Origin of the sequence: Micavibrio aeruginosavorus (genome assembly GCF_051245535.1) — a bacterium.
Taxonomy (GTDB): Bacteria; Pseudomonadota; Alphaproteobacteria; order Micavibrionales; family Micavibrionaceae; genus Micavibrio; species Micavibrio aeruginosavorus_D.
The window spans coordinates 1-114,368 of the sequence record NZ_CP195303.1; the positions used below are offsets into that span (position 1 = coordinate 1).

At 54.0% G+C, this 114,368-nt stretch carries 106 protein-coding genes, 5 tRNA genes and 3 rRNA genes (1 of these 114 running past the window's edge); 67 read left to right on the top strand and 47 right to left on the bottom strand.

Translation table 11 applies throughout. From position 1 onward, the window contains the following. The 5 genes from dnaA to argS all read left to right on the top strand — a co-directional run bounded on the left by dnaA (window position 1) and on the right by argS (window position 8,606). Window positions 1–1,416 (top strand): chromosomal replication initiator protein DnaA, encoded by a 1,416-nt coding sequence (gene dnaA, locus ACSC94_RS00005; protein ID WP_435641030.1) that lies wholly within the window; start codon window positions 1–3, stop codon window positions 1,414–1,416. A 240-nt stretch (window positions 1,417–1,656) separates the two neighbouring features. Beyond that, complete coding sequence (gene dnaN / locus ACSC94_RS00010) at window positions 1,657–2,772, top strand: DNA polymerase III subunit beta (RefSeq protein ID WP_435641031.1); 1,116 nt, start codon at window positions 1,657–1,659, stop codon at window positions 2,770–2,772. Window positions 2,773–2,845: 73 nt separating this feature from the next. Next, window positions 2,846–4,036 carry a DNA replication/repair protein RecF gene (recF, locus tag ACSC94_RS00015; protein ID WP_435641032.1) on the top strand — a complete coding sequence of 397 codons (1,191 nt, stop codon included), beginning with the start codon at window positions 2,846–2,848 and terminating at the stop codon, window positions 4,034–4,036. A gap of 259 nt (window positions 4,037–4,295) precedes the next feature. Further along, window positions 4,296–6,758 (top strand): DNA topoisomerase (ATP-hydrolyzing) subunit B, encoded by a 2,463-nt coding sequence (gene gyrB, locus ACSC94_RS00020; RefSeq protein WP_435641033.1) that lies wholly within the window; start codon window positions 4,296–4,298, stop codon window positions 6,756–6,758. Between the two features lie 81 nt (window positions 6,759–6,839). After that, a complete protein-coding gene (gene argS / locus ACSC94_RS00025) occupies window positions 6,840–8,606 on the top strand; it encodes an arginine--tRNA ligase (RefSeq protein ID WP_435641034.1) in 1,767 nt (588 codons plus the stop codon). Window positions 8,607–8,609: 3 nt separating this feature from the next. Here the strand turns inward: argS and ACSC94_RS00030 are convergent, their stop codons facing one another. From ACSC94_RS00030 to ACSC94_RS00045, 4 genes are all read right to left on the bottom strand, one after another. Beyond that, the gene (locus ACSC94_RS00030; RefSeq protein WP_435641035.1) at window positions 8,610–9,374 is read right to left on the bottom strand and encodes a hypothetical protein; all 765 of its coding nucleotides are present in this window, start codon (window positions 9,372–9,374) and stop codon (window positions 8,610–8,612) included. Further along, the gene (locus ACSC94_RS00035) at window positions 9,361–11,958 is read right to left on the bottom strand and encodes a TraM recognition domain-containing protein (protein ID WP_435641036.1); all 2,598 of its coding nucleotides are present in this window, start codon (window positions 11,956–11,958) and stop codon (window positions 9,361–9,363) included. Before ACSC94_RS00035 ends, ACSC94_RS00030 begins: the two co-directional genes overlap by 14 nt. A gap of 77 nt (window positions 11,959–12,035) precedes the next feature. Beyond that, the gene (locus ACSC94_RS00040; protein ID WP_435641037.1) at window positions 12,036–12,614 is read right to left on the bottom strand and encodes a hypothetical protein; all 579 of its coding nucleotides are present in this window, start codon (window positions 12,612–12,614) and stop codon (window positions 12,036–12,038) included. A gap of 48 nt (window positions 12,615–12,662) precedes the next feature. Next, a complete protein-coding gene (locus ACSC94_RS00045) occupies window positions 12,663–13,877 on the bottom strand; it encodes a secretion/conjugation apparatus DotM-related subunit (protein WP_435641038.1) in 1,215 nt (404 codons plus the stop codon). 328 nt (window positions 13,878–14,205) lie between these two features. Here ACSC94_RS00045 and ACSC94_RS00050 point away from each other — a divergent pair, with 328 nt between their 5' ends. From ACSC94_RS00050 to ACSC94_RS00060, 3 genes are all read left to right on the top strand, one after another. After that, a complete protein-coding gene (locus ACSC94_RS00050) occupies window positions 14,206–14,832 on the top strand; it encodes a TetR/AcrR family transcriptional regulator (RefSeq protein ID WP_435641039.1) in 627 nt (208 codons plus the stop codon). A 146-nt stretch (window positions 14,833–14,978) separates the two neighbouring features. Continuing rightward, window positions 14,979–15,818, top strand: coding sequence for a hypothetical protein (locus ACSC94_RS00055; RefSeq protein ID WP_435641040.1), 840 nt, complete (start codon window positions 14,979–14,981; stop codon window positions 15,816–15,818). Window positions 15,819–15,917: 99 nt separating this feature from the next. Continuing rightward, window positions 15,918–15,992, top strand: a tRNA-Thr gene (locus ACSC94_RS00060). Between the two features lie 157 nt (window positions 15,993–16,149). Here ACSC94_RS00060 and ACSC94_RS00065 read toward each other — a convergent pair. The 3 genes from ACSC94_RS00065 to ACSC94_RS00075 form a co-directional block, all read right to left on the bottom strand. Further along, entirely contained in the window at window positions 16,150–16,497 is a 348-nt protein-coding gene (locus ACSC94_RS00065; RefSeq protein ID WP_435641041.1) for a hypothetical protein, read from the bottom strand. 58 nt (window positions 16,498–16,555) lie between these two features. Beyond that, window positions 16,556–17,257 carry a hypothetical protein gene (locus tag ACSC94_RS00070; protein WP_435641042.1) on the bottom strand — a complete coding sequence of 234 codons (702 nt, stop codon included), beginning with the start codon at window positions 17,255–17,257 and terminating at the stop codon, window positions 16,556–16,558. Window positions 17,258–17,339: 82 nt separating this feature from the next. Next, entirely contained in the window at window positions 17,340–18,809 is a 1,470-nt protein-coding gene (locus ACSC94_RS00075) for a helicase HerA-like domain-containing protein (RefSeq protein WP_435641043.1), read from the bottom strand. Between the two features lie 137 nt (window positions 18,810–18,946). On the opposite strand from ACSC94_RS00075, the gene ACSC94_RS00080 reads away from it, so the two are divergent. Together ACSC94_RS00080 and greB are read left to right on the top strand one after the other, a co-directional pair. Continuing rightward, entirely contained in the window at window positions 18,947–19,177 is a 231-nt protein-coding gene (locus tag ACSC94_RS00080; RefSeq protein WP_435641044.1) for a SlyX family protein, read from the top strand. A gap of 14 nt (window positions 19,178–19,191) precedes the next feature. Continuing rightward, window positions 19,192–19,746 (top strand): transcription elongation factor GreB, encoded by a 555-nt coding sequence (gene greB, locus ACSC94_RS00085; protein ID WP_435641045.1) that lies wholly within the window; start codon window positions 19,192–19,194, stop codon window positions 19,744–19,746. 4 nt (window positions 19,747–19,750) lie between these two features. Here the strand turns inward: greB and ACSC94_RS00090 are convergent, their stop codons facing one another. Next, on the bottom strand, window positions 19,751–20,986 hold the full coding sequence (locus tag ACSC94_RS00090) for a hypothetical protein (RefSeq protein ID WP_435641046.1): 1,236 nt from the start codon (window positions 20,984–20,986) through the stop codon (window positions 19,751–19,753). Window positions 20,987–21,098: 112 nt separating this feature from the next. Next, window positions 21,099–21,500: a flagellar basal body rod protein FlgC gene (locus ACSC94_RS00095; RefSeq protein WP_435641047.1), complete on the bottom strand. Its 402-nt coding sequence runs from the start codon at window positions 21,498–21,500 to the stop codon at window positions 21,099–21,101. A gap of 102 nt (window positions 21,501–21,602) precedes the next feature. Here ACSC94_RS00095 and ACSC94_RS00100 point away from each other — a divergent pair, with 102 nt between their 5' ends. Beyond that, a complete protein-coding gene (locus tag ACSC94_RS00100; RefSeq protein ID WP_435641048.1) occupies window positions 21,603–22,082 on the top strand; it encodes a hypothetical protein in 480 nt (159 codons plus the stop codon). A gap of 132 nt (window positions 22,083–22,214) precedes the next feature. On the opposite strand, the gene ACSC94_RS00105 is transcribed toward ACSC94_RS00100, so the two are convergent. The 7 genes from ACSC94_RS00105 to hflK all read right to left on the bottom strand — a co-directional run bounded on the left by ACSC94_RS00105 (window position 22,215) and on the right by hflK (window position 28,248). Beyond that, window positions 22,215–22,631: an OsmC family protein gene (locus tag ACSC94_RS00105; protein ID WP_435641049.1), complete on the bottom strand. Its 417-nt coding sequence runs from the start codon at window positions 22,629–22,631 to the stop codon at window positions 22,215–22,217. Between the two features lie 5 nt (window positions 22,632–22,636). Further along, the gene (locus ACSC94_RS00110; RefSeq protein ID WP_435641050.1) at window positions 22,637–23,059 is read right to left on the bottom strand and encodes a hypothetical protein; all 423 of its coding nucleotides are present in this window, start codon (window positions 23,057–23,059) and stop codon (window positions 22,637–22,639) included. A 100-nt stretch (window positions 23,060–23,159) separates the two neighbouring features. After that, complete coding sequence (gene miaA / locus ACSC94_RS00115) at window positions 23,160–24,110, bottom strand: tRNA (adenosine(37)-N6)-dimethylallyltransferase MiaA (RefSeq protein WP_435641051.1); 951 nt, start codon at window positions 24,108–24,110, stop codon at window positions 23,160–23,162. Next, window positions 24,103–25,737, bottom strand: a complete 1,635-nt coding sequence (locus tag ACSC94_RS00120; RefSeq protein WP_435641052.1) for a DegQ family serine endoprotease — start codon at window positions 25,735–25,737, stop codon at window positions 24,103–24,105. The genes miaA and ACSC94_RS00120 overlap by 8 nt, the downstream gene beginning before the upstream one ends. A 121-nt stretch (window positions 25,738–25,858) precedes the next feature. Further along, window positions 25,859–26,062, bottom strand: a complete 204-nt coding sequence (locus ACSC94_RS00125; protein ID WP_435641053.1) for a DUF2065 domain-containing protein — start codon at window positions 26,060–26,062, stop codon at window positions 25,859–25,861. Then, window positions 26,062–27,021: a protease modulator HflC gene (gene hflC / locus ACSC94_RS00130; protein ID WP_435641054.1), complete on the bottom strand. Its 960-nt coding sequence runs from the start codon at window positions 27,019–27,021 to the stop codon at window positions 26,062–26,064. Before hflC ends, ACSC94_RS00125 begins: the two co-directional genes overlap by 1 nt. A gap of 12 nt (window positions 27,022–27,033) precedes the next feature. After that, window positions 27,034–28,248, bottom strand: a complete 1,215-nt coding sequence (gene hflK / locus ACSC94_RS00135; protein WP_435641055.1) for an FtsH protease activity modulator HflK — start codon at window positions 28,246–28,248, stop codon at window positions 27,034–27,036. A gap of 108 nt (window positions 28,249–28,356) precedes the next feature. On the opposite strand from hflK, the gene ACSC94_RS00140 reads away from it, so the two are divergent. After that, complete coding sequence (locus ACSC94_RS00140) at window positions 28,357–29,472, top strand: Mrp/NBP35 family ATP-binding protein (protein WP_435641056.1); 1,116 nt, start codon at window positions 28,357–28,359, stop codon at window positions 29,470–29,472. On the opposite strand, the gene ACSC94_RS00145 is transcribed toward ACSC94_RS00140, so the two are convergent. The 3 genes from ACSC94_RS00145 to ACSC94_RS00155 form a co-directional block, all read right to left on the bottom strand. Then, complete coding sequence (locus ACSC94_RS00145; protein WP_435641057.1) at window positions 29,425–29,952, bottom strand: dihydrofolate reductase; 528 nt, start codon at window positions 29,950–29,952, stop codon at window positions 29,425–29,427. The genes ACSC94_RS00140 and ACSC94_RS00145 overlap by 48 nt on opposite strands. A 6-nt stretch (window positions 29,953–29,958) precedes the next feature. Further along, window positions 29,959–30,753: a thymidylate synthase gene (locus ACSC94_RS00150; RefSeq protein WP_435641058.1), complete on the bottom strand. Its 795-nt coding sequence runs from the start codon at window positions 30,751–30,753 to the stop codon at window positions 29,959–29,961. 86 nt (window positions 30,754–30,839) lie between these two features. Further along, on the bottom strand, window positions 30,840–31,163 hold the full coding sequence (locus tag ACSC94_RS00155; RefSeq protein ID WP_435641059.1) for a hypothetical protein: 324 nt from the start codon (window positions 31,161–31,163) through the stop codon (window positions 30,840–30,842). Between the two features lie 718 nt (window positions 31,164–31,881). On the opposite strand from ACSC94_RS00155, the gene ACSC94_RS00160 reads away from it, so the two are divergent. The 8 genes from ACSC94_RS00160 (at window position 31,882) to ACSC94_RS00195 (ending at window position 40,952) form a co-directional block, all read left to right on the top strand. Further along, window positions 31,882–32,421: a Dps family protein gene (locus tag ACSC94_RS00160; protein ID WP_435641060.1), complete on the top strand. Its 540-nt coding sequence runs from the start codon at window positions 31,882–31,884 to the stop codon at window positions 32,419–32,421. Between the two features lie 95 nt (window positions 32,422–32,516). Further along, window positions 32,517–34,490 (top strand): O-antigen ligase family protein, encoded by a 1,974-nt coding sequence (locus tag ACSC94_RS00165; RefSeq protein ID WP_435641061.1) that lies wholly within the window; start codon window positions 32,517–32,519, stop codon window positions 34,488–34,490. A 152-nt stretch (window positions 34,491–34,642) separates the two neighbouring features. Further along, window positions 34,643–35,161 (top strand): SspB family protein, encoded by a 519-nt coding sequence (locus tag ACSC94_RS00170; protein ID WP_435641062.1) that lies wholly within the window; start codon window positions 34,643–34,645, stop codon window positions 35,159–35,161. An 11-nt stretch (window positions 35,162–35,172) separates the two neighbouring features. Next, window positions 35,173–36,156, top strand: coding sequence for an alpha/beta hydrolase family protein (locus tag ACSC94_RS00175; RefSeq protein ID WP_435641063.1), 984 nt, complete (start codon window positions 35,173–35,175; stop codon window positions 36,154–36,156). A 125-nt stretch (window positions 36,157–36,281) separates the two neighbouring features. Next, complete coding sequence (locus tag ACSC94_RS00180; protein ID WP_435641064.1) at window positions 36,282–37,469, top strand: efflux RND transporter periplasmic adaptor subunit; 1,188 nt, start codon at window positions 36,282–36,284, stop codon at window positions 37,467–37,469. Next, window positions 37,466–39,400: a MacB family efflux pump subunit gene (locus tag ACSC94_RS00185; RefSeq protein ID WP_435641065.1), complete on the top strand. Its 1,935-nt coding sequence runs from the start codon at window positions 37,466–37,468 to the stop codon at window positions 39,398–39,400. Before ACSC94_RS00180 ends, ACSC94_RS00185 begins: the two co-directional genes overlap by 4 nt. Before the next feature lie 4 nt (window positions 39,401–39,404). After that, the gene (locus tag ACSC94_RS00190) at window positions 39,405–40,778 is read left to right on the top strand and encodes an efflux transporter outer membrane subunit (protein ID WP_435641066.1); all 1,374 of its coding nucleotides are present in this window, start codon (window positions 39,405–39,407) and stop codon (window positions 40,776–40,778) included. A gap of 97 nt (window positions 40,779–40,875) precedes the next feature. After that, window positions 40,876–40,952 (top strand) — tRNA-Arg (locus ACSC94_RS00195). An 11-nt stretch (window positions 40,953–40,963) separates the two neighbouring features. Here ACSC94_RS00195 and ACSC94_RS00200 read toward each other — a convergent pair. Together ACSC94_RS00200 and ACSC94_RS00205 are read right to left on the bottom strand one after the other, a co-directional pair. Further along, window positions 40,964–41,350, bottom strand: a complete 387-nt coding sequence (locus tag ACSC94_RS00200; RefSeq protein WP_435641067.1) for a VOC family protein — start codon at window positions 41,348–41,350, stop codon at window positions 40,964–40,966. A 28-nt stretch (window positions 41,351–41,378) separates the two neighbouring features. Beyond that, window positions 41,379–42,749, bottom strand: coding sequence for an ABC1 kinase family protein (locus ACSC94_RS00205; RefSeq protein ID WP_435641068.1), 1,371 nt, complete (start codon window positions 42,747–42,749; stop codon window positions 41,379–41,381). A 142-nt stretch (window positions 42,750–42,891) separates the two neighbouring features. Between ACSC94_RS00205 and ACSC94_RS00210 the strand changes: the two genes are divergently transcribed. From ACSC94_RS00210 to ACSC94_RS00230, 5 genes are all read left to right on the top strand, one after another. After that, window positions 42,892–43,524, top strand: coding sequence for a COQ9 family protein (locus ACSC94_RS00210; protein ID WP_435641069.1), 633 nt, complete (start codon window positions 42,892–42,894; stop codon window positions 43,522–43,524). After that, window positions 43,521–44,303 carry a DotI/IcmL family type IV secretion protein gene (locus ACSC94_RS00215; RefSeq protein WP_435641070.1) on the top strand — a complete coding sequence of 261 codons (783 nt, stop codon included), beginning with the start codon at window positions 43,521–43,523 and terminating at the stop codon, window positions 44,301–44,303. The genes ACSC94_RS00210 and ACSC94_RS00215 overlap by 4 nt, the downstream gene beginning before the upstream one ends. A 7-nt stretch (window positions 44,304–44,310) precedes the next feature. Next, window positions 44,311–45,129: an N-formylglutamate amidohydrolase gene (locus tag ACSC94_RS00220; RefSeq protein ID WP_435641071.1), complete on the top strand. Its 819-nt coding sequence runs from the start codon at window positions 44,311–44,313 to the stop codon at window positions 45,127–45,129. 89 nt (window positions 45,130–45,218) lie between these two features. Beyond that, window positions 45,219–45,506: a DUF2312 domain-containing protein gene (locus ACSC94_RS00225; RefSeq protein WP_015466796.1), complete on the top strand. Its 288-nt coding sequence runs from the start codon at window positions 45,219–45,221 to the stop codon at window positions 45,504–45,506. A gap of 84 nt (window positions 45,507–45,590) precedes the next feature. Next, entirely contained in the window at window positions 45,591–47,570 is a 1,980-nt protein-coding gene (locus ACSC94_RS00230) for an O-antigen ligase family protein (RefSeq protein WP_435641072.1), read from the top strand. A gap of 23 nt (window positions 47,571–47,593) precedes the next feature. Here ACSC94_RS00230 and ACSC94_RS00235 read toward each other — a convergent pair whose 3' ends face one another. Continuing rightward, window positions 47,594–47,866, bottom strand: a complete 273-nt coding sequence (locus ACSC94_RS00235; protein WP_435641073.1) for a hypothetical protein — start codon at window positions 47,864–47,866, stop codon at window positions 47,594–47,596. Between the two features lie 268 nt (window positions 47,867–48,134). On the opposite strand from ACSC94_RS00235, the gene ACSC94_RS00240 reads away from it, so the two are divergent. Next, the gene (locus ACSC94_RS00240; RefSeq protein ID WP_435641074.1) at window positions 48,135–48,782 is read left to right on the top strand and encodes a hypothetical protein; all 648 of its coding nucleotides are present in this window, start codon (window positions 48,135–48,137) and stop codon (window positions 48,780–48,782) included. On the opposite strand, the gene acs is transcribed toward ACSC94_RS00240, so the two are convergent. Continuing rightward, window positions 48,757–50,694, bottom strand: coding sequence for an acetate--CoA ligase (acs, locus tag ACSC94_RS00245; protein WP_435641075.1), 1,938 nt, complete (start codon window positions 50,692–50,694; stop codon window positions 48,757–48,759). The genes ACSC94_RS00240 and acs overlap by 26 nt on opposite strands. Window positions 50,695–50,934: 240 nt before the next feature. Here acs and ACSC94_RS00250 point away from each other — a divergent pair, with 240 nt between their 5' ends. Next, entirely contained in the window at window positions 50,935–52,170 is a 1,236-nt protein-coding gene (locus ACSC94_RS00250; RefSeq protein WP_435641076.1) for a hypothetical protein, read from the top strand. An 8-nt stretch (window positions 52,171–52,178) separates the two neighbouring features. Here ACSC94_RS00250 and ACSC94_RS00255 read toward each other — a convergent pair whose 3' ends face one another. The 7 genes from ACSC94_RS00255 to tsaD form a co-directional block, all read right to left on the bottom strand. Beyond that, window positions 52,179–53,063 carry a DMT family transporter gene (locus ACSC94_RS00255; protein ID WP_435641077.1) on the bottom strand — a complete coding sequence of 295 codons (885 nt, stop codon included), beginning with the start codon at window positions 53,061–53,063 and terminating at the stop codon, window positions 52,179–52,181. A gap of 26 nt (window positions 53,064–53,089) precedes the next feature. Beyond that, entirely contained in the window at window positions 53,090–53,500 is a 411-nt protein-coding gene (locus tag ACSC94_RS00260; protein ID WP_435641078.1) for an EVE domain-containing protein, read from the bottom strand. Between the two features lie 97 nt (window positions 53,501–53,597). Next, a complete protein-coding gene (locus ACSC94_RS00265) occupies window positions 53,598–54,008 on the bottom strand; it encodes a hypothetical protein (protein ID WP_435641079.1) in 411 nt (136 codons plus the stop codon). Window positions 54,009–54,032: 24 nt separating this feature from the next. Beyond that, window positions 54,033–54,590, bottom strand: coding sequence for a hypothetical protein (locus tag ACSC94_RS00270; RefSeq protein WP_435641080.1), 558 nt, complete (start codon window positions 54,588–54,590; stop codon window positions 54,033–54,035). 22 nt (window positions 54,591–54,612) lie between these two features. Continuing rightward, window positions 54,613–55,095 carry a hypothetical protein gene (locus ACSC94_RS00275; RefSeq protein WP_435641081.1) on the bottom strand — a complete coding sequence of 161 codons (483 nt, stop codon included), beginning with the start codon at window positions 55,093–55,095 and terminating at the stop codon, window positions 54,613–54,615. A 92-nt stretch (window positions 55,096–55,187) separates the two neighbouring features. Continuing rightward, window positions 55,188–56,177: an NAD(P)H-dependent glycerol-3-phosphate dehydrogenase gene (locus tag ACSC94_RS00280; RefSeq protein WP_435641082.1), complete on the bottom strand. Its 990-nt coding sequence runs from the start codon at window positions 56,175–56,177 to the stop codon at window positions 55,188–55,190. Between the two features lie 17 nt (window positions 56,178–56,194). Beyond that, complete coding sequence (tsaD, locus tag ACSC94_RS00285; protein ID WP_435641083.1) at window positions 56,195–57,277, bottom strand: tRNA (adenosine(37)-N6)-threonylcarbamoyltransferase complex transferase subunit TsaD; 1,083 nt, start codon at window positions 57,275–57,277, stop codon at window positions 56,195–56,197. A gap of 58 nt (window positions 57,278–57,335) precedes the next feature. Between tsaD and hemC the strand changes: the two genes are divergently transcribed. From hemC to ACSC94_RS00305, 4 genes are all read left to right on the top strand, one after another. After that, a complete protein-coding gene (gene hemC, locus ACSC94_RS00290; RefSeq protein ID WP_435641084.1) occupies window positions 57,336–58,271 on the top strand; it encodes a hydroxymethylbilane synthase in 936 nt (311 codons plus the stop codon). After that, window positions 58,268–58,987 (top strand): uroporphyrinogen-III synthase, encoded by a 720-nt coding sequence (locus ACSC94_RS00295; protein WP_435641085.1) that lies wholly within the window; start codon window positions 58,268–58,270, stop codon window positions 58,985–58,987. The genes hemC and ACSC94_RS00295 overlap by 4 nt, the downstream gene beginning before the upstream one ends. A gap of 62 nt (window positions 58,988–59,049) precedes the next feature. Continuing rightward, the gene (locus ACSC94_RS00300; protein WP_435641086.1) at window positions 59,050–60,603 is read left to right on the top strand and encodes a COG4223 family protein; all 1,554 of its coding nucleotides are present in this window, start codon (window positions 59,050–59,052) and stop codon (window positions 60,601–60,603) included. Between the two features lie 35 nt (window positions 60,604–60,638). Further along, window positions 60,639–62,036 carry a heme biosynthesis protein HemY gene (locus tag ACSC94_RS00305; protein WP_435641087.1) on the top strand — a complete coding sequence of 466 codons (1,398 nt, stop codon included), beginning with the start codon at window positions 60,639–60,641 and terminating at the stop codon, window positions 62,034–62,036. A gap of 5 nt (window positions 62,037–62,041) precedes the next feature. Here the strand turns inward: ACSC94_RS00305 and ACSC94_RS00310 are convergent, their stop codons facing one another. Next, window positions 62,042–62,614 carry a hypothetical protein gene (locus tag ACSC94_RS00310; RefSeq protein ID WP_435641088.1) on the bottom strand — a complete coding sequence of 191 codons (573 nt, stop codon included), beginning with the start codon at window positions 62,612–62,614 and terminating at the stop codon, window positions 62,042–62,044. 39 nt (window positions 62,615–62,653) lie between these two features. Beyond that, complete coding sequence (locus tag ACSC94_RS00315) at window positions 62,654–63,403, bottom strand: rhomboid family intramembrane serine protease (protein ID WP_435641089.1); 750 nt, start codon at window positions 63,401–63,403, stop codon at window positions 62,654–62,656. A gap of 88 nt (window positions 63,404–63,491) precedes the next feature. Between ACSC94_RS00315 and ACSC94_RS00320 the strand changes: the two genes are divergently transcribed. Further along, a complete protein-coding gene (locus ACSC94_RS00320) occupies window positions 63,492–64,823 on the top strand; it encodes an aspartate aminotransferase family protein (protein ID WP_435641090.1) in 1,332 nt (443 codons plus the stop codon). A 73-nt stretch (window positions 64,824–64,896) separates the two neighbouring features. On the opposite strand, the gene ACSC94_RS00325 is transcribed toward ACSC94_RS00320, so the two are convergent. Both ACSC94_RS00325 and ACSC94_RS00330 read right to left on the bottom strand, forming a co-directional pair. Continuing rightward, window positions 64,897–65,217, bottom strand: coding sequence for a hypothetical protein (locus tag ACSC94_RS00325; RefSeq protein ID WP_435641091.1), 321 nt, complete (start codon window positions 65,215–65,217; stop codon window positions 64,897–64,899). A gap of 12 nt (window positions 65,218–65,229) precedes the next feature. Next, a complete protein-coding gene (locus ACSC94_RS00330; RefSeq protein ID WP_435641092.1) occupies window positions 65,230–65,487 on the bottom strand; it encodes a hypothetical protein in 258 nt (85 codons plus the stop codon). A gap of 231 nt (window positions 65,488–65,718) precedes the next feature. Between ACSC94_RS00330 and ACSC94_RS00335 the strand changes: the two genes are divergently transcribed. Genes ACSC94_RS00335 through ACSC94_RS00360 form a run of 6 tightly spaced genes read left to right on the top strand, consistent with a single transcriptional unit; the run spans window position 65,719 to window position 71,499 of the window. Next, the gene (locus ACSC94_RS00335) at window positions 65,719–66,348 is read left to right on the top strand and encodes a hypothetical protein (protein ID WP_435641093.1); all 630 of its coding nucleotides are present in this window, start codon (window positions 65,719–65,721) and stop codon (window positions 66,346–66,348) included. 42 nt (window positions 66,349–66,390) lie between these two features. Then, a complete protein-coding gene (locus ACSC94_RS00340) occupies window positions 66,391–67,197 on the top strand; it encodes a sulfite exporter TauE/SafE family protein (protein ID WP_435641094.1) in 807 nt (268 codons plus the stop codon). After that, window positions 67,178–68,455, top strand: coding sequence for a hypothetical protein (locus tag ACSC94_RS00345; RefSeq protein WP_435641095.1), 1,278 nt, complete (start codon window positions 67,178–67,180; stop codon window positions 68,453–68,455). Before ACSC94_RS00340 ends, ACSC94_RS00345 begins: the two co-directional genes overlap by 20 nt. Window positions 68,456–68,465: 10 nt before the next feature. Next, the gene (locus ACSC94_RS00350) at window positions 68,466–69,797 is read left to right on the top strand and encodes a glycosyltransferase family 4 protein (RefSeq protein ID WP_435641096.1); all 1,332 of its coding nucleotides are present in this window, start codon (window positions 68,466–68,468) and stop codon (window positions 69,795–69,797) included. Window positions 69,798–69,800: 3 nt separating this feature from the next. Then, a complete protein-coding gene (locus ACSC94_RS00355) occupies window positions 69,801–70,661 on the top strand; it encodes a Wzz/FepE/Etk N-terminal domain-containing protein (RefSeq protein ID WP_435641097.1) in 861 nt (286 codons plus the stop codon). Further along, on the top strand, window positions 70,654–71,499 hold the full coding sequence (locus tag ACSC94_RS00360) for a glycosyltransferase family 2 protein (RefSeq protein ID WP_435641098.1): 846 nt from the start codon (window positions 70,654–70,656) through the stop codon (window positions 71,497–71,499). The genes ACSC94_RS00355 and ACSC94_RS00360 overlap by 8 nt, the downstream gene beginning before the upstream one ends. Here the strand turns inward: ACSC94_RS00360 and ACSC94_RS00365 are convergent. Next, window positions 71,451–72,320: a glycosyltransferase family 2 protein gene (locus ACSC94_RS00365; protein WP_435641099.1), complete on the bottom strand. Its 870-nt coding sequence runs from the start codon at window positions 72,318–72,320 to the stop codon at window positions 71,451–71,453. The genes ACSC94_RS00360 and ACSC94_RS00365 overlap by 49 nt on opposite strands. Next, window positions 72,320–74,983: an SLBB domain-containing protein gene (locus tag ACSC94_RS00370; protein WP_435641100.1), complete on the bottom strand. Its 2,664-nt coding sequence runs from the start codon at window positions 74,981–74,983 to the stop codon at window positions 72,320–72,322. The genes ACSC94_RS00365 and ACSC94_RS00370 overlap by 1 nt, the downstream gene beginning before the upstream one ends. A 142-nt stretch (window positions 74,984–75,125) precedes the next feature. Between ACSC94_RS00370 and ACSC94_RS00375 the strand changes: the two genes are divergently transcribed. The 12 genes from ACSC94_RS00375 to ACSC94_RS00430 all read left to right on the top strand — a co-directional run bounded on the left by ACSC94_RS00375 (window position 75,126) and on the right by ACSC94_RS00430 (window position 84,793). Further along, window positions 75,126–75,584, top strand: coding sequence for a DUF1489 family protein (locus ACSC94_RS00375; protein ID WP_435641101.1), 459 nt, complete (start codon window positions 75,126–75,128; stop codon window positions 75,582–75,584). 120 nt (window positions 75,585–75,704) lie between these two features. Further along, window positions 75,705–76,364: a hypothetical protein gene (locus ACSC94_RS00380; protein ID WP_435641102.1), complete on the top strand. Its 660-nt coding sequence runs from the start codon at window positions 75,705–75,707 to the stop codon at window positions 76,362–76,364. Then, window positions 76,365–76,895: a hypothetical protein gene (locus ACSC94_RS00385; RefSeq protein ID WP_435641103.1), complete on the top strand. Its 531-nt coding sequence runs from the start codon at window positions 76,365–76,367 to the stop codon at window positions 76,893–76,895. A gap of 74 nt (window positions 76,896–76,969) precedes the next feature. After that, window positions 76,970–77,509: a hypothetical protein gene (locus ACSC94_RS00390; protein ID WP_435641104.1), complete on the top strand. Its 540-nt coding sequence runs from the start codon at window positions 76,970–76,972 to the stop codon at window positions 77,507–77,509. A 564-nt stretch (window positions 77,510–78,073) separates the two neighbouring features. After that, window positions 78,074–79,558, top strand: a 16S ribosomal RNA gene (locus ACSC94_RS00395). Between the two features lie 154 nt (window positions 79,559–79,712). Then, window positions 79,713–79,789 (top strand) — tRNA-Ile (locus ACSC94_RS00400). 13 nt (window positions 79,790–79,802) lie between these two features. Next, window positions 79,803–79,878: transfer RNA gene (locus ACSC94_RS00405), tRNA-Ala, on the top strand. A gap of 182 nt (window positions 79,879–80,060) precedes the next feature. Continuing rightward, window positions 80,061–82,803 (top strand): 23S ribosomal RNA (locus ACSC94_RS00410). 136 nt (window positions 82,804–82,939) lie between these two features. Next, window positions 82,940–83,054 (top strand): 5S ribosomal RNA (gene rrf, locus ACSC94_RS00415). Together the 16S, 23S and 5S rRNA genes with 2 tRNA genes alongside form the textbook arrangement of a ribosomal RNA operon. 141 nt (window positions 83,055–83,195) lie before the next feature. After that, entirely contained in the window at window positions 83,196–83,549 is a 354-nt protein-coding gene (locus tag ACSC94_RS00420; RefSeq protein WP_435641105.1) for a DMT family protein, read from the top strand. Window positions 83,550–83,693: 144 nt separating this feature from the next. Then, window positions 83,694–83,770 (top strand) — tRNA-Met (locus ACSC94_RS00425). Between the two features lie 309 nt (window positions 83,771–84,079). Next, window positions 84,080–84,793 (top strand): toll/interleukin-1 receptor domain-containing protein, encoded by a 714-nt coding sequence (locus ACSC94_RS00430; protein WP_435642129.1) that lies wholly within the window; start codon window positions 84,080–84,082, stop codon window positions 84,791–84,793. Between the two features lie 58 nt (window positions 84,794–84,851). Here ACSC94_RS00430 and ACSC94_RS00435 read toward each other — a convergent pair whose 3' ends face one another. From ACSC94_RS00435 to ACSC94_RS00450, 4 genes are all read right to left on the bottom strand, one after another. Further along, entirely contained in the window at window positions 84,852–85,670 is an 819-nt protein-coding gene (locus ACSC94_RS00435) for a DUF2971 domain-containing protein (RefSeq protein ID WP_435641106.1), read from the bottom strand. 86 nt (window positions 85,671–85,756) lie between these two features. Continuing rightward, window positions 85,757–85,957 carry a hypothetical protein gene (locus tag ACSC94_RS00440; RefSeq protein WP_435641107.1) on the bottom strand — a complete coding sequence of 67 codons (201 nt, stop codon included), beginning with the start codon at window positions 85,955–85,957 and terminating at the stop codon, window positions 85,757–85,759. Next, window positions 85,954–86,457 carry a GNAT family N-acetyltransferase gene (locus ACSC94_RS00445; protein ID WP_435641108.1) on the bottom strand — a complete coding sequence of 168 codons (504 nt, stop codon included), beginning with the start codon at window positions 86,455–86,457 and terminating at the stop codon, window positions 85,954–85,956. The genes ACSC94_RS00440 and ACSC94_RS00445 overlap by 4 nt, the downstream gene beginning before the upstream one ends. Beyond that, a complete protein-coding gene (locus tag ACSC94_RS00450; RefSeq protein ID WP_435641109.1) occupies window positions 86,457–86,738 on the bottom strand; it encodes a DUF1778 domain-containing protein in 282 nt (93 codons plus the stop codon). The genes ACSC94_RS00445 and ACSC94_RS00450 overlap by 1 nt, the downstream gene beginning before the upstream one ends. A 462-nt stretch (window positions 86,739–87,200) precedes the next feature. On the opposite strand from ACSC94_RS00450, the gene ACSC94_RS00455 reads away from it, so the two are divergent. From ACSC94_RS00455 to ACSC94_RS00480, 6 genes are all read left to right on the top strand, one after another. Next, window positions 87,201–88,298 carry a site-specific integrase gene (locus ACSC94_RS00455; protein ID WP_435641110.1) on the top strand — a complete coding sequence of 366 codons (1,098 nt, stop codon included), beginning with the start codon at window positions 87,201–87,203 and terminating at the stop codon, window positions 88,296–88,298. Further along, window positions 88,295–88,942 (top strand): hypothetical protein, encoded by a 648-nt coding sequence (locus ACSC94_RS00460; protein ID WP_435641111.1) that lies wholly within the window; start codon window positions 88,295–88,297, stop codon window positions 88,940–88,942. Before ACSC94_RS00455 ends, ACSC94_RS00460 begins: the two co-directional genes overlap by 4 nt. Window positions 88,943–89,046: 104 nt before the next feature. After that, window positions 89,047–89,304 carry a hypothetical protein gene (locus tag ACSC94_RS00465; protein ID WP_435641112.1) on the top strand — a complete coding sequence of 86 codons (258 nt, stop codon included), beginning with the start codon at window positions 89,047–89,049 and terminating at the stop codon, window positions 89,302–89,304. Window positions 89,305–89,354: 50 nt separating this feature from the next. Further along, window positions 89,355–89,621, top strand: a complete 267-nt coding sequence (locus tag ACSC94_RS00470; protein WP_435641113.1) for a hypothetical protein — start codon at window positions 89,355–89,357, stop codon at window positions 89,619–89,621. After that, window positions 89,584–89,922: a hypothetical protein gene (locus tag ACSC94_RS00475; RefSeq protein ID WP_435641114.1), complete on the top strand. Its 339-nt coding sequence runs from the start codon at window positions 89,584–89,586 to the stop codon at window positions 89,920–89,922. Before ACSC94_RS00470 ends, ACSC94_RS00475 begins: the two co-directional genes overlap by 38 nt. Continuing rightward, window positions 89,909–92,074 (top strand): DNA primase family protein, encoded by a 2,166-nt coding sequence (locus ACSC94_RS00480; protein ID WP_435641115.1) that lies wholly within the window; start codon window positions 89,909–89,911, stop codon window positions 92,072–92,074. Before ACSC94_RS00475 ends, ACSC94_RS00480 begins: the two co-directional genes overlap by 14 nt. Window positions 92,075–92,216: 142 nt before the next feature. Here the strand turns inward: ACSC94_RS00480 and ACSC94_RS00485 are convergent, their stop codons facing one another. Then, the gene (locus tag ACSC94_RS00485) at window positions 92,217–93,146 is read right to left on the bottom strand and encodes a hypothetical protein (RefSeq protein WP_435641116.1); all 930 of its coding nucleotides are present in this window, start codon (window positions 93,144–93,146) and stop codon (window positions 92,217–92,219) included. 572 nt (window positions 93,147–93,718) lie between these two features. Here ACSC94_RS00485 and ACSC94_RS00490 point away from each other — a divergent pair. From ACSC94_RS00490 to ACSC94_RS00515, 6 genes are read left to right on the top strand one after another with little or no spacing between them, the layout of a single operon-like run. Next, on the top strand, window positions 93,719–93,907 hold the full coding sequence (locus ACSC94_RS00490; RefSeq protein ID WP_435641117.1) for a helix-turn-helix domain-containing protein: 189 nt from the start codon (window positions 93,719–93,721) through the stop codon (window positions 93,905–93,907). Beyond that, window positions 93,907–96,666 (top strand): DEAD/DEAH box helicase family protein, encoded by a 2,760-nt coding sequence (locus ACSC94_RS00495; RefSeq protein ID WP_435641118.1) that lies wholly within the window; start codon window positions 93,907–93,909, stop codon window positions 96,664–96,666. The genes ACSC94_RS00490 and ACSC94_RS00495 overlap by 1 nt, the downstream gene beginning before the upstream one ends. Then, window positions 96,663–98,132 (top strand): restriction endonuclease subunit S, encoded by a 1,470-nt coding sequence (locus ACSC94_RS00500; protein ID WP_435641119.1) that lies wholly within the window; start codon window positions 96,663–96,665, stop codon window positions 98,130–98,132. Before ACSC94_RS00495 ends, ACSC94_RS00500 begins: the two co-directional genes overlap by 4 nt. Then, the gene (locus ACSC94_RS00505; RefSeq protein ID WP_435641120.1) at window positions 98,129–99,289 is read left to right on the top strand and encodes a hypothetical protein; all 1,161 of its coding nucleotides are present in this window, start codon (window positions 98,129–98,131) and stop codon (window positions 99,287–99,289) included. Before ACSC94_RS00500 ends, ACSC94_RS00505 begins: the two co-directional genes overlap by 4 nt. A gap of 1 nt (window position 99,290) precedes the next feature. Further along, complete coding sequence (locus ACSC94_RS00510) at window positions 99,291–100,739, top strand: N-6 DNA methylase (protein WP_435641121.1); 1,449 nt, start codon at window positions 99,291–99,293, stop codon at window positions 100,737–100,739. A gap of 11 nt (window positions 100,740–100,750) precedes the next feature. Next, the gene (locus ACSC94_RS00515; RefSeq protein ID WP_435641122.1) at window positions 100,751–101,488 is read left to right on the top strand and encodes a hypothetical protein; all 738 of its coding nucleotides are present in this window, start codon (window positions 100,751–100,753) and stop codon (window positions 101,486–101,488) included. 5 nt (window positions 101,489–101,493) lie between these two features. On the opposite strand, the gene ACSC94_RS00520 is transcribed toward ACSC94_RS00515, so the two are convergent. Further along, a complete protein-coding gene (locus ACSC94_RS00520; protein ID WP_435641123.1) occupies window positions 101,494–102,210 on the bottom strand; it encodes a hypothetical protein in 717 nt (238 codons plus the stop codon). Next, window positions 102,207–103,814, bottom strand: coding sequence for an RNA-directed DNA polymerase (locus ACSC94_RS00525; RefSeq protein WP_435641124.1), 1,608 nt, complete (start codon window positions 103,812–103,814; stop codon window positions 102,207–102,209). Before ACSC94_RS00525 ends, ACSC94_RS00520 begins: the two co-directional genes overlap by 4 nt. Window positions 103,815–104,518: 704 nt before the next feature. On the opposite strand from ACSC94_RS00525, the gene ACSC94_RS00530 reads away from it, so the two are divergent. After that, entirely contained in the window at window positions 104,519–105,838 is a 1,320-nt protein-coding gene (locus ACSC94_RS00530) for a methyl-accepting chemotaxis protein (RefSeq protein ID WP_435641125.1), read from the top strand. A 61-nt stretch (window positions 105,839–105,899) separates the two neighbouring features. Here the strand turns inward: ACSC94_RS00530 and ACSC94_RS00535 are convergent, their stop codons facing one another. Continuing rightward, a complete protein-coding gene (locus ACSC94_RS00535; protein ID WP_435641126.1) occupies window positions 105,900–106,430 on the bottom strand; it encodes a hypothetical protein in 531 nt (176 codons plus the stop codon). A gap of 12 nt (window positions 106,431–106,442) precedes the next feature. Then, window positions 106,443–106,841, bottom strand: coding sequence for a response regulator (locus ACSC94_RS00540; RefSeq protein WP_435641127.1), 399 nt, complete (start codon window positions 106,839–106,841; stop codon window positions 106,443–106,445). A gap of 300 nt (window positions 106,842–107,141) precedes the next feature. Here ACSC94_RS00540 and ACSC94_RS00545 point away from each other — a divergent pair, with 300 nt between their 5' ends. From ACSC94_RS00545 to ACSC94_RS00560, 4 genes are read left to right on the top strand one after another with little or no spacing between them, the layout of a single operon-like run. Then, entirely contained in the window at window positions 107,142–109,805 is a 2,664-nt protein-coding gene (locus ACSC94_RS00545) for a hybrid sensor histidine kinase/response regulator (RefSeq protein ID WP_435641128.1), read from the top strand. Window positions 109,806–109,826: 21 nt separating this feature from the next. Continuing rightward, a complete protein-coding gene (locus ACSC94_RS00550; RefSeq protein ID WP_435641129.1) occupies window positions 109,827–110,309 on the top strand; it encodes a chemotaxis protein CheW in 483 nt (160 codons plus the stop codon). A 5-nt stretch (window positions 110,310–110,314) separates the two neighbouring features. After that, on the top strand, window positions 110,315–111,442 hold the full coding sequence (locus ACSC94_RS00555) for a protein-glutamate methylesterase/protein-glutamine glutaminase (RefSeq protein WP_435641130.1): 1,128 nt from the start codon (window positions 110,315–110,317) through the stop codon (window positions 111,440–111,442). Further along, the gene (locus tag ACSC94_RS00560; protein ID WP_435641131.1) at window positions 111,432–112,247 is read left to right on the top strand and encodes a CheR family methyltransferase; all 816 of its coding nucleotides are present in this window, start codon (window positions 111,432–111,434) and stop codon (window positions 112,245–112,247) included. The genes ACSC94_RS00555 and ACSC94_RS00560 overlap by 11 nt, the downstream gene beginning before the upstream one ends. A gap of 36 nt (window positions 112,248–112,283) precedes the next feature. On the opposite strand, the gene ACSC94_RS00565 is transcribed toward ACSC94_RS00560, so the two are convergent. Together ACSC94_RS00565 and ACSC94_RS00570 are read right to left on the bottom strand one after the other, a co-directional pair. Beyond that, window positions 112,284–113,669, bottom strand: a complete 1,386-nt coding sequence (locus ACSC94_RS00565) for a homospermidine synthase (RefSeq protein WP_435641132.1) — start codon at window positions 113,667–113,669, stop codon at window positions 112,284–112,286. A gap of 167 nt (window positions 113,670–113,836) precedes the next feature. Further along, window positions 113,837–114,368: the 3' portion of a hypothetical protein gene (locus ACSC94_RS00570; protein WP_435641133.1), read on the bottom strand. It continues 173 nt past the right edge of the window; the window shows 532 of its 705 coding nt (coding positions 174–705); the start codon falls outside the window, past its right edge; its stop codon occupies window positions 113,837–113,839.

A 114,368-nucleotide genomic window follows, 5' to 3' on the forward strand; every position in this document is an offset into this window, starting at 1 on the left:
ATGAAGAGCAACGAAGTCCTTTCTTTTAAGAATGATTCTTTTAAGCCAACACCTGAAATTCTTGATCTGTGGAACACGATCCACAACGCCCTGCGCGGTGAATTCGGCGAAGCCGTATTCCGTAGCTGGCTGAAGCCTCTGACATTGCAGGCCTATTACCACGGCACGCTGGAAGTATCGGTTCCCACCCGTTTTATGCGTGACTGGATCCAGTCCCATTATTCCGCCCGCATTCTGGAGATGTGCGCAGGCATTAACGCCGACGTGCGCCGTCTGGAAATTGTTGTTGTGCAATCCGGTGCCCGCCCGGTCGAGGACGAGCAGGCTGTGGCCGCTCCGGCTCCGGCTGCTCCGGTGAAGTCCAACCAGAACGAAGAAGAAGATCCGTTTGGTCTGAGCGCACCGTTCGACCCGCGTTTCACCTTCGACACGTTTGTTGTCGGCAAACCGAATGCGCTGGCCCATGCCGCCGCACGCCGTATTGTTGAAAGCCCGAACGTGCCGTTCAACCCGCTGTTCCTGTATGGTGGCGTTGGTCTGGGTAAAACCCACCTGATGCACGCCATTGGTCAAGCCATGAAAGACAAATGGCCGAACCGTCGCGTTGTGTATCTGTCGGCTGAAAAATTCATGTATCAGTTCGTGCGGGCGATTCGCGCGAAGGATACGATGGCGTTTAAAGAAGCCTTCCGTTCCGTTGATGTTCTGATGATCGATGACATTCAATTCATCAGCGGCAAGGAATCAACGCAGGAAGAATTCTTCCACACGTTCAACGCGCTGGTTGACCAGAACAAACAGATTGTTATCTCTGCCGACAAGGCGCCGAGCGATCTGACCGGTCTGGAAGAGCGCCTGCGTTCCCGTCTGGCATGGGGTCTGGTGGCTGATATTCACCCAAGCACCTATGATTTGCGTCTGGGCATTCTGCAGTCCAAGCGTGAGCAACTGGGCGCGGAGATTCCGGATGCCGTTCTGGAGTTCCTGGCGCTGAAAGTGACCTCGAACATCCGTGAACTGGAAGGTGCCCTGAACCGTATCGTGGCCCATGCCGATGTGACGAAACAAGCCGTGACGCTGGAATCCACGCAGGAAGTTCTGCAGGATCTGCTGCGCGCCCATGATCGCCGCATTACGATTGATGAAATCCAGCGTAAAGTGGCGGAACACTACAATATCCGCCTGCCGGATATGCATTCCGCCCGCCGCGCCCGCAACGTTGCGCGCCCGCGTCAGGTGGCCATGTATCTGGCCAAGCAATTGACCTCGCGCTCCTTGCCGGAAATTGGCCGTAAATTCGGTGGCCGCGACCACACGACCGTGATGCACGCCGTTCGCAAGATCGAAGAGCTGATGGTTGAGGATGCTCAAATCGCGCAGGATGTGGACGTGATTCGTCGCTCGCTCACGGGCTAAAATTTGCTGTTCTGGTTCATTGGCCCGCCCCCCGGCGGCCATTGGACCCGATCCTTGAACGGCCCTGCCTCGGCGGGGCCGTTTTTTTCTTTGGGGTGGGGCCGTTTTTATCCAGAATCACTGTAAAAGCGGTGGATTTCCGGGGGTTTTTGCCCTTTACCCCCCTTGGCGGGGCGGGGGCATCTGCTATAGTCCAAGCAATCTTTCAGGTTTTAAAATTATTACGACGGATGGGTGACCATGAAGCTGACGATTGATCGTGCCGCGCTGTTGCGTTCCTTGAGCCACGTGCAAAGCGCCGTAGAGCGCCGGAACACTATTCCAATTCTGGCCAACGTTCTGCTGCGCGCGGAAGAGGGCACCCTGACCATGACCACCACGGACATGGATCTGGAGATCAACGAATCGGTTGCCGCCACGGTGCAGGCTCCGGGCGCGACGACCGCTCCGGCCCACACGTTGCACGACATTATCCGCAAAATGCCTGATGGCTCTGCCATTGAGCTGGTGGTGGACGGGTCCGGCAACACCATGACGGTGAAGGCGGGTCGCTCCACCTTTAAACTGTCCTGCCTGCCGGTAGGCGACTTCCCGGAACTGGGTGGTAGCGATATGCCAGTGAATTTCGCCATGCCCGCGGCTGAACTGCGCGCCTTGATTGACCGCACGAAATTCGCGATGTCCACGGAAGAAACCCGTTATTACCTGAACGGTATTTATATTCACGCCGGGGCAAACGGGAACCTGAAGGTTCTGCGCGCTGTGGCGACGGACGGTCACCGTCTGGCCCGCTTTGAAATGCCGTTGCCGGATGGCGCGGATACCATGCCGGGCGTGATTATTCCGCGCAAAGCCGTTGGTGAACTGCGCAAATTGTTGGACGAAGCGGCGGATACCATTGAAATCGGCCTGTCGCAAAGCAAGGTGCGTTTCGCGTTCGATCATATCGTGATGACCTCGAAACTGGTTGATGGCACCTTCCCGAACTATGAACAGGTGATTCCGACTGGTAACACCAAAGTGGTCGAAGTGAACCCGAAACTGTTCTCTGGCGCCATTGACCGTGTATCGACCATTTCCGATGGTAAATCCCGCGCGGTGAAAATTGCGCTGAACGGCAAAACCATGACCCTGTCCGCCAACTCCCCGGATTCGGGCAGCGCGACCGAGGATCTGGAAGTGAACGGCAACGACAACATGGAAATCGGCTTCAATGCCCGTTATTTGATGGACATTACCAGCCAGATTTCCGGCGATGGTTGCCGCATGATGCTGGCCGACGCCGCATCCCCGACGATCATTCAGGATACGAGCGACCCGTCGGCGCTGTACGTTCTGATGCCGTTGCGTGTCTAAACGTTAAATACACTGAATTGAAAAAGGCACAGGGAACATTTTCCTGTGCCTTTTTTGTTCACGGTGCGTGCGCATGCGCGACGATATGGTCTATGGTGGGGGTATGAGTTTTATCGAAACCCTGCATCTCAATCATTTCCGTTGTTACGATGACGGCGTGCTGGACGGATTGAAATCCGGTCCGGTGATTTTGTGCGGGCCGAACGGTGCGGGTAAAACCAACGTGCTGGAGGCCGTATCATTTCTGGCCCCCGGTCGCGGTTTGCGAACGGCCAAAATTGTTGAGCTTCAAAAAAATGACAGCACCGAAAAACCATGGGCGATTTCCGCCCGGGTTGAAAGTGCCTATGGCCCCGTGCGCATTGGTACGGGCCGCGATGGTGCGGATGATAAACGCATCGTGCGCATCAACGGCGAAAATGCGAAGGGCGGGCAATCGGCGCTGGCGGAATATCTGTCCATCCTGTGGTTGACGCCGCAGATGGATCGGTTGTTTACCGACGCCGCATCGGGCCGCCGCAAGTTTCTGGATCGTATGGTGTTTGCGTTTGATCCGGGCCATTCCGGACGCATGACGCGGTATGAAAACGCGATGCGGCAACGCTCGAAGTTGCTGCAGGATGGCGTGATCGGAAAAACGCCTGACTCCGCATGGCTGGACGCGTTGGAAATCACCATGGCGGAAACGGGTGTGTCCATCGCCGCCGCGCGGCAGGATTTTGTGCAGCGTTTGCAACAAGCCATCAACCGCGTGCCCGCCGATCTGGCCACGCTGTTTCCGCGTGCGCACCTCACCCTCTCCGGCACGATGGAGGAATTGGTGCGCCGTGTTCCCGCGCTGGAGGTGGAGGAGATGGTGCGGTACCAATTGCGCCAAAGCCGGATGCGCGATGCGCAAACGGGTGGGGCGGCGACGGGCCCGCATAAATCGGATTTGAACGTGACCTATATCGCCAAGGCGATGCCCGCGGACCAATGTTCCACAGGCGAACAAAAAGCATTGCTGATCGGCATTGTTCTGGCCCATGCCCGCATGGTGGCCGCCGAACGTGGCGCACCGCCCGTGTTGTTGATGGATGAAATTGCGGCCCATCTGGATGAAAACCGCCGGGCGGCGTTGTACCGCCAATTGCTGGATCTGCGGGCGCAGGTCTGGATGACGGGGACGGACCTGTCCCTGTTCGACACTGTGGGTGATTCCGCCACCTTTATCGGGGTGGAAAACGGGCGTTTGAGCCCGGTTTTAACCCGCGCGGTGGCGTGATCGGCCCTGACCTTTTGCGGGGTTGTTTTTGGTCCCTTCAAAATTACCTTAATCAATTGAAATAAAATGAAAAAATTACCCCAAAGAAACCCCCGGAAAAGGGGTGAAACGGTGTTGATTCCGGGTGTATTTGGATGGGCTCTATGCTATAACCAGACCACGTCAAAAACCCCGAATTTCTGCGCTTTTTCAGGCGCTTGCGGGGGTGAGAAGGCGCTATTGTCATAACCTTTAAAACGAGCCAATGGACCCGCGACCAATGAGCGAACCGGCCCAAAAGAACATCATGAGCAACGAAGAAGCCTCCCAGAACTATTCCGCAGATTCGATCAAGGTCTTGCGGGGTTTGGATGCTGTGCGCAAACGCCCGGGCATGTATATCGGTGATACCGATGACGGGTCGGGTTTGCACCACATGGTGTACGAAGTTGTCGATAACGGCATCGACGAAGCGTTGGCCGGGCACTCCGATCAATTGATCGTGACGTTGAACGCCGATGGGTCCGCCACCATTCGCGATAATGGCCGGGGTATTCCGGTTGGCATTCACGCGGAAGAAGGCATTTCCGCCGCCGAAGTGATTATGACCCAACTGCACGCGGGCGGTAAGTTCGACCAGAACTCGTACAAAGTATCTGGCGGTCTGCACGGTGTGGGCGTATCCGTTGTGAACGCTCTGTCCGAATGGCTGGAACTGCGCATCTGGCGCGAAGGCAAAGAATGGTTCATGCGTTTTCGCCACGGTGAGGCCGAGGCCCCGCTGAAAGAAGTGGGCGAAATGAAGCCGGGGCAGCGCAACGGAACGGAAGTCACCTTCCTGCCGTCGACCGCGACATTCACCATGACGGAATTTGATTTCACCACGCTGGAAGATCGATTGCGCGAACTGGCATTCCTGAACTCCGGCGTGCGGATTTTCCTGCGTGATAACCGTGCGGCCGAACCGCGCGAAACCGAATTTTTCTTCGAAGGCGGCATTGAAAGCTTCGTTCAATATCTGAACCGCAACAAAACACCGATCGCGAAAAAGCCGGTGTATATGCGCGCCGAAGAAAACAACATTACCGTCGAAGTGTCGATGGAATGGACCGACGCGTACCATGAAACCATGCAATGCTTCACCAACAACATCCCGCAGCGGGATGGTGGTACGCACCTGCAGGGCTTCCGGAACGTCCTGACCCGCGTGTTGTCGAAATATGCGGAAGAAGAAGGTCTGCTGAAAAAAGCCAAGGATCTGAAAATCACTGGCGATGACATGCGCGAAGGGTTGACCTGCGTTTTGTCGGTAAAAGTGCCGGACCCGAAATTCTCGTCCCAGACGAAAGACAAACTGGTTTCATCCGAGGTGCGCCCGGTTGTTGAATCGGTCGTGGGTGAATATCTGAATATCTGGCTGGGTGAAAACCCGACCGAGGCCCGCAAGGTTGTCGGCAAGATGATCGAAGCGGCCACGGCCCGTGAAGCCGCGCGTAAAGCCCGCGATCTGACCCGCCGCAAGGGTGTGATGGATATTTCCACCCTGCCGGGGAAACTGGCCGATTGTCAGGAACGCGATCCGTCGAAATCTGAAATCTTCATCGTCGAAGGTGACTCGGCCGGTGGTTCCGCGAAACAGGCCCGTGCCCGCCGGAACCAGGCGATTATGCCCCTGCGTGGTAAGATCCTGAACGTTGAACGTGCGCGGTTTGATAAAGTTCTGGGGAACCAGGAACTGGGTACGCTGATCACCGCGCTGGGCACGGGGATCAAGGATGAATTCAATATTGAAAAAATCCGCTACCACAAAATCATTATCATGACTGACGCCGACGTCGACGGGTCCCACATTCGTACGCTGTTGTTGACGTTCTTCTATCGCCACATGCCGGAAGTGATCCAGCGCGGGTACATGTACATCGCGCAGCCACCGCTGTTTAAAGTGAAACGCGGCAATTCCAGCGAAGTGTATTTGAAAAACGAAGCAGCGTTGGAAGATTACCTGATCGATGCGGCGATTGACGATGTCGTTTTGGGCGCTGGTCCGTCGGCGCGCAGTGGCAACGATCTGCGTGACCTGATGGTGCGTTCCCGCACGGTGCGCAATGCCATTAACACGTTGGCCCAGCGTATTGGAAATGATGATGTCGTTGAACAGGCCGCGATTGCCGGTGCGTTTGACGAAAAAATCTTTACCGATGCCGCATTGGCCGGAAAAATCTGCGCCAATATGGCGGAGCGTTTGAACGCGATTGCCGGACCGAAAGAAAAAGGCTGGAAAGTCGAATTTACCCCGGTCGGCGGTTATATGGCCACACGCACATTGCGTGGCGTTACCGACCGCATCCGCATTCCGGCGGAACAGATTCGCGGAGCCGAAGGCTATCGTCTGGCCGGTGTTGTTGATTTCCTGCGCGAAAACTTCTCCGGGTCTGCGGACTTTGTGACGAAGGAAGGCAAGGTTATTTGCGCGATCCACGGCCCGATGACATTGCATACCGCGGTTCAGGAATATGGCCGCAAGGGTCTGCAGATCCAGCGCTATAAGGGTCTCGGTGAAATGAACCCGGAACAATTGTGGGAAACCACGTTGGACCCGGAAGTGCGCACCCTGCTGCAGGTCAATATCAAGGACGCGCAGAAGGCGGATGAATTATTCGCAACCCTGATGGGTGACGTGGTCGAACCGCGCCGCGAATTTATTCAGAACAACGCGCTGAAAGTTTCCAATCTGGACGTTTAAAATCAAAACCACGAATGAACACGAATAGACACGAATGGTTGTCGTATTTGTGTTCATTCGTGTTTATTCGTGGTTAAAATCATGACTTCTCTTATTCAAACACTCTCTCAAATCGTCGGCGAAGCTTTTGTGGCTGAGGGGCTGGACGCGGCCATGGGTGCGGTGCGTGTGTCCGATCGCCCTGATCTGGCGCAATTCCAGTGCAATGGCGCGATGATGGCGGCGAAGGCGGCGAAGAAAAATCCGCGGGCTGTGGCCGATGCGGTGTCTGCGCGCCTGTCCGCCAATCCGATTTTTGCCAAAATTGAAATCGCCGGGCCGGGCTTTATCAATCTGGTTTTGAGCGATGATTATCTGTCCGGCTTTGCTGTCGCCTTGATGGGCGATGATCGCTTCGGGGCGGCTCCTTTCGCTGCCGGGCAAACCATGGTGCTGGATTACGGCGGACCGAACGTGGCCAAGGCCATGCATATCGGCCATTTGCGCCCCTGCATTATTGGTGATTCCCTGCGCCGTATGGCGATTTTCGCCGGGTACAAGGCGATTGGTGACGTGCATCTGGGCGATTGGGGCACCCCGATGGGGATGATCCTGTCCGAACTGGAAATCAATCATCCGGAATGGCCGTATTTTGATGCGAATTTCACCGGACCGTACCCGGCGGAACCGCCCGTCACCATGGCGGATCTGGAAGTGATTTATCCGCGTGCCGCCAATGCGTGCAAGGATGATCCCGCCCGCATGGACGCCGCGCGTCAGGCGACCGTGGAATTGCAGGATGGCCGTGCGGGGTACCGCGCGCTGTGGAAGCATTTCGTCGATGTGTCGATTGCGGGCGTGAAGCGCAATTACGATCTGCTCGGCGTGCATTTTGATTTGTGGAAGGGTGAGGCCGATTCTCACCCGTATATCGCGCCGATGGTCGATGATCTGCGCCAGCGCGGGATTGCGATTGAAGATAACGGCGCCGTGATCGTTCCGGTGAAGACGGATGATGACCAGAAAGAAATTCCGCCGCTGATCCTGTATAAACGCGACGGCGCGGTGATGTATGGCACCACCGATCTGGCCACGATTGTGGAGCGGATGAAGGATTTCAAGCCAAGCAAAATCGTTTATGTGGTCGACCAGCGCCAATCATTGCACTTTGAACAGGTGTTCCGCGCCGCACGTATTGGCGGCCTTGTGCGTGATGATGTGGAATTGACCCATGCCGGGTTCGGTACGATGAACGGCCCCGATGGCAAGCCGTTCAAAACCCGCGCCGGTGGCGTGATGCGGTTGGAAGACATGATCGGCATGGCGCGCGATGCCGTGATCGAACAAATGAAATCCGCAAATGTCGCGCAGGATATGGACGACGCGGCCAAGGGCAAGGTGGCGCTGCAGGTGGCCGTAGCCGCGATTAAATTCGCCGATCTGCAAAACCAACGGCAATCGGATTATATCTTCGACCTCAACCGCTTCACCAGTTTCGAGGGCAAAACCGGACCGTATCTGCAATACCAAGCCGTGCGGATCAAATCCCTGCTGAAAAAAACGGCGGATCAAGGGTTCAAACCGGCGGACACCATCACGGTGAATGATGAAGGGCGCGCATTGATCCTGTTGATGGCGGAATGGCCGGAAACGGTGGACATGGCCCTGCGCAATTATACGCCGCATGTGCTGTGTGATTTCGTTTATCGCATGGCGAACGCGTATTCCAGCTTCTACGGCAATTACCACATTTTGTCGGAAAGTGACGAAGGTCTGCGCTCCAGCCGTCTGGCGCTGAGCGCGTTGACGTTCAAGCATATTGAACTGGCGTTGAATATGCTGGGCATTGACGTTCCGGAACGGATGTAAGTCTTAGCGCGCGATCAGCACGTGATAAAAATGGTACGATCCGGCAATGGATTGGTTGGCCGATGGGGCGTTGGCGTCGTCGGCAAAGGCGTTATCGCTGTTTGTTTCGCTGGCGCACGCAGCCTTTAATCCCGGCTCACTCAATTCGGCCTGCCACGTATCATTGAATGACCCCGTGTAATACAGCCCGGCATAGGGACCGTCGACGAAGGTCGGCATGGGGTCGATGCCCAGTTTTTTATTGATGGCCGCGCATACATCGGCGCTGACAAAACCAATCCATAAAATCAAATCCTGGTTCGTGGCGGCATCACTGCCGATTTCCAGCATGCGGGCATCGCCGCCGAACACGGGCAAGCCGTATCCGTCCTTGTCGCTGTGGTCATTGTCCAGCCATTGCGGTGGGATCGTTGTAAACGATATGCCGCCACCGTTTGGCGCGAACACGTCACAATGCCCATCGCTGGGGGCGGTGGCGTTGTCGGAATTGGTGATGGTGGAATTTTCGAAATTCAATTCGCTTTCCGAACAGCTCCGTGACAGCAACCGGTTAATGGCGCGGTCGTGTTTGGACGCATAATCCAAAATTTCCGTCGCGGATAAATCGGCGCGGCGGTTGGCGATGTTGCCACCCCCTTGCTGGGCACCACGGCTGAACGTGAACATCAAGGCGGTGAACAGGACGACGCCGATCAAAACGATAAAGAAGGCGTTGCCCGCCTCTGTCTGGCGGGTGGACATGGTGGCGGGCCGTTTATTCAGCGGCATCGCCATCATCTTTGCCTTTGATCAGGTTTTTGCGCGCCGCTTCACCCGCTTTTTTCAGGATGTCCTGCGTTTCCGCATCCAGTGCACTTTGATTCTGGGCACTTTGATTTGGGGCACTTTGATTCTGTGCGGCTTGTTGCGGGCTTTGCGCACCGGGCAGGGCCGTGCCATCGCCCGCAGCATCGACCAGCTCGTCCCAACTGAGCGGGCGTTCGACCGGAGCTTGTGCGGCAGGGGCTTGAACGGGTTGTTGTTGGGCCGGAGCGGTTGGCGCTTGTTCTGGTGCGGCGGTGCCGCCCGGAGCCTTGGCAAAGAACCCCATCGGGCCAGCGCCACTTTGTGCGGGAGCTTGTGCTTGCGTCTGTGCGGGGCGTTCCTGCACAGCAGGTGTTGCGGGAGCCGCGGAGGTTTCTTCTTCGCCCTTCGATTTTTTCAAAATCTGCTGCATCGGGTTGAAGCCCGGCTGTTGCACGACGGCCTCCGCCGGACGCGTGGCGGTGAGCGGCGGCATGGTGGCCGCTGGTTGATTGGTGATTTGTGCGGTGGCTTCGGCCTGAATACGTTCGGCGGGGCCTACGCTGCTCGATCCGGCGGCGGTCACACTGGCATCGCCATTCATCACGGCGATAGAGGCCACAGCGGCCATCCCGGCGGTCACGCCCGTGCCCAAAACGGGCAGGGCCGCTTCGTACGTGGTGTGCATCGCCGTGATTTCTTTCGGCGTTTTGGTGTTCACGTCGGCCTTCAATGCGGTCCATGTCTTATGAACCATCAAATCGCGCAACTTGGTGATGGATGGCGCATTGGCCAGCAACGCTTCATCCGTCGGCGGCAGGGCCATGAAACGCGTGACGCGCATCGCCTTGGCGTGGCCGGGGTTGGAATAGAAAATCGCTGTGTCGATAACGCCCGTACCAAACGAAATAACGGCCTGGCCTTCTTTAAACGCTTTCAAGCCGTCATAGCTGGCCTTGGAACGGATCTGCAGACCCGCTTGTTTGTTATCGTAGTACGAACCCACGGTGCGATCGCCCGAGAGCTGGAAGCCAGAGGCTTCCATGACCAGTTCGGAGCCGACGGTTTTTTCGAAAAATTCTTTCGTCTGCGTCGGGTCTTCCAATTTGCCGAAGATTTTAATGTTACAGTTCGCGGTGATGGAACGCGCTTCTTCTTTTACGCGTTTTTCCAGCGCGGGCAAATCCTGTGCCGAATAAATCAGGCAGAAGCCCAGCGAACGGGCCTGTGCCGCCATAACGGCCATACCGGCGGCGGTGTAGTAACCAACCTCGTCAAACACCACCATGAAGGGGGTGGATGAGTGTGTGGGTTTGTTTTCAATGACGGTTGCCGATTCCCCTTCAACGGTGGAGCCCAGCGTCGAGCCCATCATGCCCTTCAATGTTGCGGCCACGATTTTACCGAGGTTGGCCGTTTCGTCCGCTGATTTTTCCAACGCAGGAATCAGAACGACCAGAATACGACGGTTCAAAACCACGTCGACCATTTCAACGTCGGCGGCCTGAGAGTCGAAGATGTAACCGTAATCATCGCCCAGTGATTGCAGCGAACGCGTAAACTGCATCGCCAGATAACCGTGCTGTTGGCGTGCGGTTGTGGTGTCGATCATCGGCTGGTCCGGGCCAGCGGGTTTTTCGCGGCCCGTATCATCGAACGCGGCATCGACATAGCCCGGCAGCGTATCCAGATAACCACGAATGGAGGAACGCAGTTTTTCCGGCAAAGCTTGATCGCGCGACAGGCGAATAATGTTGTTCAGGTTCAAATATTCACGGATCGTACTGACCGACAGCGGCATTTCCTGGTGTGCGCGTTTCCATGTCAGCGCGGGCATCAGCGATCCCACCAACGACACCGCACGTTCTTTCCACATGGCGTTATCGCCTTCGGCTTCCGGCATCAAACTGACCAGCATGTTGGTCAGGTAAGATGCGGAACCGGAACTGAACGGGTTCATGGTGTTGGACGGCGCGCGGCTGTCCGAGTTCCCGGTCATGTAGTTCAGAACCAGCAAGTCATCATCGCGGCCAAAACGGCGCACGAGCGAGGACAGGGATGACCACAAATCCGTATCGGCTTTACCGTCGACATAGACGAAGCCCGATCCCCATGACAACGCGTTCGTCACCATAGATTTCAGGCCTTCGGTTTTACCGGAACCTGTGGTGCCCAGATACAGAACGTGGGTCCGGGCATCGCTGTTGGTAAACCACACTTCTTCGTTGGTTTTTTCCATGTTGCCCAGATACAGAATGCCTTCGCCCTTGCCGCTGCGGCCCGGGCCCTTGTTATTCGCATCCGGATATTTCGAACCCATCGGCAATTTGAACGCGATGGCGCGGTCCGATTTTTTCAGCCACCAGTAATACAGAAGCGCGCCAACCATGACCAGATCGCCCGCCGCCGCAAATCCCGGCGAGAAATAAATGCCGCCCGCCGCCATTGTGAAAATGGCGGTCGAGTTGGATGGTTTGCGCATCCATTCCCCAACGCGCACCAGCCAGGGGCGGGTGTCACGCAGGAGGTCGGTATGTTTCTTGCCGTACTTTCGTGTATCGAGGGCCATTTTCGGTCCGGGCTTTCTTCAGTGTGGCGCACAATGCGCCGTTACTTCGTCAGTGTTTGTGTACGCGCTTTAAAGTCTTACTGTCCCATCGCGCGCAGGTAATCATCGGCTGAGATCGGCGCGCCAGATTCTGGCTTTGCGGACATCGCAGTCGATGCCGGTGCGGTTGCGGACAGGCTGGCGGTCGCTTGCGGCGGCACGCCGTGTCTGGATGTCAACGCGACATTGATGCCAATCACCAGCAAGGCGGCAACAATAACGCCAGTCAGGATTTTTCCGGCCTTGCCGTTGTCGGTGTGTTTCGTCTGGTACAAGGCGGGCAGGGTGTTGCTGCGATATTCGCCATTGGTGACGGGGCGCAACTGGCCGCGGGCCTGTTCCATGGCGCGGCTGGCGGCCTGCAGGGCGGCCACGGCGCGGCCACGGTTGTCGAACGGCGCAATGTCATGCACATCGCCGCGCGGCGTTTTCAACACCAGAAGGAAATTATTGTCATCTTGCTTGCGCAGTTCCAGCGCCGATGCGCGGGCGTGACCCAATTCCATTTGCCACACGGTCGGCGTGACGGCATCCAGCAAAGACAGGATCAGTGTTCCATCAACGACACTGGCCGTTGATGAATAATTACCCGTCAGATTTGTGAACAGCGATTTCATGGTGTCATCGTCCTTTGTGTATTAAATCTTGTGTGCGTATCGCGTGGTTTATTTCTTGCCGCTGCCTTTTGGTTTTTTCAGGCCGCGTTTGCCGCCCTTGTAATCCAGTTGCGGCACCGGACGTGCGCGGTCCGACGCCATGTAGTCGCGGATGACCTGTACGGCCCCCTCGACTTTCGGGCGGGGGATCGGGCGTTGTGTCATTTTCTCGGCCTTGTAATGCCCCATGGCGCCCAGCCCTTCCATGTGGAAGGCTTGGCGGCCAAGGTTGTTCAGCGGATACCACAGCGTGCGATCATAGGCGCGCAGCCAGACGAATTGTGCCGGGGCCAAAACGCCGCCTTCTTCACGGGCGGTGGCCATGGCGCGCAACATTGCGGTGGTGTGGAATGCGTGCTGGTTTGCGCGGCTTAAGACCAGACCGGACAGGTCTTTGTTTTTCAAAACCTTGCGCGCATCACTGACCAGCGTGCGGTCCTTTGAAAACTGCAATCCTTTTTCAAGCGACCAGCAGGATGCAATGCGTCCCATCATCGCGTCACCATCGGCGCGTTTGCGCGATGCTTTCAGGCAGAAGGCCGCCAGCAAAACTTGTTTGTACTCGGGCAGCTTCATCCATCCCTGCCAGCGCGGACCCAATTGACGGGCGAAGGCCATGTAGGCGGCACCCTCATCAATTTTTCCATCCGGCATTGGAATGGTGTTATAGGCCAGCCATTCTTCCGGCCCCAAGGCTTCGGCAAAGGCCGGCAATTCAGACGGCACGGGCGATCCCGGCGGGCGCGGCGGCTGTGAGGCCGGATTGAAATTCACGAACGGCGCAACGGCGGGGAAATTTTTCGCCTGCGCGCGGATCAATCCGTTCAAATCCAGTTTGCGGCGGTTGTTGGTGCCGGGGCCATACATCTGGCACCACAACGCAATCGCGGCCAGAATGATGATGAAGATATATTTGAACGGCGCCATCGACATCGTGCCGATATAGCTGATGTATGTCGCGGTCAGTTCCCGTTTTGGGATTGTGGTGATGGCGTCTTTGGCTTCTTTGAAATTGAAATCCTGCCCCTGGAATTTCACGGAGTAATCATCCGGAACAACCAGCGACACAACCGACATCTCCGCCCAGCGAATCCAGCGGAACGCATCCTTGACTGTGTATTCGTTGAAATACCAGAACAGGATAAACAGGAAGAAGAAAACAACCGCCAGAATGGAATAGCCGACGGCGTTTTCGCTGGTCGTATTGGAAGCCTTATCGGACAAAGCACTCTCCGTCAGGTGCGCCGTTTGGATCGGGCGCAAACATGGTGAATTGGTATGCGAACTCGGGGGAGCCAAGGTCCACTTACCGCGCCCTTCGGCACGGATTATGAACGGACCCCAAACCCTTCATAGGATAGCAGAAAAACAGGATTTTCACCAAGTCCCGCGCACCCCAAAACCGTAAAAAAGCGGGGTGGCGCTGGCGATGGCCTGATTGGCTTATGAAAACATATCCCTTGGGTGTAAAACGCAGAGTTTTCTTGTGGTCAACGCCCGTGATGGGTACAGTCCCCATTCCCTTTTAAAGTGATGGAGCCCGGCATTCCCAATGGCTGAAACCGCCTGCGCCGCTGTGACCGAATTCAATCCGAAGCGCGACGCCATCATGGCCGCCGCGGCGCGGTTGTTTCTGGAACGCGGTTATTCCGGAACCAGCATGGAGGCGATTGCCGAGGCCGCCCCGGTGTCAAAGCCGACGCTTTACACCCATTTCCGCGATAAAAACGACCTGTTCGCCGCCGTTGTCATGCAACGCTGCGAAGCGTTTTTAAGCGATGTAGAAGGGTTTTTGGATCATTCCCATGACCCGGATCAGGCCTTGCGCCCGCTGGCGTCCAAATTCGTGGAGATGATCCACGACGAAGAGGCCTTGGCGGTTCACCGCATCGTCATTTTCGAATGGCGCCAATTCCCGGAACTGGGCGAACGGTTCTACAGTTGCGGCCCCCATCGCACGATCACCATGCTGGCCAGCTATCTGCGGGCGCAGAGTGACCGCAAGCTGATGCACGTGCCCAAGCCGGAGGATGCCGCCGCCCTGTTTTTCAGCATGCTGAAGGGCGATTTGCACATGCGGTGCCTGTTGGGCCTGCACGGCCCGCTGACTCCGGCGGCCCGTGACGCCATCGTGGATATGGTCGTTCCGGTCTTTATTCGTGGTTTTTCAAACGTTTAATGTGTTTTTGGCGTCCGCTCAAAGCGGGTGATCCCTGCCTCTGTCTGCAAAATAGGAATTTTTTCTTGATATAGGATTTAATTCCTGATACCCTCCCTCTGTCTTTTGATCCACGAACAGGAATAAAACAAGGGAGGCACGCGGTGATGTTGTGCAGAGTCGGATACGGTGTACGGGGTGAATTTTTTGGCGCGGGGACCGATTCCGGACCTGCGGATGTGTCGCTGAAAGCTGTGTTGCCCTCCACCGTCGCTGACCTTGATGCCACCATGGCGGCCAGCTATGGCGGAACCGGAACGACATGGGCCAACTTGGTGGCGGCCCCGGCGGATGGGTCGGCGCAAACCGCCTATGATTTTTCCCGCGGTGATGGTGCAACGGGCACGACCTATCCAACCTTTACCGGCACGGCGGGCGATGCGGCGGCGTATTTCGCGATGGATGGCGGTGATTATTTCCGTCTGGCCAGCGGGACCAATACAACCTTCCTGCAAAACATGACAAAAACAACGGGCGGGGCGGATTTCTGGCTGGGCTTTGCCCTGCGCGGGGCGGATTGGTCCGGTGTGCAACGCTTGTTCAATGGCGGCCCGGATTCGGCCCCCGCCGGATGGTGCAGCGCCTATGCGAATGGTGGAAGCATCTTTCTGGCGCAACGCGGGACCGCGTCGGCATCGGTGTCATCCGGTGTGACGTTGGCCACCAACACCGATTACCTGATTTTAATATCGCACAGCCACGCCAACAACCGGACTCGGTTCTGGGTCAACACCACCACCGCCGCCGAAGTCACCCACACATTCAGCACGAACACATCCGCCATGCCGTTGATGGCGGCCTACGCCGAAACCGATTCCGGGTTTGCGTTGAAAAACGGGGGCCGGGTCTACGGTCTCTATATCGGGAACGAGGAGCTGGATAACACCAAGGCCGCGGCCCTGATTGCCGCGCTGGAAACCCGGCACGGGCGCAATTACGCCCCATAAGGGCAAAAAATCCACCTTTTGTCCGGGGATTGCGTGATTTTCCCAATTGAAAACCGCATCTCCCCCCGGTATAAAGGCCGGGTTCGCTCTTCAGGGCGCGCCGGCGTAGCACAGCGGTAGTGCAGCGGTTTTGTAAACCGAAGGTCGGGAGTTCAATCCTCTCCGCCGGCACCATTTAAAAAACCCCTCCGATGCGGAGGGGTTTTTTAATGCGTGATTTTCACCGTCGCATTGACCCTATAATTCCGCGGTTGACCTGGTTGACGCCGTTGGCGTTTGAACAAATACTGCTCGATAAATTTGGAGAAATGGAGAATTTTTTGTAGTGCATCTACTTTATCTCCGCTTCAGTGCTGACTGTCTTTGCTTTTATCTTGGAAATTATACATAGGGAAATCTGATATCCCAGAAAACCACATGTTGCAATAATGCCAAGTATCCAAAATATAGGCGCACCGGGCAAAGAAACGCCATAAATTTTAAGATAGCTACTTGTTGTGCTGGCGCCGCTAACAACTTGGCCGATTTCAGCTTCCGTGAGATATCCGCGATCAATAGGTAGGCCATTTAAAGTGATGATAGTTTCTACAACGGGAAGCCCAACAAAGATAACGCCTGTACATATGCCGAGCGCTACAGATACGAAGATTATTATTGGGTTTATTATGAATGATTTCATGGCAATAAAACTACATGAAAGATTGATGTTAGAAAAGCACAATAGTATGACCGAATAATTAGCTATCGCTCTCAGATATGAAGACGGATTCCGGATAGGAGAAAAAATAAACAGCTGTAAACTGTCCGATATCTAAATCAGGAAAATTTGTTAATGAGATTTTTCCGCTATTATATCGACGGTTTGCAATTAATAGTAAACGAACATCGGGGCCAACTTCTTGAGAATAACGGCTGAATTCTTTCGACTTCTTTTCAATAGCGTCAGTAATTTGTTTGATTGGATTTTGATTAACCCACCCGACGCGGTCTCCAACATTGTACCATTCGGCAGCATGTTCCCACGTTTTTCTCACATAAATGCGCAGGCCTTTCCCTAGTTCAATAGCTTTTCTGGGGCCGATAGGTCTGATCTCAAAATGTTCAGCTCTTAATGCTGGTAGCACTAAATCCATGTTTTCCTTACTTAGATTGCCGACGAATTGTACAATCAAAGGAATATTAAGTTCTGCTTCAAATTTTTCACGAAGTTTGGTTATTGTTTTCTGAATATGAGCTTCAGCCTGCTTAACTTTAGAGCCTGACCTGCTCAGTTCTCCAGTAAAAAGTTCGCTCACTTCCAGCCCAAATTTTTGTCCATCTTCATTGATAAGAAAATCTGGATGTTCTCGATCGCTTTCAAAGATCCAATTTTTGCCCATGAGTTTGGCTGCCTCTTCGGCATAGAAACGTTCTATTTTTTTCTTCGCAAGGGTGGTCATTTTGTAAATATAGCGGCCTAATAGGAAGGTGGTAACGTTTACCACCGAAGGTGCAGAGAATGCTTGTTTTAATGTATGGTTTTCACCGCCGCATTGACCCCATGATTCCGCGCATGATTTCGCGGCCGACCTGATTGCCTATTTGGCGGACGACGGATTTGACGAAGGCTTCGGTTGGGGTTTGGCGGGTGGATTTGCGCGAGGCTGATTTCGCGGTTTGGGTTTTCTTTTCTGCCTGTTCGGTTTTTTGCGTGGCGCGTTTTTGCAGCAATTCGGCGGCGGATTCGCGGTTGATGGTGGTGGCGTATTTGGCGTGCAGGGGGCTGTTTGCAATGCGTTGGGCGCGCACCGCGTCATCGGCCACGCCGACGCGGGAGAAGGGCGGGCAGATCAGGGTTTTTTGCACGATGGAGGGTTGGCCGCTTTTTTCCAGTGTGGACACCAACGCTTCGCCCACGCCCAATTCGGTGATGGCATCGGCCACGTTGAAGGCCGGGTTTTCGCGATAGGTTTGGGCGGCCAGTTTAATGTCCTTTTGCTGTTGCGGGGTGAAGGCGCGCAAAGCGTGTTGCACACGGTTGCCCAACTGGCTCAACACCGCTTCGGGAATATCGGCGGGGTTCTGGGTGACGAAATAAATCCCCACGCCCTTGGACCGGATCAATTTGACCACCTGTTCAATTTTATCCAGCAGGGATTTGGGCGCGTCATCGAACAACAAATGCGCTTCGTCAAAGAAGAAGACCAATTTCGGTTTGTCGGTGTCCCCAACCTCCGGCAAATCCTCAAACAATTCGGACAGCAGCCAGAGCAGGAAGGTCGCGTACAGGCGCGGGGTCTGCATCAATTTTTCGGCGTTTAGAATATTGACCATGCCGCGCCCATCCGGCGCAACCGCCATGAAATCGTGCAAGTCGAGCGCAGGTTCACCGAAGAATTTTGCCCCGCCTTGATCGTCCAATTGCAACAATTTGCGTTGAATGGCCCCGATGCTGGCCTTGCTGACATTGCCGTATTGCAGGGAGAGTTCGCTCGCCTTCTCCCCCACAAAGACCAGCAGGCTTTGCAGATCTTGCAGATCGAGCAGCAACAACCCTTCGTCATCGGCCAGACGGAAGGCGATGTTCAGCACACCTTCCTGCGTGTCGTTCAGCTCCAGAATGCGGGCCAGCAACACCGGACCCATTTCCGAGATGGTGGTGCGCAGGGGCAACCCCTTCTCCCCGAAAATATCCCAGAAGGCGACGGGAAAGGCCTCGGGCCGGAATTGCGCGGTGAAGCCGATTTTTTCGGCGCGCGCGGTCACAAAGTCCGGCATGTCCGAGGGTTGGGCCAGGCCGGATAAATCGCCCTTCACGTCCGAGACGAACACGGCCACGCCCGCGCGGGAAAAACTTTCCGCCATGCCCTGCAATGTAACGGTCTTGCCCGTGCCCGTCGCCCCGGCGATCAGGCCGTGGCGGTTGGCGTATTTCAAACGCAAAACCTCCGGCACGGTGGTGTCGCTGGAACGGGACCCGAGGTAGAGGTCGGCGGTGGACAGATCGGTCATGGGGCAAAAACCTTTTTGAAATTGTGCCGTGATTATAGGGGTTTGCGCGTAGCCCCGAAAGGGGTTTTGCCCGGTTGTTTGGTGTGCTTTTCTGCTATAATACAGGGGTACACGAAATTTAAGGATGGCGCAGGCCCATGGACCCCAAAATCGAGGAATTACAAATCGCCATGGCGCATCAGGATCGGCAGATTGCCGATTTGAACGACATGATCACGCGCCAATGGGGCGAAATCGACCGCCTGCGCCGCGATTTGAATATGGCGATGGGGCGGGTCAAGGCGCTGGAATCCGCAAGCCCGGATGGCGAGCGCGAGGGCCTCAGTTCAATTGAACAAGCCGCGCTGGACATTCCGCCGCATTATTGATCAGGACGACGCAAATGAGCAAAGCCTTCACCAAAGAAACCGACGGTGCGGACGAAGAAGACCGCGATGAAATTGATGCCCTTCCCGCTGGCGTCAAAAACTACATGACGCCCGAGGGCTATGAAACGCTGACCAGCGAACTGCGTTTCCTGCTGCGCGATGAACGCCCGCGCATCACCGAAATCGTGTCATGGGCCGCGGGCAATGGCGATCGGTCGGAAAATGGCGATTATCTGTACAACAAAAAACGCTTGCGCGAAATTGACCGCCGCATTCGTTATTTGACCAAGCGCACCGAAGATGCCGAAGTGGTCGACCCGAAAAAACAACAGGGCCTCGACCGCGTGTTCTTCGGCGCCACCGTCACCTACGCGCGTGAGGACGGCACGGAACTGACCGTCAAACTGGTCGGCGTGGACGAAGCGGACATGGCCTGCGGCAAAATCAACTGGCAAAGCCCGGTGGCCCGCGCGTTGATGAAGGGCCAAGTAGGCGACGAAGTCACCGTGCGCACGGATACGGGGTCCGAGGTGATTGAGATTTTGGAGATTGAATACGTACTGACCTAAGCCTTTACGGGCGTGGTTCCATGCCCGGCTTTTTATCCTTCGCCATAGTCATCACAATATCCTGCGCCGTTTTCGTCCAGAACGGGTGAATGGTTTCGATCACGTAGGCCCAGGCTTCATCGGTGAGTTCGATGTGGCGGTCGCGGGTGGTGGGGGATTTCAGCATGTCGATTTCGCGCTGGGCCCAGTGCAATGCACCCTTCATCCCGTCAATGTTGGACGTGCCGGGGCCTTGGGCGGCTGTATCATTCATGCGGTCGCGGATGGCGTCGCGCAGGATTGAAAATTCCTGTGTTGCGGTGGTGGCGATGATTTTACCCCACGGGCTGTCATGGCCGATATTGTCGGCATAACCGCGCGGCGAGGCCAGTGCGTTGAAATGGGCATTTTGCAGGGCGTTATAAAGCAGTTTCAGGCCAAAGCCGAACCCCGCCGCATAGGCCATGCTGTGATTGGGTTGGTCCAGCGTTGCATCATCCATGGCCGTTATGGGGGCGGGTGCCTCGATGGTCTTTTGTGCGGGGGTGGGCGGCGCAAGGACGGCGGGTCCGCCCTGTAACGGTGGCCAGCACGGTGTCATTTTATCGCGGCGCATGCCGAAACGATCCAGATAATGGCGTTGGTTGCGCAACAGCGTCATGAATATTTCGCTCAAGGATCGTTTGCGCGGGGCGTCGTTGCCCCCATCCCCGTTCATGCCGTCGTCATAGGCAATATCAACCGGCTTTTTCGTTTTGGCGATGATGCGTTCGTGGATGCGCATGAACAACGTGTCGGTCAGAAGCGCGTGGTTATAGGCGCAGATCTTGCTGAAATCCACATCCATCAACGGGTTTACGCCGTCGGTGGCATTGGGGGCCAGTGTGGGGGGCGTGAAAACCTGTTTCGTGTCGATGGTGGCGAGCAGGACGACCATATCCTCCGCCGCTGACAACATGCCGGCATTGTAATCGCCATCCACAATTGCGCGGTAAGTGGGAATGGATTTTTGTCCAGTCAGGGCATAGACCGATGAACCGGATTCCAGTGCGGCCAGCGCTTCATTCACCGCGCGCATATGCATTTTGGTCAGGCGGCGGCAAATCTGGATCAGCGGGCTTAACACATCCTGCTTCGCGCCGGGGCCGGTGAAATCAACAACGGCGGTCGATGCGACCTCGCCAATATCAATGTCAAACAAAACGCGGATTTGCAAAAACCCATCGCGGCGGCCGGATTCAAAATCGGTCGGAGGAATCATTGTGAAAGCGTATCCCTGTTATCTTTTTTAAATATTATGCAGGGAAGCCTAGCGCAGGGATGCGGGGGCGTAAACCGTGAATTGTGGTGTTGCGGTGCGAAACGCGCGAGGTTTATACGCGTTTATCAAACGCATCCAGCAATTCATCCATCATGTCGGATGCGGTCTGGATGGTTTTGATGTTGGCCTTGTAGGTGGTTTCGGCCAGGCTCAGATTCACGGCCTCTTCGGCCAGGTCGACATTCGGCGCGCCGATCACGCCTTCGCTGTTGGCGAACGGGGAATCCGGGGCGTAGGACGGAACGAAAGGTGGATTTTTCGGGATGGCCGTGGCGGATGTACCGCCATCCTCGCTCGCTTCCTGCTGAACCGTCTGGGCGGTGTAGGGGGCGGGGCCGTTTCCGCCCTTAACTGCGCCGCCGCTGGTCATATTGGCGATATTGTTCGCGGCCGTGTTCACCCGTGTGGATGCGGCATTTAATCCGGATAACGCGATCTGTATGGCCTTAATCATATTTTCACTGTACCATAATTACATTAACAAAGGCCTGAATTTTCACGTTTGGGCCGTGTCCGCCCGATCCATTCCTATGATCCTTTTGGGGTTATCAACACCATGAAATATATGAATAAAGCCCTGTTTTCCGCCGCGTTCGCCGTGAGCCTTATGATGGCATTGCCGGCGCAGGCCGAACCGAAACCAACCATCTGGGGCTGGTGGCCGTCCCATTGGGAAAACATGGATTTCGAACCCTATCTGGAAAACGGCAAGGACCCGCACAACACCCAGTGGGATCGCAAAATCTGGCAACCCGCCGATTGGGTCGCGCAAAAGGGATCAACGCAGGATTTGCTGAAGGGATTTTATTCCGCTGAAATTCTGAGCGACCAATATGTCGATGAAGATGTTCCGGTGCTGGAAGTTGGCCCGAATTTCTATCATCTGTCCGGTTTCGATAAACGCCGCGTCGCCCGCACGGTGGATGAGGTGTATCAGATTACAGCGTCTAAGCCGGATGGCATGTTTATGCTGTATGATTGGCGGACGAAGAAAGCGGTGGGCATTTACACCGCGCAGGGATTGCAGATCCAGTAACAGAATTTTGTCATCCCCGCCTTGTGCGGGGATCCGGAAAAAATATGAGTGCAAGGCGAAAGCCTTGCGCTTTATTTTATTGAACCAGACCCCCGCACAAGGCGGGGGTGACGATGGATGGGCGTGAAGGGGTTATGGGGTCACATCGGTGGTTTCAATGATGACCTGTGAACTGAGCGTGCGATGCACGGGGCATTTATTCGCAATCTCGATCAGTTTTTCACGATCGCCGCGTGTCAAAGCCGGGCCGTGCAGAACGATTTCGCGGGTAAAACGATCGCGCTTTTCGCCGTCCACTTCAACTTTTTCATGCGTCAATTCAACATCAACACCGGTCAGGGGCAGGCCCTTCATATCCGCATACATGCGCAACGTCATGGATGTGCATGCGCCCAGTCCCGCCATCAAAAACCCATACGGATCGGGGCCGCGATCATTCCCGCCCGCATTGCGGTCTTCATCGGCGACCAAGCGGTGCGGGCCGCATTCAATCGCTTGAACGTAGCGGCCTTCGCCGGTGGAATGGACGGTAACGGGGCGTGTGCTCATGATGCTTAGTACATCGCTTTGCGGATGGCGTCGGTCAGTTTCACGAAATCGTCGAACGATCCCTGAATCTGGTTGCCGGATTTGCCGTAGATTTGATCATTCACGCGCACCTGATAAATCGATGCGGTGTGGTTGGTGTTCATGAAACCGAAATTTTCTTCGAAAATACATTCATATGTCGCTTCCTGTTCCAGATACCCGTCCATGGTCACGGCGGTGATGGCGACGTGGCGTGTGTTCGGGCCTTCCGGTGAGGCGGAGAATGTCGATTTGCGCACCTCGCCCAGCGTTGTTCCTTCCGGCAACAGTGAGGCCACGCCCGCCGCGCATCCCTTGGCCAGCGTCGCATCGGCCTGGTCCCGGTTGACGCAGCCCGTCAGGGTCAGGGCGCAGGCGGTCAAAAACATAAAGCGAAGAGCTGTTTTCATAATTTAATCCTGATTTTGAAATGAAAAAACGAATCGGTCTGCGTTAAGTTTAGCGCGGACAGGGGTGTGTGAAAATACGAAGCTGCGGCAGCGCGTGTGTTTAAGGCGTGTCCCAGAACGACGCGGGCAAGTGATTGGCGTCCGGCATATCGAGCCGATGCAAAGCGCGCACCGCGCCGGTGGCGGCGATCTGGTGGCGGAACCATGTGTCCTGCCGCTTCGCATATTGGCGGGTTTCGTTGATGGATCGTTCAATGGCGATATCGCGCGGCAACCGCCCGCGCATCAATGCGCGCAAGGGGCGGAAGCCTAACGCGTTGGTGATTGGCGCGGTTTCAGCCACGGTGCCCGCGTCAATCTGGTCCTGCAACTGCGCAACCTCATCCATCACACCGCGATCCATCATGTGGTGGAAGCGCAAGGCGCAGCGTTCGCGCAGCCAGTCACGCGGCGGGGTCAGGGCGATGAAATCAAATGTCAAATGCGCGGGCGGCGGTTCCGCCGGGGCGGATTGCCAATCGGCCAGGCTTTTGCCCGTGGCCTCGATCACTTCCCATGCGCGGGTGATGCGTTGCGTGTCATTCATGTGCAGGCGGGCGGCCATCACGGGGTCGCGCCGGGTCAGATCGGCCTGCAATGCGGCCAGCCCTTCGCTGCGAATAATCATGATGGCACGGTTGCGCACAGCCACCGGAACATCGGGCATGGGGGACATGCCGTCGGTCAGGGCCTTCATATAAAATCCGGTGCCACCAACAATGACGGGGGTTTTTCCGTTCAGTGCCGCCTTGGCAATTTCTTCCAGCGCCATTTTGCGCCAGATCTGCGCACTGCAAATCTCCGATGGGGCCAGCGCGGCATAGAGGTGGTGCGGAATGCCCGCTTGTTCATTGGGGTCGGGTTGTGCGCTCAGGCGGGGCAGGGCGTCGTAGACCTGCATGGAATCGGCATTGATGACAACGCCGTTTAATTTTTGCGCAAGCGCAACGGCCAGCGCTGATTTACCGCTGGCCGTGGGTCCGCCGATAATGACGATGCGTTGTTTACTCAACGGGCGTCTCGTCCTTCTCAGTGTCGGTCGTTTCCTCGACCGGAGCGTCCTGTTTCGGGGCCTTCTCGACGCGGTCTTTCTTCTTGTCGGTGGCGGTTGGCTTGCGGTCCAGATCCAGCGCCTCGAAACGCGTATTGCCCTCACGGCTGATCAGCAGAAGGATTTTCTTCCGTTTGCTGTCAATCGCGGCTTGGATCAGTTCAGCCGCATCGCGGGCATCGCTGACCGGCTGTTGGTTGATTTCGATGACAACGTCACCAACCATGAAGCCTTTTTCCGCCGCTTCGGACCCGCGTTTGACGTTGCTGATCATCACGCCGGTCACATCGCTCGGGATATTGAATTCCGTGCGATTTTCACTGCTGATGGCGGAGAAGCTGAGGCCGACGGAATCAACGGCGACGCCCGATCCCTTTTTCTCCGGCGTTTCAAGGCTCTGTTCATCGGAGAGCAGGCCGGTTTCCTCGGCCTTCTCCAATTCACCAACCATCACGTTGGTCTTGTTCATTTTGCCTTCGCGCCAGAATTCAACTTCGACATCTTTGCCAATGTCCGTTTCGGCGACGATGCGGGGCAGGCCGCGCATAGCGGTGACATCCTTGCCATCGAATTTCAGGATGACGTCACCTTGTTTCAATCCGGCTTTTTCCGCCGGGCCGGTCGGGGTTAGGCTGGCGACCAAGGCACCGCCCGTTTTGTCCAGACCCAGGCTTTCGGCAATGTCTTCGGTCACTTCCTGAATGCGCACACCCATCCAGCCACGGCGTGTTTTGCCGTATTTGGCCAGTTGGTCAATCACCGGGCCGGCCAGGTTTGACGGAATGGCAAAGCCAATGCCGATGGACCCGCCTGTCGGGGAATAGATGGCGGTGTTAATGCCGATCACTTCGCCGTTCAAATTGAACATCGGGCCGCCGGAATTGCCGCGGTTGATGGATGCGTCGGTTTGAATGTAATCATCATACGGGCCCGATTGAATGTCGCGGGCGCGGGCGGAGATAATGCCCGTGGTCACCGTGCCACCCAGGCCAAACGGGTTGCCGATGGCGATGATCCAATCACCCACGCGCATTTGTCCGCTGTCGCCGAATTTCACAGCGGTCAGTTTCTTGGTCGTGGTGACTTTCAGCAAGGCCAGATCGGTTTTCTCGTCCTTGCCCAACACTTCGGCGGGCATGGTTGTGTCGTCATGCAGGGTCACGCGCACTTCGTCCGCGTCCTGAATAACGTGGGCGTTGGTGACGACATAGCCCTTTTCCGCATCAACGATAAAGCCGGAGCCGAGCGATGCGGGCGGGGCCATCTGCCCGCCATTCTCACCTTGTTGCTGGCCCATAAATTCTTCGAAGAAATCTTCGAACGGCGATCCCGGCGGGAAGTGCGGCATGTCGGGCATATCTTCGATGACCTGCACACGCTGGGTCGATGAGATGTTGACGACAGCGGGCAATAAGATCTCGACCTCATCCGCCAGACTGGCCGGGCCGTTGAAGGTCGGGGTCTTGACGTTGGGGCTGGCCACACTGCCGGGGCCCGTGGCGAAGGCGGGCGTGGACAAGGCAAGGGCAGTGCCCAGAGCGGTGCCCAGAACGGTGTAAAGAACGGCAAGACGAAGCGTCGTACGCATGGTCATCCTCATCGAATGGGGTGTCAAAAATCCTGCACTAAAATTAGGCGTTGCCGTGCGGCAGGTCAATGGCGAGGGTGGGGCGTATAGAGGGCAAGAATGGGGCGGGGCATTGAAGCCCCTATCCAATCAGCCCCCGGATTATCCATATCAGGCATAATCCGCTGATGGCCATAATCGCACCGAACAGGCGCAGGCGCTGGACGGGCAGCATAATGGCCATAGCCATCATGCGCCGGACCATATCGGGAAACAGGGCATAGACCAGCCCTTCGATCACAAAGATCAAACAGAATGCGGTCAGGATATAGGCCGCAAATTCCATTACGGGGCGTTGTTAAAATAGCGGAAGAACGCGCCGTTCGGGGACAGGATCAATTGCGTTGCCGGATCGCCCAGCGTATTGCGGTACGCTTCCAGCGAACGGGTAAAGGCATAGAAATCCTTATCCTTGTTAAACGCGGAGGCATAGGTCTTGATGGCGGTTTCATCGCCTTTACCGCGAATGATCTGCGCGTCTTTCTCGGCTTCGGCCAACAGGATGGCGCGGTCTTTATCCGCCTTGGACCGGATTTGCAGGGCCAGTTCCTGACCCGTTGCGCGGGTTTCGGTGGCCTTTTCTTTCCGTTCGGTGATCATCCGGCTGACGGTTGATGTGCGCAGCGTGTCGGTCAAATCGGCCTTGGCAATGCGGAAATCGACAATTTCAACGCCGCGATCGGACATGGCCGTGTTCACACGGTCACGAATTTCATTCATCACGGCGGCCCGGCGCGGGGACAGCAATGTGCGCAGCGTGGTTTGGCCCAGCACGTCACGGGTTGCACCCTCCATCACGGCGCGGATGCGCTGTTCTGCGACGTCTTCGGTCACCATACGCTGCAGGAACAGCAGCGGGTCAACGATGCGGTAGCGGGCGAAGGCTTCAACATTGATCGGCTCGCCGCTGATCTCCGTTGTCAGTTTTTCCAAGGCTTCTTTTTGTTCTTCTGAAATCTCCAGATCCTCATCCTTCACGCGCAGCGGGCTGGATTTGTCGGACGACAAGTTCATGCGCTGGGTTTGCGGATCGACGCTGAGGATACGGTTGTCGAAATAGCGCACGTTCTGGATCAGCGGCAGCTTGAAGTGCAAGCCAGCCTCGGAAATCACCCGTTTGGGGTCACCAAACTGCAAAACGATGGCGTGTTCGGTTTCGCGGACCGTAAACACGGACAGGGCCGCGCCCATTACGACGACAGCCAAAGCAATCAAAACACCGGCGTGGGAAGGTTTCATGGTCATTCTATCCTGTGATTACGGTGTAACGGTCGTTTTTGCAGGCACGGCATCCGGCGTGGCGTTGCCAGCGGCTGGTGCAATCCGGTTCAGGGGCAGATACGGCACGACGCCGTCCGATCCGTCCTTGTCCATGATGATTTTCTGCGCGTTTTTCAAAACGGATTCCATCGCTTCGATATACATGCGTTCACGCGTGACATCTTTGCCCTCCAGATACGCGCGATAAACGGAATTAAACCGTTCGGCGTCACCCTCTGCGCGGGAAATGGTGGATTGGCGATAGCCTTCGGCTTCCTGCAACATGCGTTGCGCTTCACCGCGGGCGCGCGGAATAATGTCGTTGCGGTAAATGTTGGCTTCGTTCTGGAACCGCTCGGCGTCCTGCGTGGCGGCAACAACATCTTCAAACGCGTCCAGAACGTCCGGGTGAACCGTGGCTTCCTGAATAACGACTTGTTTGACGGAAATGCCGGACTGATAGGTGTTCAGCGTGTCCTGCATAATTTTTTGGGCCCGGGTCGCCACTTCATTCCGGTTTCCGGTAATGATCGGCTGCATATTCGTCTGGCCGACCACTTCACGCATGGCGCTTTCGGCGACCTTCTTCAATGTTGCGTCCGGGTCCTTGATTTTAAACAGATAATTTTCGGCTTTCTCAATGTTCCACAGAACGACCAGATCCAGATCGACGATGTTGGCATCGGCGGTCAGCATCAGGCTTTCCTCCGGAATGTCGCGCTTGCCTGTGCCTTCACGGCCGACGGCATCGACAAACCCAATTTGCACGCGACGATCAACGGTCACGTTCAGCACGGTGGATTCCTCCACCGGATAGGGCAGGCGGTAGCCAAGGCCCGGTTCCGTTTGCGTCCGTTCCCATGCGCCAAAACGGGTAATGACCGCGTTTTCGCCGGGTGTGACGTAATAAAAGCCGCTGCTGAGCCACAAAGCCGCACCAGCCAGCAGGCCCAGAACGATGAATTTCGTCGGGCCAAAGCCGCCGGGCAAAGCTTGGCGCAGATTGGCCTGCGCTTTTTTCAGGAGTTCTTCCAGATCGGGCGGAATTTCGCCGCCGCCGCCACCGGGGCCGCGCCCTGATCCGCCGCCAGAACCGCCACCCCACGGGTTGCGCGGGCCGCCGCCATTGCCGCCACCACCGGATCCACCGCCGCGGTTACCCCACGGATTTTTATTGGGATTATTGTTATTCGGATCGTTCGGGCCGGGCATGGGCTGGTCCTTTTTTCTGAAAAATCTTGATGCGCTCTAAAAAGCCCTCTAACAATAGCTTTTTTCCGCGGGAAAGCAACCGCAACAGGCACTGAATACGGGTTTGCCATGATTCAGAAGAATATTCCGGAAAACGAAATTTTGAACGCACTGCGCAGCGTGATCGACCCGGCAACGGGCTTGGATCTGGTCGGCGCCAATCGCATTTCTGGATTACAGGTGCGGGGTGGCGATGTGCTGTTCCTGATCCTGATTGACCCGGTGCAAGCGGGCGCGATGGAAGCGGTGCGTATGCAGGCGGAAAAAACCGTTGCCGCGATTGCCGGAGTGAAGAAGGTCACGGCGGTGCTGACCGCCGAACGCGAAGGCCCCGCGCCGTCGATGAAAAAGGGCCCGGCCCCTTTGCGCGAAAAATTGCCGATCAAACACATTATTGCCGTGGCGTCGGGCAAGGGCGGTGTGGGCAAATCCACCGTCGCGGTCAATCTGGCCGTTGCCTTGGCGATGGATGGGTTGAAGGTCGGGTTGATGGATGCCGATATTTACGGCCCCAGCGTGCCGATGATGCTGGGCCTGCAAAATGCGCCGCGCCCGGTGGTGGATGCCGATACGAAAAAATTGATCCCGCATGTGGCACACGGCGTCAAGGCCATGTCGATGGGCATGCTGGTCGATGCGTCATCACCGATGATCTGGCGCGGGCCCATGATCCAATCCGCCATTCGCCAGTTTTTGGAAGATGTCGACTGGGCGGGCAGTGATGATGAACTGGATGTTCTGGTTGTCGATATGCCGCCGGGCACCGGCGATGCACAACTCACGTTGGCGCAGAAAGTGCCGCTGTCTGGCGCGGTGATTGTTTCAACACCGCAGGACATCGCTTTGATCGACGCGCGCAAGGGTATTGCGATGTTCGAGAAGGTCGGTGTGAAGGTTCTGGGGCTGGTCGAAAACATGTCCTATTTCTGCTGCCCCGGCTGCAACACCCGCACCGATATTTTCGGCCATGGCGGCGCTCGGGCGGAAGCCGCAAAAATGAATGTGCCGTTGCTCGCGGAAATTCCGTTGCAGGCCGAAATTCGGATGCTGTCGGATGCGGGAACGCCCGTGGTGTCCGCGCGGCCCGATTTGGCCGAGGCGCAAAGCTATCGCGCGTTGGCGCGGGACGTTATGGCGTCAATTGCGCTCGAGCGTCAGGATGACACAAGACGGGTTGCCGGGTAATTCGGTGCGTGCCGTTTCCGTCCACTCATCCATATTGATGGCGGGGAAGAACGCATCGCCTTCGGGTTCCAGATCGACAATCGTCAGATACAGGCGCTGAATGCGCGGCATGGCGGCGTCGTAAATCTGGCCGCCGCCAATCACGAACACTTCGTCCACATTGCGGCGGTGCGCGTCATTGATCGCATCGTTAATCGCGGCATCGATGGTGAAGGCCATCATGGGTGGGTTCTTGCCGTCGCGGTGCGCGGCGGGGAAACGGTAATCGCGGTTGGATGTGACCACAATGTTGGTGCGTCCCGGCAACGGGCGGCCCAAACTTTCATACGTCATGCGCCCCATCACGACGGGCTTGCCCGATGTGACGGATTTGAAATGGTGCATATCGCCGGGAATGTGCCACGGCAATGCGTTGTCGCGCCCGATCACGCGGTTTTTGGCCATGGCCGCGATGGCGCAGATAACAGGGTCGTTGTTCATATAATTTTAAACCGCGATGGGGGCTTTGATGGAGGGGTGGGCTTGGTATCCGACCAGTTCGAAATCTTCGAATTTGAAATCAAAGATATTCGTGACATGCGGGTTCATGTGCATTTCCGGCAAGGGGAAGGCGTCGCGTGACAATTGCAGTTTTGCCTGTTCGATATGGTTGGAATATAAATGCGCATCACCCAGCGTGTGAATAAATTCGCCGGGTTTCAGTCCACACACCTGCGCGATCATCATGGTCAGCAGGGCGTAGGACGCAATGTTAAACGGAACGCCCAGGAAAATATCCGCGCTGCGTTGATAGAGTTGGCAGGACAGTTTTCCATCCGCGACATAAAACTGGAACAGGCAATGGCACGGCGGCAACGCCATCTTGCCAATCTCCGCCACGTTCCATGCGGACACGATCAAACGGCGGGAATCCGGGTTGGTTTTGATCTGGTGGATCAGGTTTGAAATCTGGTCGATATGGTGGCCGTCAGGGGTGGGCCAGCTGCGCCATTGGTGGCCGTAAACGGGGCCCAGTTCGCCATCTTCATCGGCCCATTCGTCCCAGATGGAAACGCCATTATCCTTCAGGTACTTGATGTTGGTATCGCCCTGCAGGAACCACAGCAATTCATGGATGATGGATTTTAAATGCAGTTTCTTCGTCGTGACCACCGGGAATCCCTCGGCCAGGTCGAAGCGCATTTGATGACCGAACACGCTGAGCGTTCCGGTGCCGGTGCGGTCTTCCTTCTTCGCGCCTGTTTCCAAAACGCGGGTCATCAAATCGTGATATTGCTGCATGATTAAATCCTCGTCCTTTCAACATGGGGCATGGGGGGCAAAACGGCAAGGTTTTGCCCCGTTTTCGCCCATGAAAGCTGGGGACTTTAGTATTTCAGGATCGCCGGGGGCATCATGTTCCGGTGCAGGTTGGACGGTTCCGGCAACTCATCAATGCTCCAGGCCAGATTCCAGTTTTTGTCCTGCTGGGTATAGGCCGCGACAAATTTGGACAACAACACGGTGTCACCGGCTTTGATATCTAGGGATGCGGGCAGGTCCAGTTGCGTCGTATCGCCTTGTTTCATATAGGGATAGACAATATCAAATTCCATAAAATGCGGTGCAGCTTCGTTGGCGACGCAGTTGAATGTGACGCGCATCGTATCGGGCTGGGTCGGGTGCGGTGTGACGGATTGGGCGATAATCATGGAGTGTCTCCGTTTGAAGGGTGTCTGGTCGGGTTATAGGCCGGCCGTAATGCAAATGCAAATCATTCTTATTTGGTTGGTTTGGGGCTGTTTTTCGGGAAATGATTGAAAAATCGGGGGTTTGCCTTATACTTATATGTGCCGGGTTCGCCCGGCTATGAGGCTAAACGCCGTTCGAAATAAGCGACGTGGACCCGGGGGCAGTGCCCGGCAGCTCCACCAGAATTCGTAGTTAACGAGCGGAGCGAGTGTTACGAGAATTCTGTCCCCCGAAGCCTTGGCGAAGGGGGACGGAACTGAGCAAAAAGATACAGCCACCCTTCGCCAAGGCTTCGGGCGGCGCTCAGAATTCTCAAGTTCGCTTCGCTCACAAGCGAATTCTGGCGGGGCTGAAACAGGATCGACACGCGTGGTAAAGGGATGGTTTGTCTTCGGCATGGTACCGCCGTTATCGGGCTATTTTATATTTGCAAACGACAACTTCGTCGTAGCGAATGATAACACCTTCACGGGTGATATCGCTATCGCTGCCTAATTTATTAGGTAGTTGTAGTTAGTAGCTGCAAATCAATCCCTGTCGTCTAGACAACGGCAGGTGGGGCTTGGGCCGAGCCTCGCAACAGAATCGGCCCACTTTTCTTCTTTTCGGGATCGGTAAAATTTTGATGGTGCGCGTGTTTATCGCGCGCCACACGATCTTTCGCGTAAGGAGGTCATCATGACAGCACGAAAATTATCCAGCGGTAAAATCAAGGATCTGCGCGCGCGCCGCCGTGCGCCACTGGCAACGCCGACCAGTCTGGACCCGCAGACGGTTACTGAAATTGCGGGGGCGATGAACGGGCTTTTGGCCGATGTTTATACGCTCTATTTCAAAACCAAAAATTTCCACTGGCATATCAGCGGACCGCATTTCCGCGAATATCATCTTCTGCTCGACGAACAGGCGGCGGAAATTTTGAACATGACGGACGTGGTGGCGGAACGCGTGCGCAAGATTGGCGCGGGGACGCTAAAATCCCTGAACCAGATTGTTCAGCAGCAACGCCTGTTTGAAAACGAGGCCGATTTTGTCGACCCCAGCGACATGCTGGCCGAATTGCGCGATGACAATCTGGCCTTGATCCAGTCCATGCGCGAGATTCACGATCTGGTCGCCGAAAAAGAAGATGTGGCGACGGCCAGCCTGATCGAAGTCTGGATTGATGAGGCGGAACGGCGCGTCTGGTTCCTGTTTGAAACGGGACGGGCCGCGTAACCTGAGCATTGGGCCTGAAACCCCCGCCCCCTCTTCGGGCGGGGTGTTTATTTGGGGGATTTTGCAAACCCGGCCAATGGGTTATAAATAAACCCATGACACAGATATCCAAAAAATCATTTTCATCCTCTCTTCTTATCTCAATCGCGGCCTGTTTATGGGTGGTTGCGCTGGTGGCGTCGCTGGCGCTGGGCGGTGATGACATTTTGATGCGCATGGGCGCGGTGGGGGCGGCGGCGTTATCGGCGGGTTTGGTTTTGTGCGCGGCGCGCCCCGTGTCGTGGCCCTCGGGTGTCATTCTGCCCGCTCTGGCGCTCAGTGCGGTTTGGGTTGCGGCCAGTGTGCTGTGGTCCGATGCGCGGGCGATCACCATTATGATGGTGCCGACCTTTCTGGTTTTTCCGCTTTTGACCATCGCTGTGGCCGCGTTGCGGTGCGATGATCTACTCCGTTTTATTCGCGTGGCCGGCGCGGGTGGCTTTGCGGTGATTGCGGCGCTGTGCGTGTGGGCGCTGGTGCAATATTATGCGCTGCCGGACATGTTGGTCGCGGGGCAGGTGCGCGAACCCTTCGCCAACCCCAATGCCTACGCGTCGTTTTTGAACTGCGCCATTTTCGCCGCGCTGGCCGTGGCCTTCGTCGCGGCGGGGCGCGTGCGGATGATGGCATGGGGTCTAATCGCGCTGATCCTGATTGCGCAGGCGACGATCAGCAGCCGGGGCGGTTTGTTCGTGTTGATGGGCGGCATAGTTGTTTTGACATTGCTGGAGCCGCGCATGATACGCGCGCAGATTAAACCGCTTCTGGCCTGCATCGGCGCGGGCGTGGCGGGGTTGATCGCGACGTTGATCTTCGCCCAGGATGGGCAAGCCACCATGTTCAGCCGCATGGCGAACATTGCCGATCATCCGGATAATTTTATTCTGGGCCGCACCGCCATCTGGGATGCGGCGGTGGGCATTGTGGCGCGTTACCCCATTCTGGGGACGGGCTATGGCACGTTCTTCCTGCACTACCCCTATGTGCGCACGCCGGTGGATGAATGGTCCGGCGGGTTTATGGCGCATAATGATTATCTGCAAATCCTGATCGAAACGGGTCCGGTGGGCGTGGTGGTCATGGCCGTTATTCTGGCCGCTGCCGTTATGGCGATGGTGCGGATGCGCAAAACCCAAAGCGGTGATGGGCAACGCGTTGTGGCGTCGGTTTTGTTCTGTGGTGTCGGTGCGGTTGTGGCGCACGCTATCTTTGATTTTCCGTTTTATACGCTGCCAATCATGCTGGTCTTGCCGCTGATGATGGCGGTGTGGATGGTGTGTGCATCAGGGTCTGATGCGCCACGTCGTTCTGCCCTATTCGGGCACCGTTATGCCGATCTGGCTTTGGTTGTTGCGTTGGTTGCGGGCATGGGCGTGTGGGCGCAGACGATGCTGGGCGAGCGGGCGCTGGTCACGGCGGAACGCCTGTTCCAGCAGGATGATGTGAATGGTTTCGCCGCCAAGGTGAATGAAGGCCACAGCATCGGCATGGGCATGAATGACCGGTCCTATGCCATGGCGGCGCGCATTCCGATGGGTATTATCGTGGGCAAAGGATCGCGCATCAATGATGCGGAGAAACAGGCGCTGGTGGCACAGGCGGATAATTTGCTGACCGCGGCGCAGCGCCATAATCCGTTCCGTCCGGGGTACTATATGCAGCAGGCCGAACTGGCCACGATGGCCGGGACACACTGGCCATCATGGATGCCGGATGCGGAGGCGTTGTTGCGTCATGCCCTCACCATCGATCCGCGTTATCTGCCCGCGCGCAAACGTCTGGCCGTGTTTTTGGCCCAGAACAAGCGCGGGGATGAGGCGTATGAGGTTTTGAAGCAAGGCCTCGACCGCGTCTATCTGGACCGGGTGGGCGAGGCGATCGAATATTATGACGACGTTCTGGCCATGGCCGATAAACGTGGGGAGGGGGATGACCCCTTAATCCAGCGGGCCCGGGCGGAGCAGGTGCGGGCGCAGGCCGTCCAGAGCCGGGCTATCCGTAAGAGTATGGCCCGAAAAGCCGCGGAATAACTTGTCCACAGCATAGTAGGCAGGTTCCGGGGCGGGCGCTGGCCAGCCGAATCCCGATATGTCACAAAGGGGAGAAGGGGCGATTCGCCCCGCTTTGCCCTATGGGGTAGGGTTCGTTCCAGATTTTTCCGCCGACAGGCCAGAGATTCAATATGAAAGACGACGATATCCTGCGATACGACAGAATGGTCGAAGGTGCCCTGCGCGGCGTCGTGCGCCAGGCCATCCAAGAGGTTGTGGGTGAAGTGGCCGAAGATGGCCGCCTGCCGGGTGATCACCATTTCTATATCACCTTCATGACCGATTATCCGGGCGTGAAGATTCCGGATTATCTGCGTGAACGTTATCCGGGTGAAATGACCATCGTTTTGCAATACCAGTTCTATGATCTGGGTATTATCGAAGATAAAAACGGCGGCCGTATTACCGTGACGTTGTCGTTCAACAATGTTCCGGAACGTCTGGAAATTCCGTTGGCGGCGATCAGCATTTTCGCCGACCCGTCGGTGAACTTCGCCCTGCAATTCCAACCGCTGGGCGACGATGATGGTCCGGACATGGACCCGGGCGATGATTTCGAGGACGACGATACGTCCAGCCGCAGCGGCAGCAACGGTGAAAAAACCGGTGAAGTCGTCTCGCTCGACAAATTCCGCAAGAAAGACACGTAAGGTCTGTTCCCATGGCTCTTGACCTCTCTTTGCTCTGGGACGATTCCATCGACCCAGCGGTCGAACCGCGCCGCATTCTGATTACGCGCGGCGAATTTATCGATACCGCGCGCGAAGATCGTAAGGTGCCGTGGAAAATTTATTACCCCACCGATGATGCGGGCGAGCCCTTGCCCGTTGTGATCTGGTCCCACGGTCTGGGCGGCAGCCGCGATGGTGCGGGCTTTATCAGCCGCTTTGTATCGTCCCATGGCTATATCGTCGTGCATGTCCAGCACAGGGGAACGGATTCATCCCTGTGGGAAGGCCAGCCGGGGCATCCGTGGGATGCCATTCGCCGTGCGACCATTGCCCGCGAAACCGTATTGAACCGCTATCGCGATATTCCGTTCGCGCTCGACCAGTTGATGGTGTGGGCCAAGGACAATCCCGATATCGGCGCGCGCATGGATTTTTCACGCATCGGCATGTCGGGCCATTCCTTCGGCGGCGGTACGACGCAAATCATGGCCGGGCAAAAACTGGATGAAGGTGATGGGTTGTACGATATGCGCGAACCGCGCTTCACCGCCGGTATTGTGTACAGCCCGGTGCCCAGTTCAATCCGCACATTGGCCAGCCCGGTTGATGGAAATGATCGCGCGGCGATTTACCGCGACATCGCCATTCCCCTGCTGATGATGAGCGGCACGGCCGATGAAAGCCCGATTGAGGGCTTTGGCTATGAAACGCGGATGGAGGTGTTTGAACTGTCCGGTGGGCCGGATCAAAATATGCTCATGCTCAATGGCGGCGATCATATGGTCTATAACGGCAGCCGCGGCCAATTGGGTGATAACCCGTTGCGCGAACCGCATGAGACCATCATCAAGGTGGCCAGCCTGGCATGGTGGGATGCGTATTTGAAAGGCGACCGCGCCGCGCATGATTGGGTGATTGGTGGCGGGTTGGCGCGCTGGATGGATGATCTGGGGACGCTCACGCATCGGCCTTAGGCGATATCTGTTTGATATTCCGTTGGATCTTGCCATGAAATCGGCTGATTCTGCCATGATTTCACCCCATATTTCCGCTATCCTTTTCTGACTAAAAAAACGATTCGGCGTTATGGAAGGTTTTTGTGAGCGTAAACAGCCCCAAAAGACGACGATTTAAATTTGTTCTGATCACGTTGCTGGTTCTGGTCGCAATTGGCGCCGGGGCATGGTTTGCGTGGAAAGCCCCCGCCAGTAAAAATCCCGCCGCCACCATGATGACGGTGCAGGTGCAAACCACAACGGTCGATGATGTCGTGACGGCGCAGGGTAAATTGGAACCGCGCGATTATGTTGATGTTGGCGCACAGGTGTCCGGCCAGTTGGAAAAAATCCATTTTGAATTGGGCGATGTTGTGAAGGCTGGCGATCTGCTGGCCGAAATCGATCCCGAAGTGTATGAAACCCGTGTCGAGGCGGATCAGGCCCGCCTGAAAACACTGGCGGCCCAGCGTCTGCAACAAGAAGCCAGCGTTTTACAGGCCCAGCAGAAATTCGACCGCAACAAAAAGCTGGTGAAGGCCAAAGCCGTCAGCCAAGAAAATTTTCAGGATGCGGAAACCGCATTAGCCATCGCCCAGGCGCAATTGGCGGCCCTCGATGCGCAAATTGCCGAAGCGCAATCGACGTTGGAAGGTGATCAGGCAAATCTGGGCTACACGAAAATTTATGCCCCGATGGATGGCACCGTCGTGGTGCAAAGCGTGCAGGAAGGCCAGACCCTGAACGCCAGCCAACAGGCCCCGACCTTGGTGCAATTGGCCAATCTGGATACCATGACCGTGCGGGCGCAGGTGGCCGAGGCCGATATTATGCGCCTGAAGGCCGATATGCCGGTATCGTTTACGACATTGGGGTCGCAAGGGCGCACATGGACCGGCATCGTCCGCCAGATTTTGCCCAGCCCCGAAACCATCAACGATGTTGTTCTCTATAACGTCCTTGTCGATGTTGATAACAAGGATCGCCAGTTGATGACGGGGATGAGCACGCAAATGTTCTTCGAAATCAACAAGGCGGAAAACGTTCTGGCGTTGCCAGTGTCAGCCTTGGGCAAACGTGTGCCGGATCAGGACGGGGAGGGCACGTTGGCCTATTCCGTGCGTGTGGTGCAGGGGCGCAAGATCGAAGACCGCGTCGTCCAGATCGGTTTGATGAACCGCACGATGGCCGAAGTAAAATCCGGCCTGTCCGCCGGAAATGAAGTCGCCCTGCCGCTGGCGGTCACATCATCATCGTCCGGTGGTGGTTTCCGTGGCGGGCCGCGTCTATGAGCGAGCCGCTGCTGCAGCTTTCGGGCCTGAGCCGCGTGTATGAAAGCGGCGACAGCGTCGTCCGGGCGCTGGACCATATCGATCTGACCATCCATGCCGGGGAATTCGTTGCCATTATGGGGCAATCCGGGTCCGGCAAATCCACGTTGATGAATATTCTCGGCTGCCTCGACCGTTCGACGGGCGGCACGTACCATGTGTTGGGGCGCGATGCGTCGGTGCTGGATGCCGACGAACTGGCGGCGTTGCGCCGTGATACGTTCGGATTTGTGTTTCAGCGTTATAATTTGCTCGCCACGGCCAGCGCGGCGGAGAATGTCGAAATCCCGGCCATCTATGCCGGTTTAAGCGTGGCGGATCGCCGTGCGCGGGCACAGGAATTATTGTCCCGGCTGGGATTGGGTGATCGGGCCGATCACCGTCCGTCGCAATTATCGGGTGGACAGCAACAGCGTGTGGCGGTGGCCCGCGCGTTGATGAACAACCCGCCCGTCATTCTGGCCGATGAACCCACGGGCGCATTGGATTCCAAAAGCGGGGCCGAGGTGATGGACCTGCTCAAATCCCTGCATGCCGAAGGGCGCACGGTGATTTTGATTACGCACGATGAAAAGGTGGCCGCCCACGCCAAACGCATCATCCGCATCAGCGATGGAAAAATCACGGATGACAGCGGCAATGGCAAGGATGGCGTCACGGCCATTGCCCCGCATGTGGATCGTAATGCGCATGCCAGCGTGATGGCCGATATCATGGAATCAACCAAAACGGCGCTGCGGTCACTGCGCGTCAATTTGTTCCGTACGGCGCTAACCTTGCTGGGCATCGTGATCGGTGTCGCCGCCGTTGTCACCATGCTGGCCATCGGGCAGGGCAGCAAGCAAAAGGTGCTGGATCAGATCGGGGCGATGGGTACCAATCTGCTGAACATCCGCCCCGGCGCGCCGGGTGTGCGCAGCAGTGGGGATAACGCATCCCTGAGCGTTGATGATGCCATGGCGTTGATGGGCCTGCCCAATGTCGATGTGGTTGTGCCGGAACGGTCGGGCCGGGCGACGTTGCGTTTTGGCAACATTGATTACTCCACAACGGTGCAGGGCGTGGGCGATGGGTTCCCATTGGCGCGGGATTGGCCGGTGGCGAACGGCGCATTTTTTATGGACCGTGATGTGTCCACCTATGCCCCGGTTTTGGTGTTGGGTAAAACCGTTTCCGATATTTTATTCCCCGGCGGGGATGATCCGGTTGGGCGCTATGTTCTGGTTGGCAATATTCCGTTCCAGGTGATTGGCGTGATGGGGTCCAAGGGCGCGGCCCCGTGGGGCGGGGATCAGGATGATGCCGTGTTCGTGCCCTATACCACGGGCATGATCCGTCTGTTCGGGCAAAACTTCCTGAACAGCATTACCATCCGCGTTGGTGACATCGGGCTGATGGAACAGACCGAGGCCGCCATTGGGCAAGTCCTGATGCAGCGTCACGGCACCGAAGATTACCGCATTCGCAATACGGCCTCGATTCTGGCGGCGGCGACGGAAACGCAAAATACGCTGACCGTTCTGCTGGGCACGGTGGCGGCGATTTCGTTGCTGGTCGGCGGCATCGGTGTCATGAACATCATGCTGGTCAGTGTGACCGAGCGCACGCGTGAAATCGGCATCCGCATGGCCACGGGCGCGCGCCGCCGCGATATCATGCTGCAATTCAACACCGAAGCCGCCGTGGTGTGCGCTGTCGGCGGTGTGCTGGGCCTGCTGGGTGGGTTTTTGGCCGGGTGGATTGCATCTTTGTTTCATGTCACGGTGATTTTCACGGTGGCACCGGCGGTTTTGGCGTTTACCTGTGCCTTTGTGACGGGCGTGTTGTTTGGGTACCTGCCCGCGCGCAAGGCCGCATGGCTGGACCCCGTCGTGGCCCTCAGTTCGGAGTGAGATAATGAAGCGTTTTTTATTGGCCTCCGTTGCCGCTCTGGCCCTGTCGTCCTGTTCGCTGACGCCCGATTACACGCGCCCCGATGTGGGCACACCCACCGCATGGCATGTTGACGCCAAAACCGGCGTGAACGTGACGGCGGATTGGTGGGGCAATTTTAATTCAACCGAATTGAACGCGCTGATTATTCGCGCGCTGGAAAATAACAATGATTTGCGTGCGGGCATTCACCGCATTGAACAGGCCCGTGCCAGCCTGAAAATCGCCGGGGCGGACATGTATCCGTCGATTGATGGATCGGGCGGCGTATCATGGTCCCGCAACAACCCGACCAGCGGCAAAACCACATCGGAAAATTCCGGCCGCGCCGGGGTTGGCGTGGCGTACGAGGTTGATTTGTTCGGTGCCAATCAGGCCGCAATCGATGCCGCGGCTGCGAATGTCGAAGGGGTGGTCGCCGATCGCCAAGCACTGGCCCTGACCGTCATGGGGGATGTGGCCACAACCTATTTCACGATCCTGAATTTGAACGAACGGATTGATATTGCAGAAAGCAATTTGAAAATTGCGCGCGAGGTGCTGCGCATCGTGCAGGCCCGTGAAGAGGCTGGGTCTGTCTCCGGGCTGGAAGTCGCCCAGCAAAAAACAATCGTCGCCAATACCGAAGCCGGATTGTCCAGCATCCGGGAACAGCGCGTGAATGCCTATAACGCCTTGGCCGTATTGCTGGGGCAACCGCCGCAAACGGTGGCCGTGCAGGCGCAGGATTTGTCGGGCGTGACCTTGCCCGCCATTGCGGCGGGGCAGCCCTCGGACCTGCTGATCCGTCGCCCGGATATTTACAGCGCCGAAATGGATCTGATTGGGGCCAATGCCAATATCGGCGCGGCCCGCGCGGCGTTTTACCCCTCGCTCAATCTGGGGCTGGATTGGTCCGTGGCGGCCAGCCCGCTGGGTGATCCGACGGCGACGGCGTTATCGCTCGCCGCCGCCCTGACCGCGCCGATTTTCCAAGGTGGGCGTTTGGAAGGTGGATTGGAACAAGCAACCGCCCGGCAAATGGAACTGGCCGAAACCTATCGCAAAACCGTTTTGGTCGCGTTTCAGGAGGTGGAGGACGCGCTGGCCGCGATCCGTGCTACGGGTGAACGGCAAACGGCGTTGGATATTGCGGCGACGGAATCGCGCCGCGCGTGGGAATTATCGGTGAAGCAATACGATGCCGGGTTGATCGATTTCCAGACGCTGCTGGATGCGCAACGGTCCATGCTGTCGGCGGATGACACGGCGCGTTCGGCGCGACTGGCGACCTATACGGCGGCCATTACCCTGTTCCGGGCCTTGGGCGGCGGATGGGAATCGGGCGTAATGCGCTGATTTTCTAGGGGGTTTTTGGCGGAATCTGGGGCTTTTCAAGATTTTGAATTGCCTTGGTTTGGGCTTTCTGTTAATCCTGTGCCGTCTTTTCGAAGAAGCGCTCGTAGCTCAGCTGGATAGAGTATTGGTTTCCGAAACCAAGGGTCGCAGGTTCAAGTCCTGCCGGGCGCGCCATTTTTCCGCTTTTAGCCCACAGGGCTGCAAATTTCCACTAGAACGCCGTTCAGATCACGAACATACGAAACTGTTTGCCCCCATGGTTTCTGAGCTGGTTTTGCAATTTCAATAGCGCCAGAGGCCACAGCATGCGCGTGTGCCGCGATCACGTTGTCTGTAACCAGAGCAATCTCAATACCCGCTGCTTTATCTGAAGGGCGGTTGAGGCTTGCTTCAATTCCATTGATTGCGTGCATCTCTTCTGATGCGAAGGCCAATGTTGTTGTGCCGGTTTCCAGCTCGCCATACTGATTGCTTTCATGCAGAAAGCGCAATTTCAAATCAAAAGCGGATTCATAGAACGAAAGAGTTTTTGGAACATCGGGAACGTAAATGATGGTGTAACCAAACTTCATGAAAAACCTCAGGTCTATTGACGCGTTGTCAAGTGTGGCTTAATCCGGCTTTTTTCAATGCGGCCTTCTGGCGTTTTTCCAAGGCGGTCACATCGAAATCGGCAATCATCTCGTTGAACAGACGGTGCCAGTTTACTTCCGCTTTTAAATGCAAGAAGACGGAGCCGAGGCCCAACGCGGCGCGGTCCATAAAGACGAATTCACGAGGAACGGTAACACCGCCGAGGGAGCGCAGGCGTTCATGCACCTCGGTCGCTGTTTCGCGGCCATAGATGCCGTTGGTTACTTCGCCAATCGGGCGGACGCGGTCTTCCATCACCGGGCCGTACAGGAATTTGGCCCAGATGTTCAGCGTTTCAATATGGTCCTTGGACAAATTGTTGAAACCCCATGTTTCATAGGCATGCACGGCGCGGGCCGTGTCGTTGTTCATCAACGCGTGATACAGGTCGATGACGCCGCCAATAAATTTTGGCGGGAAGACGCGGACGCAGCCAAAATCCATCAAATTGATCGACAGGTCGTCGCGCACCGTATAATTGCCCAGATGCGGGTCGCCGTGGATCACACCGTAATAATACAGCGGCACATACCACGCCCGGAACATGTTCAGGGCGATTTGATTGCGCGTATCGGCATGGGCGTCGACATAATCAAGAATCTTTTCACCGTCCATCCATGTGGCGGTCAGCAGGCGGTCCGTCGATAGATCGTCAATCACGCGCGGGACATGCACGGCCTTTTCATCTGCCAGCATGTTGCCGTACAGCTTGCAGTGACGGGATTCCAGCGCATAGTCCATTTCCTCGAACAGCCGGGCGGACAATTCGTCATGGATGTATTTGGTTGAAATCGCCTTGTCGTATCTCTCATACAGCGAGAAAATTAGTTTGAGCTGGTTCAAATCCGCCTGAATCACCGATTGCATGTCGGGGTATTGCAGTTTGCAGGCCACGCGCGTGCCATCATGCAAAACGGCGCGGTGGACTTGCCCCAGCGAAGCCGCGGCTGCGGCATCATGTTCGAATGATTTGAATTGGCTTTCCCAATCGGCACCCAATTCCGTTTTCATCCGGCGGCGCACGAACGGCCAGCCCATTGGGGGCGCGTTGGATTGGAGCTGGCGCAGGGCGTTGGCATATTCGGGGGGCAGGGCCTCCGGGATCGTGGCCAGAATTTGCCCGACCTTCATCAACGGGCCCTTCAGCCCACCCAGAGCCAGCAGGAGTTCCTCGGCGTGTTTTTCCCGTTCGATCTTCAGGCCCAGATAACGCTCGCCCGCAACCTTGGCGGCCAATCCGGCCATCGCGCCGGAGACTTTGGCGTAGCGGGCGGCGCGGCTGGCAATTTTGCCGCCGCTGCCGGATTTTTTCGATTTGTTTTTCGGGTCCTGTGCCATGGGGTGCAATGTGGCGGGACTGACGAAAAAGTCCAGCCTTATTTCCCGCCTATATCCATAATTTCACGGATTTATGTCTTGAAAAGCGGGCTGGGGCACGCCACTCTAACTCTCTGAAATATATGAACGGACCGCCATTCCCATGACTCGCCAGATTGACACCCATCGCGACCATATCCTGCTCACCGGCCTGCCCGATGTGGTGTTTGACGGCTGGGCGGTGTCCACCTTTGAAACGGCGTTGAAAAATGCGGGCGAAGACCCGGCGCTGGTGCGCGCGGTGTTTCCGGGCGGTGTGGCCGACATTGTGGCCCATTTTTCCGATTGGGCCGATGCGTCGATGATTGATGCGCTGGCCGATATTACACCCGAAGATCTGCGCGTGCGCGACCGCATCCGCGCGGCCTTGCTGGCCCGGTTCGATGGGCTGGCCCCGTGGAAGGAACAGGTGCGCATGGCATCGACATGGTGGTCGGTGCCGGGGCGGCAGACGATGGCCGCCAAATGCGTCTGGCGCACGGCGGATTGCATCTGGGACTGGGCGGGTGATATCGCCACCGATTATAACCGCTATACGAAACGGGCGTTGTTGTGCGGCGTGTTGACATCATCAACGATGGCGTGGTTGAACCAGTCCGGTGATGATGGCGCGGCGTTGGAAGAGTTTATTGATCGCCGCATTGATCGCATTATGACGCTGGGGAAAATGATGGGCCGCATCATGCCCGGTAAAAAAGACAATAATAAAAGATCCGGGAAGGAACATTCGGCATGAGTAAAAAAGCAATGCGTATAATTGTGTTATCCGTTGCGGTTGCCGGGATGCTGGGCGGTGCGCCATTCAGTTACGCCAGCAACACACTGCCCCCGGGGGCGCAGCCTGTTGCCGAAAAAGACGGTTTTTTTGAATCGATCGGCGCAAAGCTCAAGGCGATGTTCCCGCAATATTTCCAAGACCGCGACACCAGTGCAGTGCCCGGCGAAACCTTGCGCGCCCCCTTTGCCGACCCCAGCCTTCAGCCCGTCGCGCCGACGCCGCTGATGCAATTTGGCATTGGCGTGAACGAATTGGATAAAACCGTCGGAAAAAATCTGGATGTTCCGCACCGGAATCAGGATGAACTGGCCAAGTGGCTGGACCGCGCCGTGGCCGAAACCATGTCGTTCAGCCCATCGTCATACCCGGAACATGTCAAACATCTGGCCACCGGTTTCACACCGGAAGGTCTGGCGCAGTTTCAGGCCTGGGTCCAAAGCGCCAATCTGGTTCAGGCGATGGAAACCGGCAATCTGCAAATGAATGGTTTCGTGCAGGAAGCGCCGTTCCTTCTGAACGAAGGGGTGGTGAATGGGCGGTATCGCTGGCTGTTTGAAATTCCGGTGATGATCAGCTTTTTCGACAAGGACGTGAAGTTCATGAAAAGCTCGACCCAGATCAAGGAAACACGCCGTCTGCTGGTTCGCTTGCAAATTGGTCGCGTAGCGACGGGCGGTCTGGAAAACGGTGTTTTAATCGAAACATGGGAAGTCTACGCCAACACGCGTAAAAACTGATCTGGCCATGCGTTCATTGCTTCAGGCGGGCGATCCGCCCCCGTTTGAAATTCTCAATCCCGATGGGCGCAGCGATTGCATCCTGATCTGCGAGCATGCTGGAAATCTGGTGCCTGCTGCGCTGGGGCGCATGGGGCTGGATGATGATGATTTTGGCCGCCATTACGCCGTGGATATTGGTGCGCGCGGTGTGACGGAACATCTCTCCCGTTTGCTGGATGCGCCCGCGATTGTCGCGACCTATTCCCGGCTGGTGGTGGATATCAACCGCACGGTCGATCACGAAACGACCTTTCCGGTGACGGGTGAGGGTAAACCCATCCCCGGCAATGTGGGCATAAGCGCCGCCGACAAGGCACAGCGCATCAATGAAATTTACAAACCGTTTGATCAGGCGGTGCAGGACGTGATGAATGCCGTTCTGGATCATGGGGGCCGCCCGATGTTGTTGGCGGTGCACAGCTATACGCCTGTCTTTTTCGGCACGCCGCGCCCGTGGGAATGCGCCGTGTTGTGGCGGGAGGATTGGCCTATGTCCCGGGCCATGATCAACCATCTCCGCGCCTTGAACCCGCATGTGGGGGATAACGAACCCTATGACAGCCGGAAACAATGTTTCGGCACGTTGGACCGCCATGCCGGGGGGCATGGGGACGGGCCAGAGGGGGCGTTTTTATGGCCCCACGCCCTGGTCGAAATTCGTAACAACCTGATCCAAAACGATAAAGACCAGCAATCATGGGCTGAAATTCTGGCCGGTGTGGTGGGTAAAATTATGGCGGATGAATCCAATCGCGGCCTTCCGCCCGACACCCCCTTGGGTTAAGATCGGCGCGTTAACCACCATCTGTGACCGCAGGCGACCTGTTTTATGCAAACGGGCTCCGGTCCTTGTATTTGTAACGGGATTTGAAAATGGCAGAAGCACAATTGAAAAGCGTTGGGTCCGATGATGGCACGCGCGAAGTGGACGGCGTAACGGGCAAGCGCCTGAAGGCCTTTATCGAGCGTCTGGAGCGTCTGGAAGAAGAGAAAACCGCGCTGGCCGAAGATATCAAGGACGTGTACGCAGAATCCAAAGCCGTTGGTTTTGACACCAAAACCATCCGCAAAATTATCCGTATGCGCAAAGTGGCGCTGGATAAACGTCGCGAGGAAGAAATGCTGCTGGAAACATACAAAGCCGCCCTCGGTATGGAATAATTGCTTTCTTTGCATTCGGCGTAAAAACCGACACAATAAGGGCCGGGGTTCTTCCCCGGCTTTTTCTTTTTTAACGGGTTTTCCATGACACATATTCTGTCCCGTTTTTTCATTCCCGCCATGTTCTGCGCCATCGTCGTGCTGGCGCTGTTTTTCCGCGGGATTGAACAGGCGTTGTTCGCGCCGGTTCTGGGTGGCGCGTGGGTGTGTGCGGCCTTGGCGTTCTGGTCCGCGCGCCGGAATGACCGGTGGGATTTGCCGTGGGCACCATTGAGCGTGGCACTGGTGCTGTTCTTTGGCTGGATCGGGCTGGCTTTGTTCCGGGCCGATGTGATGTTTGTCAGCGGGGCGTTCACCGCCATGCTGTTGCTGGTTCCGGCGTTGTTTTTCACACTCACGCTGCATCACGACCGTGATCCTGAAATTTTACCCGCGCTGGTGCGTGTGTTCGCGGGGCTGGGGGCGGTGTTGTCCGTCTGGACGATGTTTCAGGCGGCGGTGCTGCCCGATCTGGCGGGGGGGCGCATTCACCACCCTTTCCTGAATGCCAATGATCTGGGGGCCTTTATCGCGATGGGTGTGCCCTTTGCCTTGACCATGCTGTTGCGCGAATCGGGGCGTGTGATGGTGGCGGGTGGGATCATGCTGGCGCTGGCGCTGGTGGCGATTGCCATGACGGAAAGCCGGGGCGGGTTTCTGGCCGCCGGGGCGGTGATTGTGGTGATGGCCCTTTGGTGCGCGCCACTGACACGCCAGCGTATCGGGCCATTTGTTTTGACGCTGGTGGCGGCATGGGCCATCTGGTTTGCGTTATGTGCGTATTTGAATGATACAACGACGATCGCAACGCGGTTTGGCGGCATTATGGGCGATTCCAAGGCCAGCATTGATGAACGCTATCTGATCTGGACCACGGCCCTGTCCATGGCGGCGCAACACCCATGGACGGGGATCGGTGGATTGGCGTCGTTTTATCTGTCCTATGCGGCCATGCGTCCCTTTGGCGATACCAGTGATGGGTATTTCGTGCATTTTGACCCGCTGCAATTCGCCGTCGAAACGGGTATTCCGGCGCTGGTGTTTTTCTATCTGTTGCTGGGTGTGATTGCGGTGCGCACGATTTGGGCGGCATCGGCGACGCAGAATATGGGCCAACGTCTGGCGGTGCTGGCTCCGGCGGCGTCTTTGCTGGTTCTGGTGCTGAATGCGCATCTGAGCTTTCAGCTTTATATGCCCGTGTTCCTGATCCCCGCCGGGGTTATTCTGGCGGCGTGGTATGTGGCGACGGAACAGTGTCTGGGGCGGAATTGTTTATCCGTGTCGTTTCAAAACCCCGTTGTGCGGCGGTTGGTGTTTGCCGGGGTGATGGCGGCGTTTGTGTTGAGCGCCGTGTGGTGCGCGCGGGCCGGGGCGGGCATTTATTACACCGACCGCGGCCATGCGGCGATTGGGCGCGGTGATTTTGACAGCGCGGATCGATTGTTGAAGACGGCCCGGATGGTGGCGCCGGATTCATATTCCCGCGCCCATTATATCGATGCCGTGGCGGCGCGAATGCGGTTGAATAAAAATATTCTGGGCGGGCAAGACCCGCGCGCAATCTATGACCGGGCCATCGCCGGGTATGACCGCGCCATTGCCCTCAATCCCTATAATGCCTATTACCGGAATGAAAAGGCGTTGTTGTCCTTCGCCGCCGCCGACACGTTGGAGCCGGACGGCGTGGCCAAGGCCGAGCAAATTTTGCGCGATGCGTTGGCCCTCGATCCCTTGAATTTCGAAGTGCGGGTGGGTTTGTCCCAGGTCTATGCGTCATCCGGGCGCATGGATATGGCCGTTGCCGTGTTGGAGGACGTTATGCGTTGGCGCGTAGCAGAACTTTATGCATCTCCGCAATATCTGAACATGCTGGCACAACGCTATCAGCAGGTGGGGAATACAGAACGTGCCGCGTTCTATGCGCAGAAGATCAAAGAGCGTACAGAGCAGCGCAATGTTCAGGTGCGTGGCCGGACGGGCGTGGATCAATGGCTGAAAAAATTACGGGACCGACTGGCCCCGTAATTTTGTATGCGTGATTTCGTATGTTAGTTGATGGTCAGGTGCTGTGGCACATTGGCGCGCTTTGCCGCCGATTCATCGCGGAAGCGCACTTCAACTTCGGCCAATCGTGCCAGTGTGTTTAACATGCGAACGGCCTTCGGGGCGTCATTATACGCGTCGCCAAAGGCGGCCAATTCTTTCATCGCTTCGCGATCATCGTCGGACATAAAGCGGGAGCGCATCAGCGCGCTGGCGACCAGCAGGAACATTTGATCGGAGCTGTAACGGGATTTGCCGGAGTCGGCGCGCTCAAGCATGCGGTCTCCGATATGGGAGCCAGTAGAGTTTTCGTTGAAACTTCTTTTCAAATCCGACATGTCTACATCCTGTTCTTTAACGCTACTGTTAATTTATTAACATTTTTTTAAACCTTACCCAAAAAACGGCTCTGGCGCAAGGAAAAATCAGAATTATGGGAAAGTGCCGGATTTCTGCGGCCTTGGGGGTGGGGTGGAATTTACCGATTATTTATATTTTCCCTATATCGTGACAGCGAACAGGAAGACCATAAAAAAAGAGGATTTGATGAAACCCGTTTCGCTCAACCATACGATGATCCAGATGTCACAACGTCTCGACGCGTATCTGGATGCACGCGATGCGGAAATTCGTCAGGAAGAATCCGGCCAGGACGAAGCCAGTCACAATGAAGAGCGCGCCTTGCGTGCCGTCGACAGCCTGCTGGCCCATCTGCACAAACAGGCGCTGGACGCCGAAATTCATTTCAAGCGGCTGGAACAACAGCGCGGGGCGAAAGACCCGATGGCGCAAATCGCCGCCGATATGATGGACAGCGCGAAAAGCGCCTATCTGACCCGTATGCTGGAAGCCCGCGAAGACGACGCCGTTCAGGCCGCGGTGAAAGCCATGCTGCTGCGTCTGGATGATGAACGCGAAGCCGAATTGGCCGAAACCAAGCAAAAATTCTGGGACCGCCTGAACGCGTTCCACCTGCGCATGCGCAGACAGATGGAAGCGGAACAGAACACGCATGATCCATTCATGGCCTTTATGGCGATGATGATGATGAATGGGATGTCTGCGGGCCTGAACAACTCAATTGATGCGGCCCAAAAACAAATGCGGCGCCAAAGAACCTTTGCCGCCGCATTCGCTGAAGCATCCTTCGGGCCGCAACCCGGCGGGTCTATGTCGGCGTTTGCCGGTTCTTAAGCAGCTCATCCACCACGGCCGGGTCGGCCAGCGTGGATATATCCCCCAAACTGTCAATTTCACCGGCGGCGACTTTGCGCAAAATGCGGCGCATGATTTTTCCTGACCGTGTTTTGGGCAGGCCGCTGACCCATTGGATCACATCCGGTGAGGCAATCGGGCCGATGATCTTGCGGACCACCTGCACAATTTCCTTTTTCATCTCCTCACTCGGTTCGCGCCCGGTGTTCAGGATGACATAGGCATAAATGCCCTGACCCTTCAGATCGTGCGGAAAACCGACCACGGCGGATTCCGCCACGCATTCATGTTCGTTGATGGCGGATTCAATTTCCGCCGTGCCGAACCGGTGGCCGGATACGTTGATGACGTCATCGACGCGGCCCGTGATCCAGTAATAGCCATCTTCGTCACGGCGGCATCCGTCACCGGTGAAATATTTGCCCTTGAACGTGCTGAAATAGGTTTGTTCGAACCGCGCATGATCGCGGAACACGGTGCGCATCATGCCCGGCCACGCATCGGCAATGCACAGATTGCCTTCGCACGGGCCATTCATAATATGACCTTCGCCATCGACAATTTCCGGGGCCACGCCAAAGAACGGTTTTGTGGCCGAACCCGGCTTGGTCGCAATGGCGCCGGGCAGCGGCGTAATCATGTGGCCACCGGTTTCGGTTTGCCACCATGTGTCGACGATGGGGCAACGCCCTTCGCCAACCACGCTGTTGTACCACATCCATGCTTCATGGTTGATCGGTTCACCCACGCTGCCCAAAATGCGCAAGGTGGAACGGCTGGTTTTCTTGACCCATTCATCCCCTTCGCGCAGCAGGGATCGGATTGCGGTGGGGGCGGTGTAGAAAATATTGACCTTGTGCTTGTCAATCACCTGCCAGAAGCGGGAGAAGTCCGGATAATTCGGCACGCCTTCAAACATCAGCGATGTGGCGCCGTTGGCCAGCGGGCCATAAACGATATAAGAATGCCCCGTGACCCAACCCACATCGGCCGTGCACCAGTAAATTTCACCCGGCTGATAATCAAACACCCATTCATGGGTCAGGCTGGTATACACCATATACCCGCCGGTGGTGTGCAACACGCCCTTCGGTTTTCCGGTGGAGCCAGAGGTGTAGAGAATGAACAACGGGTCTTCCGCATTCATTTCCTCACACGCGCAATCGGTGCTTTGTGCATCGACCAGATCATGCCACCAGAAATCACGTTTGGAATTCCACGCCACATCGCCGCCCGTGCGTTTCAAAACGATCACGGTGGATACGTCGGGGCAGGATTTCAGCGCTTCATCCGTGTTTTTCTTCAACGGCACTTTCTTGCCACCGCGCAGGCCTTCATCCGCTGTAATCACGATATTGGAATCGCAATCCAGAATACGATCGCGCAGCGAATCTGGCGAAAATCCGCCAAACACAACCGAATGAACCGCCCCGATGCGGGCGCAGGCCAGCATGGCGTATGTCGCCTCCGGCACCATCGGCATATAAATGGTGACGCGGTCGCCTTTCTTCACGCCGCGCGCTTTCAGCGCGTTGGCCAGTTTGGACACTTCATCCTTCAACTGGGTGTAGGTGATGTGCTTGCTCTCGCTCGGGTCATCCCCCTCCCAGATCAGCGCGGTCTGGTTCGCGCGGGCGGGCAAATGGCGGTCAATGCAGTTATAGGCCGCGTTCAATACGCCATCTTCGTACCATTTGATGGATACGGGGGTGTTGAAACTGGTGTTCTTGATTGTGGTTGGTTTTTTAAACCATGTGATGCGTTCCGCCATATCACCCCAGAACCCGTTGGGGTCGGTGATGGAGCGTTGATACAACGCGTCATATTGGGCGGCGGTGATATGCGCCTTGGATGTGATGGCGGCGCTGGGCTGGAAAAAATCCTTGGTCATTGCGACTCCGGCTGGGTTTTTCGTGACGGTTGATGACATGGCGAAATAGCCCCTGAATTTTGCTGAAAAAGCATTAGATTCTAAATTTTATGCCAAAATTTGTAACACAGCCCTAAAGCCGGGGGGAGGGGCGGTGTTTGTGCAGCGCAAAAATCGTTGGATTCGTCGGGTTTTTACGTATGTTGGCCGTGGATATAATTATTTTGCATAATGTTTGCTTTTGGGTGTATTTTCCCTGCCATGACAGAGAAAACAGATCCATTGCTGATAGGTTTGCGCGACCGCTTCGCCCGTGCGGTGCATGGCGGCGACCGTGCGCGCACCGCGACCTTTATCAATCCGCATTTGCAGGAATTGGGTCAGTGCGAATGGATGGAAGGCTACAGCCTGAATAACGGGCAGGATTGGGCGCTGAAGCGGATGGTGTTGTCATCCGAAAACGGCGATCCTGTCGTGCAACAAATCCAGCAAGATCGTTACAGCCATATCAGCTTCGGTGAAATGCTCTATCGCCTGCACGAATATGAACGCGGGCAAGATGCGCTGGGCTATCTGCGTGACAAAGATGATTCTGGCCATGCCGTGGGCACACCTCTGTTTCTGGACGTCGCGGCGGTTGAGGGTATTCCTCACGATGCCAGTGGCTCTCTGGTCATCCCGCAAAATGGTCACATTGTCGGGGATGGAAAATTCCCTCTCTCGGCCTTCGCAATCGCGGCCAGCACGGTGCAACGTAAAAAAGATGGGGCGGGACTGGCCGTTGCCATGCCGCCGCAATCGGTGGCGATGTGTCTGTCCGATGAAAAAGACATTTTTACAATGACGGATGAAGTGAAGGCGTACTTGTTCAACGTCGCTTCCCGAATTTCAAGTACGGTTTCTGACTTGAGAAAAAATGACATGAAGGGGCGATTTTTTGAAAACGGATCATCGTGGCCGGACTATCAATCACTGTTTGAGGAGCGTTATTGCTATGTAGCTACATCCGGTTATACGGAAAAGATGGCGAATACGGCATGCGAGTTTCGTTCCCAGGCACCTGTGAAAATTGGAAGCTATGTTTTTGCAATGATGTCTGCGGCCGAGCTGCTGTGTGACCGAATTTTGTACGCAGATTTTATGCAGGAAAAGGATTCGCTGCGTAAGGTTAAAAAGAAACATGAAGACGTGGTGGAGCGTCATTTTTTAGGAATGGATCGTAAAATAAACATTTCACCGTTTGATGTAACCGCCGATTTGTTCGTGAAATCCGTCAAAAATCAAACATTCGATCGCGCGCTTGAATGTGAGAAGATGCAATCCATTGTCGCCATTCTTGAAAACATGGCGCGCAGTGTAGCGATTGATTTAAATTCGATCCCGGAAGATGTGAATTTTGCGTTGGGTGATGAGGGTCAGCGACTGGCGTTGACGGCTGATAACAATGCTCAGAATATGAAGGCCATTCCGCCTTATGTTGGCGCGGGGCCGGGTTAGAGCTTTCCCTATAAAACCGGATCCGCCTCAATCGGCTGAGCCTTCTGCGCCTTGCGCAGGGCGATGATGCCGACGCCGGACAGGGTCAGGGCTCCGCCAATCACCAGCGATTGATCGATATGTTCACCCAGCATCATGGCGGACAGGATAATCGCCACCACCGGCATCAACAGGATAAAGCACGTGACCTTGGCCACCTCGTTGCGGGAGAGCAGGGCTTGCCAGAGGATGTGCGACAGGCTGACCAGCACGACTTGATACCCAATCGCGCCGCCCAGTTGAGACCAGTCGGTTTCGGCGACCTGCGCCCATCCGGCCGGGGCCATGATCAGCGAGGCGATCAGGACGAACGGCACGGCAAAGCCGTTGGTCAGGGCGATAAAGGTGGCGGGGTGGACGCTTTTCAACTGGCGCATACGGATATAGCTGAACGCCAGCGCGATGGTGCAGGCCATGGTGATGGCAAAGCCCAGCGGGTGCCCGGCGACATCCGGCCCCTTGAGCGTGACCAGCAGGCCCGCAAAGCCAAGCGCAATGCCGCCCCATGTGCGCCAGCCGATTTTTTCCGCCAGCAACCACCATCCCAGCAACGTCGCAAACAGGATTTGCGATTGCAACAGGATGGCCATGGTCGATGCGTCCATCATCTTCATGGCAACGAACAGGAAGCCTTGGTGCAGGACGCACATATAGAAAGAAATTTCCGCGATCTTTTTCGCCACATCCCACCCGGGCCATTTGATAAAGGGCAGGAAGACCAGTGTGGTTAGGGCAAAGCGCAACGTGATGAAGGTCAGCGGTTCGGCTTGGTTGACGCCGATTTTAATGGCAACTATGTTCCCGCCCCAAATGACGATGACCAACAGGCTGAGAAGAACATCACGCAACGACATAATACGCAGAACCTTTATTTAAGATGTTATTTCAGGCCGCCCATTTTGCAGATAATTTTCCATTCGGCGGCCGTGACGGGCGATACGGACAGACGGGATTGTTTGACCAACGCCATATCCTGTAACGCCTTGGTGTCTTTAATGGCGGCCAGTGTTACGGGCTTGGGCATGGCGCGGTCGGCTTTCACATCGACCATGACGAATTTGCCTTTTTCATCGGTCGGGTCAGGGTAGGATTCGCGGGCGATTGTGACGATGCCGACAATCTCCTTGCCCTCATTGGAATGGTAGAAAAAGGCTTCATCCCCCTTCTTCATGGCGCGGAGGTTATTGGCGGCCTGATAATTGCGCACGCCGTTCCAGCCCTCGACACCTTTTTTCACCTGCTGGTCCCAGGACCAGACGAAGGGTTCACTTTTGACCAGCCAGTAAGCCATTCGAGAAATTTCCTTTTAAAATCAAAACGGACGGCCCCAAAGGACCGCCCGTCTATGATATGGACCGGATCCGGCCCTTGGCAAGGGCCGTGGGGCCTTAAGGTATTGTCGGCGGGGCGATATTCATGGTCCGGAACCGGTTTTTATAGGCATCGGTTCCCGGAATATCGGCGGGTTCGCGCATGTCGTGGATTTGTGGCAATCCGTTATTGAGGAAGGTCACTTTCACCTCATCCAGCGTGATGGTTTTGGCCGTATTGGATTGCATGACGGCATCAACCGCGTCCGGCGGCATAAAGCTGTGGACGTTGACGATGGCGCCGTCCGGCAATTCGACCCGGTAGTTGTCGTTTTTCGCCGATGCCGGCAGGTAGAAGATGTGCGCCAGAAAGGTGCGTTCCTTGTCGCCAATCCGGTGGGCCCCGTAATAATTTCCCGGCAACGGGGATTGCATCGGCTGGACAATGATGCTGGTCAAATCAACGGTCAGGTTTGTTGGGTTGCACATGGCTGTATCGGTCCTTTTTTTGTCTTACGGGTTAATCTGGCGGTGGATCGCCGGTTTATGTCCCGGGCCACGATTGCATGCGCAATCATTGCAAGGGGATGCGCCTTTGCCAAACATCACTTTGCTGGCGTGGGCGTTAAACGCCGCGGTTCCATCAATTTCACAGGCTTTGCGGGCGTCAAATCCACGCGGCAGGCTTTGGGAATGATGGGAAACACGGATGGATTGAACTGTGGGCATTTCAAACTGCAACTGATCGAACGTGATCGTGCCGGGGTGTTGCATGGCCTGTTCAACGATGTCGCGGGGGAGAAGGGAGGAGACCGATACGCGGTCGTTTTCATTCAGAACTTTTTTGATTTCGGCATTTTGCGGCGTGTCGGGGATGTAGAAGACGCTGGCGGTGAAATCGTGGCGGATCAGGCGGACATTCCCGTGCGGATCGCGTTCGATAATATTGCTTGGTGGATCGATCGGGCGAAGAATAATTCCGTGGGCGTTAATCAAAGCCTGCTGACGGGCGAGTTGGTCTGCGGCTTGTTGCTGTTGTATGGCTTTGTAGTGTTCTGCCATGCCTTCCATGATGTGCGCTCCTTCTTCGGGTTTAAAGTTCGTAGCTGTAATCCGTCTTTGGTGGTTTCGGCGTGCCCTTTTCACATGTGCACGTGTCGCACGGGCTTGCGACTTCGCGCCCCATCAAAGCCTGACGTGTGGCTTCGACGTGGAAGATATGTGACTTTGTTCCCGGTGTCTGGCACGCGGTGCGAACATCGACCGCATTCGGGTAACCAAGCGCGTTGAATGTCACGCTCAGTTTTTCAAATGTGATGGTTTGTTTGCATTCGTTGATCCGCGCAACATCCTCATCGCTCATATAGCTGTGGATGTATAACACCGTATCTTCGCGCAAATTGCCGCGGAATTTTTTGTTTTCTGGTGTGTTGGGCAGGAAGAAAACTTTGGCCATGAAGCGGCGGACGTGGTCGTAATTGTCGCTGGCGCGGGAACTGCCGAGGGGCGTAACGATCAGCCCCCGAACGTCGTAGGGAACATTGATTTCGATCTTAGCGTCGTCTGTGTTGGCCATCGTGGGCTCCAGCAGAGAGGTTACGATGGGGCACACTATGAAAACGGCGATGGTTATGTCAAGAAATTTAATTACCGCGACTTTTCAGTAGCTTACTTCCCTTCGGCCTTGATTGGGCGCTCCAGCAACGTCGTCATGGCGTCTCGCACGGCCAGCCCGCCATCCAGACAGGCATGAACAGCGGCGGAAATCGGCATTTCAACGCCCTTGTCCTTGGCCATGGTGGCCAGCGCGCGGGCGGTATAGACCCCTTCGGTCACGGAATTCCGTGCGCCGAGAATCTCTTCCATCGTTTTGCCTTCGCCCAACGCGGCGCCGAGGGAGAAGTTGCGTGATTGCATGGAGGAGCAGGTCAGCATCAGATCACCCATGCCGCACATGCCCATCAATGTTTCGCGCTTGCCACCCATGGCCACGGCCAGACGCGCAATTTCGGCAAGGCCGCGTGTGACCAAAGCCGCGCGCGCGGAATCACCCAGGCCAAGGCCGTGGATCATACCGCTGGCAATCGCAATCACGTTTTTCACCGATCCGCCCACCTGCGCGCCGACCAGGTCGTCGCTGGCGTACGGGCGCAATGTGCGGCACGCCAACGCATCACATAATCCTTCGGCGGTTTTGGAATCCCGTGCGGCAATCGTTACGGCGCTGGGCAATCCGCGGCCAATTTCGGCGGCGAATGTCGGGCCGGTCAGAATGGCGGGAATGGCGTTTGGTGCTTCTTCCATCAACGCATCGGTCATCAATTTGCCCGTGGAAATTTCAATGCCCTTGGCGCAAATGACGATGGGTTTGTTGGCAATCGCATCCTTGATCGGGCGCAAACTGGCGCGCAGATATTGCGCGGGCGTCACCATCAAAATAATGTCCGAGGCCAGCGTGGCGTGAATATCATTCGTCGCACGAATGGATGGGTTCAATTTCACGCCGGGCAGGAAGGGCGTGTTTTCATGTGTGGTGTTGATGGCGGACACGACTTCATCTTCCATCGCCCAGATGGTGAGCGCGCGGCCACTTTCGGCCATACATTGGGCCAGTGCCGTACCCCACGCGCCGCCGCCGATGACTCCGATGGTTTTCATGTTCTGTCTATCCTTCGTTATGCCTTAATACCGGCGCCAGTTTTGGGTTCCGCATCTGGGTCCAAGGGCCAGCGCGGACGCGCCGCGAAATTCAACGGTGATGTATCGCCCCGGCGGAGGCGTTCAATGCCCGCCCAGGCAATCATCGCCCCGTTATCGGAACAGAGTTTCAATGGCGGCGCGACAAAAGTAAAGCCCCGGGCGGCGGCCAGATCTTCCAGCGCCCCCCGCACGGCCATGTTGGCGGCCACACCACCGGCCACGACAATGGTGGGCGTGGCATGGGCGGGGTAAGTTTTTTTGAATTGGTCCATGGCCCGTTTGCACCGATCCGCGACGACATCGCGCACGGAGGACTGGAACGATGCGGCAATGGCTGCGACGTCATCCATCTGCAACGCACCGGGCGGCAGGGCATCGACATGATGGCGCACGGCGGTTTTCAGTCCAGAGAATGAAAAATCACAATCGGGTCGGTGCATCATCGGGCGTGGCAAGGGAAAGCGGGTCAGCGCAGCAGCCACGTCGGCGCACTGGTTCGCCGCGCGTTCCAGATTGGGCCCGCCGGGATAGGGCAGGCCCATCAATTTCGCGGCCTTATCAAAACATTCGCCCAACGCATCATCCAGCGTGGTGCCCCAGCGGTGATACACACCAACATCTTCAACCACCAGAATTTGCGTATGCCCGCCGGAGACGAGCAGAAGGAGGTAGGGGAATTGCAACGCTTGATCGGTCAAACGCGGGGTCAGGGCATGGGCTTCCAGATGGTTGACGGCGATAAAGGGTTTGCCAGCGGCGGCGGCAATGGCCTTGCCCGCCATCATCCCCACCATGACCCCACCGATCAGGCCGGGGCCACAGGTGGCGGCCACGCCGGACAGGTCGGCGAAGGATAATCCCGCCTCGTCCATCGCGCCCTTGATCAGGCGGTCGAGGTGGTCCATATGGGCGCGGGCGGCAATTTCCGGCACAACGCCGCCAAAAATGCGGTGGTCATCCAGTTGGCTCAGAACCATATTTGACAGAATCGTGCCGTTGCCGTCCACAAGGGCGGCAGCAGTTTCATCACAACTTGTTTCTATGCCTAGAACGACCATAACCGGAATGCTATAAGGGCCCCGTCTTTAATAAGCAAAGTAAAAAAGTACCCGCACTATGGCCCAAAAACTGCGTATTGGAACAAGGGGATCGAAGCTGGCATTGGTTCAGACCACCATGGTCGCCGATGGCTTGAAGGCTGCCCACCCGGGTCTGGACGTTGAAATTGTCGTGATTCAATCCTCTGCCGACTGGAAGCCGGAACAGGGCGAAACCCGCCTGTCCGAAGCCGAAGGCGGCAAGGGCCTGTTCGCGCGTGAGATTGAACAGGCCATTCTGGCCGGTGCCGTGGATTGCGGCGTGCATTCGATGAAGGACATGGCGTCCTTCCTGCCCGAAGGGTTGCAGGTTGTGCATGTTCTGGATCGCGCCGACCCGCGTGATGCATTACTGGCCAATGATGGCATTCAATCAATTGCGGATTTGCCCCAAGGGGCCGTGGTCGGTACGGCCAGTCTGCGCCGTCAGGCGATGCTGCTGGCGATGCGTCCGGATTTAAAAATTGTTCCCTTGCGCGGCAACGTGCCGACGCGGATTGAAAAATTGCGCAGCAAACAGGTGGATGCAACCATTCTGGCGTTGGCCGGGTTGAACCGTTTGGGGCTGGCGCATGAAGCGTCCTGCACCATCGACGCCGACACCATGTTGCCCGCCGCAGGCCAAGGGATTGTTGGCATTGAAACCCGTGTGGGTGATACGCAAACAATGGCGTTGCTGGATGCTATTCACGCCCCAGAAACGGGGCTGGTTCTGGCCGCGGAACGCGCGGCGTTGCAGGTTCTGGATGGATCATGCCACACGCCGATAGGCGCGCATGCGACATTGAACGGCGACCAATTGCATTTGCGTGTTCTGGTCGCGTCCGGTGACGGGGTGCAGGTGTTTACGGATGAACAATCCGGTCCTGTGCATGCGGATCATGATGCGGCCCTGATTGGTCAGGTGGTCGGCGCGCGGTTGAAATCGCGTTTGCCTGACGGGATTTTGCAATGATCTTTTCCGGCTTTTGTCGGCCGATTGTTCTGGTCACGCGCCCGGCGGACGATGCCGGGGACTTGTGTGACGATGTGCGCGGCGCTGGGTTTATTCCCATGCTCGCCCCGATGCTGAATATCGTTCCCCTCGATCCGCCTGTTCCGTCCTTTGATCATATTCAAGCCATTGTCTTCACCAGCATGAATGGCGTGCGCCATTGTCCGGACATTCCGCGCGATGTTGCGGTCTATTGCGTGGGCGATCGCACGGCGGAGGAGGCGCGGGCTGCGGGCTTTACCGCGGTGGTCAGTGCCAGCGGCGATATCAACGATCTGGAAGCCGTTTTAACGGGTGCAAATTTGAACCCGGGCCGGACCGTTCTGCATGTCTGTGGGGTCGATGTGGTCCGTCCAATGACCGTGCCCGGCGTGCGGGTTGAGCCGTTGGTGGTCTATCGCGCTGACATGGTCACGCGTCTGCCATGGGTGGTGCGGGTGATGATTCGGCTGGGCTGTGTCACGGGTGTTTTGTTTTTTTCGGCGCGGACGGGGCAAGCCTTTGTGAATACTATGAAAAAGATGGGTTTGGACCGGGCGTGTGCGGGCATCGGGGCCTTGTGTCTGTCGGATTCAGTGGTAGAGTCTGTATCGGACCTGCCATGGCGCGGACTCTATACTGCACAACGCCCCGACCGGGCCGCCATGCTGGACCTTTTGGATCATCTGCGTCCTTAAACTTTACGTAACTCTTCACCGCCCGTATTTCATCAATGGGCCGCAAAGGGCCGATCAAGACCATGCAAAATTCTTCTGCGCCAATCCCCCCGGATGACAATGCCATTACCAATGCCGAAACCGTCATTGAACGGTTTGGCGGCATTCGCCCCATGGCCACCAAAATGAACGTGCCCGTAACCACGGTACAGGGATGGAAAAAACGCAACGTCATTCCCGGCAACCGCCGCGCCGATGTGGTCAGCGCCGCCGCCGCGCATAATGTGAATTTGTCCGGCATTCTGGATGCCGTGTCGATGGTGACACCCGCGCCGCAGCCGCAGCCGCAAGCGCAACAGCAACAGCCCGTTCGCCCGGTCATGCACGAACAACCCACCATCAATCTGGGCGCGGATCAGGATTTGGATAAATTCAAGCGTCAGGCCGTGCGCAGCGCGATGCTGGGCTCTGCCTCGCTGGTGATGGTGTTTGTATTGATCAGCGGCATGTTGATCGCCGTTGGGAAACAGAAACTGGATCAAACCAGCAACCGCGTCGCCACGCTGGAGCGTGATGTCGAAGCGGTGCAATACACCGACCCGGACAAGGCCGCAAAAATTGCCAAGGATCTGGGTGACCGGATCAATGATTTAAAATCCGAAGCCGCCGGCCTGCAAACCCGTGTCGCGGATTTAAAGGATCAGGCCGAAGGCATCGTCGACCAGATCAAGGCCGCCGATGTCGCGGGCCTGATGAACCGTATCTATGCGTTGGAACAACAGGTGCAGGGTATTGCCGGGGCTTCGCCGGAACTCTCCGACATGCTGTCGCGTCTGGGGGATATGCAGACGACGCTGGAAGGACAGGCGCAATTGCAAAATTCCCTGACCGACCTCAAGACATTGGTCGAGGGCATGCAGGGCCGCATGGGCGAAATGGATTCAACACTGAAAGAAGTGCAGGAAGGTGATTCCGCACTGGCCCAGACGTTACAGGGTGTATCGCCCGCCGATTTGAAAGCGGCGGCGTTGTTGCTAGCCCTGACACAGGTGCGTGAATCCGCCGCGCGGGAACAACCGTTTTATGATGATCTCGTCTTGTTGAAAAACATGGTGGGCGAAGATGATCCGGAACTGGCCGCCGCGATTGACCGTCTGGCGCCGCTGGCGCAGCAGGGTGTGTTGTCACCCGATGGCCTGTCCAACGAATTGCGGAATCTGACGGGTGATATTGTTGTGTCATCGCTGAAGGGTGAAGATGTATCGGTGCAGGACAAAGCCATGGCGCGTCTGCATGACGTGCTGAAAATCCAGAAGGATGGCCAATTGGTCACCGGAACGGATACGCAGGCGCGGGTCGCGCGGGCGCAGGTGATGCTGGATAACGGCGATGTCGAAGGGGCGCTGGCCGAGCTTGAGGCCCTGCAAGGTCCCGCAGCGCAAACGGCGCAACCGCTGATCGATCAGGCGCAAATGACCTTGATGCTCGACAATCTGCAAAGCACTGTGACCGAAGGGGTGATGGGCCATATTGGCCGCGCGCGGTCCATTGGTGGGGCGATTGGCGGTGCCGCGGGTGGTGCTGTCGGTGCGCCAACGTCGGGGTCGACCGCGCCTATTATGATGCCGAAACAATAATCGTTGAATGAAACCTTGAACCGGAGCTGATCATTATGATCCGGACGTTGTGGATCCTGACAAAAATTGCCGTTCTGGTCGCCGCCGGTTGGTGGGTGGCGCATTGGGCCATGAACAATCCGGGCACGGTGCAGATTTCATGGCTCGGCTATGATATTGAGGCGCATGTCGGGCTGGTCCTGCTGGCCGGGTTTGTTGTTATTCTGGCGGCGTTGGTGGTGTATCGCATCTGGCTGGCGCTGGTGTCGCTGCCGATGATGTGGGGCAAAAAACGCGCGGATAAACGCCGTGATCGCGGCATGCGCGCGCTGGTGCTGGGCCTGTCGGCTGTTGCGGCGGGGGATGCCCGTGTCGCGGGGTATCAGGCGAGCCGCATGCGTAAATTCCTGCCCAAGGATGGCGGGTTGCCGCATTTGCTGGAAGCACAAGCCGCACGCCTGCAGGGCAATGATCTGGTCGCGCGCGCGCATTTCGATGCGCTGATGCGTGATAAGGATACGGCGTTTCTGGGCGTGCGTGGTTTGATGCAGGATGCGATGGATCATGCCGATGTTGATGCGGCGCTGGTTCTGGCCCGCAAGGCACAAGACATGCACCCGAAACAAAAATGGATTTTGCGCACGGTTTTCGGGCTGGAGGTGCAAAAACATGATTGGGCTACGGCCGAAAAAACATTGAAATCCGCCGAGCGTGTCGGCGCATTTACACCGGAAGAAGCACAATCCAACCGTCTGGCGCTGCTGATGGCCCAAGCCGATCAGGATTTGCGCGCGGGATTACAGGCGCAAGCGTTGCATCATCTGCGCGATGCCATTCAAATTTCCGCCGCGTTCGTTCCGGCGGCGGTGCGTCTGGCGCGGTTGTGCATTGATTTGCAAAAGAAACGCGAAGCCGCGCGCATTATTGAGCGGGCCTGGCGTGCCAACCCGCATCCGGATTTGATTCCGTTGTGGGATGCGTTGGCCCCGGAAAACAAAGCCAGCGACGCCATGGTGCGGATGCGGTGGTATGAACGTCTGGTCGCCCTGCGTCCCGATCACGCCGAAAGCCAACTGGCCGCCGCACGCGCCGCGTTGGAAGGCGGGCTGTGGGGTGAAGTGCGTCAATATCTGGTGATGGCGGAAACATTACATCCATCGCCGCGCATCTATCGCCTGTGGGCACGGCTGGAAGAAAAAACCGGCCATCCGGAAACGGCCAAACGCATGCTGGAAAAAGCGGCGGATGCCCCGGCCGATCCTGTCTGGACCTGCCGTCAAACGGGTCGCATATATGAACGCTGGGCCCCGATCGCGGAACCGCATGGCACGTTCAATACGATTGTCTGGGATTATCCGGATGCGCGTAAGAATTTGCTGTCCGACGGGTCCATCCTGCACATGCAGGCCGACCCGTTGCTGTCGGCCCCGATGCGCAGTCTGGGTGGGCGATAACGCAATTAGCTGGAGTGATGCTTGCGCGCGTATTCCAGCCGTGCCTTATCGGTGTCGGACAAGTTTTCTTCTACAGGCTCCAATGCTCTGACGATGCTCACGTAATCCTTTTCTGACCAGGCTTTATCCGCGATTAATTTTGCGTGCTGAAGCTCTGCATTTTGTGCATATGCCACATTGTTGTGGTGGCTGAATGCCTCTATCTGTGCAAAAGACTGTTCACTTCCGCTTAAAAGATCTGAGGCATGGCCCATCACGATGTCTGCAAGATTTTGCAGGATGGCGGGTAAGTTCTTTTCATCGCTGACCATCAGATTGGATACGCGATCCGCGTCTGGTGCTTTGTCTTTTTTTAGAACCACATGAAGCGGGAAAGATTGATCTTTTCCGCTTGTGCATTTTTTCCCGATTTCAACGCCAATTTCATAAGATCGTGTATTGTCCCAGTGAATGAGCAGGAAAACGAGATCGTTTTCATAGCGTACTTGCTGCAAACTTTCTGTGACACGGCTTAATCCGAATTGTTCGGCTATGGAATCAAATTGGTGCCTTGTCTCTGTCGGAAAGGACGTTGTCATCTTGTTTCCTTTAAAAATTATGCAGGTGTGCGCGGGACGTTAAATTTTCAGCCGCATCACCAATGGGAAGAATATAAATCCGGAAATAAACCCGCCAATATGCGCGGCCCACGCGATTGAGCTGCCGCCCGGTCCGCCCATGGACCCAAACGCCACGGAAATCACGATCCACAGCAGGATAAACGGCCACAGCCCGTATTTCCCGCCCATGCTGCCGGGGTTTTGGGCGTAGAGGACCAGCATGGTGGCCGCGAACAATCCGCTGATGCTGCCCGATGCGCCGATGACCGGGGCATCCGATCCCCAGTTCAGCGCCATGTGAAACGCAACCGCCGCCAATCCGCACAGCACGAATAAAATCACCATGCGTTTGCCGCCGATCACGCGTTCGCATCCGGCGCCGAACGCCATCATCATCACGCTGTTCAATCCCACATGCAACCATCCGCCATGGATCAGCATATAGGTGAAGGGGCCAACAACCATGGGCCAGCTAAATCCGAATTGTCCGGTGTAATACGCGGGCACGAATCCCATATGCATCATCACCCAATATTGCCATTCAGGGCTCAGGGCAAAACTCATAATCAATTGCACAAGGACGAAGGTAACCATCATCCATTTCGTTACGGGCGGCAGGTTGATCAGCGGGCCGTGATGCTCATCCGTTTGTGCATGTGCGTTCTTATCGCGCTTTTGAAAACGGACGATATTGCTGTCCGTTCCCATTGTTTTATGGGGGGTTTCATCATGGTTTTCGCCGTTATTATGGCCATTATCATCTTGCATGCTGACCCCTTTGGCCAAACTGATTTCTTCGCCTATACTGCGGGCGACTTTTCGAATCTAGGGTTTTCCCGCATAAAGGACAAGTATCATGGCATATGATTTTACAACCGCGGCAAATTCGTTGGACGAATTCTGGATGCCGTTCACCCCGCAGCGTTATTTCAAAAAAGCGCCGCGCATGATCGTGCGGGCCAAGGGGATGTATTATTATGATCCGGAAGGCAAAGAAATTCTGGATGCCGCCGCAGGGATGTGGTGCGTCAATGCGGGCCATGACCAGCCAAAAATTAAAGAGGCCATCACCGCGCAACTGGAATTGATGGATTACGCGCCGTGTTTCCAATTCGGCCACCCCACCGTGTTCAAGGCCGCATCGCGTTTGATCGCCGATATGCCCGAACCCTTCACCAATGTGTTTTTCAGCAATTCGGGATCCGAAGCGGTGGATACGGCGCTGAAAATCGCGCTGGCCTATCACCGTCTGCGGGGCGAAGGCACACGCCGCGTCCTGATCGGGCGCGAACGTGGCTATCACGGTGTTGGTTTTGGCGGTATTTCCGTTGGTGGCCTGCCGTATAACCGCGCGACCTTTGGCCAATTGTTGCCGAACATCGACCATTTGCGTCACACCCATGATTTGATGCGCAATGCGTTCGCGCGCGGCATGCCGGACCACGGCGCTGAATATGCCGATGAACTGGACCGGTTGATTTACCTGCACGATCCGATGAATATTGCGGCGGTGATTGTGGAGCCCGTGGCCGGGTCCACCGGTGTGCTGCCGCCGCCGAAAGGGTATTTGCAACGCCTGCGCGAAATCTGCACCAAACATGGCCTCTTGTTGATCTTTGATGAAGTTGTGACGGGCTTTGGCCGTTTTGGCACCATGTCATCGGTGGATTATTTTGGCGTGACGCCGGACATTATTACGATGGCCAAGGGCATCACCAACGGGGTGGTGCCGTTGGGTGCGACCTTTGTCACCAAAACCATCTATGACGCGTTTATGAACGGGCCGGAACATGTCATCGAATTGATGCATGGCTACACATACTCCGGGCACCCGCTTGCCGCCGCCGCAATTATTGGCACGATGGACACGATTCAGGACCAGAAAATCTGGGACCATGCCAAGGCGATGATGAAACCGTTTGAAGACGCGGTGCATTCATTGAAGGGATCGCCCCATGTGGTGGATGTGCGCAATTGTGGCATTCTGGCCGGGATCCAATTGGCGGAAACCAAGGATGCGAACGACCCGAATAAATATCCGCGCGAAGTGTCGTACGAATTGTTCCGCCGTGGATTGATGGTGCGGTATACGGGGCCGAATTTGTATCTGTCCCCGCCACTGATCATCAACGAAAACCACATGGACCAGATTGTGACAACGATCAAGGATGTGTTGAAGACGTTGTAATTCATTTTAAAAAGAAACCCGCGCAACAGGCCATGCTTCCTGTGCGCGGGTTTTTTTATTCAAGGCTGGAACCTTATGGGCCGCTGCCCGGTGTGGGCGGTGTTGGGGCCGTGGCGCCGAACATTTGTTCGTTATCGGCTTTGTATTTATACGGAACTGTTTCATCCCCTTTGGGGGCCAGTCCGCCGCCCGGCGTGGCGCGGATAACGGCCCCGGCGGCCCGTGTTTCAATGGCGGCTGTAATCAAATCCACATGACCGTGCTGCAGCCCGTGCCCAATGCGGTTGGCAAGGACGTCGATTTGTTCCGTTGGCTTGCCGACGACGGTGGCGGTGGCGGCCCCTGTCTCTGCAATCTGGCCTGCGGCTGCGCCGCTAAAATGATGTCTACCCATATCGTCCTCCTATTAACGGACGTTGATTTCAATGAAGGTCGGCGTTTGGAAGCTGACCGGATATTTTTTCAATTCCTTTGCCGGCAAGTCACGCCCGCTCAGGCCCGCTTTGACCTCAATCCGCACTTTCTCCGGATCGCGCCAGTCATAGACGACGCAGTGGCTTTTGAACTCGCCCGACTGGCGGCATTGTTTGACAACGCGCTTGCCGGGGTACAGCGGTTCATCCAGCCCTGCCTTTTGCAGGATTTCCTGAATGTTGACTTGCATGGTGACACCTCTTCTTCTTTTACCATGGCCCTTATTTATGGCCGTTTTCCGTTCTGGTTCCCGGATTATTTTCCGGAATGATTGAGCCTATAATGTCCTCAAAGGCTTAAAAGGGGGTTAACATAACGACAATCTTTGGAGAGGGGCGTTTTTCCGCCTTTTTTATGCATTTCCATGTGGGGGAATTTCCATCCCGGCGCCCGTGCTGATATAATCGGGATGCAGGTTTTTATGAGGGGATTATCCATGGCGGCGTGCGCATCGAATTATCGTTTTTTCGTGACGGCTCTGGTTGTGGCGGTGTTGACCGCCACCGGCCCGGTCTGGGCCCAAACGGCCAAGAACAGCGGCACCACCAGCAGCGGTGCCGTTTATAACAGCACCAAGTCCAGCGGTGACACCGCGGCCCCGACGGGCGGCGTTTATAATTCGTCGAAAAAAGAAAGCGCGGCGACGCCGTTATTTACCAAGCGCGAAACGGCGGGGGCTTTGCCGCCGGGTATGCCGACCGGAAAATCTTACGGCATGAAGGGCACGCAGGTGACCAAGCCCACAGACCCCGATAAACTGTACAAGGATAATCAGGCCGCGAAAGCCGCACAGGCCCAGCAGAACGCGAGTGAGCGCAGCGCGCGGGCCGCACAGATTAAAGCCCAGTTTGAAGCGCAAATGAAACAGGCGCAAAAAAAGGCGGAGCAAGCCGGTGCCAGCGCGGGCGGTGCAACGGCAACCACAGCGCAGGCCCAGGCGCAAACCAATCCGGCGGACCCGTATAACGGGGCCAATGTGGTTTTCACCAACCCCCGGGCGGAGAAGGACAAGGCCGACGCGCCGCGCAAATTGTTCAATTCATCGCGCTGATCCGTTTGCATTCTTTCTGTGTCGATTGATCCTTCATTGTTGATGGTTTGGGGACCGCTCTTGGCGCTGCTGGGGGCGGTTTCCGGTTTTCTGGCCGGGCTGTTGGGCATTGGCGGGGGCATCGTTCTGGTGCCGGGGTTGTATTTCATGTTTGCGGCGTTGGGGTTTGCGCCGGACCATTTGATGCATGTCGCGGTGGGCACATCGCTGGCCGTGATTATTCCGACGGGTCTGTCATCCGTTCGCGCCCATGCGCGGCGGGGCGGTGTGCGGATCGATCTGGTCAAATCGATCGGCGTCGGAATTGTGGTTGGTGTTTTGATCGGCACCGTGATTGCGGATTATATATCCGGCCAATCGTTGAAAATGGTTTTTGCTTTTGCACTGGCCGTTCTGGCCATGATCATGCTTGTCGATCCGCGCCGGACCACGGTGTGGAATGATGTGCCGGGCCAGCCGTGGCGCACATTGGCGGGGGCTGTGATCGGGTGCTTATCAACCTTGATGGGCATTGGCGGCGCAACGGTCAGCGTGCCCTTTATGACCATGGGGCGTGTGGATATGCGCCAAGCGGTGGGAACGGCATCGGCGTTGGGGCTGGTGATTGCAATTCCGGCGATGGTGGGGTTCATCCTGATCGGCTGGGCCGCGCCGGACCGCCCACCGTTCAGCTTTGGATACGTGAATATGCTGGCCGCTATTCTGATCATTCCGATGGCGGTCGCCTTTGCGCCATTGGGTGCGCGTGTGGCGCATGCCATTCCAACCGATATGTTGCGGCGGGTTTTTGCCGTGTTCCTGATAATCGTGGCCGCCCGGATGATGATGGATGTTTTCAACCTATCGTGATGTGCAATGCGCGGCGTTGTGCGCCGCCATTCTGGTCTACGCCCTGTGGGGCGAGCCAACGCCGCCCGTTTTTGGCTGGACGGAGATGGTGGTGGGCGTGTTGCTGGCCGTGGCGGTTGGGTTTCGGTCCTTTGCGCGGGCGGTTACGCCCGTGCGCGGTGATCCGCACCCCTTCTGGTTTCGGGCGGGGCAAATCTTCCTTCTGTATGGATTAAGCGTGCCGTTGGTGGGCGCGGTGATGGTTGGGGCCAGCCCCGGGAATATCGTGCGCGATGTGGTACCGTTCCTGTTTATGCTGTTGCCCGTGTTTATGATTGATGTCGTACGCGACCGCGTGCGGTGGCATTTTATTGTTACGGCCTGTGTTGTCGCGCTTGGTGTTCTCTTTGCCGCGCGTGTTGTCGCGCCTTTGGTTCTGGCCAATGCTGGCATCGATCACGCGGCGCAACTGGGCCTGAATATGAGCGGGCAGGACCCGCGCCGTCTGGCCAACGCGCCGAGCGTTTTGTTCGCCGCGATGGCCATGCTGGGCGTTGCGGGTGTGATGATCACCCGGCGGGTCAATGTGAACAGCGTGATCGTCGCCGCGACGCTGGCGGCTCTGGCCTTGGTTCCGCTGGCGGCCATGGCGCTGGTGTTGCAACGGGCGTCATTGGGCTTGCTGGCGCTGGGTGTGGTTTTCTGGATCGGCATTGGCATCGTCAAAAAACCGCGCCGCATGGTGGTGCCGTTGCTGGGGCTGGCGGTGTTGTGTCTGGCGGTGTGGGCCCCCTTATCCGATGTGGTGGCCGGGCTGGCCCACAAAAATGTGATGGTTGGGGCCAATATGCGGTGGCAGGAAGCCGCCGCCGTGCGGGACGCCTTGCATGGAATTGGGGCCGTCCTGTTCGGGAACGGGTGGGGGGCGACCGTTCAATCCCCGGCGGTGGGGGACAGCGTCGTTACATTTACCCACAACCTTGGCACGACGTTATGGCTCAAATCCGGGCTGATCGGGGTCGGGCTGGGGCTGGCCTATTTTGGGGGCTTGGCCCTTGCTTTGATACGGTTTTTGCCGGTTCATCCGATTTTGGCCGTGGCGCTGGGCGCGCCCATGGTGATCGACTATCTGCTCTATGCCAGCTTTAAGTCATTGGATTTCGGTCTTATTTTGCTTCTGGCCGCGCTGTACAGCGCCCGGACCGCAGCCGCGGCCCCCGGTGGACAGCCCGGCAATCCTGTTGTATTCAAAACCATACCCAATAACGCAGATTTTTAATGATTTCGGTATGAGCAGACCGTCCGTCATATTTTTCAACCGTGTGTACCCCTCGGACCGGGGGGCGACGGGTCGTGTCCTGCGCGATCTGGCGCGGGCGATGGCGCGTGATGGGTGGGCGGTAACGGTGGTGACGACCGCCGCCGTGGCGCGCGAAGACCGCGACGGCGATGTGCGTGTGATCCGTCTGAAATCGAATACAAAATCCCGCAATCTGTTCACTTATGGTGCGGCCTGGGTGCGCATGATGATTGCGGGTTTGAAATTACCGCGCCCCGATTTGATTGTCACCATGACCGATCCGCCGATGATGGTGGTTGCGGGTGGCATCATGGCGCGCGTGCGCAAAACCAAACATATTCATTGGTGTCAGGATTTGTATCCTGACCTCCTGCCCTCCATCGGCATCCGCCTGCCGGATTTTATGATGAGTGGTTTGAGCGCGCTGTCCTTCCACGCGATGCGCCGCTGTGAAAAAATTATCGTCATTGGGCGATGCATGGCGCGACAATTGACCAAGACCGGACTGGATCCGAAACGCATTGCGGTTATTCCCAACTGGCCGGACTATGAATTAACGCGCAATGTGACGGATGCGATGAACGAAGCGGCGGTTGAGGCGGATGCGTCCATCCCCGCCAAACCGTTCGAAGAATTGTTTAAGGATGATGGCGCCCCGAAATTCCGCGTTCTGTATGCCGGAACGATTGGCCGGGCGCACCCGATTCATACCATTGTCGATGCCGCCGCGATTTTACAGCACCAATGCCCGGATATTGAATTTGTGTTCGTGGGTGATGGCCCGGGGCTGGACCGTCTGGCGCATGAACGGGCGCGTCGGGGCTTGGAAAATATCCGCCTGCTGCCGCGCCAGCCGAACCGCCGCCTGCGCCCGCTGATGGAAAGCGGTGATGTTCATATCATTTCAATGAAACATGATGCGGCCGGGTTGCTGGTGCCATCCAAACTTTATTCTGCGCTGGCCGTTGGTCGCCCGTGCGTGTTCGTCGGCCCGATGAACAGCGAAGTGGCCAAGGTTATTTCCGATTTCCATGCCGGTGCCGTCGTGGCCCAGGGTGAACCGGAAACATTGGCGCAAACCATCCTGACCCTGCGCATGGATGGGAACGCATGGCACAATGCCCATGATGGCTCGGCGCAGGCCGGGCGCATTTTCGTCCCGTCCGAATCCATCAATGCGTGGATCAAACGCGCCCGTGATGTGATTGGCCGCCCGTTAACGCCGCCATCGGCCAAGCCAAAGGTTACCGTGCCCGCAGCCGCGGCGCAGGATAATGCGGTTCAACAGCCCCCATCCGTGACCATTCACGCAGCCGAGTAATTCATGTCCACACACAGCCAGACCATGATTGCCCCGGAACCCGATCTGATCGATCTGTTGCGCGGGTGGTGGCGTTTGCGCGGATGGATCATGGCGGGCATGGTTGCCGGTTTGCTGGCGGCCTTTGTCTTTCTGGCGCTGGCCGTGCCGCAATACCGGGTCGGCATGCTGATCGCCCCGGCGGATCGCGGGACGGGCACGGATATCAAGGCCTTGCTGCCCGATAACGCGACCTTTGCCCTGCAATATCTGGCCAGTTCAATCGGGGCGCAGGATACGACCGATTTCTCCCGGCTGGAAAACATCATGCGCGGGGGTGACGTGGCCGCGATTGTTATGAAGAACAAGGATGTGGCGGATGGCGTGCGGGCATCGCGGTCTTTGCGTATTTCCACGGGGGCCGACATTCGTGATCCGGCGGAATTGGCCGATTGGATGGCGCGTGCGATTAAAATTGAACCCGTAGGCACCACCACAATGCGCCGTGTTGTTCTGAACCATCCGGACCGGGAATGGGCGACCGGTTTTTTGACTCTGGTGCATGATGCGGCGGACCGTTTGATCCGCAATGACGTGCGCACACGCGCCGATGCGCGTTCGGCCTATTTACAGGAGGCCCTGCGCCGCACCGATCATCCGGATCATCGCCGGGCGCTGACCAATCTGCTGATGGAACAGGAACATGTCCGCATGATGCTGGCGATGGATGAATCCTTTGCCGCTGTCATTGCGGAATCGCCATCGGCCTCCGCCCGCGCGGTGTGGCCGCGTAAGTCTATTGTCCTGCCCGCTTTTGTCTTTGCGGGGGCTGTGCTCTTCTATTGTCTGGGGCTGATCTTCGGTCGCCGTGAACGCCATGCCTGACCATCCGGTCATTCCCGTCTCCGTTATTATCGTGACCAAGGGCGAGGGGGCCTCCCTATCGTCCACATTGGCCGCACTGGCACCCTTTGGTCAAATCATCGTGGTCGATAGCGGCGGGGATGCCGCTACCTTTGCCGTGGCACAATCCTTTGGCGCGGACACGGTGGCCTATACATGGAATGGGGCATACCCGAAAAAACGGCAATGGTGTCTGGATCACGTGCCGTTGGCCCATGACTGGGTATTCTTTGTCGATGCCGATGAAATCGTAACACCGGAATTGACGCGCGCGATTGCCGATCTGTTTTGCCATGAGGGGCCGTGTGCAGATGGGTATTTCGTGCGCGGGCGCTATGTCTGGGGCGGGCGGGTGCTGCGCTTTGGCCTGACCAACAACAAGCTGGCGCTGTTTAACCGTCATGTCTTCATGTTCCCGGTTGTCGATGATCTGGGCCTGCCCGGCATGGGGGAGATCGAGGGGCATTACCAGCCCGTGGCGAAAAAACCGGACGCGCGGATTGGCGTTCTCGCTCCGATGCTGACCCATGACGCAGCGGCGGACCCGGCCCGGTGGTATGAACGGCATGAACGCTACGCCCAATGGGAAGCGGGCATGAATGAACGCGGGGCGTGGCCCGCGGACCCTGTGGTCTGGCGGCATCGTTTAAAACGCGTCTTCCGTGCACTGCCCGCCCGCGGTGCCGTGGCGTTCTTATATTGCTATGTCTGGAAGTGCGGATTTTTGGATGGCTGGGCGGGATTTGATTTTGCCCGCGCCCGTGGCTGGTATTATCGCCGTATCGCGGCGTTATCGCGTCGGGCTTTCAACGCCCAATAAAAAGACGGGCAGATCCGGCGGACGCCCATATTGATCATTTGCAATGTTTTTATGACACGGTTCCTGATGGGGCCAACCACGCCCAATTCGCGACGAATATCAAATTGCTCCCGCCGTCCGAGTGCGGTGCGGGTTTGGGATATGCCGCCATTGGCGAAAATGCAAAACGGGGCGGGCACATAATAAATCGCCCGTGTGGCCCCGAGCGTTTGTAAGGTCAGTTTATAATCCGCCGCGATTGTATACCGCGTGTCATAGCGCATATCGCCGATGATAGCACGGGCATAAACCATGGCCTGATGATGGGTGAACATGCCCAGATCCACCTTGATAAAGGGGCGGGCGGCTTTATAGGCCATTTGCCCGTCGGGCCGTGTTTCCAGCGCGTCACCGTAAATAAATCCGGGGGGTGTGCTGGCCATGCTGATGAGTTGGGACAGGTTGCTGAGGACATTGTCATCGGCAAACTGGTCACCCCCATTCATGAAAATGATGTAATCTCCCGTGGCGCGGGCCAGGCCCTTGTTCATCGCGTCATACAGGCCCGCATCGGGTTCGCTGGTCCAGAGGATTGCATTTCCCCCAGGACCATTTTCTCTCCCCCCACCCAGCCTCCCCCCTTGCAAAGGGGGGAGGGTAGGGTGGGGGGATGAAGGGGTGTGGGAAGATAGATTTTGCAAATATGCCACCGTGCCATCATCCGATGCGCCGTCAATCACGATCCATTCGTAATCGGTGCAGGTTTGGGATTGAACGGACTTATGTGTGGCTTGTAACCCGGCCAGATCGTTGCGGGTGATGGTGATGATGCTGAACATCATCAATCGTCATCATCCATGATGTCATCAAGGAAGATTCCGGTAACGGCCAGATTGGATAAAATCTGGCTGATGTCACGCGCGCTTTCGATAAAATCGAACGGTTTGGGGTCACGCGGCACGACGATGGTGGATCCCGGCGGGATCATGCTGGCCTTGTGGTTCCATGCGCTGATGAACAAAGGTTGGGCGCTGCCGTCCGGGTACAGGACAAAGGCGCGGTCCTGATCTGCGAAATGGCTGGGGCCGCCGGCCTCGGCAATATAATCGCGCGGGTTTTTGCCGTTGCGGAATTGCAGGGCGGCAGGGGATAGAACCTCGCCCTCAACCCGCACGGTCAACGGGCGGCGCGGCACGTAAATGCGGTCGCCGGGTTCCAGCAGGATATCCAGCTCCGGCTGAACCTCCAGCACGGTGGGGTCGGCCTCCACGGTAATGCGGCCCACGGCTTCGACATTGCGCAATTCGGCGGCCAGATCCTGCACCATCGCAATCTGGGTCATGTCGGGCGCGTCTTTTTCCTTGTGCATGGCGGTGGCCAGGGCGCGTTCCATTTCGCGCGCGGCGGCGCGGAAGCGTTCTTCCTCGGCCTTGCGTTCGGATTCGCGGCTGAAAATCGCCCCGTCCGGGTAGGCTTGATCGGTAATGCCGCCCGCACGGGCGAACAGGTCGCGCAACGTGTCGCCGGGCACCAGATCGTATTTGCCGGGGTTGTTGACCTCACCAATGATGGTGACGCTCTGGCCTTCGGCTTTACGGAATTTCTGTTTCACCCGCACGGTGTCGCCGGGGTTGATTGCCACCGTTTTCGGGTCCGTGTCATTCATATTCACGGCGGTGCGGAACGGGATCGAGCTTTCCGTATCCGGAATGCTGGCGTCATGCGTGCGGGTTACTTCGATATTCGATGTATTGGCTTCCAGGCTCAGCCCTCCGGCCACGGCCAGAACGGAATCCAGCGTGGTGCCTGTGGCCACGGGCCAGACACCGGAATCGCGCACCGCCCCGCGGACCGAAATTGTGCGCTCCGCCAGAAAGGCGGACAAGGCCGGATCGCCCGTCACCGTATCTTCCGGATCCATGTCGGTTTCATCAACCGATCCGGCGGCGGGTTCGATGCTTGCTGGATTAAATTTTTGCTTCTGCAAGGCCATCATCTGTGACCGGGAAAACAGATGGACGATATCGCCGTCCTTCAATTCCTGATCATATTGCCCCTGCGCCACCAAAATGGGCGGGAAGTCGAGGAAAATGCGCGCCATGCGTTCATCATCCCACCGTTCAATCGCGCCAATCAGCGGGTAAATATCGGCCCCGAACATGGATCGGTCGCTCAGCAATGCGGCCAGTGTTTTGCTGGAGGATAGCGGGTGCAATCCCGGCTGGCGCGTATGGCCGACCAGTTCGACCAATCCGGCGCGCTTGTCATCGGCGCGTGCCACCATCAAAATCGATCCGTCATTCAATGCGGGTGTAAAGGGATCGGTGATCGTCTCCACGGTTTCCTGCCCATTGCGGTGCAGGCCCAGTTTCATGAAACGGTTATTGCCCGGGCTGACCAAGCCGCCGGCCATGTCCAAGGCTTCCTGCATCGATAGAAATTCGCTGGATTTTTCCGGCGTGTGTTTCATGCCTTTGAGAGAGGGCAGGATTTCATAGATGCCCGGGCGTTTTACGCCACCGGCCACGGCGATTGTCGGACCCAGCGGCGGAACGATCAACCGATCGCCGTCACGCAAGGCCAGATCCATGCCGCTGCTGCCATGGATCAGCAGGCCGTACAAATCCACCATCGTCGTGCGGCCATCGCGGACCAGTTTGATCTGGCGCAACGATCCGTTCTTATCAATGCCGCCCGCCTGCATCAGCGCATCCAGCGCCGTGTGGAAAACGGTCAAGGTCTGGCGGCCCGGTTTGCGGACATTTCCGACCACCAGAATATTCACCTGCCGCACGCTTTCCAGCGAGACATATATATCGGTGTTGTACAGACTGTCCGCTGACGCGGCCAGCGCCTCGCGCAATTGGCCGATGGTGCGCCCGGCGGCGGAGACGGGCGGCAGATCATCAAGGATCAGCAAGCCATCCGTCGTAATCGTGTAAATACCCTGATCGCGCCGTTGACCGCGGAAGGTGATGTTCAGGCGGTCGCCCGCGGACAAAACGAAATTGTCCTGAACCGCGCCGGCGGGCAATGCGGCCTGTGGCGCGGGGGATGCTTCACCATCCACCTGTGCGTCGTGCGCCTGTGTGGCGGGTACGGCAAAATTTTCAAACAGATCATACCCAAACTGCACCAGCGGGTCGGCCACGCGCCCGGCGTAGGATTCTTCGGTCGCTGACAGGGCGCTCGCGCTGTGGCCCATCATGCGGGCCAGCGTTTCATCGCGCGCCAGCAAATCGGCCAGCAACGGTTCGTAGTCCTGCGGTGTCAGGGGCGTCAGGTCGTTGGTCTTGCGTGCGGCGGCGGCGCGCGCGGGATCGTTGGGTTGCCCCTGTTGGGCGCCGCCTTGCCATTCCGCTCTGGCGCGGGTGACGCGGGCGACATTCCGCGTATCCTTGGACCATGGCGCAATCTGCATGGGCAGGAAATCCTGCGCCCGTGCGTTTGACGTGCAAACGGCAAGCCCGGTCAGCACCCAGACGGTGCACAGACCGCTCTGCATAAAAAATCGGGTGGGCTTGAATTTCCGGGCGTGGGCCATGATATAAGCAGGGTACAAAATGTGTAAAACATACAATCGCAACCGTTAGTATAGCCTTGTTGTTTTGCGCTTGTTAATCCCAAACCCGCGATAATCCAGCAAAATGGCCAAAATCATCTCGAATGCCCCCATCCACACGATCAAGCTGGCCGTCGGCGTGGATGATGTTGGCCACCTGCATGCGCTGCAATCCTCCCGCCTGTTTGATTTTGGTGGCGCGCTGGCCACCTGTGCGTGGACGCGGCGTAAACCGACCCGGGATGCCGGGTTGCTGAATGGTGGTTCTATATATTGGGTGATTAAAGGCCGCATTCAGGCGCGGCAGGCGTTTCTGGGCTTTGATATGGAGGAGACGGATGAGGGGCCGTATTGCCGCCTGATCCTCGATCCGGCCCTGATGCTGGTGGCGGCGATGCCGCACCGGGCGTTTCAGGGGTGGCGCTACCTCGATCCCGTCAAAGCGCCCCCCGATTTGCGGTTCTTTGACCCGGATATGGCCGCCGAAGATGACGAAATGCCCGCCGATCTGGCGGCACAATTGCGCGATGCGGGATTGATTTAAGGGGAAAGGCTGAATTTTCTTGTAATATTCTGGAAAATAAGGCTTTCCTTTCCTGTGCTTTCTGTCCTAAATCGCAGGCCATAAGAAAAAGCAAAAAAGAATACGCAGGGATAAATAGATATGGATTGGAAAAATCTGGGCGGAAAACTCCGCCGCGCCTTTGGTTTTCAAGCTCAGGCAACGCCCGAGCCGCTTCCTCCAGCGACGGATCGCTTTTTAAGCGCGCGGGAATTAAAAATTCTGTCCGAATGCGTTCAGCATATAAAAGATATCACCCAGACCAATGCGCTCGCCCTGAAATCCATGTCGCAGGCCACGCCACGCCCGTTGGGCGATGAAGAGCGTGCCGGGCAGGATGCTTTGTGTGACCAACTCCGCTCTCTTGGCGGAACATCGCTGCAAAGCTCTCAAACGGCTCTTGGAACCTGTGTCATGTGGCTTGGGCAACTGGACAGCGCGCACAAGACGGCTGTACGGCTTGAAGCCATCGTTCCGCCCAATCCGGCTCTGCCCGTTAAAAGCGACGCCCGTAAGTCTGTTGCGGATATTGCCGTTATGGCGCGCGGGGCCTCCACGATCATGGGCAGCGTTTGCCGAAGTCTGGCCGTGGCATCACCACATTTGGATGTTCCGAATATGCAGCGCATTCACGAAGAATATCGCGAGCATGGCGCTATCATGAACGAGGTGCTTGGAAAGCTGACCACGCTTCTGATTGAAGCCACATACGGTGTGCGCGATTCATCCCCTAAGCAAACGCTGTCTTTGAAAAAGAAATAAATGATTCTCGATACGTTGCGCAAACAGTTTACCAAAGCGTTGTACGGCTGGGTGCCCGCACTGAACCGTGCGGTCGTCCGGGAGAACGCGCAGGTCAATGAACTGCTGCGCCAGATCAATGACATTCGTGGGCTCTATGCGATTCCCCTCGCGCGGAATTTTCAAACCCTTCCCGATTACACCGCGCAATATGACTGGATGTGTTTGCTGGCGGATCGCGTCGGTGAACCGGCGGGCGTGCGAACCATGTTCCGTCTGCGCTGGGCCAATGGCTGGGCCACGCAACGTCTGGGCTGTGCGCCCTATGGTCAGCTCGGCGATCCGGGATATACGGAGCTGGGCATTGTCCTGCCGCTGGAAAAAATATTTCCCGTGATGGTCGCGTTGCAGGAAGAGCGTCGCCGCGTTTTCGGTGTGGGTCCCTGCACGATGACATTCGAACGCGCCACGGTGGAAGACGCACAGCGCCTTGTCAGTGAGTATCGCGCATTGCGTCCGGTGAAAAAAGATTTTCTCACGCTCGTGAAGTAACACGCGCGCTCTTCTGCATTCCTGCGTAACCATCGTTCTTCTTTGTATCTGATTGTGACGGAGTGCATGCACCGATGTTTGGCTACGACAATTTACGAAAACTTTTCGCATCACTTGCGGCGCGCTGTACGCGGCCCGCGCAAGCCTCTGTGTGCGATGCGCCTGTTGATCTGGACGACATCGTTCGGCGGCTGGATTCTGTGTGCGCCTTTAACACCGTTCCGGTCGGGCGCGGCTTTAGCATTAGCGGATCTGGATATATGCAGCGGGAATGGGAGTGCCTGTTCGCGGAACGTATTGGAAAGCCCGCAGGTGTACGGACATTGTTTGTACTGCGTCGCGTGAGCGGTTTTACGGAAGAGCGGGGGCATCGCATCGAGCATGTCATGACGGGCGGGGTTTCCGCCCCTGTGTTGGACCGCCCAATGGCGCTGGAGGCCTTAATTCCGCAGATGGACGCCCATTTGGCGGTCATGCGGCGGGGTGTTCCGGGATGCTTTCTGGATCAGGTGCATTTTAACCAGCCGACTCTGGCCGAAATGCGGGCTTTGGTCGGGGCGTACCGGGCGCAGAACCCGCGCAAAACGGGTCATTTGACCCTGGTGCCCAAGTGAAAAAATGGCTGATTTCTGCGGGGTTTACGATTTTTTAAAGTTTTTTGTAAAAAATCGCCAAATTCCCTTTGACAGGGTTAGGGACCCTCTGTATAAGGGGCGACCTCGGCAGACGGCAACGTCCGCCAGCATCTTCGGAAAGCTTTGAAAAAAGATTGAAAAAGATGATTGACAACGGAGTGAGTACCGACTAAATACTCGCTCCCTCGGCAGGCGGCAACGCAGGCCAGCGTCCTTGGAAACTTTGAAAAAAGATTGAAAAAGACGGTTGACAACGGAGTGAGTAACGACTAAATACTCGCTCCACAGTCAACGAAGACGTCGGGTTCGCCCGGCTTTTTTATGAACGGACACAAAACGCTTCGGCGGTGTCCGGCTGTAAGAAAACGGTTCTTGTACATCGTGAATGAAGGAAGAGATGCGCAGGCAGCAGTGCTTGGTGGTCGTGTTGAACACGTTACACACAAGCCTGCTTAATGATGTCTGCGTGTCTATTCGACGCACATGACGCATAATATATAAGCAGGTTCTCGAACTTTGCTGTTTTTTAACAGTGATGGATTCAAACTTGAGAGTTTGATCCTGGCTCAGAACGAACGCTGGCGGCAGGCCTAATACATGCAAGTCGAACGCCCCGCAAGGGGAGTGGCGCACGGGTGAGTAACGCGTGGGAATGTGCCCTTAGGTGCGGAACAACGTTTGGAAACGAACGCTAATACCGCATAATATCTCCGGATCAAAGATTTATCGCCTAGGGATCAGCCCGCGTTGGATTAGCTAGTTGGTGGGGTAACGGCCTACCAAGGCGACGATCCATAGCTGGTCTGAGAGGATGATCAGCCACACTGGGACTGAGACACGGCCCAGACTCCTACGGGAGGCAGCAGTAAGGAATATTGGACAATGGAGGCAACTCTGATCCAGCCATGCCGCGTGAGTGATGAAGGCCTTCGGGTTGTAAAGCTCTTTTAGGTGTGAAAATAATGATGGTAGCACCAGAAAAAGCTCCGGCTAACTTCGTGCCAGCAGCCGCGGTAATACGAAGGGAGCGAGCGTTGTTCGGAATCACTGGGCGTAAAGCGTGCGTAGGCGGTTTTGTAAGACAGAAGTGAAATCCTGGAGCTTAACTCCAGAATTGCTTTTGTGACTGCAAAGCTTGAATCCAGGAGAGGTTGGGGGAATTCCGAGTGTAGAGGTGAAATTCGCAGATATTCGGAGGAACACCAGTGGCGTAGGCGCCCAACTGGACTGGTATTGACGCTGAGGCACGAAAGCGTGGGGATCAAACAGGATTAGATACCCTGGTAGTCCACGCCGTAAACGATGTGTGCTAGCTGTCGGGAGTCTTAGGCTTTCGGCGGCGCAGCTAACGCATTAAGCACACCGCCTGGGAAGTACGGCCGCAAGGTTAAAACTCAAAGGAATTGACGGGGACCCGCACAAGCGGTGGAGCATGTTGTTTAATTCGAAGCAACGCGAAGAACCTTACCTACTCTTGTATCCTCCTTTTGACTTTCAGAGATGATTGTCTTCGGTTCGGCCGGGGGAGTGACAGGTGCTGCATGGCTGTCGTCAGCTCGTGTCGTGAGATGTTGGGTTAAGTCCCGCAACGAGCGCAACCCTCATCGTATGTTGCCATCAGGTAATGCTGGGCACTCATGCGAGACCGCCGGTGATAAGCCGGAGGAAGGTGGGGACGACGTCAAGTCATCATGGCCCTTACGAGTAGGGCTACAAACGTGCTACAATGGTGGTGACAGTGAGCAGCCACTCCGCAAGGAGGCGCTAATCTCTAAAAGCCATCTCAGTTCAGATTGTCCTCTGCAACTCGAGGGCATGAAGTTGGAATCGCTAGTAATCGTGGATCAGCATGCCACGGTGAATACGTTCCCGGGTCTTGTACACACCGCCCGTCACGTCATGGGAGTTGGTTCTACCTGAAGGCGGTACGCTAACCTATGGAGGCAGCCGACCACGGTAGGGTCAGTGACTGGGACGAAGTCGTAACAAGGTAGCCGTAGGGGAACCTGCGGCTGGATCACCTCCTTTCTAAGGATGTGTTTGGCATAACCTTCATCGTAAGATGAAAGCCTCGCACTGCTGCCGGCGTATCTCTTCCTTCAGATAAGAACCACTTCATAGCGACTGGGCTAGCCCTGGTTGTTGTGAATACCGAACGTGAGAGTTTGGTTTTTGCAAACGGGGGCTTGTAGCTCAGTTGGTTAGAGCACACGCTTGATAAGCGTGGGGTCGAAAGTTCAAGTCTTTCCAGGCCCACCATTTTTCAAAAGATGGGCCCATAGCTCAGCTGGGAGAGCGCCTGATTTGCATTCAGGAGGTCAGGAGTTCGATCCTCCTTGGGTCCACCATTTATCTCTCTCTTCCTTCCAATTTTCTCTCCAGTTTCTGTGTAAACGGAAATTGCAGTGAAGATTGAAAGATCTTCGGTTCTTTGACATCGTAAATAGGTATGACATCAATATCCAAAATGTCTAACAAAATGCTGAGTATATAAGCCAGCGTAGCGGACTTGTCCCTGCGCGTGGTTTGAATTCAAGCGTCTTAAGGGCATCTGGTGAATGCCTTGGCGATCAGAGGCGATGAAGGACGTGGTACGCTGCGATAAGCTGCGGTTAGGGGCGAACACCCATTGACCCGCAGATCTCCGAATGGGGGAACCCACCGCTTTATGCGGTATCCTGCACTGAATTCATAGGTGCAGCGAAGCGAACCTGGGGAATTGAAACATCTCAGTACCCAGAGGAAAGGAAATCAACCGAGACTCCGTTAGTAGTGGCGAGCGAACGCGGACCAGCCCAATGGCAGTTGTGTAAGAACTAGAAGTGTTTGGAAAAGCACACCAAAGTAGGTGATAGTCCTGTATAGGTAGAAAGCACAAATGTCTATGAGTAAGGCGGGACACGAGTAATCCTGTCTGAACATGGGGGGACCATCCTCCAAGGCTAAGTACTACTGATCGACCGATAGTGAACCAGTACCGTGAGGGAAAGGTGAAAAGTACCCCGATAAGGGGAGTGAAACAGACCTGAAACCGGATGCCTACAAACAGTCGGAGCCTCTTTATGGGGTGACGGCGTACCTTTTGTATAATGGGTCAGAGAGTTAGTGTTGCATGCGAGCTTAAGCCGGTAGGTGTAGGCGCAGGGAAACCGAGTCTGAATAGGGCGACCAAGTATGCAGCATTAGACCCGAAAGCCGACGATCTAGCCATGGGCAGGTTGAAGTTAGGGTAACACCTAATGGAGGACCGAACTCATCACTGTTGAAAAAGTGTGGGATGACCTGTGGTTAGGGGTGAAAGGCCAATCAAGTCGGCTAATAGCTGGTTCTCCGCGAAAACTATTTAGGTAGTGCGTCATGCGAATACCCCGGGGGGTAGAGCACTGGATGGGCTAGGGGGGCGCGAGCCTTACCAAACCCAACCAAACTCCGAATACCCGGGAGTAATACATGGCAGACAGTCTTAGGGTGATAAGGTCCTAGGACGAGAGGGAAACAGCCCAGACCTACAGCTAAGGTCCCCAAATCATGACTAAGTGGGAAAGGATGTAGAAACTCCAAGACAACCAGGATGTTGGCTTAGAAGCAGCCATCATTTAAAGAAAGCGTAATAGCTCACTGGTCTAAATAAGAGTTTCCGCGCCGAAGATGTTACGGGGCTCAAGTCATGTACCGAAGCTTAGGACTCCTACGGGAGTGGTAGCGGAGCGTTCTGTAAGCCTGCGAAGGTGACTCGTGAGAGTTGCTGGAGGTATCAGAAGTGAGAATTCTGACATAAGTAGCGACAAACAGTGTGAGAATCACTGTCGCCGAAAGTCCAAGGGTTCCTGCGCAAGGCTAATCCGCGCAGGGTGAGTCGGCCCCTAAGGCGAGGCCGAAAGGCGTAGTCGATGGGAATCACGTTAATATTCGTGAACCAGATAGAGGTGACGGCGGCCGAAAGCAGTATGCTCTTAACGGATTGAGTGTGCTGCCTGGGACGTCCAGGAAATAGCCCTATCATTATTGACCGTACCCGAAACCGACACAGGTGGACTGGTAGAGTATACCAAGGCGCTTGAGAGAACTGTTCTGAAGGAACTCGGCAAATTACTTGCGTAACTTCGGGATAAGCAAGCCCGGCCTATGGGCAACCAATGGCCGGGGACACAAACCAGGGGGTGGCGACTGTTTATCAAAAACACAGGGCTCTGCGAAGTCTAAAGACGACGTATAGGGTCTGACGCCTGCCCGGTGCTGGAAGGTTAAGAGGAGGTGTGCAAGCACTGAATCGAAGCCCCAGTAAACGGCGGCCGTAACTATAACGGTCCTAAGGTAGCGAAATTCCTTGTCGGGTAAGTTCCGACCTGCACGAATGGCGTAACGACTTCCCCACTGTCTCCAGAGCAGGCTCAGCGAAATTGAATTCCTCGTGAAGATGCGGGGTTCCCGCGGTTAGACGGAAAGACCCTATGAACCTTTACTATAGCTTTGCAGTGGCATCAGGATTGTCATGTGTAGGATAGGTGGGAGACTTTGAAGCATGGGCGCCAGCTCGTGTGGAGTCGTCCTTGAAATACCACCCTTGATTTTCCTGGTGTCTAACGGCATCCCGTTATCCGGGATCCGGACCCTGCATGGTGGGTAGTTTGACTGGGGCGGTCGCCTCCCAAACAGTAACGGAGGCGCGCGATGGTAGGCTCAGGTTGGTCGGAAATCAACTTTTGAGTGCAATGGCATAAGCCTGCCTGACTGCGAGACTGACAAGTCGAGCAGAGTGGAAACACGGTCATAGTGATCTGGTGCACTCGTATGGAAGATGCATCACTTAACGAATAAAAGGTACTCTAGGGATAACAGGCTGATAGCGCCCAAGCGTCCCCAGCGACGGCGCTGTTTGGCACCTCGATGTCGGCTCATCTCATCCTGGGGCTGGAGCAGGTCCCAAGGGTATGGCTGTTCGCCATTTAAAGAGGTACGTGAGCTGGGTTCAGAACGTCGTGAGACAGTTCGGTCCCTATCTGCCGTGGGTGTTGGAAACTTGAGAGGAGCTGTCCTTAGTACGAGAGGACCGGGATGGACACACCTCTGGTGCACCAGTTGTCACGCCAGTGGCACAGCTGGGTAGCTATGTGTGGAAGGGATAAATGCTGAATGCATCTAAGCGTGAAGCCCCCCTCAAAACAAGGTTTCCCTATCAGAGCCGTGGAAGACCACCACGTTGATAGGACAGGTGTGGAAGAGCGGCAACGCTTGAAGCTAACTGTTACTAATTGCTCGATCGGCTTGAATTCACTCCATGTCGTATGGTTTACTCCATCGATATGAAACATCACGCGCAGCGGCAAGCTCGTTGCGGTTGGCTTATAGGCCAGCGTTTTGAAAGACAAATGCGGATATTGATTGTTTAATACAGGCGGTTTTGGATGACCTGGTGATTCTAGCGAGTGCGCAACACCCCATCCCATACCGAACTGGACCGTGAAAAGCCTCAGCGCCAATGGTACTTCGTCTTAAGACGCGGGAGAGTAGGTCGTTGCCAGGTCTTCCAAGCCCGCTTGGATTAAACAATCGTTGTTGTCATACCTATTTTCGATGATCAAATTATTCAACGCGCCCTTGGCGCGTTTTTTTGTATCCAATTTCTCCCGTCTTTATAAAAACCCCATCACAAAGGCTTGTAAAAATGAGTCTCTCAATCCCTGTTCCCTTCGCCACCATCGGCTTGCTGCTCGCCTCCAATATTTTCATGACATTCGCCTGGTATGGCCATTTGAAGTTTAAAACAACCCCGCTTCTGATCGTCATTCTGGTGAGCTGGGGTATAGCCTTCTTCGAATACTGCCTGCAGGTTCCGGCCAATCGCATGGGCCATTCCGTTTTCAATGCGGCTCAACTCAAAACCATTCAAGAATGCCTGACTCTATTGGTGTTTATGGGCTTCTCAATCTGGTATCTGAAAGAACCGATTCAGTGGAATCACCTTCTCGGTTTCGGCTTGATTGTGCTTGCGGCGTGGGTGATTTTTAAAAAATGGTGACGCGCATTTGCGCGCGTTGCCGTGCGAAAGATTTATAGGATTTATGACGAATAAGGTTTGCGTTCTTGAATTGAACGGTCTATAACCCCATATCGCTTGCGCGCCCCGCATTTCTAACCGGTTGGGGCCGCCATTTCTCGGTGACGCGGGGTGGAGCAGCCCGGTAGCTCGTCAGGCTCATAACCTGAAGGTCGTAGGTTCAAATCCTACTCCCGCAACCAATTTTCCCAATAAAATCAATGACTTAAGAAGAAGCCCCGCAAGGGGCTTTTCTGATTTTTGCTCCGTGGGGACCTGGTGGGGAACTTGAAAAAAAGAAATGACAACAAACCGCCGCATATCACGACAATTTTTTACGATGATATTTTGCAGCTTGGTTTTATTGGACGCGATGCAATTTGATGCATTTTTGTACTCAAAAATTGTCCAAATTTTCGTCTCTGAATCGATCAAAATCAGAAAAAGTGTCCCAAAACCTGAAGGTCGTATAGCGATTGATTGCAGCGATGGTAGTTGATATCATTGGATACATGTCAAGATGCACAGCACCAACAAGAGGCCATCGCACAGCTAGCGCTGCGGCCGACTGCCCCGCATGTGGTGGCCGCTCTCGCGGCTACGGCGGTTATAGGTCGCACTCGTCTCCATCCTATTCGTCGCCCTACTCCTCCTCGGAGAGCAGCTGGGGAGGTCGGAGCAGTGGTGGTGGGTCAACGGGCGGTAGCGCAAAGCCACGGTGGTCGCGATCCGGTTCGTCCGTAGCGTATACGCCCACCGAGGTATTAGCGCTCACCCCAATCCGCAACAGCGTCGAGAGCCTAGCGAAGCAGCCTGATCTTCGGGACGTCTTCCTATGCCATGCGTGGGATGACCGACAAGGGGCCGCTAAGGAGCTTCATGATCTTCTAGAATCAATTGGAGTCCGGGTCTGGTTCAGCGAGAAGGATGTTGGACTTGGCGTACCATTGCTCCGTGCCATCGATAAGGGCTTAGCAAACTCGAAAGTAGGAATTGTGCTGGTGACTCCTGCGCTACTGCGTCGCCTTCCAACAGAGGGAATTGCTGATAAGGAGCTTTCGGCACTCCTCGCTGGTGAGCGGCTTGTTCCCATCGTGCACAACACCACCTATGAAGCTCTCCGTGAAGAAAGCCCCCTGCTTGCCTCGCGAAGCGGACTTAGCACTGCAGAAAACACGATGGCACAGGTTGCGGCTAAGATCGCCGAGCTGGTCTCTGTAGGATAAAAAACGACATTCAGCGCAGAGGATTCAATAGAGCCTGATGGTAACTAATGATCAGTTTTTAAGCTCTTTCCTTGATTTCAAGGCCATATTTATTAGGTAAGCGCGCCGCCTCCTTAAGAACAATCTTTTTACCTGAGTTTTTCAGTAAGTCCGCGATCTGCTGTTTATATTCTTCAGGCATCAGGCATCCCAAAATAATCGACTTAAGAGAGCCCTCGGGAATCTCAAGTAGGCTGTTCTTCACAATTAGCATCTGATCTGCAGGTAATTTGGTCGTGTTTTCGAGAGCAATTAACCTGAATTCATCTTCATATGCCCAATGATTAGATTTTGTCGTAAGGATTTTTACGTTCGCTTCTGCGGAGTCGTCAGTTAATTGGAACGGTGGGTAGTCTTTGTTATATTCCACTTTAAGAGCCGCGCAAAAAACTGGATTTTTTACATCGAACTCTAAACAAAGACCCGTATGTTTTGCGGCGTAATGCCCCCACATTAAAGCATTGTCATTCTTTGTGGTTAAGCAGCGCACTCGATATTGACTGCAAATGTCCTCAAATAAACCATCTGAAAACTTCTTCATAAATCCTTTTAGCTTTTCGGGATCTTTATCTAGCTGAGAGATAGCATCTTCTATGTTTATTTGGCCGTTAGGTCGTGCCTTTTTATAGGCAGTTGTGTAATAGCTTATTACTGCTTTTCGTATTTCAGGATCATCTACATCAGAGAAAAAATGAGGTCGGCAGTCCCAAGGATCATTGAAACCGACAGGATTAGATAGAAATATAAGGTTGCTTAAAACTGTTTGTTTTAAGTATTCGAATATGTAGGGTTGGTAACTATATAATGACCCTATTTTTAATTCTGCAGCAGTTTGCATTATTTAATCTTTTTATAAATTGGGGCGTAACCCAGCCATATTTAGTTTTAAGAAAGATTTTGAGGCATCAACTTTATCAACGCAAGCTATAGGCCTTCGCGCTTTTTATATGCTTCAACCTCTTCTTGGATTTGAAGCGTGAAAGTTTTAAGCGGATCAGTGGCGCGTTTAATTTCTTCTGGTGTTAGTCCATCGCTTGCCAGCTTTTTCTGTATGTCTGCAATCCGCTGGTTCTGTCCATCTAATCGATCCAAAGATATTTTGTATTCGGTACTATTTTTGATCATTTCAAGGCCTCACGCACACTAGCTAAAGGTAGGCAAAGTGTCATGGGCTGGATTGGCGACTCTAAGAAGCCGCGTGACAGATAAAATCTTTTTGCTTCGTCGGAAAGCGCGTGCACAAGCAAAGCTGCCACGCCAGCAATCTCACCGGCCTTTACACTGCGAAATACAGCGTCTTGCAAAAGCGCTTTGCCTAATCCTTGGTTTTGATAAGCCTTATCAATCGCCAGTCGTCCCATGATCATAACGGGGATCGGATTGGGCATATTGCGACCGAGCTTCTTGGGGGCTTCTTGTATTGCAACTGCGCCTGTCGATAGACAATAGTAGCCGACCACACGCTTGCCTTCGCATACTACATATGTTCTGGAAGCCGATGCTTTCTCATTTTTAAGCGCACGCTTTTGCAGCCACTCATCCAGTGAGGTGACACCAGAATTGAAAGACGCAAGATCATGTTCAGCCTCAATCGGAGCTGGAGCGGTTAGAGATTGAAGGCTCATTATTTATCCCAGGGCGATTTCTCATTTAAAAAGCGACGCAGTCGATCATTCGATTCTGACGGTGCATCCAGCATAGCCTGAAATTTAGCAAAAGCATCAGCTTCAAGCGCAAAGAAAGTTTGATCAAGCAATACGTCTTCTGCCTTACTGCACGCAGCTTCCAACATAAAGTCGGAGCGGCTACGACCTTGGCTCTCTGCGGCCTGATCTATTAAATCTCGCTGCTTAGCTTTGGCTCTAATGTTAATAGAGACTGCTTCGGTTGTTTGTGCTTGTGACATGATAAAATCTCCTTCTACATATCCAATATACATTATTGTATAGAAGATTTCTATACAAATGTTAAATTTATATTTTTGTACAATTAAATCAGTGGCTTATATTCTTCTCATAGCCTGGTTGGTGATTTCCTACAAAATGTAGCTCAATGTTCCTGGTCGGAATTTTTCTAAGTGGGCATCGGATACAGAAAAACTGCGAGGGGCGGAGCCGCCCCCAGGGGGTGGATTGGTTTTTAAGAAGGTGGGTCAGGGGGGCTTCTGTTTCAGTGAGGGAATTTGACGTAAGGCACTAAATGGGGGCTGAATTTTTGAGCAATTACCCCATCAGTTCCCCACGGAGCAGGTTAAAAATCATATCATATTGTTATAAATAACAAAAAATAATTAAATCATCAGTATTGCAATCTGTTGTGCTCTGTTGTAGCGTGTTGTGATCAACCAAAAACACACAGGGGCAGAGCTATGGCTTCTATCGAACAGCGTGTCACCAAGGATGGCGTGACCACATACCGCGTTAAAGTAAAGCTGCGGGGGCATCCCACAGAAACGGCGACCTTTAAGAGCAAGACGCACGCAAAAAATTGGGGGCAGCAAATTGAGGCTGCAATTCGGGAAGGGCGGCACTTCAAAACCTCTAAAGCCAAAAAGCATACCCTGGCCGATGCGATTGATCGCTATCACAAAGAAGTACTGGTGCATAAGAAGAGCAATACCTTCAACCAGGCGCATTACCTGAAATACTGGCGGCAGGAGCTGGGCGCATACAGCATGTTCGATGTAACTTCTTCTTTGATCGTCGAGAAGCGCAATGCTCTTGTAGGGCAGAAAAACCGCTATGGGCGGGAAATCGGTGCAACAACGGCTAACCGCTATACTCAGGCGCTGGGGCATGTCTTCACCATTGCTATGAACGAATGGGAATGGGTCGAGACAAACCCTGTCCGTAAAGTTTCTAAGTACAAGGAATCCAGGGGGCGTGTGCGGTTCCTTGATGATGATGAGCGCCAGCGCCTGCTGCAAGCATGCCGTGAAAGCGATAACCCTCACCTGTATAAAATCGTTGTTCTGGCTCTCAGCACTGGAGCCAGAAAGATGGAAGTGATTGGTCTAAAATGGCAGGACATTGATTTGGAACGCAAGCTGATCGTGCTGCATGAAACTAAGAACGGGGAGCGGCGTGTTCTGCCGTTGCAAGGCTATGCGCTTTCGCTTATCCAGGAGCACGCAAAGGCTAAGACGCTAGGTTGCGAGTATGTCTTCCCCAGCAGCAAAGTGATCCGTGATAAAACTGGCGGCAAGGCGCTATATCAGCCTATCGATATTCGTACCGCCTGGGAAAACGCTCTGACCAAAGCGAAGATTGAGGATTTCAGATTCCATGACCTACGCCACTCTGCGGCTTCATACCTTGCAATGAATGGTGCAAGCCTTGCTGAGATTGCCGAAGTCCTGGGACATAAAACACTTCAGATGGTCAAGCGCTATGCGCACTTGTCTGAGGCACACACCTCCACCGTCGTTGCCAGCATGAATGAGAAGATTTTTGGGAGTGTGCAGTGAAAACCAAAGAAGAGCATGCGGAGATGATGGCTGATAATTTTAATACCCTCATGAGCCAATACGAAATGCACGAAATTGACGCTACTGAGACCGTCTTACTTGGGTTGCAGGTATTAAAGAGGTACCTAGAAAGTAGCCACTATATGTACCAAACCCCATATTTTAAAATCGTGAGTTTATGCGAAGCTGCTGAAAAAACTGGTAGGAAGTCACGATATAAAACGCTAGATAAATATTTTCTTCAAGGTTGTTTGATTGAAGGTATCAATAAGTTTTCCGCAAGAAGAATCAAAAGCGAAGCTATTTATAATTTTATAAATGACTACTTGGGAATAGATCGATCAGAATCTGTAAGATCCCTCAAGATATTTAAACAATGGTACTATAGTCCAGGTGAAAATCAAGAAGCAGCAGAATTTTCTGAAGAGTGTTGTCATTGGATTGTCGAATTTCTAGCTTCTCTTAAAAGTAGGGAGGTGCCAAATCAAAAAGAATATCCTGAGGCGCACAACGGATTCATAGATTTAAAAGAATCATGTGAAAAAAATTACGAAGATAATAAAAAAATGGCATATTCAGCTCGCCGCATGCGGCCATTTGAGAATGATCTTGAACCGACATTTTCCTATCAAAAGGCAGATTAAGAGAATGGTGAAGAAAAATTTCACCAGATTTTCTGGGTAGCCTTTGCTTTTCTTACATCACAGCCGGCAATTAAAGGCCGCATTTTGTAAGAAAGGACAAGCAAATGGTAATTAATAATCTAAAAGGTTTTATATCTGACGGTGATGCAACGCCGGACCAGGATAAAAATTTTTCTTTCCTAACTGTCAAACAGTTCTCAAAGAAACATCCTGCCTTTCCAGAGGGCGGCATTCGCCACCTCATATTTTACGAAAAAACAAATGGATTCAATCGGGTTATTCGTCGTGTTGGGCGAAGAGTTCTGCTTGATGAAAATGCCTTTTTTCGCTGGGTCGAAGAAAAGAACACCATTCCTCAGTAATCCCCTTAAAAGAAAAGGCCGCTTTGCAGAGCGGCCAGAAGGATAATGCTATGCGCTATTTTAACAAACTGGATCCCCTAGAGCAAGACGCAGCTACAGATGCGTTGGCAATGCTTAAAAGCAAATACGATATAGGCGAGCAAGAGTATGCGGCTCATCTGGAAATTTTTGCTCAGGTTTTGCTTCAGATGAGGCGTATACCGCCAGAGTGCGGCCCCGGTACGATGGAGCTTGATTACTCATGTCATGGATCGCGCTATTTCATGGAATGGGCTGTCTATGAAAGAACCAAGCAGTTTAGGCACGGAAGAGCCTAAAATGAGCTTCTTCCAAATCGTTAACCAGGCCGCGCTATGGGCACTGCCCGACATACTCAATAGATGGCTTCCTGGCGGAAAACGCCAGGGAGATGAGTATGTGGTCAAAAATCCCATGCGGGCTGACGACCGACCAGGTTCTTTCTCAATAAATCTCAGAACGGGGAAGTGGGCCGATTTTGCAACAGGAGATAGGGGCGGCGACATTATAAGCCTAGCCGCTTATCTATCCGGGAAAAGCCAAATCGAAGCTGCTCGATCCCTCGCCAAAATGTTAGGAGTTTCAGATGTCAAACGATAAAGGCATGTTCTCGCCAATCCAAAAAAACGATTCAATCAAGCAAGGTAAAGACGAAGGAGTTGCAATTCCTATTCCGGAGAATGCAGGTAGCGCAGGTGCTCACCCCACGCTCGGCATACCGAAGAAGGGGTGGGTATATAAGATGGCTGATGGCCAAGCTCTTCTCATTATAGCTCGCTTTGAAAGGCAAGATGGTAGCAAAGAAGATCGCCCCCTAACATTTAGACGTTACCTTAACAGTGGCGCGCGTTGGGCCTGGAAATCGATACCAGAGCCGCGCATCCTTTATAATCTTGATAAACTATCCACACTCAGCGATAAGCCAATTTTAGTATGTGAGGGCGAAAAAGCAGCCGAAGCAGCTGAAAGGCTATTCCCTGAATATGTAGTTACTACAAGCACCAATGGGGCTAGATCGCCGCACAAGACCGATTGGTCGCCTGTGAAGGGGCGAGAGGTGATGATTTGGCCAGATAACGATCAAAGCGGTTTTGCTTATGCCGATAGTGTTGCACAGCTTTGTCTGAAGGCTGGCGCACTGCTGGTGCGTGTTGTGCAAGTGCCTGCTGATTTTAAAGAGGGATGGGATTTAGCAGATCCGTTACCTGACGGAATTAATTTTGAAAATCTGAAGGTATTGATCAGTGAAGCACGTCAAATAATTGGTGCCTATGAGGAGGCAACCCATGCGGCATATTCATTGTCACCTGATTCTCAGCCACATGAAATCGAGAAAGCGCTTAAGTTGATCGTTTCACTCTCAGAAATTGAGCAGGAGCGAATAAAAAAAATTATCAGCAAAAACGCCAAAATGCCACTTAGCGTACAGAATAGGGCGCTAAAAAACTTTAGGCAGACAGTTGCCGACGATGATGATGCTGGAATGGATCATCTTGATCTTGCTCGTTCTCTTATAGATGAAGTAGGGAGAGATAATATCTTGTCAACAGCGGCCCATCTTTGGGTATGGCGGAATAATGGCCTCTGGGAGGCACTGCCTGATCTCGATATTAAAAAAACCATCCAGGCCCATCTCAATGAGATGGGGCAGAAAGTGACACGCGGCCTTGTCGATGCAGTTTTATCGGTTTTGAAGAACGAAGTGTTTGCCGAGCAGCATCAGTGGGATTTGAATCCTGATATTATAAATGTACAAAACGGAGATCTTATATTCTCAGGCCAGTGTTGGATTTTGCAACCTCATAAGCGTGAAAACTTTAGAACCACACAAATCCCGCATCCTTACATTCATAATGCAGAATGCCCAAGGTTTCTAAAATATTTGGATGAGATTTTTTTAAGCGATATTGATGGTTTTTTGAAAAAGCAACTAGTGCTCGAAATGATCGGCTATACGCTTACAAACACAACTAAATATGAGAAATTTGTGATTTTGATAGGATTGGGAGCTAACGGAAAAAGCGTGCTCCTTGAGATTATAGCAGCGCTTGTCGGACTTAGGAATGTTTCCGCTGTTCAGCCTGCAGAGTTTTCTGATCGATTTAAGAGGGCCCATATGCACCGCAGGCTGGCTAATCTTGTTACAGAAATAGCTCAAGGCGGCACAATCGCTGATGCAGAGTTAAAGGCTATTTCATCTGGGGAGTTGATCACCGCAGATCATAAGAATCAGCCGCCTTTCGACTTTAAGCCTTATTGCACCTGCTGGTTCGGAACGAACCACATGCCGCGCACCAAAGACTTTTCAGATGCGCTGTATCGTCGCGCCATAGTCGTGACATTTAATCGAAAGTTTGAAGGGAAGAGCGTAGACGTAAACTTAAAGAAAACACTTCTTACTGAATTACCGGGGATTATGAGAGCGTCCCTGGATGCCTATGCGGGTGTTCTTAAGCGTGGCTCATTCACTGAGCCGCCAAGCTCAATACAAGCGAAGGAAACGTGGCGTAAAGAGGAGGATCATGTATCGCAATTTGTTGATGAGTGTTGCGATTTTTTGCCAAATGCAAAAGAATCTTCCAAAGCATTGTACGCAGCCTATCGAAATTGGGCAGAGGAGCAGGGTGTGCGCCACATCCTAGATCATAACAGCCTTACATCGCGTCTTGTGACCAAGGGACTTAAGAGACATAGGTTGTCAAAGGGTGTTCGAGCCATAAGCGGTCTGTGCTTGAGGGCGCAGAGGGAGTGACTTGGGTGACTCACAAAACATATCTCTAAAATCTCCACATCATAGTGATCTTAGAGATAACATTATTTGTATAATCAGCACATTATCTGGTGATTGAATCTGTGTCACCTGTGTCACTCAGGACTTTTTGAGCTTAATAAAGTTAGGCTGACGCAGCATCTAACAGCATCTCCCGCTGGTATGGTTTTCGTATCAACTTATGTATTATTATGTCTTTATCGTTCGGGCGAACACGAGCCTCTATTTTCAAGGCTTCCCAATGATCAAAATTTGACCCTACCAAGTGCCCTTCATATTTTTTCCAAAGTGTGTCCCATCCCCTGCTTGGAATCGCAATCATGCGCCGCTCAGTAAATTCATTCGTGGGTGGCATGGTTGGCTCCCAATCATCGTATTGGCAGTCAAATGGGTATCTCCAAAAAAGGTCTTGCCCCCCTTCCTTGTTTTTTATGTGTTCAACCATATCGGAAACTTTTAGAAATCGGCCTGCCAATCTGCGTCTATTGTTTTTTGAATCATTGTAAGACAGCTCCCACCAAGTTATTTGTGTAGGCTCCTCTGGCTCCTCGTTTTTGAACTCTGGATACTTTGTGAATAAAGCCTCAAATGTTTGCTTTGATTCTAAGTAAACTTCACCGGATATATCGCCCTGGTCACGGAGGGTTTTCAGTGTCCCATACAGCTGACTAGGTCTTTTTTCAAACAGCGAATATATTATGCTGTATTCGCTTGTCGTATCATCGGTAAGCCAGTCTCCTTCTTCATCGGCATCCACGACTAAGAAATGGCATATTATTAGGGCCGCAGCCTCATACTTGTTAAGACCGTCTGCATAAGCGTGATTCACAATTTTTAGAGAGTAAGGCTGAAATTTTTCATCTTGAAAATTGTAGAAATTAAACCAATTGCTGATCTCTTGATAGCGGCTGGCTTCTGCCGCATATGACCTTCTTAAACAAAAAATAGCGGGCTTCCAGCCAAATAACAGAGACTGGATGCTGGCAGCTTTTCTGCTGATAAAAAGATCCCGAACAGAATCTCTAAAATGATTTTTCTTAAAATTTTTAAACATAAGCTCATCTCCCATTTGCGGAAACGGCTTTCCAGATGTCTCTGGAAAGCCGGGGAGTGATTACCGTCCGAGAACGGCCAGCGTATTCACGCTAGGCGCTATTTTATTCCGCTGCTCCCCGACACAAGGTCGAGAGGCAGCATCATTGGTGACGGCCAGATGCTGTTTGGCCGTCTCGGAGGGGTAATCAGCCCCATCGAGCAGGATTTACTGCTCGATGCTGAAAACATTAAACAAATGATCGAAATTTCACAATGCAAATAAGGCGACCTTGTACGGGACAAGATCACTTGTGAGTCCTATCAAGGGTTTGCGTGCCTTTTGATCGGGTCGATCTTTTTGCATACAAGGTCAAATCCTTTGAAAGCCAGATGTACGCCTCAAAAAAGCGAATCTTTACAAGGCGAAGGAAAACTTTTGTAGTAGGCGAGACTGCTCTATAGGGCGAAGTTCTTGAAGGTTGAATCCCAGGTGAATCTAAAACCAACGCGCCAGTATTCGGCTTGCTTCCCTGTCCATTTTCAATTATTTTCTCAATTTATAAATCTAAATGACGAATCAATGGTTTGCCTATGGCTGATGAGATTATGACCATTCGGGAGGTCGCCTCCTATTTGAAGCTCGCGGAAAAGAGCCTTTACCGCTATGCGCTCGAAGGTAAAGTCCCTGGCTTTCGTGTCGGGGCAGCATGGCGTTTCCGCAAAAGCGATATTGATGCTTGGATTAGCAAAAACATCGCTGAACAAAGAAAGGCTGGCTGATGCCCTTCACACCCGAACAACTCGCCAGACAGAAAATTGACGCGATCCTGACAGCCTCTGGCTGGGCCATTCAGGACATGAAAGATTTTAACCGCAATGCTGGGTTAGGTGTTGCCGTGCGTGAATTTCAGCTTCCCGCTGGCCCGTGCGATTACCTGTTGTTTATCGAGGGCAAAGCCGCTGGCGTTATTGAGGCTAAAAAATCTGGCGTTACACTGAGCGGTGTGGCGGAACAATCCGAAAAATACATGAACGCCCTGCCGGATCATCTGGCGAAGTGGGATACCATCCTGCTTTTTGACTACGAGAGCACCAGTGATGAAACCTTCTTCAGGGATATGCGCGACCCTCGGCCACGTTCCCGCCGTGTGTTTGCATTCCACAAGCCGGAAACGCTCCATGACTGGCTGAAGCAGCCCAATACCCTGCGTGGTCGCCTGCAATCCATGCCGCAGCTCAATGAAAACGGTCTGCGGGATTGCCAGATCGATGCGATCAAAGGGCTTGAGAAATCATTGGGCGAGGACAAGCCGCGCTCTCTAATCCAAATGGCGACCGGCGCAGGTAAAACCTTCACTGCATGCACCTTCAGCCACCGGCTTATCAAATACGGCGGCGCTAAGCGCATCCTCTTCCTGGTTGACCGCAACAACTTGGGCGATCAGACGCTGAAAGAATTTCAAAATTTCGAGCCGCCAGGTTCTGGCCACCGCTTTACAGACACTTATATCGTCCAGCATCTGCATTCCAATCGCATTGATCCTGACGCAAAGGTGGTCATCACGACCATTCAGCGCTTGTTCTCTATGCTGAAGGGTGAAGAGCTGGCCGAGGAAGATGAAGAAGAATCCAACTTTGAAACCTGGGCGAACAACCAGGGCGAAATTCCGCCTATCGGCTATAACCCGCAAATTCCTATCGAAATGTTTGACTTCATCATTACCGATGAATGCCACCGCTCGATCTACGGCCTCTGGCGGCAGGTGCTGGAGTATTTTGATGCACATATCATCGGCCTGACCGCCACACCGTCAAAGCATACGCTGGGCTTTTTCAATCAAAACCTTGTTGCCGAATACCCCTATGAGCGTTCCGTAGCCGATGGTGTCAATGTTGGCTATGAAATCTTCCGTATCCGTACCCGCGTGACGGAACAAGGCGGCAAGGTTGAGGGCGCGACGTTCGAGGTGCCCGTGCGTGACCGCCGCACCCGCGCTATCCGCTATACCAAGCTGGATGATGACATGGAATATACGGCGACTGAGCTGGATCGCTCTGTCACGACCCCCAATCAAATCCGCGCCGTGATCCAATGTTTCAAGGATCGTCTGTTCACTGAACTTTTCCCCGACCGCACCGGCGAATGGGTGCCCAAAACTCTTGTTTTTGCCAAAGACGATAACCACGCTGAAGAAATCGTCCATATCGTGCGCGAAGTATTTAACGAAGGAAATAACTTCTGTAAGAAAATTACCTACCGCAACACCGGCGAAGATCCTAAAAGCCTGATTAAGGCTTTTCGCGTTGATCCGCACCCGCGCATCGCTGTAACCGTGGACATGATTGCTACGGGCACGGATATTAAGCCGGTCGAATGTATTCTCTTTATGCGCGACGTGAAATCAGAAGGTTATTACGAACAGATGAAAGGGCGCGGCGTGCGCTCAATCAAGGATTCTGACCTTCAGGCGGTTACCCCCGACGCCCAGACCAAGACGCGCTTTATCCTGATCGACGCCGTAGGCGTGACCGAAGGCAAAAAGAACGTATCTCAGCCGCTGGAGCGCAAACGCACCATATCGTTTGACAAGCTGATTGATCAAATCGCCCAAGGGCGGCGCGATGAAGACGCACTCTCAACCTTGGCCGGACGCCTTGCCGCCCTGGATAAAAAGCTGGAGCGCGAAGACCAGGAACGCATCATCGAGACGAGCGGCGGCAAAGCTCTGCGTGACCTGTCGAATGACCTCCTGGATGCTATCGATCCTGACAAGATCGAGGCAATGGCCGAGCAGCGCTTCGGCTACGCGCCAGCAGAAGACAAAATCCTAATTATACAGAATGAACTGATCGAAGTAGCCTGCAAGCCGTTCGATGACCCAAAACTGCGCCAGCTGCTCAAAGATCTGAAGCAAAAATCAGACATCGTGATCGACGACATCACGACCGATGAGGTCATTGGCGCGGGCTACGACATGAAGCGGGCCGAAGAGCGTGTAAAGACCTTTAAAGATTTTATCGAAAAACATAAAGACGAACTTCTTGCGCTCCAAATTCTCTATAACCAGCCTTACGGCAAGCAGAAGCTAACCTACGCCGCGATTAAGGAGCTGACGCAAAAGCTCACCGACCCACCGCATTATCTGATCACCGCCGATGTCTGGCAGGCATATAAGCGTCTGGACGCCGCCAAAGTGCGCGGTGCGCCGGTTGACCAACAGCTGACCGAGATCATATCTCTCGTGCGCTATGCTCTGGGCATGGATGATGTGCTGGAGCCGTTCGGCAGCAAGGTTGAACAGCGCTTTAACCTGTGGATCGGAAGGCAAAAGAAGGCAGGCCGTAACTTTACCGATGATCAAGCCAATTGGCTCAAATCGATTGCGCAGTTTATCGGCGCAAATGCGGAAGTGACCACAGAGGATATGATGACCATTCCAGTCTTTGCCGATAAGGGTGGCCTGCTTCAAGCGCGACAACTCTTTGGGCCAGAACTTGACACCCTCATGAATGAGTTGCAAGTGGCACTGGTGGCATGATGAGTGAAGATTTGCCGACGGGCTGGGAGATAGTCATACTAGAGCAAGTTGTCGATATTCTCGATAGCCAACGAATACCTGTAAATAACACAGAAAGAGAGAAGCGCCTTGCAAACGCTAAGCATTTCTACCCCTACTATGGAGCTACGGGTCAAGTCGGGGAGATTGATGACTATATCTTTGAAGGAGAATCTATCCTTTTGGGAGAAGATGCCGCCCCATTTTTAGATTTCGGAAAAGATAAGGCTTATATAGCAAACGGAAAATTCTGGGTTAATAACCACGCGCATATTTTGCGTGGTCGCTCTGGCATAGATAATCGCTTCCTTTGCCAGCAGCTAAACGTATTTAACTATAGGTCTTTTGTTTCTGGTACTACGCGCTTGAAATTGACACAGGGCAGCATGAAAAATATGCCCTTGAAAATTGCGCCGCTAAACGAACAAAAGCGGATCGTAGACAGAATTGAGCAGCTCTTCAGTGACATGGACAAAGGCGAAGAGCTTTTGAAAACCGTCCAAAAGCAGCTTAACACCTACCGCCAATCCGTCCTCAAGGCCGCCGTCACCGGTGAACTCACCAAAGACTGGCGCAAGAAAAATAAAAAGAAACTGGAATCCGGTGAAAAACTCCTAGCCCGCATCCTCGAATCCCGCCGGAAGAATTGGAAGGGTCGTGGACAATATAAGGAAGCGATTTCAGCCAACTTAGAACGGATGCCTGAAATTCCTGAAGGCTGGGTATGGTGCAGCCTGGGTCAATTAACGTCTTTCATCACGAGCGGTTCGCGAGGATGGGCTGAATACTACTCGGAAAGCGGTGCCTATTTCTTTAGAAGTCAAAATGTCACTAAAGCTGGTCTGTCTATGGATGACATTGCGTATGTTAATCCCCCGCAAAACAGCGAAGGTGAAAGAACCAAATTATGCAGCGGTGATTTACTTGTGTCTATCACTGGCAACCCAGGGAACGTAGCTCTTATTCCAGAGCTAGATGCCGAAGCCTATATTAGTCAGCACGTATGTCTAGCGCGACCAGTTGATATAAAAACAGCATCGTATTTAGAAATAATCATACGTTCTTGGCCGATCCAAAAATATTTTGAGAGGGTACAATACGGCCTTACAAAGCCAGGTTTGAACTTAACGCAAGTTGCTGAGTGCCCAATTCCTTTGCCATCTAAGCCAGAACAGGAAGAGATTATTGCGCGGATAGAAGACGTTTTTTCTAAAATTGATGTTTGCGAGGCTTTGTGTGCTGCCGAATTAAGCCGCAGTAGAACTCTACGCCAATCCATCTTGAAATCTGCCTTCTCCGGCAAGCTGGTTGCCCAAGACCCATCCGACGAACCAGCCAGCGAGCTTCTGGCCCGCATAAAATCAGGCGACGGAGTAAAAACGAAAGCCAAAGCAGCTCCTCCCCGCCGTGGCCGCAAACCACGCTCTGATAAGTCGGAGGCAGCATGAACGTTGCTTTCCTATTTAATTCAGATCACCCAGAGATTGGTGGTTGGTATGGCAAAACTGTGATGGACAAAATTCTTGAAACAAAAGTTATTCAAGACTCCAAACGTCATATGCGTCTTTCCTTGGGAGATGTTGAATTCTCTTCAGTTAGAGGGAGAGAGCAAGAGGTGTATACGCCATTTTCTTGGGATAGGCGTGTCGTAGATAGATTGGAGGCAACATACGGCAAAGCTGTAGTTTATAGTTGGCTGTTTCAGAACATGTCGGATGAGATAGCGGAAGATTTGCATGAAGAGCTACAAAATCTTCCCTATTATCTAGGTGCAATGGATTTAGAATTTTCAAATCCATTCCACCTATATTGCTTTCGCAATCGATTGCCTGAATATTATAGATTCTATGGCACTAATTGCAGCCTATTTTATTCAATGTCTGAGGCTGATGGACAAGATGAAGGCATGAAAGAAGTTTTAGAGGGGTTTGGTTTTAATGCTTCTTTTGAAGATATGGGAGCAAGGAGAACAATTTTTGATAATTTTGATACTATTGATCACTTCAAAAGGATCTTAAATTTTAGACAGATTTTCTCTGAGTTTGATGGCTGGTCTGATAACGAAACATCTCAGCTTGTGTATGATATCGAAGAGCTTCATCCTTATCTTTTCAATATCTTATATGCAGCCGCTCGCGCGTACAGTCGTGCAGAAGTAATGGAAGAGCTTTCTCAATCCTACCTGTCTGGTCGACGCTTTATTGAGCAACTTTCTAATACACTCTTCCCTCCACAAGACAAACCTTACAAAGCAAAAGATGGCCTGGAGCGAAAGGTAGGCCAAGACAAACATATTAATCGTCTGGCGGCTTATATAGAAACTGCAGCAGTAGATCATCATAATACCGAAGAAATAATTGAAAAGTTGGGTAGTGAGGCAAATAGGCTTTATGAAGTTTTTTGCAGGGGTGTACATAAACCACATTCTAGAGATAAAGAGTTTTTGGCAGAAAGAGAACGCGCTAAACAAGCGTTTTCTGATCTTGGTGCCTGGTTAATCCAGCTTATAGAAATAAATCCCCAGGCAATACGACGACCTTACGCCGCATATAATGAAGATATTATTGATTTTCTAAGAGATGCTCTCAAAGAAAGGACAGCATAGAATGACAACTAGAGACTATTCTTCACTCGTTTCAAAGGTATGGAACTACGCGCACGTTCTGCGCGACCAGGGCATATCGTACGGTGACTACGTTGAACAGATTACATTTTTGCTGTTTTTAAAGATGGATCAGGAGCGTGCGGATCTCTTGGGAGAACCATCAATTATCCCTAAGAAATATATGTGGGACGTTTTGGCCGGTAAGGATGGGGACGCTCTAGAGCTTCAATACCGCCATACTCTTGAAGAGCTGGGCAAGGAGCCTGGTCTGATTGGTACAATTTTCAAGAAGGCTCAGAACAAGCTCACCGACCCAGCCAAGCTCAAGCGCATTGTTTCCTTGATAGCCACTGAAGGGCCGTGGATTGGTATTGGTGTTGATGTTAAAGGCGAGATTTACGAGGGTTTGCTTGAAAAGAACGCCTCTGAAGTAAAATCAGGCGCAGGGCAGTACTTTACGCCCCGCCCTGTTATCGACGCGATTGTGAAGTGTGTAAACCCCAAGATTGGCGAAACAGTCTGTGACCCTGCTTGCGGCACCGGCGGCTTCCTGCTCCAAGCCTACGACCACATGAAAACGCAGTCTCAAGACCGCGACAAGCTCCGTAAATTACGTCACGATTCATTCCACGGCGTTGATATTGTCGATGAAGTCGTGCGCCTCTGTGCCATGAATTTGTATCTGCATGGCATTGGCAACGGCGGAAGCCCTGTTAAGCAGGGTGATGCGCTCTCGGCAGCGCCGAATGATCGCTATAAGGTTGTCCTTACAAACCCGCCTTTTGGCAAGAAGAGCAGCTATAAGGTCGTCGGTGAAGATGGGGACGTTACGACTGAGCGTGAAAACTACGAGCGCGAAGATTTCAAGTTCACCACTTCAAACAAACAGATCAACTTCCTTCAGCATATTATGACGATTCTTGATCAGAATGGCCGTGCTGGGGTGGTTCTGCCCGATAACGTGCTGTTTGAGGCCGGTCGTGCCGGTGAAGGTATCCGCAAGCGCCTCTTAGAACAATTCGACTTCCATACACTCCTCAGGCTTCCGACTGGAATCTGGTACAGCCCAGGCGTGAAGGCAAACGTGCTGTTCTTTGACAAAAAACCTGCTGCGAAGGAAGCCTGGACGAAGAAGCTCTGGATTTACGACCTTCGCACCAACATGAACTTTACGCTTAAAACCCGTAAAATGGTGCCGGATGATCTAAAAGACTTTGTTGACTGCTACAAAAAGCGCAAAGAGACCGAGCGCTTCAAGTGCTTTAGCTACGATGAGCTGGTTAAGCGCGATAAGCTTAACCTGGACATTTTCTGGCTCAAGGATGAAAGCCTAGAGGACATTGATAGTTTGCCAGCACCGGACGTTATCGCAGCCGAGATTGTCGAGAACCTGGAAGCGGCATTGGAGCAATTTCGCGCTGTGGCTGAAGAGCTTGATGAAGCGGCATAGGTTTATAATAAATGGGCATCCAGTATCCTAAAATTCATTTGTCACGACACGATAAAAGGCTTTTAGTTTTTATCGCCGAGCTTTTGCTGGAGTACCCTTCTGATGATTCAAAGACGAACATACCAAGTGCATATGTTGGATTGTCGGATAAAGAGGCTGATAAGCTTTTAGATCTTCTTGAGGCTCTTCTGAAAAATCCTGACTTTATTGAATCTCGAAAATTTATTAAAGGAATATCAAGCCTGGGCCCTGACAATGATAAGACAACGCGATCTATATATGCAACCGGTCTTAAGCAAAGAGAACAATCTACAATAATTACTCACCATAGATGGTATGAGCTTCAGGCCCGCCTAGGATTGAAAAAGCATAGCTATATGGGCAAAGATATTTTACCTATGCGAGCTGAGTATTTCTTTAAAATGGAAGAAAGACTTTTTGAGGAATTAAAGTTTGACCCAAGAGTGATAGCTCTTCTTATGAAGTTAGGAAAAGATCAGTCTCAGATAATTGAGAAATTCCAGAAAAGCCACTATCAATCGCCCGTTGATATTTCAGAAAGCGTTAAAAGGTTACAAAAAGAAGTAAAGAATGAAAAAGTGGTCTCACGGATAAATTTAAGCTCAGTTGCATTTGTTATTTCGAATAGCGCAGTCTTATTTACAACACGCGATTGGTCAGCAGCAGGTGTGTTTTCCTGTATGATTGGAAATGCGGTAAGCTCTATAAAAGAAAAGCAAGCTAAATAGGCATGTCAGGATATAAATCTATTCATATCGGATTGCGTCAATTCATAGCTAACTCTATGGCATAACTCCTCTGAGGATAGGCCGCTAAATTGCATCGAAAATTCATTGTTATTAATTTTGAAATGAAATCCCTGCCTTGGATTATATAATGCAAGATTATTGATCTCGTATTTTCCTGACAATCTGTTTAGGCTTAGATAAAGAATAAGCTGTCTCAAATCTAATGATCTAAAGGCGCGACCACCAGATTTTATTTCATATAATGTATCTCCGGTAATAACATCGCCATAGCATGTATCTAACTTTCCGCACCCAGAAAATTCTGGCCTTAAAATCAGAGAATCTTTGTCCTTAAAGAAACTAAATAGCTTTTCGGATATTTTTTTTATCTCCTGCACTTCGTCGACATTAAGGGATTGGTCGAAATTTGGCGCTTTATCTCTTAAGCCAGAGATATATTTTACAGTTTCTTCCGTAATATTTTTTAGATCGCTTTCAAGCGTTGAATCTATGGATTTCTTTTCTTGCGCGCTACGGCAAAAGATACGAAAGCTCACTTCATTGATAAGAGCGCGGCGTGATGTGGCACTTTTTTCATTTAATGCGCTATGTGCTCTGTCTAAAACATGAATGTTTATATGCCTTACAAAATCTTCTGACAGAGGGGAAATAGTTCTCCAAAACGAAGTGTGCTCTCTAATAAATTCTATTTCACTAATCATAGGGGAACCTGCCAAGGATCAGCCGATGATCTTTCTGTTTTGCTTGCGGCCCATTTTTGTACAATTTTTTCAAAATCAGAAAACCCGCCCTTATTTGCTTGTCTCCAATGATTCCCCTCATCTCCTGGCAAACTGTAGCTCCCAATGATAAATGCTCTCCTTAAGGGGGGAGAGAAGCTAGTGTACTGGCTGCGCAAATCAGATAGCCAGTGTGATCGGCGCCAATTAAACATTGCCAATATAATATCTCGCTTAATCATGGCCGATTCAGATCTATTAAATAATTTAGTGAATAGTTCTACATTTTCTTGCTTGTCTTCGCATGATAGTAGCCTACAGGCATAAGCCTGATTTACTTGCGTCTTTATTAAATGTGATTTGTCTTTGAATAAGTCTCTAATGCATTTTCCGATATGTTTCTGAGTTTCGTCTGACAAGTCCCCCCATATGTTTTTTAACACCATCATTATAGTGGGGAATATGGGGTATAAATTATCAAGTGAATTGCAAACTGATAAAACAGCCTGATCTCTTGTAGGATTAGAGATAAACTTTAGTGATTTTACGATCTGACGTGTAACGGCTATATCGATTCTACTTTTCCCAATTTCTCTCCGTAAGAGACCTAGTATATCAAATTTTTCAATTTCAGATTTTAGTGTCTCATAGTCTTCATCAGCTGTAGGTGAGTACGGATCAAACCTTAGAGATAAAGACATAAAATTATGAGCACTAACATCAGCAGCCTCGTCTTCTTCCTTTGTGGTCAAAGGAGAGATGTTTTTAAATTCAGAGGCCGACATAATTCTAGTTTTTGATTTTTGTAAGGTTAAACCCTCATTGTTAATTAGCTTCTCAGATAAAAAGAGAAGTGCATCGAAGGCCTCCTCATCTGAATTGCAGAAAAGGTGATAGTCGTCTGCAAATCTGCAGAACTTTATGCCATTATCTTTGAGGAGTTGATCTGTTTGATTTAATAGAATCTCAGAAAGTAGTCGAGCCGCTGGCCCGCCTACAGGCAAGCCATGCGAATACTTTCCTGAGAAATTTCCAAGAAATTTATTTATTCTCATCGGTATATCACCAGGCTCTTTTATTTGTTTGAGCGCATTCTCTAACCTGTGGTGCCTTACACGCTGATAAAAATCAGATATATCGCATACAACTACTGTTGAATGCTCCCCTGCTAAATCAAGGCTCCTTTGTTGGAAGGCTTGCCAGCCTATGTCTGAATTAAATATTTTCTCATCATCTGAATCAGAAAAACGATAGGAAAAAATACATTTTTCATCTACCGAAATTCTGACGTTTTCTATTTTTTGCCCCACGGATATTACCAATCCCAGTATATAAGCATTCCAAAGGGGGTCTAACTGTGTGACCCACCTAAAGCCACTGTATCCGACAGGAGCTAATCTATTTTCATTGAAGGGAGGCTCTATATCTAACTTATCTGAGAAATTCGTATGAATTTTTTCTAAGAGAGCTAAAACGTCTTCTTCGCAGTCGTAGAAAATTGAATTCTCAATTGGAAAAGGAAAAACATCAGTGTCGCCATGCTTTGAGATGTTTTTTAAAGCTCTTATGAAGTGTTTAGTCATCATTCAACCCTGTTTTAATTCTTATTTATCTTACAGCCTGTTTTGATTCACGACAGTCTATTAATTTTGGAAATGAATGATTTTGTTGTTCGCTGCCAATCCGCGCCTTAGCAACCAAATTGCAGCGTGAAATTTTGAGGGTACAAAACGAGGTATAAAATCTGCGGGCAGGCTAACGACCTTCAGGTTATCATTTTAAAAGAGCGATTTTTGAGGGGTCAATTGACAGTTTTATTGATGCTCCAGAGGCCAAAAATCATCACCTCAAAAAATCAGTGTCCCACAGAAAAATGGATGTCGATTTTGAGTGATTTTGATCAGGTTTTATAAGATGTTTTAGATAATTTTTGTGGGACACTGGCGGGACACTTCGCCACAAAAAACAGCAAAAGATTACAACATATGACAATGCAAGAATTTTATTAAGTTATTGATTTGATTATTATAGTTTGTTGTAGCGTTTTGTGGATTTTTGCTTCGATGAGACTCATAACCTGAAGGTCGTAGGTTCAAATCCTGCCCCCGCAACCAATTTTTCCTAAGCATAACCGCAGTGTTTTTGTGCTGGTGAGTGATCTCGCCATCCCGGCGCATGTAAAAACAAGATCGGCTTTCATTGTCCTTTTGGTCCTGATGTAAACTGGCGTTCGTATTTTTTGAATCGCCGTGTCATTTACATCAATCGATTACAGGAAGGCTGATCTGCCATGAAAAATCTTGCTTATGCTCTGGGCTTTCGCGAAAAGCAATTTGCCAATGATGATGATCAATATTTGCCGTTAAAGACGGGCGCCCTGCGCGGCTTGTCGACCAATATTATGATGGCGGACAAGGACTATAATATTGTCTATGTGAACGAAGCGATCATTGGCTTTCTGCGTGCGCTGGAAGGCGATATTAAGAAGGATTTTCCGTCATTCAATGTCGATCGTTTGATCGGAATGAATATTGATATGTTTCATCAAAACCCGGCGCACCAGCGTGGCATGCTCGACCGCATGAGCGGTGAATTTGATACGTCGATCAAGGTTGGCGGGATTGTTTTTAACCTGCATGCCTTTCCGGTTTTTGATGATAACAAAAATCGCGTTGGCACGGTTGTCGAGTGGCAAGATTCGAAGCAAATGGATGGCACGTCGCAAATTGCATCCATTCATAAATCTATGGCCGTTATCGAATTTAACATGGACGGTACCGTTATTACGGCGAATAAAAACTTCCTGGATACGGTGGGCTATGGTCTAGACGAGGTGAAGGGGCATCATCACCGCATGTTTATGGAGCCGAACGAGGCAGAGGGTGCGGAATATAGAAAATTCTGGGATGATTTACGGGCCGGGCAGTATCAAGCGGCGGAATATAAGCGCTTGGGCAAAGGTGGACGCGAAATCTGGATTCAAGCCAGCTATAACCCCATCTTTGATCTGAATGGTCGCCCGTTCAAGGTTGTTAAATTTGCGACCGATGTGACGAAGCAGGTGACCGCCAAGCAAAATGCCGGAAAAATGATTGAAAGTGCCGCCGTTGGGACGGAGGAATTGAGTGCATCCGTAAAAGAAATCACAGAGAGCATGACAAAATCCCGCGCAACGACGGAAAAGGCCTATGGCATTGTCGAGCAAGCGGACCAGCAAACCAATAAGCTGGCCGATGCCGCGGCATCGATGGGCGGCATTGTTGAGTTGATCAACAGCATTGCCAGCCAGATCAACTTGCTGGCCTTGAACGCGACCATTGAATCGGCCCGGGCCGGGGAGGCCGGTAAGGGCTTCGCCGTTGTGGCCAACGAGGTTAAAAATCTGGCGGCGCAGGCGAAAACGGCCACGGACAAAATTTCGCTGGAAATTAATTCCATGCGCAGCATTTCGTCCAACGTTGTCGATTCCTTGAACTCGATTAAGGAATCGATTGAAACCGTTCGCGAGTACGTGAATTCCACCGCGAGTGCCGTCGAAGAGCAAAGCGCCGTTGCCAATGAAATTGCCAGCAACATGCAGCGCGTGACCCGCGAAGTGAGCAATCTCTAAGCGGCAAAATAATCAAAGCCCCACCAGATCACTCTGGTGGGGCTTATTTATTATTCAGCGGCTAAAAATTTGTCGTCGGACCGTTCAGCAAATGAGCGTCTGGGCGCTCAGCCTTGCGCGCGCGTGGTTTGGCTGCTGTGCCATCGCCCGATCCGCTGGAAATAGTGATCATGCATTCCTGCAGGGCCAGCATGTCGTCGTTCAACTCCTTCATCCGCAGGCGAATTTCATTTAAATGCTGGGTGACAAGGTCCTGAAAACTGGTCGCTTCGAAAATGATGTTGGCCTGATTCTGGATTTCTGCTGCCGCATCCCCCTTCATCTTGGACAATGACTTCATAATTGATTCCGCGGCGGTCAAGATTTGGTCGGCGGCTTTTTCTGTGCGTTTTTCTGCGGCCGTGATCTGGTCATTGATGGCGGGCATCAGGAATGTTTGATAATGGTTCGGAATATCATCCAGCGCACTGACGTGGTCAGCCAGGCGTTTTGCCAATTGTGCCATTGAATCGGCCAGTGCGGCGCGTTTTTCGGGCGATACATGATCCATCGCCTGGCTTGTTTCGTGTATTGTCTGGATGAGTGACGTCATTCAGGAATGTCCTTATCGTTGTTTTTTAATCATGACTGATTTTATTTTTGTTTCGAGCGTGTCCGCGTTAAACGGTTTTATGATGTAGTTGTCAACGCCGGCCTGCTTGGCCTCCATCACGTTTTCGGGGCGTGATTCCGCGGTGATCATGATAAAGGGCACGTTTTTGTGTTCATACGTTGAATCGGTGCGAACGAGTTGCAGCAATTGCAACCCGGTCATCGGCATCATGTTCCAGTCCGACAGGACAAGGTCATATTTATTATGCGCGAGTTTCTGCAGGGCCGCTTGACCGTCCGTGGCTTCGTCAACATTGCTGATATTGATTTGGGATAGCAGATTTCGAACAATGCGTAGCATCGTTTTGTGATCATCGACGATCAACACTTTCATATCCTTGTTTATATCCATTTCCGGGCGCCTTTTAAATGAGAGAAAAATGAATATACGCAGTAAGACGTTTCAATATCAGTGTCGGGCGCAAACCGTAAAATAACGATGAATCACAATTGCCTATATCGTGGCATGGCGCGTGAATTCTGTGCGGATATATTTTCATGCCTGCGCGCGTATTCACTATTCAAATTTATGCGCGCGTTTGTTGCATATCGCATTACCATGTGTGGCGTTTATCTCTCGATAAGAATTTCCCGCCTAAGATACATCCTGTTCCCGATTCCTCTGCCATTTTTTATATGCGGTGATTGACCCATGGATGACCTCGTCACAGAATTTATAACGGAAACCGTTGAATCACTTTCTGCGCTGGATCTTGATCTGGTGCGGTTGGAACAGGAGCCGGAGAACAAGGATCTCCTTGGCAATATTTTCCGTTTGATGCACACGATTAAGGGAACGTGTGGGTTTATTGGCCTGCCGCGGTTGGAAAAAACGGCACATGCTGCCGAAAACCTTCTGGATAATTTTCGCAATGACAAAATGGACGTCAGTGAACGATCCATGACATTGCTGTTTATGTGCATTGACCGTGTCCGCTTCCTGGTTAGTGAAGTGAGCAAGAATGGCACAGAGCCAGAGGGCAGTGATGCGGACATCATTCAGGTGATTGAAGCCGAAATCGAAGAGTGCCTGCATGACGGAGGAAAAAAAGAGCATTCTTCCGTGAGTGTCGAGCCCGTAGCGGAGCCATTGCCATCCCCCGAAAGCGCGCCAGCGTCGAATGTAGAGAAGGGTCCGGAATATCTGCGCGTGCAGATGAATGTTCTGGAAGATCTGATCAATATGGTGTCGGAACTGGTTTTGACGCGCAACCAGTTGTCGCAGTTGATCCGCATGGAGGAAAACGCAAGCCTGACGACGCCGTTCCAGCGGCTGAACAGGATTGTATCAGATCTGCAAGACAGCGTTATGAAGACGCGGATGCAGCCCATCGGCAATGCGTGGTCGAAATTGCCGCGTATCGTGCGCGATTTGTCGACAGAGATGAAAAAGAAAATCGTCCTGGAGATGGAGGGCGAGGAAACAGAGCTGGATCGTCAGGTTCTGGAGCAGATTAAAGACCCGTTGACACACATGATCCGCAATTCATGCGATCATGGCATTGAACGCCCCGCCGACAGGCTGGAGGCCGGAAAGAAGGAGCAGGGCTGTATCCGCCTGCGTGCCTATCACGAAGGTGGATTTATCGTTCTGCAGATCAGCGATGACGGGAAGGGGTTGGACCCCGCAAAAATTGCCGAAAAGGCGATTGAAAAGGGGATGGCCGATCCGGAAAAAATTCAATCGATGAGCGAGAAGCAAATTCTCGGCTACATCATGCGCCCCGGTTTTTCGACGGCAGAGCAGGTCACGAACGTGTCCGGGCGCGGTGTTGGTATGGACGTTGTGCGGGCCAATATTGAAAAAATTGGCGGGTCGATCGATATGGAATCGTCCCCCGGCAAGGGAACGTGCTTTACCATCCAAATTCCGCTGACCTTGGCGATTATTTCGGCGCTGATCGTTGAAATTGATACGTATCGTTACGCCATTCCACAAATGAATATTCAGGAATTGGTGTCCATCAATCAAACCGATTCCGATATGATCGAATATATCAACGATAAACCCGTCCTGCGCCTGCGTGACCGGATCATTCCGCTGCTGGACAGCGAAGCGTTGTTTGATTTCAAGAGCGATCAGGAAAAGAAACCGCATAACCAGAAGCTGATCTGCGTGATCAGTACGGGATCGAGTTATTACGGCATTTTGGTGGATCAGATTTATGACACGGAAGAGGTGGTTATTAAATCCGTGTCGTCGGTTCTGAAAAGCGCGGGAATTTTCTCGGGCAACACCATTCTGGGGGATGGGCGGGTCATTATGATTTTGGACCCGGCGGCCATTGCCCGCAAATTCAATGTCGAGAAAGCGGTCAATCAACTGGAAGCCGAAAACGTCATGGCCCGTCAGGCACGGGAAAGCGTGAAAGAGCGGGCGTCCATGCTGGTGTTCAAGGCCGGCGATGGCGCATTGAAGGCTGTGCCACTGGCTTTGGTGTCCCGCATTCAGGTCTTCCCACGCGGGGAAATCACCTGTTCGGCGGACAAAATCGTTGTGCGCTATAATAATGCGTTGATGCAATTGTGCTTTATTGATAGCGGGACACAGGGGCTGAATGATCGCGAAGTGATGAGCCTGGTGCTGTCCGACGATATGTCGGAAGCGTCCATGGGGCTGATTATCGACCATGTCGTTGATATTATCGAAGGCGACCTGGACCTGGCGACGGCCACATTACGCCCCGGTGTTCTGGGCAGCATGATTTTGAGTGATCGGACGGTGGATGTCATCGACATCGCCCATTTCCTGTCGCTCAGCCGGTCGGATTGGTTTTCGAAAATGGCGCACCAATCATCGCCCTATGCCAATTATCACATCGAACGCGTGCATGAGCGATTGGACATGGTTGAAACCGGGCCCCATACGAACGGTCACGCCACAACCATTGGCGATCTGGAACATGCGGCCATGACCGCGCGGCCAATAACGGATTATAAGGGCCAGAAAATGCGTCTTCTGGTCGTGGATGACAGCCCGTTTTTCCGTAGCATGCTCTATCCCATTTTGACCAGTGCTGGATATGAAGTCACCTTGTCTGAAGATCCCCTGCATGCTATCCGCCTGCACGATGATGGGCATATGTTCGATATTGTCCTGAGCGATATCGAGATGCCGCATATGGATGGATATGAATTTGTTGAACGGATGCGCGATGATTCATCGTGGAAAGATATTCCCTTTATCGCCATCACATCCCACAACACGCGGGAAGATGTCGAATACGGCTATAAAAAGGGATTTAACAAATATATCGGTAAATTTGACAAGGACGAGCTGATCCGCTCACTGGTCAGCGTTCGCAATAATGAATGATCCATGATCATGGGGGCAGGAATGAACAATGCAAAGCCGAATATTGTTGCGGATACGTTCAAAATTCTGGTTTTAAATATCGGGAGCCATTATTTCGGCGCCCCGATTGAGAATATTCAGGACGTGATTCAACGCAACCCGACAACACCGGTGCCGCTGACGCCGCCGAACATTATTGGTTTGTTGAATTTGCGCGGGCATATTGTCACGGAAATTGATGTCGCCTATACGCTGGGTGTTCAGGATCGGGACTGGCTGGCGGGAAATAATGGATATTCCATTGTCATCAATCGCGGCGGCGAGATGTACAGCCTGGTTTTCGAAGGCATCGGTGATGTCGTGGATGTCATGGATTCCAGCATTGAAAAATTGCCCGACACAATCAATCGCAAATGGTTTTCCATCTCGCGCGGTGTGTGCCGCATGGGGGACAAGCTGGTCGTTTTGCTGGATTTCAATTTGATGATCGATCATCTAACCCCCGAACCCGCAAACATGGTGTAACGCGTATGGAGTATTCGCCTGTTCGTGTCATGTTGGTGGATGATTCCGTCGTTGTGCGGGGATTGTTACGCAATATCATTGAAAAACATGATGATTTGAACATTGTCGCCGCCGCGGCGGATGGGCAAACGGCGTTGCGTGATTATCGCACCCATCGGCCCGATATCGTCCTGATGGATGTTGAAATGCCGCATATGGACGGCCTCAGCGCCCTGCGCGAAATACTGAGCCACGACCCGGAGGCGCGGGTTATTATGTGCTCCAGCCTGACCCAATCCGGCGCAGAAACGACGTATCAGGCCCTGCATATCGGGGCCGTGGATTGTTTGGCCAAGCCATCATCCAAATCCATTGATCGGGGCCTGTCATTTGAACAGGAATTATTGCTGAAATTGCGGACGCTGGGGCGCAATGCGGGGCGGCGGGCCAGTGCGCCTGCCCGTATGCCAACGGCCGCGCCAGAGCCACGCGTGCAGAAGCCGGGGGCCGAGGTGGCGTTGCGCCGTATGCCCGATCATTTACCGCCCAATTTCCCGTTGGCTTTGGCCATCGGCGCGTCGACGGGCGGACCAAAAGCCTTGGTGGAGTTTTTGGCGAGTGTCGATAAAGGCATGATGCTGCCCATTTTTATTACGCAACATATCCCACCGGGCTTTTCCCGTTTTCTGGCTGAAAATATTGAACGCAAAACCGGTTTTCCCGCGCATGAGGCCGAGGAAGGTATGCTGATTTCCCCCGGCCATGTCTATATCGCGCCGGGGCAAAAACATATGGGTGTCCATAAGGGCATTCCAAAACGCATTGCCCTGACCGATGGGCCGCCGGTGAATTTTTGCAAACCATCCGTCGATGTCATGCTGGATTCGCTGGAACAGGCCTATGGCGGGCATTTGTTGACCGTTATTCTGACGGGCATGGGGGCCGATGGCCATTTGTCCAGCCGCCGCATGGTGGTGGATGGCGCGCATAATATTTTGATCGCACAGGACGAAGAATCATCCGTCGTCTGGGGTATGCCGGGTGCCGTGGCAAAGGATGGCATCTGCCATGCGGTTTTGCCGCTGTCACGGATTGGAAGCATCGTGAATAAACTCGTCCGGCGCGAAGCCATCGGGGACCATCATGCAAATTGATGATATTGAATTTCATTTCTTCCGCAATTTTTTAAAGGATTCATCCGGCTATCATCTGACGGATGATAAGCGGTATTTGCTGGAATCGCGTCTGGAAGACGTTTTAAAAAGCTGGAAGCTGAACGATCATCGCGCAATTATATCGACGATCCGCAACGATTATTCATCGAAAATGGCCACCGATGTGATCGAAGCCATGACGATCAACGAAACATTCTTTTTCCGCGATCAAATCCCGTTCGATGTGTTTGAAAACCAGTTGCTGGACCGTCTGGCGGATGCGGCCATCGCCAACCGTGTACGCATATGGTCCGCCGCCTGTTCAACGGGGCAGGAGCCTTATTCCGTGGCGATGATTGCAACGGAAAAACGATCCGTTTACCCGAAATTGCTGTGCGATGTTGTGGGAACCGATATCAACAGCCGGGTTTTATCCCGCGCGCGGCAGGGAATTTTTTCGGATATCGAGGTGCATCGCGGCCTGCCCGACCATTACCGCGATAAATATTTTGCGCGCGATGGATCAAACTGGAAAATCAACGATGACATCCGGGCCCAAGTGCATTTCCGGCAAATGAACCTGAAGGGTGATTATGACGTCGAAGGTCCGTTTGATTTTGTTCTGCTCCGCAATGTCCTGATCTATTTTGATACGGCGTTGAAAGAAAGCATCCTGCGCCGCATTGCCGATCGCATGCGCCCCGGCGGATATTTGTTGCTGGGCGCGGCCGAGGGCATTTACGACCTGAACCACCATTTCCAGCGTTGCCCCGATATTAAGGGGCTCTATGAATATCGCGGATGAAAAAAGCCCCCGGTTTTCGGGGGCTTTTTATTCAGTTTAGTGGACCAGAATGTTGCGGAACTGCCACGGGTCGGATGTGTCGATATCCTCCGGGAACAGGCCGGGGCGGTTATCCAGCGGGGTCCAGTCGGTATAATGCCCTTCAACCGTGCCCAGATACGGGGTCTGGACCTCCAGACAGCGGCGGTGGTCCATTTCATCGGTCTCGACAATCCCGGCCATGGGGTTTTCCAACGCCCAGACCATGCCCGCGATAATCGCCGATGTCACCTGTAACGCGGTGGCATTTTGATACGAGGCCAGCGTGCGGGTTTCCTCGATGGTCAGGCGGGACCCATACCAATACGCATTCTTGGCATGCCCGAACAGGAGAACACCCAATTCATCCCGGCCATCGACAATTTCGGATTCGCCAAGGATGTGCATGCGCGGTTGCATTTTTCCGTCCCGGCCAAACAATTCATGCCATGACAAAATGGCATTGTTGCACGGGTGATACGCATAATGGCATGTCGGGCGGTATTCCGGTTTCGGCCCGGACCCAACGGTGAAATAATCGGCAATTGAAATGGCTTCGTTATGTGTCACCAAAAACCCGAATTGCGCGCCGGGGGTTGGGCACCATGTGCGCACACGGGTCGCGGCGCCGGGCTGGTTCAGGTAGATGGCGGCCTGGCACCCGAAGGAATGGGTGGCGGCGTTGGGCGGCATCCAGTTTTCATGCGTGCCCCAGCCGAGTTCGGCGGGTTGGTACCCTTCGGAGACAAAACCCTCCACCGACCAGGTGTTGACGAACACGTTCATTTCCTTTGGCGCGCGGGCGCGTTGGGTGTCGCGTTCGGCGATATGCACGCCCTTGACGCCCAATGTTTGCATCAGGCGGGCCCAGTCTTCGCGTGTTTGCGGTTCGGTGAAGGGGGTGTTGGTGTCGCGGGCAATGTTTAACAAAGCCTGTTTGACAAACCACGACACCATGCCGGGGTTTGCGCCACAGCATGATACGGCGGTGCGGGTGCCGGTGGCCAGCACCTTTTCCTCCATAATATTATCGCGCAAATCGTAATTGGTGCGGTCGCCGGGGTGGGCGTTTTTGTTATCGTAATATCCGGCCCATGGCTCGGCCACGGTGTCGATATAATGGCAATCCAGTTCACGGCACAGGCGCATGATGTCGCGCGATGACGTATCAACCGACACGTTGACGCAGAACCCGATGCCTTCGCCATTGCGCAGCAGCGGCGTCAGAATATCGCGGTAATTGTCGGGGGAGAGTTCAGCATGAACGAAGCGGAGCCCCAGCCCCTCAACCACGGGGCGGTAAATATCTTCTGGATCGATAATAACAAACCGTTCCCGGTCAAATTTGAAATGTCGTTCAAGCAGCGGGATCATGCCACGCCCGATAGAGCCAAATCCAATCATTACCACGGGCCCGTTAATTGTCCCGTGTACCGGCCAGTTTGCCATTCTCGATTTTTTCCACTTCTGATTAGAGGTTCATAATATTGATCAGATAGCGGTAAAATCTCCTAGAACGCAAGGGGATTATGATTGTCGTAAAACGCCCGTGTGACGGGCGTTGAGTGGCGTTATTGACCGCCGCAGACAAAGCGGATTTGGCGGCCATTGGTCACCACCGGTTTGCATTGCTGTTTCGGTGCATTTTCCGGCGCGGCGGGGGCTGGGCTTTGGGTTTTGGCGACGTCTTGTTCGGCCAGCGCGGCGGCTTGTTTTTGGGCTTCGACCATGGCACGGCGATCATCGTCATTCAGGGTCAGGGCGACCTTCGGATCAATGCCACGGCTTTGCAGCAGGCCATGGACGGTAGCGCGATCCTGTTCATTCATTTTGGCGTAGAGCTGTACGCCCGTGTAGCGGCTGACATCCGGTGAGGCCAGCAAGGTGGCAACGGTTTCCGGTTCAATACGCAAGGCGCCTTTTTGGCCCATACGGGCTTCCAGTTGCGCGCGCGCGCCCGGCAATTGATCGAGATAGAGCAGGAAGCCAAGCGCGTTGCCGACGGGATCGTTTTTCTTGCGCAGTAGGGTTTCGGCGAATTCGGCGCTGCCGCAATCCTGGTCCCACTTGCTTTGCCCGACACCGTAGAAGCCGATGCCGTTG

Excerpts from the sequence above, each read along its gene's own strand:
- ACSC94_RS00150 (WP_435641058.1), bottom strand. The coding sequence starts at position 30,753 with ATGCAGCAATATCACGATTTGATGACCCGCGTTTTGGAAACAGGCGCG.
- ACSC94_RS00475 (WP_435641114.1), top strand. The coding sequence starts at position 89,584 with ATGAAAGAACCAAGCAGTTTAGGCACGGAAGAGCCTAAAATGAGCTTC.
- ACSC94_RS00140 (WP_435641056.1), top strand. The coding sequence starts at position 28,357 with ATGATTCAGAAGAATATTCCGGAAAACGAAATTTTGAACGCACTGCGC.
- ACSC94_RS00380 (WP_435641102.1), top strand. The coding sequence starts at position 75,705 with ATGGATTGGAAAAATCTGGGCGGAAAACTCCGCCGCGCCTTTGGTTTT.
- ACSC94_RS00355 (WP_435641097.1), top strand. The coding sequence starts at position 69,801 with ATGTCCACACACAGCCAGACCATGATTGCCCCGGAACCCGATCTGATC.
- ACSC94_RS00065 (WP_435641041.1), bottom strand. The coding sequence starts at position 16,497 with ATGAAATCATTCATAATAAACCCAATAATAATCTTCGTATCTGTAGCG.
- ACSC94_RS00040 (WP_435641037.1), bottom strand. The coding sequence starts at position 12,614 with ATGAAATCGCTGTTCACAAATCTGACGGGTAATTATTCATCAACGGCC.
- ACSC94_RS00465 (WP_435641112.1), top strand. The coding sequence starts at position 89,047 with ATGGTAATTAATAATCTAAAAGGTTTTATATCTGACGGTGATGCAACG.
- ACSC94_RS00325 (WP_435641091.1), bottom strand. The coding sequence starts at position 65,217 with ATGGGTAGACATCATTTTAGCGGCGCAGCCGCAGGCCAGATTGCAGAG.
- ACSC94_RS00315 (WP_435641089.1), bottom strand. The coding sequence starts at position 63,403 with ATGCAAGATGATAATGGCCATAATAACGGCGAAAACCATGATGAAACC.
- ACSC94_RS00030 (WP_435641035.1), bottom strand. The coding sequence starts at position 9,374 with ATGCCGCTGAATAAACGGCCCGCCACCATGTCCACCCGCCAGACAGAG.
- ACSC94_RS00260 (WP_435641078.1), bottom strand. The coding sequence starts at position 53,500 with ATGGCTTACTGGCTGGTCAAAAGTGAACCCTTCGTCTGGTCCTGGGAC.
- ACSC94_RS00555 (WP_435641130.1), top strand. The coding sequence starts at position 110,315 with ATGGAGTATTCGCCTGTTCGTGTCATGTTGGTGGATGATTCCGTCGTT.
- ACSC94_RS00310 (WP_435641088.1), bottom strand. The coding sequence starts at position 62,614 with ATGACAACGTCCTTTCCGACAGAGACAAGGCACCAATTTGATTCCATA.
- ACSC94_RS00055 (WP_435641040.1), top strand. The coding sequence starts at position 14,979 with ATGTTGTGCAGAGTCGGATACGGTGTACGGGGTGAATTTTTTGGCGCG.
- ACSC94_RS00265 (WP_435641079.1), bottom strand. The coding sequence starts at position 54,008 with ATGTGCAACCCAACAAACCTGACCGTTGATTTGACCAGCATCATTGTC.
- ACSC94_RS00100 (WP_435641048.1), top strand. The coding sequence starts at position 21,603 with ATGAAATATATGAATAAAGCCCTGTTTTCCGCCGCGTTCGCCGTGAGC.
- ACSC94_RS00495 (WP_435641118.1), top strand. The coding sequence starts at position 93,907 with ATGCCCTTCACACCCGAACAACTCGCCAGACAGAAAATTGACGCGATC.
- ACSC94_RS00155 (WP_435641059.1), bottom strand. The coding sequence starts at position 31,163 with ATGATTATCGCCCAATCCGTCACACCGCACCCGACCCAGCCCGATACG.
- ACSC94_RS00360 (WP_435641098.1), top strand. The coding sequence starts at position 70,654 with ATGCCTGACCATCCGGTCATTCCCGTCTCCGTTATTATCGTGACCAAG.
- hflC (WP_435641054.1), bottom strand. The coding sequence starts at position 27,021 with ATGACCATGAAACCTTCCCACGCCGGTGTTTTGATTGCTTTGGCTGTC.
- ACSC94_RS00335 (WP_435641093.1), top strand. The coding sequence starts at position 65,719 with ATGAGGGGATTATCCATGGCGGCGTGCGCATCGAATTATCGTTTTTTC.
- ACSC94_RS00080 (WP_435641044.1), top strand. The coding sequence starts at position 18,947 with ATGGACCCCAAAATCGAGGAATTACAAATCGCCATGGCGCATCAGGAT.
- ACSC94_RS00225 (WP_015466796.1), top strand. The coding sequence starts at position 45,219 with ATGGCAGAAGCACAATTGAAAAGCGTTGGGTCCGATGATGGCACGCGC.
- ACSC94_RS00120 (WP_435641052.1), bottom strand. The coding sequence starts at position 25,737 with ATGCGTACGACGCTTCGTCTTGCCGTTCTTTACACCGTTCTGGGCACC.
- ACSC94_RS00255 (WP_435641077.1), bottom strand. The coding sequence starts at position 53,063 with ATGTCGTTGCGTGATGTTCTTCTCAGCCTGTTGGTCATCGTCATTTGG.
- ACSC94_RS00250 (WP_435641076.1), top strand. The coding sequence starts at position 50,935 with ATGACAGAGAAAACAGATCCATTGCTGATAGGTTTGCGCGACCGCTTC.
- ACSC94_RS00240 (WP_435641074.1), top strand. The coding sequence starts at position 48,135 with ATGAAACCCGTTTCGCTCAACCATACGATGATCCAGATGTCACAACGT.
- ACSC94_RS00390 (WP_435641104.1), top strand. The coding sequence starts at position 76,970 with ATGTTTGGCTACGACAATTTACGAAAACTTTTCGCATCACTTGCGGCG.
- ACSC94_RS00525 (WP_435641124.1), bottom strand. The coding sequence starts at position 103,814 with ATGATGACTAAACACTTCATAAGAGCTTTAAAAAACATCTCAAAGCAT.
- ACSC94_RS00480 (WP_435641115.1), top strand. The coding sequence starts at position 89,909 with ATGTCAAACGATAAAGGCATGTTCTCGCCAATCCAAAAAAACGATTCA.
- ACSC94_RS00450 (WP_435641109.1), bottom strand. The coding sequence starts at position 86,738 with ATGTCACAAGCACAAACAACCGAAGCAGTCTCTATTAACATTAGAGCC.
- acs (WP_435641075.1), bottom strand. The coding sequence starts at position 50,694 with ATGACCAAGGATTTTTTCCAGCCCAGCGCCGCCATCACATCCAAGGCG.
- ACSC94_RS00270 (WP_435641080.1), bottom strand. The coding sequence starts at position 54,590 with ATGGAAGGCATGGCAGAACACTACAAAGCCATACAACAGCAACAAGCC.
- ACSC94_RS00105 (WP_435641049.1), bottom strand. The coding sequence starts at position 22,631 with ATGAGCACACGCCCCGTTACCGTCCATTCCACCGGCGAAGGCCGCTAC.
- ACSC94_RS00160 (WP_435641060.1), top strand. The coding sequence starts at position 31,882 with ATGACAGCACGAAAATTATCCAGCGGTAAAATCAAGGATCTGCGCGCG.
- ACSC94_RS00500 (WP_435641119.1), top strand. The coding sequence starts at position 96,663 with ATGATGAGTGAAGATTTGCCGACGGGCTGGGAGATAGTCATACTAGAG.
- ACSC94_RS00165 (WP_435641061.1), top strand. The coding sequence starts at position 32,517 with ATGACACAGATATCCAAAAAATCATTTTCATCCTCTCTTCTTATCTCA.
- gyrB (WP_435641033.1), top strand. The coding sequence starts at position 4,296 with ATGAGCGAACCGGCCCAAAAGAACATCATGAGCAACGAAGAAGCCTCC.
- greB (WP_435641045.1), top strand. The coding sequence starts at position 19,192 with ATGAGCAAAGCCTTCACCAAAGAAACCGACGGTGCGGACGAAGAAGAC.
- ACSC94_RS00520 (WP_435641123.1), bottom strand. The coding sequence starts at position 102,210 with ATGATTAGTGAAATAGAATTTATTAGAGAGCACACTTCGTTTTGGAGA.
- ACSC94_RS00090 (WP_435641046.1), bottom strand. The coding sequence starts at position 20,986 with ATGATTCCTCCGACCGATTTTGAATCCGGCCGCCGCGATGGGTTTTTG.
- ACSC94_RS00510 (WP_435641121.1), top strand. The coding sequence starts at position 99,291 with ATGACAACTAGAGACTATTCTTCACTCGTTTCAAAGGTATGGAACTAC.
- ACSC94_RS00275 (WP_435641081.1), bottom strand. The coding sequence starts at position 55,095 with ATGGCCAACACAGACGACGCTAAGATCGAAATCAATGTTCCCTACGAC.
- ACSC94_RS00565 (WP_435641132.1), bottom strand. The coding sequence starts at position 113,669 with ATGATTGGATTTGGCTCTATCGGGCGTGGCATGATCCCGCTGCTTGAA.
- ACSC94_RS00305 (WP_435641087.1), top strand. The coding sequence starts at position 60,639 with ATGATCCGGACGTTGTGGATCCTGACAAAAATTGCCGTTCTGGTCGCC.
- ACSC94_RS00345 (WP_435641095.1), top strand. The coding sequence starts at position 67,178 with ATGTTTTCAACCTATCGTGATGTGCAATGCGCGGCGTTGTGCGCCGCC.
- ACSC94_RS00485 (WP_435641116.1), bottom strand. The coding sequence starts at position 93,146 with ATGTTTAAAAATTTTAAGAAAAATCATTTTAGAGATTCTGTTCGGGAT.
- ACSC94_RS00235 (WP_435641073.1), bottom strand. The coding sequence starts at position 47,866 with ATGCTTGAGCGCGCCGACTCCGGCAAATCCCGTTACAGCTCCGATCAA.
- ACSC94_RS00295 (WP_435641085.1), top strand. The coding sequence starts at position 58,268 with ATGATCTTTTCCGGCTTTTGTCGGCCGATTGTTCTGGTCACGCGCCCG.
- ACSC94_RS00210 (WP_435641069.1), top strand. The coding sequence starts at position 42,892 with ATGACTCGCCAGATTGACACCCATCGCGACCATATCCTGCTCACCGGC.
- ACSC94_RS00440 (WP_435641107.1), bottom strand. The coding sequence starts at position 85,957 with ATGATCAAAAATAGTACCGAATACAAAATATCTTTGGATCGATTAGAT.
- tsaD (WP_435641083.1), bottom strand. The coding sequence starts at position 57,277 with ATGGTCGTTCTAGGCATAGAAACAAGTTGTGATGAAACTGCTGCCGCC.
- ACSC94_RS00550 (WP_435641129.1), top strand. The coding sequence starts at position 109,827 with ATGAACAATGCAAAGCCGAATATTGTTGCGGATACGTTCAAAATTCTG.
- ACSC94_RS00145 (WP_435641057.1), bottom strand. The coding sequence starts at position 29,952 with ATGAACAACGACCCTGTTATCTGCGCCATCGCGGCCATGGCCAAAAAC.
- ACSC94_RS00420 (WP_435641105.1), top strand. The coding sequence starts at position 83,196 with ATGAGTCTCTCAATCCCTGTTCCCTTCGCCACCATCGGCTTGCTGCTC.
- hemC (WP_435641084.1), top strand. The coding sequence starts at position 57,336 with ATGGCCCAAAAACTGCGTATTGGAACAAGGGGATCGAAGCTGGCATTG.
- ACSC94_RS00430 (WP_435642129.1), top strand. The coding sequence starts at position 84,080 with ATGTCAAGATGCACAGCACCAACAAGAGGCCATCGCACAGCTAGCGCT.
- ACSC94_RS00365 (WP_435641099.1), bottom strand. The coding sequence starts at position 72,320 with ATGATGTTCAGCATCATCACCATCACCCGCAACGATCTGGCCGGGTTA.
- argS (WP_435641034.1), top strand. The coding sequence starts at position 6,840 with ATGACTTCTCTTATTCAAACACTCTCTCAAATCGTCGGCGAAGCTTTT.
- recF (WP_435641032.1), top strand. The coding sequence starts at position 2,846 with ATGCGCGACGATATGGTCTATGGTGGGGGTATGAGTTTTATCGAAACC.
- ACSC94_RS00530 (WP_435641125.1), top strand. The coding sequence starts at position 104,519 with ATGAAAAATCTTGCTTATGCTCTGGGCTTTCGCGAAAAGCAATTTGCC.
- ACSC94_RS00505 (WP_435641120.1), top strand. The coding sequence starts at position 98,129 with ATGAACGTTGCTTTCCTATTTAATTCAGATCACCCAGAGATTGGTGGT.
- ACSC94_RS00350 (WP_435641096.1), top strand. The coding sequence starts at position 68,466 with ATGAGCAGACCGTCCGTCATATTTTTCAACCGTGTGTACCCCTCGGAC.
- ACSC94_RS00300 (WP_435641086.1), top strand. The coding sequence starts at position 59,050 with ATGCAAAATTCTTCTGCGCCAATCCCCCCGGATGACAATGCCATTACC.
- ACSC94_RS00370 (WP_435641100.1), bottom strand. The coding sequence starts at position 74,983 with ATGCAGAGCGGTCTGTGCACCGTCTGGGTGCTGACCGGGCTTGCCGTT.
- ACSC94_RS00050 (WP_435641039.1), top strand. The coding sequence starts at position 14,206 with ATGGCTGAAACCGCCTGCGCCGCTGTGACCGAATTCAATCCGAAGCGC.
- ACSC94_RS00545 (WP_435641128.1), top strand. The coding sequence starts at position 107,142 with ATGGATGACCTCGTCACAGAATTTATAACGGAAACCGTTGAATCACTT.
- ACSC94_RS00110 (WP_435641050.1), bottom strand. The coding sequence starts at position 23,059 with ATGAAAACAGCTCTTCGCTTTATGTTTTTGACCGCCTGCGCCCTGACC.
- ACSC94_RS00535 (WP_435641126.1), bottom strand. The coding sequence starts at position 106,430 with ATGACGTCACTCATCCAGACAATACACGAAACAAGCCAGGCGATGGAT.
- hflK (WP_435641055.1), bottom strand. The coding sequence starts at position 28,248 with ATGCCCGGCCCGAACGATCCGAATAACAATAATCCCAATAAAAATCCG.
- ACSC94_RS00230 (WP_435641072.1), top strand. The coding sequence starts at position 45,591 with ATGACACATATTCTGTCCCGTTTTTTCATTCCCGCCATGTTCTGCGCC.
- ACSC94_RS00200 (WP_435641067.1), bottom strand. The coding sequence starts at position 41,350 with ATGAAGTTTGGTTACACCATCATTTACGTTCCCGATGTTCCAAAAACT.
- ACSC94_RS00540 (WP_435641127.1), bottom strand. The coding sequence starts at position 106,841 with ATGGATATAAACAAGGATATGAAAGTGTTGATCGTCGATGATCACAAA.
- ACSC94_RS00385 (WP_435641103.1), top strand. The coding sequence starts at position 76,365 with ATGATTCTCGATACGTTGCGCAAACAGTTTACCAAAGCGTTGTACGGC.
- ACSC94_RS00205 (WP_435641068.1), bottom strand. The coding sequence starts at position 42,749 with ATGGCACAGGACCCGAAAAACAAATCGAAAAAATCCGGCAGCGGCGGC.
- ACSC94_RS00340 (WP_435641094.1), top strand. The coding sequence starts at position 66,391 with ATGGTTTGGGGACCGCTCTTGGCGCTGCTGGGGGCGGTTTCCGGTTTT.
- ACSC94_RS00125 (WP_435641053.1), bottom strand. The coding sequence starts at position 26,062 with ATGGAATTTGCGGCCTATATCCTGACCGCATTCTGTTTGATCTTTGTG.
- ACSC94_RS00280 (WP_435641082.1), bottom strand. The coding sequence starts at position 56,177 with ATGAAAACCATCGGAGTCATCGGCGGCGGCGCGTGGGGTACGGCACTG.
- ACSC94_RS00220 (WP_435641071.1), top strand. The coding sequence starts at position 44,311 with ATGCGTTCATTGCTTCAGGCGGGCGATCCGCCCCCGTTTGAAATTCTC.
- ACSC94_RS00175 (WP_435641063.1), top strand. The coding sequence starts at position 35,173 with ATGGCTCTTGACCTCTCTTTGCTCTGGGACGATTCCATCGACCCAGCG.
- ACSC94_RS00470 (WP_435641113.1), top strand. The coding sequence starts at position 89,355 with ATGCGCTATTTTAACAAACTGGATCCCCTAGAGCAAGACGCAGCTACA.
- ACSC94_RS00445 (WP_435641108.1), bottom strand. The coding sequence starts at position 86,457 with ATGAGCCTTCAATCTCTAACCGCTCCAGCTCCGATTGAGGCTGAACAT.
- ACSC94_RS00185 (WP_435641065.1), top strand. The coding sequence starts at position 37,466 with ATGAGCGAGCCGCTGCTGCAGCTTTCGGGCCTGAGCCGCGTGTATGAA.
- ACSC94_RS00435 (WP_435641106.1), bottom strand. The coding sequence starts at position 85,670 with ATGCAAACTGCTGCAGAATTAAAAATAGGGTCATTATATAGTTACCAA.
- ACSC94_RS00560 (WP_435641131.1), top strand. The coding sequence starts at position 111,432 with ATGCAAATTGATGATATTGAATTTCATTTCTTCCGCAATTTTTTAAAG.
- ACSC94_RS00320 (WP_435641090.1), top strand. The coding sequence starts at position 63,492 with ATGGCATATGATTTTACAACCGCGGCAAATTCGTTGGACGAATTCTGG.
- ACSC94_RS00190 (WP_435641066.1), top strand. The coding sequence starts at position 39,405 with ATGAAGCGTTTTTTATTGGCCTCCGTTGCCGCTCTGGCCCTGTCGTCC.
- ACSC94_RS00455 (WP_435641110.1), top strand. The coding sequence starts at position 87,201 with ATGGCTTCTATCGAACAGCGTGTCACCAAGGATGGCGTGACCACATAC.
- ACSC94_RS00070 (WP_435641042.1), bottom strand. The coding sequence starts at position 17,257 with ATGACCACCCTTGCGAAGAAAAAAATAGAACGTTTCTATGCCGAAGAG.
- ACSC94_RS00215 (WP_435641070.1), top strand. The coding sequence starts at position 43,521 with ATGAGTAAAAAAGCAATGCGTATAATTGTGTTATCCGTTGCGGTTGCC.
- dnaA (WP_435641030.1), top strand. The coding sequence starts at position 1 with ATGAAGAGCAACGAAGTCCTTTCTTTTAAGAATGATTCTTTTAAGCCA.
- ACSC94_RS00095 (WP_435641047.1), bottom strand. The coding sequence starts at position 21,500 with ATGATTAAGGCCATACAGATCGCGTTATCCGGATTAAATGCCGCATCC.
- ACSC94_RS00330 (WP_435641092.1), bottom strand. The coding sequence starts at position 65,487 with ATGCAAGTCAACATTCAGGAAATCCTGCAAAAGGCAGGGCTGGATGAA.
- ACSC94_RS00170 (WP_435641062.1), top strand. The coding sequence starts at position 34,643 with ATGAAAGACGACGATATCCTGCGATACGACAGAATGGTCGAAGGTGCC.
- ACSC94_RS00375 (WP_435641101.1), top strand. The coding sequence starts at position 75,126 with ATGGCCAAAATCATCTCGAATGCCCCCATCCACACGATCAAGCTGGCC.
- ACSC94_RS00515 (WP_435641122.1), top strand. The coding sequence starts at position 100,751 with ATGGGCATCCAGTATCCTAAAATTCATTTGTCACGACACGATAAAAGG.
- ACSC94_RS00075 (WP_435641043.1), bottom strand. The coding sequence starts at position 18,809 with ATGACCGATCTGTCCACCGCCGACCTCTACCTCGGGTCCCGTTCCAGC.
- ACSC94_RS00035 (WP_435641036.1), bottom strand. The coding sequence starts at position 11,958 with ATGGCCCTCGATACACGAAAGTACGGCAAGAAACATACCGACCTCCTG.
- ACSC94_RS00490 (WP_435641117.1), top strand. The coding sequence starts at position 93,719 with ATGGCTGATGAGATTATGACCATTCGGGAGGTCGCCTCCTATTTGAAG.
- dnaN (WP_435641031.1), top strand. The coding sequence starts at position 1,657 with ATGAAGCTGACGATTGATCGTGCCGCGCTGTTGCGTTCCTTGAGCCAC.